103 protein-coding genes, 1 rRNA gene and 2 pseudogenes are annotated in these 113,134 nt (G+C 69.7%); 53 read left to right on the forward strand and 53 right to left on the reverse strand.

Going from position 1 to position 113,134, the window contains the following annotated elements:
• Positions 1-70: ribosomal RNA gene (gene rrf, locus AC0KXF_RS00005) — 5S ribosomal RNA — on the forward strand; the annotation flags it as partial.
• Between the two features lie 92 nt (positions 71-162).
• Here rrf and AC0KXF_RS00010 read toward each other — a convergent pair.
• A complete protein-coding gene (locus AC0KXF_RS00010; protein ID WP_473107270.1) occupies positions 163-471 on the reverse strand; it encodes a DUF7882 family protein in 309 nt (102 codons plus the stop codon).
• A gap of 244 nt (positions 472-715) precedes the next feature.
• Between AC0KXF_RS00010 and AC0KXF_RS00015 the strand changes: the two genes are divergently transcribed.
• Positions 716-1,357, forward strand: coding sequence for a helix-turn-helix transcriptional regulator (locus tag AC0KXF_RS00015; protein WP_473107271.1), 642 nt, complete (start codon positions 716-718; stop codon positions 1,355-1,357).
• A gap of 25 nt (positions 1,358-1,382) precedes the next feature.
• On the opposite strand, the gene AC0KXF_RS00020 is transcribed toward AC0KXF_RS00015, so the two are convergent.
• The 7 genes from AC0KXF_RS00020 to AC0KXF_RS00050 all read right to left on the reverse strand — a co-directional run bounded on the left by AC0KXF_RS00020 (position 1,383) and on the right by AC0KXF_RS00050 (position 6,898).
• Positions 1,383-1,895 (reverse strand): mycothiol transferase, encoded by a 513-nt coding sequence (locus AC0KXF_RS00020; RefSeq protein ID WP_473107272.1) that lies wholly within the window; start codon positions 1,893-1,895, stop codon positions 1,383-1,385.
• 25 nt (positions 1,896-1,920) lie between these two features.
• Positions 1,921-2,721, reverse strand: a complete 801-nt coding sequence (locus AC0KXF_RS00025) for an SDR family NAD(P)-dependent oxidoreductase (RefSeq protein ID WP_473107273.1) — start codon at positions 2,719-2,721, stop codon at positions 1,921-1,923.
• 63 nt (positions 2,722-2,784) lie between these two features.
• The gene (locus AC0KXF_RS00030; RefSeq protein ID WP_473107274.1) at positions 2,785-3,999 is read right to left on the reverse strand and encodes an NAD(P)/FAD-dependent oxidoreductase; all 1,215 of its coding nucleotides are present in this window, start codon (positions 3,997-3,999) and stop codon (positions 2,785-2,787) included.
• A 116-nt stretch (positions 4,000-4,115) separates the two neighbouring features.
• On the reverse strand, positions 4,116-4,277 hold the full coding sequence (locus AC0KXF_RS00035) for a hypothetical protein (protein WP_473107275.1): 162 nt from the start codon (positions 4,275-4,277) through the stop codon (positions 4,116-4,118).
• Positions 4,278-4,299: 22 nt separating this feature from the next.
• On the reverse strand, positions 4,300-5,169 hold the full coding sequence (locus AC0KXF_RS00040; RefSeq protein ID WP_473107276.1) for a metal ABC transporter permease: 870 nt from the start codon (positions 5,167-5,169) through the stop codon (positions 4,300-4,302).
• Positions 5,166-5,918, reverse strand: a complete 753-nt coding sequence (locus tag AC0KXF_RS00045; RefSeq protein ID WP_473107277.1) for a metal ABC transporter ATP-binding protein — start codon at positions 5,916-5,918, stop codon at positions 5,166-5,168. Before AC0KXF_RS00045 ends, AC0KXF_RS00040 begins: the two co-directional genes overlap by 4 nt.
• On the reverse strand, positions 5,915-6,898 hold the full coding sequence (locus AC0KXF_RS00050; protein ID WP_473107278.1) for a metal ABC transporter substrate-binding protein: 984 nt from the start codon (positions 6,896-6,898) through the stop codon (positions 5,915-5,917). Before AC0KXF_RS00050 ends, AC0KXF_RS00045 begins: the two co-directional genes overlap by 4 nt.
• A gap of 254 nt (positions 6,899-7,152) precedes the next feature.
• Between AC0KXF_RS00050 and AC0KXF_RS00055 the strand changes: the two genes are divergently transcribed.
• The 7 genes from AC0KXF_RS00055 (at position 7,153) to AC0KXF_RS00085 (ending at position 16,596) form a co-directional block, all read left to right on the forward strand.
• Positions 7,153-9,066, forward strand: a complete 1,914-nt coding sequence (locus AC0KXF_RS00055) for a BCCT family transporter (RefSeq protein ID WP_473107279.1) — start codon at positions 7,153-7,155, stop codon at positions 9,064-9,066.
• Positions 9,067-9,146: 80 nt separating this feature from the next.
• Positions 9,147-10,046, forward strand: coding sequence for an ABC transporter ATP-binding protein (locus AC0KXF_RS00060; protein WP_473107280.1), 900 nt, complete (start codon positions 9,147-9,149; stop codon positions 10,044-10,046).
• Entirely contained in the window at positions 10,024-11,637 is a 1,614-nt protein-coding gene (locus AC0KXF_RS00065) for an ABC transporter permease (protein ID WP_473107281.1), read from the forward strand. The genes AC0KXF_RS00060 and AC0KXF_RS00065 overlap by 23 nt, the downstream gene beginning before the upstream one ends.
• A 69-nt stretch (positions 11,638-11,706) precedes the next feature.
• Positions 11,707-12,480 carry an ATP-binding cassette domain-containing protein gene (locus AC0KXF_RS00070; protein WP_473107282.1) on the forward strand — a complete coding sequence of 258 codons (774 nt, stop codon included), beginning with the start codon at positions 11,707-11,709 and terminating at the stop codon, positions 12,478-12,480.
• Positions 12,480-13,214: an ATP-binding cassette domain-containing protein gene (locus AC0KXF_RS00075; protein ID WP_473107283.1), complete on the forward strand. Its 735-nt coding sequence runs from the start codon at positions 12,480-12,482 to the stop codon at positions 13,212-13,214. Before AC0KXF_RS00070 ends, AC0KXF_RS00075 begins: the two co-directional genes overlap by 1 nt.
• 20 nt (positions 13,215-13,234) lie before the next feature.
• Positions 13,235-14,764 carry an ABC transporter substrate-binding protein gene (locus tag AC0KXF_RS00080; RefSeq protein WP_473107284.1) on the forward strand — a complete coding sequence of 510 codons (1,530 nt, stop codon included), beginning with the start codon at positions 13,235-13,237 and terminating at the stop codon, positions 14,762-14,764.
• Between the two features lie 14 nt (positions 14,765-14,778).
• Positions 14,779-16,596 carry an ABC transporter permease subunit gene (locus tag AC0KXF_RS00085; RefSeq protein ID WP_473107285.1) on the forward strand — a complete coding sequence of 606 codons (1,818 nt, stop codon included), beginning with the start codon at positions 14,779-14,781 and terminating at the stop codon, positions 16,594-16,596.
• Here the strand turns inward: AC0KXF_RS00085 and AC0KXF_RS00090 are convergent.
• Positions 16,489-17,388 carry a TIGR01777 family oxidoreductase gene (locus AC0KXF_RS00090; RefSeq protein ID WP_473107286.1) on the reverse strand — a complete coding sequence of 300 codons (900 nt, stop codon included), beginning with the start codon at positions 17,386-17,388 and terminating at the stop codon, positions 16,489-16,491. The genes AC0KXF_RS00085 and AC0KXF_RS00090 overlap by 108 nt on opposite strands.
• 140 nt (positions 17,389-17,528) lie before the next feature.
• On the opposite strand from AC0KXF_RS00090, the gene AC0KXF_RS00095 reads away from it, so the two are divergent.
• From AC0KXF_RS00095 to AC0KXF_RS00110, 4 genes and pseudogenes are all read left to right on the forward strand, one after another.
• Positions 17,529-19,286, forward strand: a complete 1,758-nt coding sequence (locus AC0KXF_RS00095) for a protein adenylyltransferase SelO (RefSeq protein ID WP_473107287.1) — start codon at positions 17,529-17,531, stop codon at positions 19,284-19,286.
• A gap of 521 nt (positions 19,287-19,807) precedes the next feature.
• Positions 19,808-20,251 (forward strand): annotated as a pseudogene (locus AC0KXF_RS00100) (DUF222 domain-containing protein); the annotation flags it as partial.
• Between the two features lie 493 nt (positions 20,252-20,744).
• A complete protein-coding gene (locus AC0KXF_RS00105) occupies positions 20,745-21,077 on the forward strand; it encodes an HNH endonuclease signature motif containing protein (RefSeq protein ID WP_473107288.1) in 333 nt (110 codons plus the stop codon).
• Positions 21,078-21,410: 333 nt separating this feature from the next.
• A complete protein-coding gene (locus AC0KXF_RS00110) occupies positions 21,411-22,298 on the forward strand; it encodes an SDR family oxidoreductase (protein WP_473107289.1) in 888 nt (295 codons plus the stop codon).
• 93 nt (positions 22,299-22,391) lie between these two features.
• Here the strand turns inward: AC0KXF_RS00110 and AC0KXF_RS00115 are convergent, their stop codons facing one another.
• A complete protein-coding gene (locus AC0KXF_RS00115) occupies positions 22,392-22,940 on the reverse strand; it encodes a type 1 glutamine amidotransferase domain-containing protein (protein WP_473107290.1) in 549 nt (182 codons plus the stop codon).
• Positions 22,941-23,122: 182 nt separating this feature from the next.
• On the opposite strand from AC0KXF_RS00115, the gene AC0KXF_RS00120 reads away from it, so the two are divergent.
• Together AC0KXF_RS00120 and AC0KXF_RS00125 are read left to right on the forward strand one after the other, a co-directional pair.
• Positions 23,123-23,776, forward strand: coding sequence for an SDR family oxidoreductase (locus AC0KXF_RS00120; protein ID WP_473107291.1), 654 nt, complete (start codon positions 23,123-23,125; stop codon positions 23,774-23,776).
• A gap of 103 nt (positions 23,777-23,879) precedes the next feature.
• Positions 23,880-24,605 (forward strand): DUF1345 domain-containing protein, encoded by a 726-nt coding sequence (locus AC0KXF_RS00125; protein ID WP_473107292.1) that lies wholly within the window; start codon positions 23,880-23,882, stop codon positions 24,603-24,605.
• Positions 24,606-24,721: 116 nt separating this feature from the next.
• On the opposite strand, the gene AC0KXF_RS00130 is transcribed toward AC0KXF_RS00125, so the two are convergent.
• Complete coding sequence (locus tag AC0KXF_RS00130) at positions 24,722-25,483, reverse strand: SDR family NAD(P)-dependent oxidoreductase (protein ID WP_473107293.1); 762 nt, start codon at positions 25,481-25,483, stop codon at positions 24,722-24,724.
• Positions 25,484-25,487: 4 nt separating this feature from the next.
• Complete coding sequence (locus AC0KXF_RS00135; RefSeq protein WP_473107294.1) at positions 25,488-26,738, reverse strand: YibE/F family protein; 1,251 nt, start codon at positions 26,736-26,738, stop codon at positions 25,488-25,490.
• 244 nt (positions 26,739-26,982) lie between these two features.
• Between AC0KXF_RS00135 and AC0KXF_RS00140 the strand changes: the two genes are divergently transcribed.
• The 3 genes from AC0KXF_RS00140 to mshC all read left to right on the forward strand — a co-directional run bounded on the left by AC0KXF_RS00140 (position 26,983) and on the right by mshC (position 30,674).
• Positions 26,983-28,278 carry a M20/M25/M40 family metallo-hydrolase gene (locus AC0KXF_RS00140; protein WP_473107874.1) on the forward strand — a complete coding sequence of 432 codons (1,296 nt, stop codon included), beginning with the start codon at positions 26,983-26,985 and terminating at the stop codon, positions 28,276-28,278.
• A 249-nt stretch (positions 28,279-28,527) separates the two neighbouring features.
• Positions 28,528-29,409, forward strand: coding sequence for an undecaprenyl-diphosphate phosphatase (locus tag AC0KXF_RS00145; RefSeq protein ID WP_473107295.1), 882 nt, complete (start codon positions 28,528-28,530; stop codon positions 29,407-29,409).
• Complete coding sequence (gene mshC / locus AC0KXF_RS00150) at positions 29,406-30,674, forward strand: cysteine--1-D-myo-inosityl 2-amino-2-deoxy-alpha-D-glucopyranoside ligase (protein ID WP_473107296.1); 1,269 nt, start codon at positions 29,406-29,408, stop codon at positions 30,672-30,674. Before AC0KXF_RS00145 ends, mshC begins: the two co-directional genes overlap by 4 nt.
• 31 nt (positions 30,675-30,705) lie before the next feature.
• Here mshC and AC0KXF_RS00155 read toward each other — a convergent pair whose 3' ends face one another.
• Positions 30,706-31,761, reverse strand: coding sequence for a PAC2 family protein (locus tag AC0KXF_RS00155; RefSeq protein ID WP_473107297.1), 1,056 nt, complete (start codon positions 31,759-31,761; stop codon positions 30,706-30,708).
• Between the two features lie 60 nt (positions 31,762-31,821).
• On the opposite strand from AC0KXF_RS00155, the pseudogene AC0KXF_RS00160 reads away from it, so the two are divergent.
• From AC0KXF_RS00160 to lnt, 8 genes and pseudogenes are all read left to right on the forward strand, one after another.
• Positions 31,822-32,382, forward strand: a pseudogene (locus AC0KXF_RS00160) (HAD family hydrolase); the annotation flags it as partial.
• Between the two features lie 156 nt (positions 32,383-32,538).
• A complete protein-coding gene (locus AC0KXF_RS00165; protein WP_473107875.1) occupies positions 32,539-33,597 on the forward strand; it encodes a tRNA (adenine-N1)-methyltransferase in 1,059 nt (352 codons plus the stop codon).
• A 114-nt stretch (positions 33,598-33,711) separates the two neighbouring features.
• Positions 33,712-34,638 carry a peptidylprolyl isomerase gene (locus tag AC0KXF_RS00170; RefSeq protein ID WP_473107298.1) on the forward strand — a complete coding sequence of 309 codons (927 nt, stop codon included), beginning with the start codon at positions 33,712-33,714 and terminating at the stop codon, positions 34,636-34,638.
• Positions 34,639-34,645: 7 nt separating this feature from the next.
• A complete protein-coding gene (locus AC0KXF_RS00175; RefSeq protein ID WP_473107299.1) occupies positions 34,646-35,716 on the forward strand; it encodes a helix-turn-helix transcriptional regulator in 1,071 nt (356 codons plus the stop codon).
• Positions 35,709-36,680: a helix-turn-helix transcriptional regulator gene (locus tag AC0KXF_RS00180; protein WP_473107300.1), complete on the forward strand. Its 972-nt coding sequence runs from the start codon at positions 35,709-35,711 to the stop codon at positions 36,678-36,680. The genes AC0KXF_RS00175 and AC0KXF_RS00180 overlap by 8 nt, the downstream gene beginning before the upstream one ends.
• A 4-nt stretch (positions 36,681-36,684) precedes the next feature.
• On the forward strand, positions 36,685-37,530 hold the full coding sequence (tatC, locus tag AC0KXF_RS00185; RefSeq protein WP_473107301.1) for a twin-arginine translocase subunit TatC: 846 nt from the start codon (positions 36,685-36,687) through the stop codon (positions 37,528-37,530).
• On the forward strand, positions 37,527-39,980 hold the full coding sequence (locus AC0KXF_RS00190) for a DEAD/DEAH box helicase (protein ID WP_473107302.1): 2,454 nt from the start codon (positions 37,527-37,529) through the stop codon (positions 39,978-39,980). Before tatC ends, AC0KXF_RS00190 begins: the two co-directional genes overlap by 4 nt.
• A complete protein-coding gene (gene lnt, locus AC0KXF_RS00195; protein WP_473107303.1) occupies positions 39,977-41,542 on the forward strand; it encodes an apolipoprotein N-acyltransferase in 1,566 nt (521 codons plus the stop codon). The genes AC0KXF_RS00190 and lnt overlap by 4 nt, the downstream gene beginning before the upstream one ends.
• A gap of 23 nt (positions 41,543-41,565) precedes the next feature.
• Here the strand turns inward: lnt and AC0KXF_RS00200 are convergent, their stop codons facing one another.
• Positions 41,566-41,922 (reverse strand): RNA polymerase-binding protein RbpA, encoded by a 357-nt coding sequence (locus tag AC0KXF_RS00200; protein ID WP_223043815.1) that lies wholly within the window; start codon positions 41,920-41,922, stop codon positions 41,566-41,568.
• 223 nt (positions 41,923-42,145) lie between these two features.
• On the opposite strand from AC0KXF_RS00200, the gene AC0KXF_RS00205 reads away from it, so the two are divergent.
• The 5 genes from AC0KXF_RS00205 to AC0KXF_RS00225 all read left to right on the forward strand — a co-directional run bounded on the left by AC0KXF_RS00205 (position 42,146) and on the right by AC0KXF_RS00225 (position 51,851).
• Positions 42,146-42,916: an SDR family oxidoreductase gene (locus tag AC0KXF_RS00205; protein WP_473107304.1), complete on the forward strand. Its 771-nt coding sequence runs from the start codon at positions 42,146-42,148 to the stop codon at positions 42,914-42,916.
• 353 nt (positions 42,917-43,269) lie between these two features.
• Entirely contained in the window at positions 43,270-47,913 is a 4,644-nt protein-coding gene (gene gltB / locus AC0KXF_RS00210; protein ID WP_473107305.1) for a glutamate synthase large subunit, read from the forward strand.
• A complete protein-coding gene (locus tag AC0KXF_RS00215; protein WP_473107306.1) occupies positions 47,906-49,390 on the forward strand; it encodes a glutamate synthase subunit beta in 1,485 nt (494 codons plus the stop codon). The genes gltB and AC0KXF_RS00215 overlap by 8 nt, the downstream gene beginning before the upstream one ends.
• Before the next feature lie 88 nt (positions 49,391-49,478).
• Positions 49,479-50,123, forward strand: a complete 645-nt coding sequence (locus AC0KXF_RS00220; protein WP_473107307.1) for an NAD(P)-dependent oxidoreductase — start codon at positions 49,479-49,481, stop codon at positions 50,121-50,123.
• 45 nt (positions 50,124-50,168) lie between these two features.
• Positions 50,169-51,851, forward strand: a complete 1,683-nt coding sequence (locus tag AC0KXF_RS00225; protein WP_473107308.1) for a DUF7059 domain-containing protein — start codon at positions 50,169-50,171, stop codon at positions 51,849-51,851.
• A 71-nt stretch (positions 51,852-51,922) separates the two neighbouring features.
• Here the strand turns inward: AC0KXF_RS00225 and AC0KXF_RS00230 are convergent, their stop codons facing one another.
• Positions 51,923-52,675, reverse strand: a complete 753-nt coding sequence (locus AC0KXF_RS00230) for a TSUP family transporter (protein ID WP_473107309.1) — start codon at positions 52,673-52,675, stop codon at positions 51,923-51,925.
• A gap of 94 nt (positions 52,676-52,769) precedes the next feature.
• On the opposite strand from AC0KXF_RS00230, the gene hisD reads away from it, so the two are divergent.
• From hisD to AC0KXF_RS00245, 3 genes are all read left to right on the forward strand, one after another.
• On the forward strand, positions 52,770-54,194 hold the full coding sequence (gene hisD, locus AC0KXF_RS00235; RefSeq protein WP_473107876.1) for a histidinol dehydrogenase: 1,425 nt from the start codon (positions 52,770-52,772) through the stop codon (positions 54,192-54,194).
• Positions 54,194-54,676: a transcriptional regulator NrdR gene (gene nrdR / locus AC0KXF_RS00240; RefSeq protein WP_473107310.1), complete on the forward strand. Its 483-nt coding sequence runs from the start codon at positions 54,194-54,196 to the stop codon at positions 54,674-54,676. Before hisD ends, nrdR begins: the two co-directional genes overlap by 1 nt.
• A gap of 67 nt (positions 54,677-54,743) precedes the next feature.
• The gene (locus AC0KXF_RS00245; protein WP_473107311.1) at positions 54,744-55,787 is read left to right on the forward strand and encodes a quinone-dependent dihydroorotate dehydrogenase; all 1,044 of its coding nucleotides are present in this window, start codon (positions 54,744-54,746) and stop codon (positions 55,785-55,787) included.
• Positions 55,788-55,916: 129 nt separating this feature from the next.
• Here the strand turns inward: AC0KXF_RS00245 and AC0KXF_RS00250 are convergent, their stop codons facing one another.
• Positions 55,917-56,483, reverse strand: a complete 567-nt coding sequence (locus AC0KXF_RS00250) for a DUF3043 domain-containing protein (RefSeq protein ID WP_473107312.1) — start codon at positions 56,481-56,483, stop codon at positions 55,917-55,919.
• Between the two features lie 160 nt (positions 56,484-56,643).
• On the opposite strand from AC0KXF_RS00250, the gene erpA reads away from it, so the two are divergent.
• From erpA to AC0KXF_RS00280, 6 genes are all read left to right on the forward strand, one after another.
• Positions 56,644-57,015 carry an iron-sulfur cluster insertion protein ErpA gene (gene erpA, locus AC0KXF_RS00255; RefSeq protein WP_223043825.1) on the forward strand — a complete coding sequence of 124 codons (372 nt, stop codon included), beginning with the start codon at positions 56,644-56,646 and terminating at the stop codon, positions 57,013-57,015.
• Between the two features lie 152 nt (positions 57,016-57,167).
• A complete protein-coding gene (ctaC, locus tag AC0KXF_RS00260; protein WP_473107313.1) occupies positions 57,168-58,022 on the forward strand; it encodes an aa3-type cytochrome oxidase subunit II in 855 nt (284 codons plus the stop codon).
• Between the two features lie 17 nt (positions 58,023-58,039).
• A complete protein-coding gene (gene ctaD / locus AC0KXF_RS00265) occupies positions 58,040-59,677 on the forward strand; it encodes an aa3-type cytochrome oxidase subunit I (protein ID WP_473107314.1) in 1,638 nt (545 codons plus the stop codon).
• 20 nt (positions 59,678-59,697) lie between these two features.
• Positions 59,698-60,120 (forward strand): cytochrome c oxidase subunit 4, encoded by a 423-nt coding sequence (locus AC0KXF_RS00270; RefSeq protein WP_473107315.1) that lies wholly within the window; start codon positions 59,698-59,700, stop codon positions 60,118-60,120.
• Between the two features lie 10 nt (positions 60,121-60,130).
• Positions 60,131-60,574, forward strand: a complete 444-nt coding sequence (locus AC0KXF_RS00275) for a GNAT family N-acetyltransferase (protein ID WP_223043829.1) — start codon at positions 60,131-60,133, stop codon at positions 60,572-60,574.
• Positions 60,571-61,032, forward strand: a complete 462-nt coding sequence (locus tag AC0KXF_RS00280; protein ID WP_473107316.1) for a TetR/AcrR family transcriptional regulator — start codon at positions 60,571-60,573, stop codon at positions 61,030-61,032. The genes AC0KXF_RS00275 and AC0KXF_RS00280 overlap by 4 nt, the downstream gene beginning before the upstream one ends.
• Before the next feature lie 9 nt (positions 61,033-61,041).
• Here AC0KXF_RS00280 and AC0KXF_RS00285 read toward each other — a convergent pair whose 3' ends face one another.
• From AC0KXF_RS00285 to ctaE, 5 genes are all read right to left on the reverse strand, one after another.
• Positions 61,042-61,677, reverse strand: coding sequence for a class I SAM-dependent methyltransferase (locus AC0KXF_RS00285; RefSeq protein WP_473107317.1), 636 nt, complete (start codon positions 61,675-61,677; stop codon positions 61,042-61,044).
• 165 nt (positions 61,678-61,842) lie between these two features.
• Positions 61,843-63,471 carry a cytochrome bc1 complex cytochrome b subunit gene (gene qcrB, locus AC0KXF_RS00290; protein WP_473107318.1) on the reverse strand — a complete coding sequence of 543 codons (1,629 nt, stop codon included), beginning with the start codon at positions 63,469-63,471 and terminating at the stop codon, positions 61,843-61,845.
• Positions 63,468-64,583, reverse strand: coding sequence for a cytochrome bc1 complex Rieske iron-sulfur subunit (gene qcrA / locus AC0KXF_RS00295; protein ID WP_223043833.1), 1,116 nt, complete (start codon positions 64,581-64,583; stop codon positions 63,468-63,470). Before qcrA ends, qcrB begins: the two co-directional genes overlap by 4 nt.
• A gap of 46 nt (positions 64,584-64,629) precedes the next feature.
• Entirely contained in the window at positions 64,630-65,439 is an 810-nt protein-coding gene (gene qcrC, locus AC0KXF_RS00300; RefSeq protein WP_473107319.1) for a cytochrome bc1 complex diheme cytochrome c subunit, read from the reverse strand.
• Between the two features lie 21 nt (positions 65,440-65,460).
• On the reverse strand, positions 65,461-66,075 hold the full coding sequence (ctaE, locus tag AC0KXF_RS00305) for an aa3-type cytochrome oxidase subunit III (protein WP_223043835.1): 615 nt from the start codon (positions 66,073-66,075) through the stop codon (positions 65,461-65,463).
• Between the two features lie 226 nt (positions 66,076-66,301).
• Here ctaE and trpD point away from each other — a divergent pair, with 226 nt between their 5' ends.
• Positions 66,302-67,366, forward strand: coding sequence for an anthranilate phosphoribosyltransferase (gene trpD / locus AC0KXF_RS00310; protein WP_473107320.1), 1,065 nt, complete (start codon positions 66,302-66,304; stop codon positions 67,364-67,366).
• Between the two features lie 88 nt (positions 67,367-67,454).
• Here trpD and AC0KXF_RS00315 read toward each other — a convergent pair whose 3' ends face one another.
• From AC0KXF_RS00315 to AC0KXF_RS00345, 7 genes are all read right to left on the reverse strand, one after another.
• The gene (locus AC0KXF_RS00315) at positions 67,455-68,444 is read right to left on the reverse strand and encodes a M23 family metallopeptidase (protein WP_473107321.1); all 990 of its coding nucleotides are present in this window, start codon (positions 68,442-68,444) and stop codon (positions 67,455-67,457) included.
• 53 nt (positions 68,445-68,497) lie between these two features.
• Positions 68,498-69,379, reverse strand: a complete 882-nt coding sequence (locus tag AC0KXF_RS00320; protein ID WP_473107322.1) for an alpha/beta fold hydrolase — start codon at positions 69,377-69,379, stop codon at positions 68,498-68,500.
• A gap of 56 nt (positions 69,380-69,435) precedes the next feature.
• On the reverse strand, positions 69,436-70,044 hold the full coding sequence (locus tag AC0KXF_RS00325) for a phosphoribosylanthranilate isomerase (protein ID WP_473107323.1): 609 nt from the start codon (positions 70,042-70,044) through the stop codon (positions 69,436-69,438).
• Between the two features lie 60 nt (positions 70,045-70,104).
• The gene (locus AC0KXF_RS00330; protein WP_473107324.1) at positions 70,105-71,409 is read right to left on the reverse strand and encodes a DUF418 domain-containing protein; all 1,305 of its coding nucleotides are present in this window, start codon (positions 71,407-71,409) and stop codon (positions 70,105-70,107) included.
• Between the two features lie 549 nt (positions 71,410-71,958).
• Positions 71,959-72,747 (reverse strand): phosphatase PAP2 family protein, encoded by a 789-nt coding sequence (locus AC0KXF_RS00335; protein WP_473107325.1) that lies wholly within the window; start codon positions 72,745-72,747, stop codon positions 71,959-71,961.
• Positions 72,744-73,601 (reverse strand): TrmH family RNA methyltransferase, encoded by an 858-nt coding sequence (locus AC0KXF_RS00340; RefSeq protein WP_473107326.1) that lies wholly within the window; start codon positions 73,599-73,601, stop codon positions 72,744-72,746. Before AC0KXF_RS00340 ends, AC0KXF_RS00335 begins: the two co-directional genes overlap by 4 nt.
• Positions 73,598-74,569, reverse strand: coding sequence for an alpha/beta fold hydrolase (locus AC0KXF_RS00345; RefSeq protein ID WP_473107327.1), 972 nt, complete (start codon positions 74,567-74,569; stop codon positions 73,598-73,600). The genes AC0KXF_RS00340 and AC0KXF_RS00345 overlap by 4 nt, the downstream gene beginning before the upstream one ends.
• 89 nt (positions 74,570-74,658) lie before the next feature.
• Between AC0KXF_RS00345 and AC0KXF_RS00350 the strand changes: the two genes are divergently transcribed.
• Positions 74,659-75,357 carry an exonuclease domain-containing protein gene (locus AC0KXF_RS00350; RefSeq protein WP_473107328.1) on the forward strand — a complete coding sequence of 233 codons (699 nt, stop codon included), beginning with the start codon at positions 74,659-74,661 and terminating at the stop codon, positions 75,355-75,357.
• Positions 75,358-75,429: 72 nt separating this feature from the next.
• On the opposite strand, the gene AC0KXF_RS00355 is transcribed toward AC0KXF_RS00350, so the two are convergent.
• Together AC0KXF_RS00355 and AC0KXF_RS00360 are read right to left on the reverse strand one after the other, a co-directional pair.
• A complete protein-coding gene (locus tag AC0KXF_RS00355) occupies positions 75,430-75,678 on the reverse strand; it encodes a type B 50S ribosomal protein L31 (protein WP_053384078.1) in 249 nt (82 codons plus the stop codon).
• 143 nt (positions 75,679-75,821) lie between these two features.
• The gene (locus AC0KXF_RS00360; protein ID WP_473107329.1) at positions 75,822-76,607 is read right to left on the reverse strand and encodes an ABC transporter ATP-binding protein; all 786 of its coding nucleotides are present in this window, start codon (positions 76,605-76,607) and stop codon (positions 75,822-75,824) included.
• A 45-nt stretch (positions 76,608-76,652) separates the two neighbouring features.
• Here AC0KXF_RS00360 and serB point away from each other — a divergent pair, with 45 nt between their 5' ends.
• Entirely contained in the window at positions 76,653-77,291 is a 639-nt protein-coding gene (gene serB, locus AC0KXF_RS00365) for a phosphoserine phosphatase SerB (RefSeq protein WP_473107330.1), read from the forward strand.
• A 4-nt stretch (positions 77,292-77,295) separates the two neighbouring features.
• On the opposite strand, the gene AC0KXF_RS00370 is transcribed toward serB, so the two are convergent.
• On the reverse strand, positions 77,296-78,774 hold the full coding sequence (locus AC0KXF_RS00370) for an HNH endonuclease signature motif containing protein (protein ID WP_473107331.1): 1,479 nt from the start codon (positions 78,772-78,774) through the stop codon (positions 77,296-77,298).
• Positions 78,775-79,078: 304 nt separating this feature from the next.
• Positions 79,079-79,789 carry a 3-oxoacyl-ACP reductase FabG gene (gene fabG, locus AC0KXF_RS00375; protein ID WP_473107332.1) on the reverse strand — a complete coding sequence of 237 codons (711 nt, stop codon included), beginning with the start codon at positions 79,787-79,789 and terminating at the stop codon, positions 79,079-79,081.
• 106 nt (positions 79,790-79,895) lie between these two features.
• On the opposite strand from fabG, the gene AC0KXF_RS00380 reads away from it, so the two are divergent.
• The 6 genes from AC0KXF_RS00380 (at position 79,896) to AC0KXF_RS00405 (ending at position 83,490) form a co-directional block, all read left to right on the forward strand.
• Positions 79,896-80,354 carry a DUF3099 domain-containing protein gene (locus AC0KXF_RS00380; protein WP_473107333.1) on the forward strand — a complete coding sequence of 153 codons (459 nt, stop codon included), beginning with the start codon at positions 79,896-79,898 and terminating at the stop codon, positions 80,352-80,354.
• Positions 80,355-80,365: 11 nt separating this feature from the next.
• Entirely contained in the window at positions 80,366-80,596 is a 231-nt protein-coding gene (locus tag AC0KXF_RS00385) for a hypothetical protein (RefSeq protein WP_473107334.1), read from the forward strand.
• Complete coding sequence (locus tag AC0KXF_RS00390; protein WP_473107335.1) at positions 80,589-81,458, forward strand: SURF1 family cytochrome oxidase biogenesis protein; 870 nt, start codon at positions 80,589-80,591, stop codon at positions 81,456-81,458. The genes AC0KXF_RS00385 and AC0KXF_RS00390 overlap by 8 nt, the downstream gene beginning before the upstream one ends.
• A 78-nt stretch (positions 81,459-81,536) precedes the next feature.
• Positions 81,537-81,971 (forward strand): VOC family protein, encoded by a 435-nt coding sequence (locus tag AC0KXF_RS00395; RefSeq protein ID WP_473107336.1) that lies wholly within the window; start codon positions 81,537-81,539, stop codon positions 81,969-81,971.
• Positions 81,972-82,091: 120 nt separating this feature from the next.
• A complete protein-coding gene (locus tag AC0KXF_RS00400) occupies positions 82,092-82,928 on the forward strand; it encodes a cutinase family protein (RefSeq protein WP_473107337.1) in 837 nt (278 codons plus the stop codon).
• Between the two features lie 67 nt (positions 82,929-82,995).
• A complete protein-coding gene (locus AC0KXF_RS00405; RefSeq protein WP_473107338.1) occupies positions 82,996-83,490 on the forward strand; it encodes a cupin domain-containing protein in 495 nt (164 codons plus the stop codon).
• A gap of 93 nt (positions 83,491-83,583) precedes the next feature.
• On the opposite strand, the gene AC0KXF_RS00410 is transcribed toward AC0KXF_RS00405, so the two are convergent.
• The 10 genes from AC0KXF_RS00410 to sufB form a co-directional block, all read right to left on the reverse strand.
• Positions 83,584-85,182, reverse strand: coding sequence for an ABC-F family ATP-binding cassette domain-containing protein (locus tag AC0KXF_RS00410; RefSeq protein ID WP_223043853.1), 1,599 nt, complete (start codon positions 85,180-85,182; stop codon positions 83,584-83,586).
• A 163-nt stretch (positions 85,183-85,345) separates the two neighbouring features.
• The gene (pgl, locus tag AC0KXF_RS00415) at positions 85,346-86,062 is read right to left on the reverse strand and encodes a 6-phosphogluconolactonase (RefSeq protein ID WP_473107339.1); all 717 of its coding nucleotides are present in this window, start codon (positions 86,060-86,062) and stop codon (positions 85,346-85,348) included.
• A gap of 2 nt (positions 86,063-86,064) precedes the next feature.
• A complete protein-coding gene (gndA, locus tag AC0KXF_RS00420; protein ID WP_473107340.1) occupies positions 86,065-87,513 on the reverse strand; it encodes an NADP-dependent phosphogluconate dehydrogenase in 1,449 nt (482 codons plus the stop codon).
• Positions 87,510-88,451 carry a glucose-6-phosphate dehydrogenase assembly protein OpcA gene (locus tag AC0KXF_RS00425; RefSeq protein ID WP_473107341.1) on the reverse strand — a complete coding sequence of 314 codons (942 nt, stop codon included), beginning with the start codon at positions 88,449-88,451 and terminating at the stop codon, positions 87,510-87,512. The genes gndA and AC0KXF_RS00425 overlap by 4 nt, the downstream gene beginning before the upstream one ends.
• Positions 88,448-89,980 (reverse strand): glucose-6-phosphate dehydrogenase, encoded by a 1,533-nt coding sequence (gene zwf, locus AC0KXF_RS00430; RefSeq protein WP_473107342.1) that lies wholly within the window; start codon positions 89,978-89,980, stop codon positions 88,448-88,450. Before zwf ends, AC0KXF_RS00425 begins: the two co-directional genes overlap by 4 nt.
• Positions 89,981-90,331 carry a metal-sulfur cluster assembly factor gene (locus AC0KXF_RS00435; protein ID WP_017884676.1) on the reverse strand — a complete coding sequence of 117 codons (351 nt, stop codon included), beginning with the start codon at positions 90,329-90,331 and terminating at the stop codon, positions 89,981-89,983. It abuts the gene before it with no gap.
• A gap of 17 nt (positions 90,332-90,348) precedes the next feature.
• Positions 90,349-91,107, reverse strand: a complete 759-nt coding sequence (gene sufC, locus AC0KXF_RS00440; protein ID WP_473107343.1) for a Fe-S cluster assembly ATPase SufC — start codon at positions 91,105-91,107, stop codon at positions 90,349-90,351.
• Positions 91,104-91,436 (reverse strand): non-heme iron oxygenase ferredoxin subunit, encoded by a 333-nt coding sequence (locus AC0KXF_RS00445; protein WP_223043859.1) that lies wholly within the window; start codon positions 91,434-91,436, stop codon positions 91,104-91,106. The genes sufC and AC0KXF_RS00445 overlap by 4 nt, the downstream gene beginning before the upstream one ends.
• Entirely contained in the window at positions 91,436-92,641 is a 1,206-nt protein-coding gene (gene sufD / locus AC0KXF_RS00450) for a Fe-S cluster assembly protein SufD (protein WP_473107344.1), read from the reverse strand. The genes AC0KXF_RS00445 and sufD overlap by 1 nt, the downstream gene beginning before the upstream one ends.
• Complete coding sequence (sufB, locus tag AC0KXF_RS00455; protein ID WP_223043861.1) at positions 92,641-94,059, reverse strand: Fe-S cluster assembly protein SufB; 1,419 nt, start codon at positions 94,057-94,059, stop codon at positions 92,641-92,643. The genes sufD and sufB overlap by 1 nt, the downstream gene beginning before the upstream one ends.
• 254 nt (positions 94,060-94,313) lie before the next feature.
• Between sufB and AC0KXF_RS00460 the strand changes: the two genes are divergently transcribed.
• Positions 94,314-95,282 carry a COX15/CtaA family protein gene (locus AC0KXF_RS00460; protein ID WP_473107345.1) on the forward strand — a complete coding sequence of 323 codons (969 nt, stop codon included), beginning with the start codon at positions 94,314-94,316 and terminating at the stop codon, positions 95,280-95,282.
• An 88-nt stretch (positions 95,283-95,370) separates the two neighbouring features.
• Here AC0KXF_RS00460 and AC0KXF_RS00465 read toward each other — a convergent pair whose 3' ends face one another.
• Both AC0KXF_RS00465 and AC0KXF_RS00470 read right to left on the reverse strand, forming a co-directional pair.
• Positions 95,371-96,522 carry a trans-sulfuration enzyme family protein gene (locus AC0KXF_RS00465; protein WP_473107346.1) on the reverse strand — a complete coding sequence of 384 codons (1,152 nt, stop codon included), beginning with the start codon at positions 96,520-96,522 and terminating at the stop codon, positions 95,371-95,373.
• Between the two features lie 19 nt (positions 96,523-96,541).
• On the reverse strand, positions 96,542-97,483 hold the full coding sequence (locus AC0KXF_RS00470) for a heme o synthase (RefSeq protein WP_473107347.1): 942 nt from the start codon (positions 97,481-97,483) through the stop codon (positions 96,542-96,544).
• A gap of 149 nt (positions 97,484-97,632) precedes the next feature.
• Here AC0KXF_RS00470 and tkt point away from each other — a divergent pair, with 149 nt between their 5' ends.
• From tkt to AC0KXF_RS00485, 3 genes are all read left to right on the forward strand, one after another.
• The gene (gene tkt, locus AC0KXF_RS00475; protein WP_473107348.1) at positions 97,633-99,726 is read left to right on the forward strand and encodes a transketolase; all 2,094 of its coding nucleotides are present in this window, start codon (positions 97,633-97,635) and stop codon (positions 99,724-99,726) included.
• Entirely contained in the window at positions 99,723-100,829 is a 1,107-nt protein-coding gene (gene tal, locus AC0KXF_RS00480; protein ID WP_473107349.1) for a transaldolase, read from the forward strand. The genes tkt and tal overlap by 4 nt, the downstream gene beginning before the upstream one ends.
• A 64-nt stretch (positions 100,830-100,893) precedes the next feature.
• Positions 100,894-102,537, forward strand: a complete 1,644-nt coding sequence (locus AC0KXF_RS00485; RefSeq protein WP_473107350.1) for a glucose-6-phosphate isomerase — start codon at positions 100,894-100,896, stop codon at positions 102,535-102,537.
• Between the two features lie 58 nt (positions 102,538-102,595).
• Here the strand turns inward: AC0KXF_RS00485 and AC0KXF_RS00490 are convergent, their stop codons facing one another.
• From AC0KXF_RS00490 to uvrA, 9 genes are all read right to left on the reverse strand, one after another.
• Positions 102,596-102,961, reverse strand: a complete 366-nt coding sequence (locus tag AC0KXF_RS00490; RefSeq protein ID WP_223043867.1) for an RNA polymerase-binding protein RbpA — start codon at positions 102,959-102,961, stop codon at positions 102,596-102,598.
• A gap of 43 nt (positions 102,962-103,004) precedes the next feature.
• Entirely contained in the window at positions 103,005-103,253 is a 249-nt protein-coding gene (secG, locus tag AC0KXF_RS00495) for a preprotein translocase subunit SecG (RefSeq protein WP_223043868.1), read from the reverse strand.
• Positions 103,254-103,409: 156 nt separating this feature from the next.
• Positions 103,410-104,207: a triose-phosphate isomerase gene (gene tpiA, locus AC0KXF_RS00500; protein ID WP_473107351.1), complete on the reverse strand. Its 798-nt coding sequence runs from the start codon at positions 104,205-104,207 to the stop codon at positions 103,410-103,412.
• The gene (locus tag AC0KXF_RS00505; protein WP_473107352.1) at positions 104,204-105,406 is read right to left on the reverse strand and encodes a phosphoglycerate kinase; all 1,203 of its coding nucleotides are present in this window, start codon (positions 105,404-105,406) and stop codon (positions 104,204-104,206) included. Before AC0KXF_RS00505 ends, tpiA begins: the two co-directional genes overlap by 4 nt.
• 13 nt (positions 105,407-105,419) lie before the next feature.
• The gene (locus AC0KXF_RS00510) at positions 105,420-106,037 is read right to left on the reverse strand and encodes a superoxide dismutase (protein ID WP_473107353.1); all 618 of its coding nucleotides are present in this window, start codon (positions 106,035-106,037) and stop codon (positions 105,420-105,422) included.
• A 115-nt stretch (positions 106,038-106,152) separates the two neighbouring features.
• Positions 106,153-107,133 carry a DNA-binding protein WhiA gene (gene whiA, locus AC0KXF_RS00515; protein WP_473107354.1) on the reverse strand — a complete coding sequence of 327 codons (981 nt, stop codon included), beginning with the start codon at positions 107,131-107,133 and terminating at the stop codon, positions 106,153-106,155.
• Between the two features lie 58 nt (positions 107,134-107,191).
• Positions 107,192-108,070 (reverse strand): RNase adapter RapZ, encoded by an 879-nt coding sequence (gene rapZ / locus AC0KXF_RS00520; RefSeq protein WP_223043873.1) that lies wholly within the window; start codon positions 108,068-108,070, stop codon positions 107,192-107,194.
• On the reverse strand, positions 108,067-110,034 hold the full coding sequence (uvrC, locus tag AC0KXF_RS00525; protein WP_473107355.1) for an excinuclease ABC subunit UvrC: 1,968 nt from the start codon (positions 110,032-110,034) through the stop codon (positions 108,067-108,069). Before uvrC ends, rapZ begins: the two co-directional genes overlap by 4 nt.
• Positions 110,031-113,051 carry an excinuclease ABC subunit UvrA gene (gene uvrA / locus AC0KXF_RS00530; protein ID WP_473107877.1) on the reverse strand — a complete coding sequence of 1,007 codons (3,021 nt, stop codon included), beginning with the start codon at positions 113,049-113,051 and terminating at the stop codon, positions 110,031-110,033. Before uvrA ends, uvrC begins: the two co-directional genes overlap by 4 nt.
• Between the last annotated feature and the right edge of the window lie 83 nt (positions 113,052-113,134).

The following is a 113,134-nucleotide window of genomic DNA, read 5'->3' on the forward strand; positions in this document are numbered from 1 at the left end:
GGAAGCTAAGACTGACAGCGCCAATGGTACTGCGAGGGGGACCTCGTGGGAGAGTAGGACACCGCCGGACACCCATTACATTGAGGGTCGTACCAGTGAACGCCGAAGACGGCACTCACCGGTACGACCCTCAACACATTTACAGGCTCAACTCGATCGCGCTCAGAAGCCGCCGGAAGCGGGCTCGGGCATTATCACCAGGCCCTGCGGCGAGTAGGAGGACCTGATGAGCTGCTGCAGCCACTCCCGGGAGATCGGCACTCTCGTGTCGCTGGAGAAGCTGAAGACGAGAGGAACGGCGGGGGAGATCCAGAGCGACGTCGTCACCGTCTGTCGATGGCGCTGAGCTGTCCAGGTGAGGAAGAACGACTCGTTCTTCTTCACTCTCGACGTGATCACGACGCGCAGGTGTTCGAGCGTGCGGTCGTCGAAGTCGTATTCCTGTGTCCGGCCATAGATGAGTGTTCCCACGGTCCCCTTCGCGTCGAAGCCTGAGGGTGCTCCCGCGACGCTACGCGTCGCCCGATCCTCGGCCTGTCGACCAGTGATGGAGCGGAAAGCCGCATGCTTCCCGCTCCAAACTGTAACGGCAGCGGCCTCACCCTTGGGGGTGTGGTTTGGGCTTCGCGACACCGCTAGAATTCCGCGGAATCACGCCGATTATTCAGATTGCGGGGAAGCAGTCGGCAGGTCTCCGGCCCCCTATACTCATCGTGTGAGCAAGGAACCACTGCGGCTGCGTCTGCTGAACGATTATGAGGTAGTCGTCGCCGGTCTGGCGGCTATGCTGCGACCCTTCGAGAGCCGGGTGAAGGTGGTGGAGGAGGACGTCCGAGGCGTTTCGGACCGACGCGTCGACATCACCCTTTACGACACCTTCGGACGGTCTCGCCCCCGGCAGGGAGAACTCGAGGCGCTGGCGGCCGATCCTCATGTGGGAACCCTCGTGATCTACGCCTGGGCGGGCTCTGATCTCGCGGTGGAAGCGCCCTGGGCCGCCCAGGGCTTCGCCTATCTGGATAAGTCGCTCCCCGCAGCCGAGCTCGTCAGCGGCCTCGAACGGATCGTCGGTCGGCGCGCGGCCGAGCGCAGACCCGCGGAAGCGGTGCCCCGGCTCGCCGAGCCGCAGACCTCGTGGCCCGGCAAGCAGGAGGGCCTCAGCGTTCGTGAAGCCGAGGTGGTCGCCCTGATCGTGCAGGGGCACACGAATACGGAGATCGCCGCGTCGCTCTTCCTCAGCCCGAACTCGCTGAAGTCGTACATCCGCTCGGCCTATCGCAAGATGGGGGTGGAGCGGCGGGCGCAGGCCGTGAAGTGGGGGATGGAGCACGGTATGCGTCGGTCGACCGGCGCCTGAGGTCGTCTGAAGACTGATCCCGCCCTCACTCGAAGGCTTCTGCCCTCATACCCGTGATGTAGGCGGCCTGCGCGACGTGCTCGGCGGCGTCGACCGAGATGCTCACGAGTCGCGAGGCCCTGGTCACCGGTGGATCCCACTGGTCGTCGACGATCTCGTCGAGCGCGTCCGCGTCGAGGGTTTCGATATACGCGATCTGCGCGTCGATGACGGCCGAGAGGTGTGCGAGCAGCAGATCCGGATCCTCGACGATGATCGCTCTGGCCTGTTCCGGGGTGTGGCCGTACCCCATCTCGTGGGCGTCGATGCCGAGGTCGAAGCGCCCGTCGAAGCCCTGCGCGGTCCACAGCGGTTCCGTCCCGGCGAGAGCGGCGAGCTGCTCGTCGATCTCCCTCGCCGCGTGCCACAGCAGCCAGGCGATCGAGTTGTCGTGGTGGGGGTGGTCGTTCAGGAGGCCCGGTGTGAGCGCGATCCGCAGCGCCTCCGCGGCGTCTCTCGGCCGGCCGGCGAGGTCGATGAGTGTTCTCTGTGCATTCATATCGCTGTTCCGTCGGAGCCGCTGTTCACAGCGCGGCGACGGATCCTCCGTCCACTCGATAGTTCGAACCGGTCACGAAGGAAGCCCGCTCGGAGCACAGGAACGCGATCACGGCGGCCACCTCCTCCGGAGTGCCTCTTCGCTTCAGTTCGAGGAAGGGGCGCTCTTCGTCGAGGAAGGACCGGATGGCCTCCTCACGCGTCACTCCGAGTCGCTCGGCCCGACGATCCATCATCGCATCCGTCATCGGGGTGCGGATGAATGCGGGCGAGACCGTATTCACGAGCAGACCTTCTCGGGCGTAGCTTCGGGAGAGCCCTTTCGCGAGCGCGAGTACCCCGGCCTTCGCCGCGCAGTACGGGAGCTCATCGTCGTAGGGTTGCACGGCGTCCTCCGAAGCGATGAAGACGATACGTCCTCGCCCGCTGGCTCGCAGTTCGTCGAGGAAGGTCCTCGCGACGCGCACGGGGGCGAGCAGGTCGATGTCGAGTGTGGAGATCCAACCGTCGTCGCCGATCTCGTGGAACTTGCCCTGCGCGCCGGTGATGCCGGCGCAGTGCACGAGCGTGTCGATGGGGCCTGCGGAGGCGGTGACACTGCGGTGAAGCTCTGCGATGGCCTCCGGATCGGTGAGGTCCGCCGCAAGGGCGTGCAGCCGGCCCGCAGGGGCGTCGAGCTTCGACGCGGCCTCGTCGAGTTTCTCGGGGTCGCGATCGCTGAGCACGACCGTCGCGCCCTCCCTGAGGAGCTCGGCGGCCGTGCTCCATCCGATGCCCGAGTCTCCGCCGGTGACGAGGGCGATGCGCCCCGCGATGCCGAGATCCATGATGCTCCTTCCGCTGCGGTGTTCCGTTCAGTGCTGATGCCGGGATCGAGGACCGAGCAGGGATCAGTCTCCGCTCTCGCCGTCGTCGGTCGGGATGCGTCGTCGAAGGGCCTCGGGATCCGATCCGTCGGCGTGGTCGATGGCCTCGCGCGCGGCATCGCGGCGTCCCTGCACGTTCCAGAGGAGCACCCCCGCGACGCGGTCGCCGTCGAGGTAATATACGACTCCGCGGTCGCCGTCCCAGCGCTCGACGGTTTCGAGGGAGGAGTCGAGCGAGCCCACCGCCTCGTAGCGGTTGCCGAAGACCACCGAGTAGAAGTACGGGGTGTGATCGTAGGGTTCATCTGCGCCGGCGAGATTGCGGCCGGCCTGGTGCCCCATCTCGATGGCGTTGTCGACGTGCTCGATGCGGCGGCGCCCCAGAATGGCGTCGGGGTAGGAGGAGATATCGCCCGCGGCGAAGATCCGAGGATCGCTCGTGCGCAGCCGATCGTCGACGAGCACCCCGTCGCCGGTGTCGAGGCCGGCTCGTTCCGCCAGTTCGATGTTCGGGGTCACTCCGACGCCGATGACGGCGGCGTCGCACTCCACGACCGCTCCGGTGGAGAGGAAGAGACGGATCGGGCCGGTCGAGTCGACCTCCGCGGCCTCGACCTTGGCGCGCGGCACCAGGGTCACGCCAGCCCGCTCGTACAACCCCTGAAATCGTTCTGCGAGATCGGCCGGGAACTTCGTGCCGCCGAGCACCTCGTCGGGGAAGACCAGGGTGACCTCGGTGTCGTTCTGCACGAGGGCGGCCGCCAGCTCAGTGCCGATGAAACTGCCGCCGATCACGGCCACGCGCCGCTGACCGCCGGAGAGCTCGCGCAGGCGTCGGTAGTCCTCGACCGAGCGGAAGTAGACGATTCGCTCGTCTTCGGGGAGCTCGAGCCTGTTGGGCGTGCCCCCGGTCGCGAGCAGCAGCTGCTCGTAACGGATCGTGAGGCCGTGCTCGGTGCGAACGATGCGCTCGGAGCGATCGATGCCGACCGCCCGCTCTCCGGCGTGCCTGGTCGCCCCCGTATCCGCTTCGGTGTCGAGCCATGCGTCGTCGAACGCGAACGACGCGTCGGTCCACAGCTTCTTCGAGAGGGCGGGGCGCGCCACGGGTGGGGTCTCCTCCTCCGCGACGATGCCGATCGTCCCCGCGGGATCGAGCTCGCGAATGCCGCGGGCGGCGCTGTCCGAGACCATGCCGCCGCCGATGATCAGATATCGGTACTCGCTGTAATCAGACATGACCTCACGGTAACGAGGTCGGCCCTGCCCGCGGCAGGGCCTTGCCAATACACGATCTCAGGTGCTACCCGGCGCTCGCGGGTATGGCTCCGGGCACGGTGGCGGATCCCCGATCCTCACGCGGATACCGTGCCGCCCGACCCTGGTGCGCGGATATCCAGCGCCGCCATGCCGATGCTCGCGACGAGGGAGAGCGCCGAGAGGTAGTCGGCCTCGACGGCATCGGTCACGGCCCCGATCACCTGGGGCAGGGGCAGCAGCTGGAGCAGCCAGTTCACCGCGATCGCGACGGCGGCGTCCCTACTGTGAGACGGTTCGCGCTCGCCGTCGCGCGAGCAGCCGGGTGGCGATAAGCCCCTGCCTGGGGCCGAAGAGGTAGGCGAGCGCGAAGGCGGCACCCTGTGCGAGCACGATCATCGGCCCCGAAGCGGTGTCGAGGTAGTAGCTCGTGTAGAGACCGATGAACGCGCAGGCCGCGGCGAGGAGCGGGGCGAGCAGGAGCATGCGCGCGAAGCGATCGGTCAGCAGGTAGGCGGTCGCCCCCGGGATGATGAGCATCGCGACGACGAGGATCACACCCACCGCCTGCAGGGCGACGACGGAGGTCATGGCGAGCAGGCCGAGCAGGATCGCGCCGAGCACCCTCGGGCGGAGGCCGATCGCGTGCGCGTGGGTGGGATCGAACGCGAAGAGGGTGAAGTCGCGGCGCTTGATCACCAGTACCGCGAGCACGAGCGCCCCGAGCGCCGCGATCTGCAGCAGATCGGCGGAGGATACTCCGAGGAGGTTTCCGAAGATGATGTGCGTGAGGTCGGTCTGCGAGGGTACCACCGAGATGATCACCAGGCCGAGTGCGAACAGCGTCGTGAAGACGATCCCGATCGCCGCGTCCTCCTTCACCCGGCTCGTGTCGCGCACCGCCCCGATGAGCGCGACGGCGAGCAGCCCGAACACGACGGCGCCGAGGGCGAAGGGGGCGCCGACGAGATAGGCGAGCGCGACGCCCGGCAGCACGGCGTGCGACACGGCGTCGCCCATCAGGGACCAGCCGATGAGCACCAGCCAGCACGAGAGCACCGCGCACACCACGGAGGCGATGAGCGCGGTGAGGAGCGCGCGGGCCATGAAGTCGTAGCCGAGCGGCTCGAGGAGGAGATCGAGGGGGTTCATGCGCGATCCTCCCCGCCCATCACATCGAGGCCGAACGCGAGTGCGAGCGATTCTGGCCGCAGCACCTCGCGCGGAGCGCCGTGCATGAGCACGCGGCGCATCAGCAGTATCGCCTCGTCGGCGAGCGTCGGCAGCGCGTGCAGATCGTGGGTGGAGACGAGGATCGTGCGCCCGTCGGCGGCGAGCTCGCGCAGCAGGCGGGTGATCGTCGCCTCGGAGCGCTTGTCGACGCCCGCGAACGGCTCGTCGAGCAGCAGCGTGGTGGCCCCCTGCGCGATCCCGCGGGCGACGAAGGCGCGCTTGCGCTGGCCCCCTGAGAGGCGCCCGATCTGCCGGTCGGCGTAGTCGGTGAGTTCGACGCGCTCCAGCGCGTGATCGACCGCTCGGCGATCGTCCCGGCGGGGACGGCGCGTGATTCCGAGGCGGCCGTAGCGCCCCATCATGACGACGTCGCGCACGGAGACGGGGAAGGCCCAGTCGACGTCTTCGCTCTGCGGTACGTAGCCCACGCGGCCGGCGTGGAGCGCACGCGCGGGCGGATCGCCGTCGATGAGCACCGACCCCGAGTCGGGGCGGATCATGCCCATGATCGTCTTGAACAGCGTCGACTTGCCCGAACCGTTCATGCCGATGAGGCCGCAGACGCGACCGGAGTCGAGGGAGAAGTCGACGCCGTCGAGGGCGGTCACCTCGCCGTAGTGCACGGTGAGCCCCGAGACGCTGAGCGCGGGAGCGGTCGTGGCGGTCATGCGTCGCCCCCGTTCGGAGCTGCTGCCCCGGTGGGCGTATCCGCCCCGGTCAGCGCGTCGGCGATCAGCTCGGCGTCGTGGCGGATCAGCTCGAGGTAGCTCGGCACGGGCCCGTCGGGTTCGGAGAGCGAATCCACGTAGAGCGTGCCGCCGAACTCCGCGTCGGTGGACTCGATGACCTGCCGCATGGTCTTGTCCGAAACCGTCGACTCGCAGAACACGGCGGGGACCTCGTTGCTCCTGACGAAGTCGATCACCGAGGCGATCCGCTGCGGGGTCGCCTGCTGTTCGGCGTTGACCGCCCAGATGTAGCGCTCGGTGAGGTCCGCGTCCCTGGCGAGGTACGAGAAGGCGCCCTCGCACGTGACGAGCGCGCGCTGCTGCTCGGGGAGCGACGAGAGGTCGGTTACGAGCTCCTGCTGCACGGCGACCAGCTCGGCGCTGTACGCCTCGCCGTTGGCGGCGTAGTCGGAGGCGTGCTGCGGATCGAGCTCGCTGAATGCGTCGACGATGTTGTCGACGTAGATCCGGGCGCTTTCAGGGCTCATCCACGCGTGAGGATTGGGGAGTCCCTCGTTCGCGTCGTCGGCGATCGGAATGGGATCGACACCCTCGCTCAGCACGCGGTGGGGCACATCGAGGTCGGCGACGAACTGTTCGAACCATGCCTCGAGGCCGAGGCCGTTATCGAGGATCAGGTCGGCCTCGGCGGCCTTGCGGATGTCGCTGGGGGTGGGTTCGTACCCGTGGATCTCGGCCCCCGGTTTGGTGATCGACTCGACGCGCAGGTGGTCTCCGGCGACGTTCCGGGCCATGTCCGCGAGCACCGTGAAGGTGGTGAGCACGACCGGTCGTCCGTCGTCGGCATCCGGGCTAACGGGGGCCTCTTGGCCGCACGCCGTGAGAGCGATGGACAGCAGCAGTCCGGCGACGAGCGCGCGGGCTCCGCGCGGTGCGGAGCGTGAGGGGCGGGACGACATGGATCTCCTTCGCGTGCCTTCGGATCGAGTGCGGGCGATGCGCTTCGATCTGGATTCGATGGTACCTCATCATAAAGTTCGTCATGACGAACTTTCAAGTTCACCCCAGCAGCGATCTGTGCGCGCCCGGCGAAACGCGCCGTTGCGGCACCCTCGATGCTCTGCTGCGTCTCGGGCTTGGCTTGCAATAGCACTCGCGGCCCGCAAAGGTAGAAAGGTCGAATTTGTTCGTCGAACGAGATAGGGGAACGACGATGAGCTCAACCGAGCGGGCGCACGAGGACGGCGGGACGCAACCGGAGGCGGGGCACGAGGCTCCCTTCGATGCGGGCGCACCGTCCTCCGCGGCGCCGGTCACCGGAGCCGCCGCCGCGTTCCCCGCGGAACCGGGGATTCCGGACACCGTTCACCTGCCGCAGTCCGTGCAGATCGCCGAGGACGACTCCGACGCTCGCATCACCGAAAAGCTGCGCCGGCACGGCGTCCACATCGGCAGGGGGATGATCTCGCCGCGGGTGTTCTGGCCCGCGCTGATCGTGATCCTGCTGGTGTCCGCGTTCGCGATCCTGGCCCCGGACAGTGCTGATCGCGTGTTCCGGTCCGTGCAGAACTGGATCGTCGCGAACCTCGGTTGGTACTACATGCTCATCATCGCCGCGTTCATCGCGATCGCGATCGGCATCGCGTTCTCGCGCCTCGGACGCATCAGGCTCGGCCGCGACGACGACGAGCCCGAGTTCGGCGTACTGTCGTGGTTCTCGATGCTCTTCGCCGCGGGCATGGGCATCGGCCTCGTGTTCTACGGGGTAGGTGAGCCGCTCACCTACGCGACCGTGCAACCGAAGCCCGGCTGGGAGGGGGACCAGGCCGAGCTCGCGGGTCTCGCGATGGCCCAGACCTTCGTGCACTGGGGGCTCCACCCGTGGGCCATCTACGCGATCATCGGTCTTTCGATCGCCTATGCGATCCATCGCCGAGGGCGTCCGGTCTCGATCCGCTGGTCGCTCGAGCCGCTGTTCGGAGAGCGCGTGAAGGGCTGGGTCGGCGACGTCATCGACGTGCTCGCCATCTTCGGCACTGTCTTCGGCGTCGCGACCTCCCTCGGTCTCGGCGTGCAGCAGATCTCGGCGGGGATGGCTGAGATCGGGATCGTCGACACCGTGAGCAACACGATGCTGGTCGTGCTCATCCTCGTCATCACTCTCATCGCCATGATCTCGGTGATCAGCGGCATTGGGGCGGGCATGAAGTGGCTCTCGAACATCAACCTCTCCATGGCGGGCGTGCTGCTGATCAGTGTGCTGCTGCTCGGCCCGACGCTCTTCCTGCTGCAGAACTTCACCGAGTCGATCGGCTTCTACCTCGCGAACGTCATGCAGATGACCTTCGACGTGGGCGCGTACCAGCGAGGCGACGCGACGAGCTGGTTCTCGGGCTGGACGATCTTCTACTGGGGATGGTGGATCTCCTGGTCCCCGTTCGTGGGCATCTTCATCGCCCGCATCTCGCGCGGCCGGACGGTGCGCGAGTTCATCGCGGGTGTCATGCTCGTGCCCACGATCGTCGGCATGATCTGGTTCTCGGTGATGGGCGGCGCCGGCCTCTTCCGGCAGCTGTTCGGCCCGGGAGACCTCGTGGAGAACGGCGAGGTGCACGTCGAGAGTGCGCTGTTCAAGGTACTCGGCGACCTGCCGCTCGGCACCATTCTGTCAGTGATCGGTATTCTGCTCGTCGCGATCTTCTTCATCACCTCCTCTGACTCCGGATCGCTTGTCGTCGACATGCTCGCCTCGGGCGGCCACCCCAACCCGCCGACCTGGTCGCGGGTGCTCTGGTCGGTGCTGGAGGGTCTTGTCGCTATCGCGCTGCTGCTCGCCGGCGGGCTGCAGTCGCTGCAGGCGGCGGCCCTCGCGACGGCGCTGCCGTTCAGCGTCGTGCTGCTGCTTATGGCGTGGTCGACGCTGCGCGCGCTGCGCATCGACGATCGCGTGCTCGAGCGTGCCGAGCGCATCGCGCGGCTGGATCGCGTGACCGAGCACATCTCGAACGAGCTCGCGGGATCCATCACCGACATCCCCGAGCTCGAGACGTGGGTGGACGACCGCATCGACTACCGCCTCACCCGGACCCGCGGCGCCTTCGGGAGGCGAGCGCCGGAGAAGCGTTAGGTCGGTCCGCCGGCCGCCGAGGCCGAGTGCGGGGTTACACTGCTCTCACACGCGAAGGTCGGCGGAAGCGAGGTGCACCGATGGGCACGGATGCGGTGATCGAGGTGCGGGGGCTGACCAAGTCCTTCGGCAGATTTCGAGCCCTGAACGGCCTCGACCTGTCGGTGGAGCGGGGGAGTGTGCACGGCTTTCTCGGCCCCAACGGTGCCGGCAAGTCGACCACGATCCGCGTGCTGCTCGGCCTGCTGCGGGCCGACGGCGGCGCGGCCAGCGTGCTCGGTCGCGATCCGTGGCGCGACGTGGTGGAGCTCCATCGGAGACTCGCCTACGTGCCCGGTGACGTGTCGCTGTGGCCGGGCATGACCGGAGGTGAGGCGATCGACCTGCTCGGGTCGCTGCGCGGAGGCCTGGACGAGCGCCGGCGCGCGGAGCTCGTGGAGCGGTTCGAGCTCGACCCGACGAAGCGGGGGCGCCAGTACTCGAAGGGCAATCGGCAGAAGGTCGCGATCGTTGCGGCGCTCGCCTCGGACGTCGAGCTGCTGATCCTCGACGAGCCGACGAGCGGCTTGGACCCGCTCATGGAGAACGTGTTCCAGGAGGTCATCGGCGAGGCCAGGGCGCGCGGCGCGTCCGTGCTGCTGTCGAGCCACATCCTCGCGGAGGTCGAGACGCTCGCCGACCGGCTCTCGATCATCAGGGACGGGAGGATCGTGGAATCCGGCACGCTCGCTGAGTTGCAGGGTCAGGCCCGCACCTCGATCCACGCCACGCTCGAGCGCGTGCCCCAGGCGACCGAACTCGCGTCGCTGCACGACGTGCGCCTGGACGGGAACCGGCTCACCGCGACCGCCGACGCCAATCGCGTGGGTGAGGCGATGACGTTGCTCGCCCCGTATGGGCTGGTGTCGCTCACGGTGGAGCCGCCGTCGCTGGAGTCGCTGTTCCTGCGGCTCTACGATGCAGACGCTGCGAGCGCCTGATGAGCGCCTTCGCCGGGCCGCGTCTCTGCTGCGCGCGTCCCTGAAGCACGAGGGCCGCGGCTTCGCGCCGTGGATCGCGATCGCCACCGCGCTGTCGGCCTCCTCGGTGCTCGTCTATCCGTGGGTCTTCCCCGATCAGCAGGAACGCGCGGGCCTTGCCGCTGCCGTCGGCGCGAACCCCGCGCTCGGCCTGATCTTCGGGCCCGCGTTCGACCTCTCGACCGTCGACGGGTTCAACGCTTGGCGATCCCTCGCCCTCGGCGGCTTTCTGACTGCGCTGGGCGCGATATTCGTGGTGGTGAGGGCCACTCGCGGGCAGGAGGATTCCGGGCAGGCGGAGCTGCTCGCGTCCGGGGTGATGGGCCGCGCGGCTCGACTCCTCGCCGGATCGGGCCTCGCGGTCATCGGCTCGCTGCTGGTCGGCCTGATCGCCGGGGCCGTGACGGGGCTGTGCGGGGGCGACTGGCCATCCTCGATGCTGCTCGGGGCCACGTTCACCGCATCCGGGTGGATGTTCGCCGGGGTTGCGGCGGTCGCGGCGCAGCTGGGCGGCGACTCCCGCACGGCGAGCTCGATGGCCGTCGGCGTGCTCGGGGTGCTGTTCGTGCTGCGCGGATTCGCGTACTCGATCGATGCCGGCCCCTGGGCGATCTGGGCGAACCCGCTGGGCTGGATGACGGAGACCCGCCCCGCGAACGGGAATCACTGGTGGCCGCTCCTCTACGCCCTCGCCTTTGCGCTCGTCGCGTTCGGGGTCGCGTTCGCGCTGCAGGCGCGCCGAGACTTCGGTCAGGGGGCTATCGCGCCCCGTCCCGGCCCCGCGCGCGGGGGACCGCGCTCGACGGGGCGGCTGGCGCTCCGCCTGAACGCCGGCCCGATGGCCACCTGGACGATCGCCTTCGCCGTGCTCGGGGTCGTATTCGGGTACTTCGCCACCTCGATCCAGGACATCCTCGGCAAGGACAGCGCGGTCTCGCAGATCCTCGCCGCCGGAGCGACCACCCACGACGCGCTGATCTCGGCGTTCCTCGTCACGATCCTCAGCCTCGTTGGCATTCTCGCGGCGATCCCCGGGGTGCAGACCATGCTGAAGGTGCGAGGCGAGGAGATGGAGGATCGGGTCGAGCCCTTGCTGGCCGGAGCCGTCGCCCGGTCGCGCTACTACGGCGGCAATGTGCTCATCGCGCTTCTGGCTCCCGCCGTGTACGTGCTCATCGCGGGGGTCGTGATCGCATCCCTCGCGTCGAGCGCCGACATCGGCGTGCGGTTCGGCGACGCACTGCTGCAGGCGCTCGTGACGGTCCCCGCCGTGTGGACCGTGGTCGCCCTGTCGGTCGCGGTGATCGGCGCGCGTCCGGAGGTGTCGCTCGCGGCCTGGGTCGGCGTGCTCGCCTCGTTCGTGCTCACTCTGCTCGGCCCGACGTTCAAGCTCTGGGCCTGGGTGCTGGCGATCAGCCCGTTCTGGCACATCCCGAACGTCACCTCGCCCGATGCGGATCGGTGGGGGCTCGTCTGGATCAGCCTCGTCACGGCGCTCTTCCTGCTGGTCGGATTCGCCGGATTCAGCCGTCGCGACCTCGCTCGGCAGTAGCTCGGCGGGTTGTTCTCCCTCCTCACGATTTGCGCACCGTTCCATTCTTGATTGATAATCGTTCTCATTATGGTTATCGACAGTACTCGGCGGGCAAGCTCCGGACGAACGGCGACTCCGGGGGAGACCGCGCTCACGACGCCCGACGCGACAGCCCTGCCCGATGCTCCGCTGATCGCATTGCGCGACGTCGTCGTGCGGGCGGAGTCGGACGGGCGGATCCTGCTGCGGATCCCGAAGCTCGATATCGCCGCCGGCGAGCGCGTCGTCGTCACGGGCCCCTCGGGCAGCGGGAAGTCCATGCTGCTGAGCTGCCTCTGCGGACGGTGGGCGGCGGGCTTGCGCGCCGAGGGAGAGCGCACGGCGAGTGGATCGCGGATCGGTTTCGTGCCGCAGCGCGGCCTCGATGCCCTCCACCCGCTCATTCCGCTCGGGCGGCAGCTGCGGAGCGTGACCGGCGCGAGCTCCGGGCGGATCGCCGAGGTGCTCGGCTCGGTCGGGCTCGACGATCCCGAGCTGGGCCGAAGACGCCCCGCGGAACTCTCCGGCGGACAGGCGCAGCGAGGCGCTCTCGCGCTTGCGCTGCTCACACGGGCGCCGCTGATCCTCGCCGACGAACCCACCAGCGCCCTGGATCACGAATCGCGCGACCTCATGCTCGGCCTGTTGACCCGCATCGTGAGCCCCAGCCAGGCGCTGATCGTCGCGACCCACGACACCGTCGTCGCGGAGGCCTTCGCCACACGGCACATCAGGGTGGTCGACGGACGCGTCACCGAGACCCCGATCGGCGAGGGCCGGGGTGCCGGAGATCCGACCAGCGAGCACGAAGGCGCCGCGTGATGAATCCGCACGCCGCGACCGACGCATCGACCGCCGCTCCGGCCATCGAGGTCTGCGAGGTCACCGCTTCCCATGGGCGGGGCGCCGGCTCCCGCACCGTGCTCGCCCCGACGAGCCTCACCGTTCACCGCGGCGAATCGCTCGCCGTCATCGGTCGATCCGGCGCGGGCAAGTCCACTCTCGCCGATATCGTGCTGGGCCTGCGAGCTCCGGCGACCGGAGCAGTCAGGGTGTCGGGGAACGACTGGTGCGCGCCCTCGCTGCGACCGGCGAAGCACATGCGTCGACTCGTGCAGGGCGTATCCCAGGATCCCGCGGCATCCTTCGTGCCGCGCTGGTCGATCCGACGCTCCATCGAACAGGCCCTGCGCCGGCTCGTCCCCGCAGCGGGTAACGGCGCCAGCGCCGCTGCAGAGGCGGAATCACGTATCCGCCGCGCCGCCGAACTCGCCCACCTCGACCGCGAGCTGCTCGACCGCCGACCCGCCGAGCTCTCCGGCGGACAGGCGCAGCGCGCCGCAATCGCGCGGGCGCTCGCGGTGGAGCCCGCAGTGCTCGTGGCCGACGAGCCGACCAGCGCACTCGACCCTGCGACGGCGCTCTCCGTCTCATCCGCCTTGCTCGTCGGCGTCGCGCAGGCCGGCATCGCGCTGCTCCTCGTCACCCACGATCCGGAGTTCGCCGCGCGCTGCTCCCGAACGATGACCATCGTTTCACCGACCCGACCCGAATGACATACGAACAGGACCCTTCGATGCCCCTCTCCAAGCCCCGATCTCGCTCCCTCGTGCTCGCAGCGATCCCGCTCGCCGGCATCCTCGTACTCTCCGGATGCTTCTCCGACGGGGGCGGCGGCCACCGCGGCACCGGCGACCGCATCTCCGTCGCCCACATGCAACCGCCGCGCTCAGGCCTCAGCCCGCTGAGCGACGACGCGTTCAAGCTGTCCCGCTGGTCGGCGTCCGAGACGCTCGTGGTGCTCGACGAAGCGGGCGAGGCCCTGCCCGGCCTCGCATCCGAGTGGGAGCGCGAGAACGACCTGACCTGGCGCTTCACGATCCGTGACGGGGTCACCTTCCACAACGGGCAGCCGCTCACGGCAGATTCCGTGGTGAACTCCCTGCAGCATGCCATCGATGCGACCCCCGTGCCGCGCATCCTCGACGGGGTGCAGCTGACCGTGCGGGCGGAGGGCGAGCACGAGGTGCGCGTCGAGACGGGCGAACCCGATCCACTGCTGCCGCACCGGCTGTCGAGCCCGCAGCTCGCGATCTTCGACGCCGCCGCCTACACGGAGAACGGCGTGAACCCCGTCGGCACCGGCACCGGGCCGTTCGAGATCGTCGACGTCGACGGCGTATCGGGCGCCACGCTCGACCGATACGACGACTACTGGGGAGACCCCGCGATCGCGGGCGGTATCGATGTGAAGTTCGTGCCCGACGGCACGGCTCGATCCGCCGCGCTGCGCACGGGCGAGGCCGACGTCGTCGAGGCGATCCCGGCCGGCCAGGCCGCCTCGGTCGACCAGGACCTGCTCACCGAGGTGCCCATGCCGCGCACCAACACGCTCTACCTGAACACCGAGACCGGTCCGTTCGCCGACCCCGCGGTGCGCGCCGCAGCCCGCGAGGCCATCGATCGCGCTGCGATCGTCGAATCGGTGTACGAGGACCGCGCCGATGTCGCCGAGGGCCTCCTCGGCCCAGCGCTGCCCTACGCGGCGGGCCTCCGCGACGACGCCGACTACCGCGAGCTGCTCGAGGGCCGTGCCGAGCCCGCGAAGGTCGACGGCGTGAAGATCACGCTGGGCACCTTCACCGATCGCGCGGAGCTGCCGGAGGTCGCCGTGATGCTCGAGCAGCAGCTCGAGGCCGTCGGTTTCGACGTGCAGCAGGACGTGCGCGAGTACCAGTACATCGAGGCCGACGCCCTCGACGGCGCCTTCGACGCCTTCATCCTGTCCCGGGCGACGGTGCTCGACTCCGGCGATCCCGTGGCATATCTCGCCTCCGACTTCACCTGCGACGGCGGCTTCTCCATCTCGCAGCTGTGCTCCTCGGAGGTCGACGAGCAGATCCGAGTCGCCTCCGAGACCGAGGCCGGCGAAGAGCGGCAGCGCAGCATCATGCTCGCCGAGGCGAGCGTGCTCGGCACCGATGCCGCGATCCCGCTGCTGCACGAGCGGGTGATCCAGGGAGAGGCGCTGAGCGTGCACGAAGCCGCCCGGGACCCCCGCGAGCGAATCCTCATCACCGCCGACACCCACCTCGACGCCGAATAAGAGAGACGGGCACCGTGAGGCACAGCAACACTCTCGGACTCCTCTCCCGCGTGCTCAGCGGGTTCGTGCTGCTGCTCGTCGCCGGGGCACTGCCCTGGCTGTCGCGGTTCGACCCCGCGGCCGCGGTGCTGCGCGCCCGCTACGCGGAGCTCGAGCCGACGCCCGAGGCTCTCGCGGCGATCCGGCAGGAGCTCGGGCTCGATGGCGGGCCGCTCGTCACGAGCCTGAGATGGTGGTCGGGAGTGCTGCGAGGAGACCTCGGCACCTCCTGGGTGAGCGGCGGTGAGATCGGTCCCGGCGTGTGGCAGGCGCTCGGCACCTCTGCGACGCTGACCCTGTTCGCCACCGTCGTCGCGCTCGCGATCGCCGCGGCCCTGATCGTCCCCGCCGCCCTACGAGTGCTGCGGGATCAGCCGCAGCGCGGCTCGGGGCCGGTGGGCGTCGCGCTCACCGCGCTCCCGGAGTTCCTGCTCGCGAGCGCGCTGCTCGTGGTGGTGGCCGTGCAGCTGCGGTGGTTGCCGCCGTACGGGTGGACGGGGTTCGGCACCGCGATCCTGCCGGCCCTCTCCCTGGGGGTGCCCGCGGGAGGTCTGCTCGGCCGCCTGCTCTCCGATGCCGTATCGGGCGTCGCCGAGGAACGCTGGGTGAACGTCTGGCGGCTCGCGCGAGCGCCGAGACGGGTCATCCTCGCCGGCGTGCTCCGGCGGGCTGCTGCAGCGGTCGCCGATCAGCTCGGGCTCGTGTTCATCGGGCTGCTCGGCGGAGCGGTCGCGGTGGAGCAGATCTTCGCGATCCCGGGTCTCGGGCGCTATCTGCTCGGTTCGGCGAACGCACAGGATCTGCCTGCTCTGCAGGCCGGAGTGCTGCTCATGGCGCTCGCCGCGGTGCTCGTCGGCGTGGTGACGAGCTTCGCCCGGAGGCTGCTGCGCGGCGGCTCGCTGCCGCCGGGGTCGCTGCCGCCTCCTCCCGAGGCTCGCGGCGACGGCCGGACGGCGCGCTGGACCGCGGTGCTGACCGCCGCGGTGCTGCTCGCGATCCTCGCGTTCGGCCTGCCGCGCGATCCGTACACGATCGCCTACCCGCGCCTCGCACCGCCGAGCATGGAACTCCCGTTCGGGGCGGATGCCAGCGGGCGCGATCTGCTCGCTCGCGTCGCGCACGGCACCATCGGAACACTGACCCCTGCATTCCTGATCGTGCTGCTCGCGATCGTCGTCGGGTTGCTGCTCGCCGTGCTCGGGGAGGTAGCGCGCGGGCCGGCGGAGATCGCGAACGCGACGCCGCCGATCCTCGCCGGCGTGATCATCGCCGCTTTGCTCGGCCCGTCGGTAGGCGGCGCGGCGCTCGCCGTGCTGTGGGTGACGTGGCCGCCGCTGACCGCGCACGCGGCGGCGCTCATCGATGAGGCGATGGCGCTGCCGCACGTGCGCTGGCTGCCGCTGTCAGGCGTGTCGCGGTTCGAGATATGGGCGCGGCATGTGCTGCCCGCGACCGTGCCGCCGCTGCTGCGCCACGGCATGCTGCGGCTGCCGGGCGTCGCGCTCGCGCTCGCCGCTCTCGGCTTCCTCGGCCTCGGTCCGCAACCGCCGCTGCCCGAGTGGGGGCTGCTGCTCTCCGAGGGCATTGATTACGTGGAGCGCGCGCCATGGACCACGGCTGCGCCCGCACTGGCGCTGATCCTCACCTCGGTATTCGCCGTCGCGCTCGCCGGCCTGCGGCGTGCTTCACCCCGCGAGCGCGGCGGCGATCGCCTGCTCGGCGGTCGGGTGCTCGAACTCGAAACCGGAGCGCTCGAGCACCGCGGGGCGAACGTCGGCATCCGCCAGCAGTAGCGACTCGGCGGCTTCGCTGCCGAGCCCCAATCTTAGCGCCGGCGCGGGCGCGGGCAGCAGGAAGGGCCGATGCAATGCGGCAGCGAGCGCGCGGCCGATCTCGTCCGCGGAAGCTCGGGCCGGGCCGCAGAGGTTGACCGGACCCTCGATGTCGGTGCCGATGAGATACCGGATCGCCCGCACCTCGTCATCGAGCGAGATCCAGGGCCAGAGCTGCGTGCCCCGTCCGAGCGGACCGCTCAGACCGAGACGCGCGAGGGCGATCATGGGTTTCAGCACGCCCTCCGTGTGGAGCAGCGGTGCGGTGCGCAGCAGCACGACCCTCGTGTGCCGTCCGGCGGCGAGCGCCTCGCGCTCCCACGCCCCGCACAGCTCGGCGAGGAACGTGGATCCCTGCGAGCTCGTCTCGTCGAGCGACTCCCCAGGGCGGTCGCCGTAGTAGCCGACGGCGGAGGCGCAGAGGAACGCGGGGGCCCGCGTGCCCAGCTCCCGCAGAGCCGTGGCGAGCGTGCGGGTCGGGATCAGCCGCGACTCCCGCAGGGAGCGGCGGTAGGAGGCCGTCCATGGTAACCGGCCGATGCTCGCGCCGTTGAGGCAGATCACCGCGTCGGCGCCGTCGAGCACGGCCGGGTCGAGGTGCTCGGGTGCGGCCGTGAGCCATTCGACCTCGTGCGACCCGGTCGGTGGGCGCCGCACCAGGTGGGTGATCCGGAATCCCTCGGCCTGCAGCAACCAGGTGAGGGCGCCGCCGATCAGCCCTGATCCGCCCGCGATCACCACGTGTCCGCTCATCGTCGCCCCCTGTCGTCATGCACGGTACGCCTGCGACAGCGGAGGAGCCGCCGCTCCATCCCGCCTGCGCCGTCGTGCTCCCGATCCTACGCCCGCCGCCACCTGAGTGCGCGGGGAGGAACCGGGCGTACGCTCGGGTCATGGCCACCACCGAGACCAGCGACGACGATACGATCGCCGATCATCCGCGGACGGATCCCGCGGCCCCGCATGCGCGGTCGCTCGGCAGCGGTCCGCTCCAGAGCATCGAGCTCGGCAGCTCGTTCGCGGATCGTATCCCCGAGCTCGCCCTGCCCTGGAACGCGATGCGGCCCGAGCATCCGGAGATCCTCGCCCTGAACGAACCGCTCGCCCGTGAGCTGAGGATCGATCCCAGCATCCTGCGAGGGGAGCGCGGCGTGCGCTGGCTGCTCGGCAACGAGCTCTCCGAGGGCAGCCGGCCCGTGGCGCAGGTCTACTCGGGGCATCAGTTCGGCGCCTACTCGCCGAGACTCGGCGACGGTCGCGCGCTACTGCTCGGTGAGATCGTCGATATGGCCGGGGCCCTGCGGGACCTGCACCTGAAGGGATCGGGCCGCACGCCGTTCGCGCGTGGGGGCGACGGGTTCGCCGCGGTCGGGCCGATGCTGCGAGAGTACCTCATGGGTGAGGCCATGCACGCTCTCGGTATCCCCACGACCCGCGCGCTCGCCGTCGTCGCGACGGGGCAGCGGGTCATGCGCGACGACTCGCTCGACCCGCTGCCCGGCGCCGTGCTCGCGAGGGTCGCGAGCAGTCACCTCCGCGTCGGCACCTTCCAGTACGCGCGATCTCTCGGGAATATCGAACTGCTGCGGCGCCTCGCCGACTTCGCGGTCGAGCGGCAGTACCCCGAAGTCGGAGCCCGAGAGCACCCCTATCTCGCGCTGCTGGAGGCTGTGATCGATGCGCAGGCGCGCCTCGTCGCTTCCTGGATGCTCGTCGGCTTCGTGCACGGCGTCATGAACACCGACAACATGACGATCTCGGGCGAGACCATCGACTACGGGCCGTGCGCGTTCATGGACGCGTACGACCCGGCGACAGTGTTCAGCTCGATCGACCATCGCGGCCGATACGCATACGGGGCCCAGCCGGCCGTCGCGGGATGGAATCTCACCCGCTTCGCCGAAGCCGTGCTGCCGCTACTCTCCGATGACCCCGGCGAGGCCGAACGGCTCGCGCTCGAGGCGCTGCAGCGCTTCGGGGGAGCCTATGACGAGGCCTGGACCGCGGGGATGCGGGGCAAGCTCGGGCTGGCGAGCGGGGGTGGGAGCCGGGCCGCCGGGGCTGCTGGGATCGCCGGGACTGATGGGGCCGCCGGGACCGCCGATGATGGGGTCGCGCCGTCTGCCGATGATGAGCTCGCCCCGTCCGCCGATGATGAGACGGTGGCCGCGCTCGCCGCGGAGCTGCTGCGCGAGTTGCACGAGCAGAGGCTGGATTACACGGGAGCGTTCCGCGCCCTCGCCGAGGCGGCCCGGGTGCAGAGCCGCCGGACTGCGGGCGCTGGTGCTGGTGGCGCGGATGCTGGCGCTGGTGGCGGTGCTGGTGCTGCTGGTGCTGCTGGTGCTGCTGGCGGCGCGGATCCCGAATCCTATGCAGAGCTGTTCCGGGACGGGAAGAAGCCGGGCCCCTGGTTCGAGCGCTGGCTGTCGCTCGATCCCGATCCCGCTGCTATGGACGCGGTCAACCCCGTCTACATCCCTCGCAACCACCTCGTGGACGAGGCGCTCGTCGCGGCGACGGACGGGGATCTCGCCCCCTTCGAGGAGATACTCGATGCGGTGACGAGGCCGTACGCGGTTCGCCCCGGTCTCGAGCGGTATGCGGCTCCGGGCCCCGAGGGGCGCCTTCATATCACCTACTGCGGGACGTGAGCCTCCCGAGCATCGCGGCTGCGCGCCGGCCCTGTAGGTTCTTCGATCGCCCAGACTTCTGCGATGAAGATCCTTCGGTCGACGTGCAATGCCTCGTCGAAGTTGATGCGAAGCCTATAAATATCCAGTTCAGGGGCGGGTTTTCGTCCAAGAATGTCAGTGGTGGCTGCGAGACTGCGGTCATGCGAAATCTCCCGTTCCCCGATGGCAGCCCCCAGCTGCGCAGCCTGGGTGTGCTGGCCATGAGATATGCCGACGCGACTCGGCAGATCCGCAAGATCGAAGCGGAGCGGTTGCGGCTGCTCACCGAGATGGAGCGGCTCGCGCACGAGGAGTCGCTGCGGCTGGGGCGTCGGCCTTCCCGCAGCGACGGCGCTCCGGGCAACGATGCTGTCGACGATGGAGACGTCGGTGATAACGCCGTCGGTGATAACGCCGTCGGTGAGAGTGCCGTGGGCAATAGGCCTCCGGGCGGTGGAGCCCTCGGCGACGTGGATAGTGTGAGTGGCGCGGCGGCTGAGATGAGCTATCGTACCGTGGCCGCGGAGGTGGGGTTCGCCGTGCGGATAGCGGATCGCGAGGTGATGCGCGACTTGGAGCTCGCGATGCGGCTCGACAGCGACTACCCGGTGCTGCACGAGCAGATGAGCGCGGGGCGGATCGGCATTCCGCATGCTCGGGCGGTCGTCGATGCCGGCGGAATCATCGCAGAGGGGCGGGATCGTGCCGCCTACGGTGCCGAGATGGCAGAGATCGCGGTGGAAGAGACCCCGAATCGTGTGAGACGTCTGGCGAGAGTGGTCGCTGCGAAGTACGTGCCCGAGCGCGAGGAGCGAGAACGGGTTGCACAGCGTCTGCGTGCGCGAGTCGAAGTGGTCGATCTCGACGACGGGCTGGCGGAGTTGCGGGCGGTCATGGAGGCCGTGCACGCGCATGCGATCAAGGATCGTCTCACGCGGCAGGCCCGTTCCATTCAGAGGCGCGAGCTGTCGTCTGCCCGAGAGGCCGAGGTGCAAGCCGCCGGTGCTTCTCTACGCGGATCCGGGGAGCGCGCATTGGCTGGGGTGCGCCCGCTCGATCAGATCCGGGTGAGTATTCTCACCGATGAGCTGCTGCACGCGGCTCCTTCCAACGAGACTGGAGATGTTGATCTTTCCGGCGTCAGCGCCCGCATCCAAATCACGGTCCCCATCCTCGGCCTGTTGCCGGAGGAACAGCGTCCCGAGCATCGCACCGGTATCGCCGGGTTGCAGGGCGCGGCGATGCTCGCGGGCTGCGGGCCGATCGATACCGATACTGCGAGGTTTCTCGCGTCGATCCAGCCGACATGGGACAGGGTGAGCTGCCACCCCGAAACTGGCGAAGTCCTGGCGGTCGACGCCTATCGACCGAGCGAGGGGGCTGCGGCGGCGGGTGTTCGCGCGCGACCAGCACTGTCGGTACCCGGGGTGCCTCGTCGTGCCTCACCGCGCCGACATCGATCACGCAGTCGATGCCGCCCTCGGCGGAGCGACGGCCACCGACAACCTGCAGGTGCTGTGCCGTTACCATCACACGATCAAGCACAACACGGGAGTCGAGGCACGCATGCTCGCAGACGGTGAGATCCGCTGGGTCTCTCCGCTCGGCACGGTGGTCACAGACAGGCCGCGCTCACGGGTAGCTTTCAGACCAGTGCCCCCGCATGACGAGGACACGAGCCCACCGGGAGGCGGTCGGGTTGGCTGGTGTCCTCGTGAGGGGAGGGCTCGCGAGGGGTGTGCTTGTGAGGCAGGCGCCTTCGTGAGGTGAGCGCCTTCGTGAGGGGCACTCAGGCGGCGGGACTGCTCGAGGGAGCGCGCTCGTGAGGCGGCGGGCGCCCATGAGGGGGACGCGCCCATGAGGCGGGCTCGCTCATGAAGCGGGCAAAGCGCTGCGGCCGGTGGCAAAGCGCTACTACCGGTGGCGTCAGAGCCCACGGCTTTCGAGCCGATCGCGCCCCCGAAGGTAAGGTGGCTTACGCAGTGCAGGCCCCGGTATGACCGGCCCGACACGCGAAGGAGCGCATAGTGGGGCTCTGGGTACGGGGAAGGTAGCGTGCCTAGGCCGCAGCACAGCTGGGACGAGCGCAGGGAGGAATGCACCGTGACTGATTCTCAGCGGCGATCCGCGATCGTCACCGGAGCCGCGAAAGGACTGGGAAGGGCGATCGCCCTCGAACTCGCGCGACGCGGGGAGCGGGTAGCCCTGCTCGACCTCGATTTCGAGGGCGCCGCCGAAACGGCGCGGCTGATCCGGGAAACGATCGCCGGTGCCGGTGCCAGTGCCAGTGCCAGTGCCAGTGCCGGCGTCAGCGCCAGTGCCGGTGCCAGTGCGAGCACGAGCGCTGGTGCCAGAACTGGTGCTGACGCGGACACCGGTGTCGGCCTCGGACCCGTAGCAGAACCCTTCGCCGTCGATGTGAGCGACGAGGAGAGCGTGCGCGACACGGTGTCGGAGGTTGCGAGCCGCCTCGGCCCTCCGCTGATCCTGGTGAACAATGCGGGTGTGCTGCGCGATGACCTGCTGTTCAAGATGCCGGTCGAGAACTGGGACGCCATCATGAACGTGCACCTGCGCGGAGCCTTCCTGATGAGCCGCGAGGTGCAGCAGCACATGGTGCAGAGCGGTTGGGGGCGCATCGTCAACATCTCGAGCACCTCTGCCCTCGGCAATGCGGGCCAGGCGAACTACTCCGCGGCGAAGGCGGGTATCCAGGGCTTCACGAAAACCCTCGCCATCGAACTCGGCCGGTTCGGGATCACGGCGAACGCGGTCGCGCCCGGCTTCACCGTGACGGACATGACGCGCACCGTGGCGGAGCGGCTCGGCATCAGCTTCGACGAACTCGTCGAACGCGAAGCGGCCGCGGTGCCCGCCCGGCGCGTCGGAGCGCCCGAGGACGTCGCGAACGCCGTGGCCTTCTTCGCCTCCGAGGCGAGCAGCTTCGTTTCGGGGCAGGTGCTGTACGTGGCGGGCGGTCCTCGGGGCTGAGACGGGCACCGACCGCTCGCCGAGCGCGCAGGGGCTCGTCAACGCGGCGGCGGGGGCGCGCGGTACTCCGCGCGCCCCCGCCGCCGCGTTCACCTAGGCGGTCTGACCGCGGTGCTTGCCCTCCGCGATCTCCTCGACCAGCTTGGCGTTGAAGGCGGGCAGATCGTCGGGGGTCCGGCTCGTCACGAGGCCCTGATCCACCACGACCTCCTCATCCACCCAGGTCGCGCCCGCGTTCCGCAGATCAGTTCGCAGGCTCGGGTACGACGTCACCTTCCGTCCCTGCAGCACATCGGCGTCGGCGAGGATCCAGCCTCCGTGGCAGATCGCTCCGACCGGTTTGTGCTGCTCGAAGAAGTCGCGGGTGAACGACACCGCGTGCTCATCCATGCGGATGTGATCTCCGTTCACGACCCCGCCCGGCAGCACCAGCGCGTCGTAGTCGCCCGCGCTCACGTCGGACGTGGAGCGGCTCACGTTGGCCTCGTGACCGTTCTTGCCCCGGATGGTGCCCGTGTTCGTCGATACGATATCGACCTCGGCCCCGTGCTCTTTCACCGCGGCGAGAGGCTCCGTCAGCTCGGAATCCTCGAACCCGTTCGTTGCGAGGATCGCTACGCGCTTTCCGCTCAGATGCGACATGGTGTTTCTCCAATCTCGTGGCGTGCGTCGGATACCTCCAGTCAATCGCCTCCCCGTCCCGCTCCGCACCCCGTTGCGTGCACCCGTTCGATTCGCTATCTTGCGGGGCGTTGTGCCCTGTGCCCTGTGCCCTCGCCGCCCGGGCCTGTCGCCCTCGCGCCCCGGCGCGTAGGGTGGGTCCCATGGCACGCATCATTCTCTTCGGCGGACACGGCAAGATCGCGCTCCTCGCGGAGCCGCTGCTCACGGAGCGAGGCGACTCGGTCACCGCGGTCATCCGCAATCCCGACCACGTCGACGAGGTGCGCGCCGCCGGAGCGGAGCCCCTCGTCGCCGACATCGAGCAACTGGACGTCTCCGAACTCGAGCGCCTGATCGCGGGGCACGACGCGGTCGTGTGGTCGGCGGGTGCCGGCGGAGGCGATCCCGAGCGCACCCGTGCGGTGGACCTCGAGGCTGCGGTGCGCACCATGGACGCGGCCGAGCGCTCGGAAGTGCGGCGCTACGTGATGGTCTCGTACTTCGGGTCATCGCGCGACCACGGCGTCGATCCGGGCGACTCGTTCTTCGCCTACGCGGAGGCCAAGGCGGCGGCCGACGAGCATCTGCGGGCGTCCTCGCTCGACTGGACCGTGCTCGGTCCGAGCAGGCTGACTCTCGACCCCGGCACCGGTCGGATCGATACGGCGGCGGATCGCTCGGGCAGCGTACCGCGGGCCGACGTCGCGACGGTGATCGCCGCGGTGCTGGCCGACGAACGTACCGTCGGTCGCACCATCCGCTTCAACTCGGGTGACACGCCGATCCCCGAGGCGGTGGCTGCCGCAGCTGCGTGACTCGGCGTGTGGCGAGCAGCAGCCCTGGACCTCGCGGCTGCATCTGTCGTCCGAGCGCCGCGGGATCCACGACGCGCGGGTCGCCCCGGGTAGAATCGCTGGGATGATCCGCGGCAGAGTGCGGCGCAGGGCGCCACGAGCGGTCCCGATCCGATACGACGACGGCTTCCGGGGCGGCATCGCGATGCTCGTTTCGAGCCCGATCCTCGCCGCCCCGTTCATCGTGCTGGGACGCGCCGGGCTGCGTGAGAATCCCGGGCTCGTGCTCGCCGCGCTGTGCGCGAGCTTCACCGCCTTCTTCCTCGTATATCTGGTCTGGACGCACGCGCTTTTCTCCCGCACAGACCCCGACGAGGCCCTGCGGATCGCCGCGGCGCAGCACCGCCGCGGAGCCAGCCGCCTCTCGAGGGTCATCGGTCTCAAGACCGCGGAGGACTGGGGCATGACGGCCGCTCTCGTCGCACTGATGGTCTCAGTGGTCGCTGCGGTCTTCGGTGTGCGCGAGGGCGGCGACTGGATGCCGGCGCTCGTGCTCATCACGGTCGGCGCGTCGTGGGCGACCGTGGTGTACGCCTTCGCGCTGCGCTACTTCCGGCTGCACGCCGCCGGGGAGACCATCGAATTCAGGATTGTCGAGCAGCCCGACTTCACCGATTTCGTCTCTATGGCCGTGATGGTCTCGTCGGTGGGAGCGATGGCTGCGGGGGAGCCGCGCACGCGCGCAGGGCTCGCCGCGGTGCGCACCCACACCTTCATCTCCTTCGCCTTCAACGCCCTCGTCGTGGCGATGGCGGTCTCGCTCATCTCGAGCCTCATCACCGCGGGCTGAGCGCGGGAACCCGGCGGCCTTCGGGGCAGAACCCGGCGGCCTTCGGGGCAATCGTGCCGTAGCTCGCCGCCGTCGATGTGGCGTCAGCGGGAACCCGGCCCTCGGAACCGATCCCGTCACTCGCTCGTGGTGGTGGCCCGTTCGAGCACTCCATCGGGCAGCACCGCGATGAGGGGTCGCAGCAGGCGGTAACGCCAGTCCGAGACGACGACTGGCCGCCCGCGGTACAGGCCGCGCAGCCCTTCCCGGGCGACCCGGGCGGTGTCGGCCCACGCGATGCGTGGCAGGCGCGGCAGGTGATCCTCGCCCATGCGCACGTGGAACTCGGTGTCGAGGAGGCCCGGGCACAACGCCGTGACGCGCACTCCGCGGGCGCGGTAGCGGGCGCTGAGGGATCGCGAGAGCGACACGACCGCCGCCTTGGCCGCGCCGTAGGTGCCGCTCGGTGTGAACGCGGCGACGCTCGCTACGTTCAGGATCCACCCGCGGCCTCGGGTCAGCATTCCGGGGATCGCCGCGTGCGCGAGCCGCAGCGGCACCCAGGAGAGCAGCTCGTGCAGGCGGCGCTCGTCATCGATGCGGCTGACCTCGAAACCGTCGTAGACGCCGAAGCCCGCATTGCTGACGAGGATGTCGACGGGGGAGCCGGCCTCCGAGACCCGGTGGGCGACGCGCTCGAGATCCCCGTGATCCGTGAGGTCCGCGGCGAGCACCTCGACGCTCACGCCGTACTCCCGGCGCAGCCGATCCGCGAGCCGTTCGAGGCGCGTCCGATCGCGCGCGACCAGCACGACATCGATGCGCCGCTCGGCGAGCTGCCGGGCGATCTCGGCGCCGAGTCCCGCGGACGCCCCGGTGATGAGTGCGCGATATCCCATGCGCTCAGTCTCTCATCGGCGACGGCTCCGAGGCGCGCCGTGAGCTCATCGGCTCCCGCCCCTGCGGCGCGAGCACCGCCGCCACCCAGGTGGTGATGGGCACCGCGAGCACGAGCCCGATGCTCCCGCAGAGGGTGCGCACGACCTCGATCGCGATGTCTTCGTGGGTGAGGAGCGAGAGCAGTGGACGGTCGTAGAGATAGAGCAGGATCAGCACCCCCATGGCCGCTCCGACGTACGCGAAGAACACGGTGTACACCGTGGAGGCGATGTGGTCGCGGCCGATCCGCATGGCGCTCGCGTAGAGTTCCCGCCGCGGCATCGCGGGGGCGGCGGCCCGCAGCTCCCAGACCGACGACGCCTGGGTGATCGTGACGTCGTTGAGGATCCCGAGCCCGGCGATGATCACCGAGCAGCTGAGCAGGCCGCGGAAGTCGATCTGCTGCACCATGCCCGCGAGCACGCCCGAGGCTTCGTCCCCGATGCCGCTGAGGCGCGTCGCCTGCATGGCGAGCAGCGACACTCCGGCCATGATCGCGATGCCGCAGAGCGTGCCGATGAGCGCCGAGGTCGTGCGCATGTTGAAGCCGTGCACCAGGTAGAGGATCACGAACATGATCGCGCTCGCGGCGACGACCCCCACGAGCAGGCCGGGGGCACCCGTCACGAGCGCCGGCAGCAGGAAGGCGAGGATCACGGCCGCGCTGATCCCGAGGGCGAGCAGCGCCAGCAGGCCGCGCAGCCGGCCGACCGCGATCACCACGGCGGCGAAGACGAGGGTGAGGATCGCGAGGGGCAGCCCGCGGAAGACTCCCGACACGCTGTAATCGTTGTTCAGCTCGTAGCGCGACCCCGCCTCCTGGCCGGCGTGCGCCAGGAGTTCGAGGCGGTCTCCCGGTTGCAGGTCGGCGCGGGTGATCGCGCCGCGGACGGGGAGGTCGATGACCCGACCGGCGTCATCCCCGGTCCTCAGACCGATGGCGAGGGTCACGCACCCGTCGGAGTGGGCTTGGGGTTGGGGCTGAGATTGGGTCTGTGTCTGGGGTTGCGCCTGTGGCAGTTCGCAACCCTCCGAGAGGCTCAGCAGCTCGCCCGTCTCGAAGGTGGTGTCGGCAGCGACGAAGGGGGTTCGTTCCGCCACCCGACCCACCTCCGCGTAGTCGGGCCAGAGCGCCGCGAGCCCTCCGGCGGTAACCGCCGCGATCAGTGCGAGGAGCGCTGCGATCACCAGCTTCATAGGTGTAATGATTCTCATTACGTTTAGAGTAGCGTGCCCGCGCCGCCCGGCGTCATCTCGATACCCCGTGTCGGAGGGGAATGAGCGGATCCCGCCTCCCACCGGCACGGCGCGTTATCTTCGCACCCGTGTCGGAGGGGACGGCTACCCTGGGAGCATGAGCAGCGAGATCGACGACCCCGTGACGCCCGTGACCTCCGAGCCCTCGGCAGCCTCAGGTGCCTCAGAGGCAGCCGTGACCTCCGAGGCCGCCGGAACCCCCATGGCCGGCCTCTCCGAGACTGCCCGGGTTGCGCGCGACCTCATCCGCATCGACACCACCAACCGCGGAGGCGGCGACGCCGAGCCCGAGCGCCCCGCCGCCGACTACGTCGCCGCCTATCTGCGCGGTCTTGGCCTCGAGCCCGAGATCTTCGAGTCGGCACCGGGTCGCGCGAGCGTGGTCGCTCGGGTGCCCGGCAGCGATCCGGCGCTGCCGGCGATGGTGCTGCACGGCCACCTCGACGTGGTGCCCGCCGACGCGGCCAACTGGACCGTCGATCCGTTCGCCGGGGTGGTGAAGGACGGCATGCTGTGGGGGCGCGGCGCGGTCGATATGAAAGACATGGACGCGATGATGCTCACCGCCGTAGCCGAGCTGCTGCGCGCGGGGGAGCGGCCCCGCCGGGAGATCGTCCTCGCGTTCTTCGCCGACGAGGAGAACGGCGGCGTCTACGGCTCGCACTACCTGGTCGAGCATCACCCCGAGCTCTTCGCGGGCGCCACCACGGCCGTCAGCGAGGTCGGCGGGTACTCCATCGACGTCGAGGGTACGCGCGCCTACCTCATCCAGACCGGCGAGAAGGCGCTCGACTGGATCCGGCTGCGCGCCCGGGGCACGGCGGCACACGGATCTCGCGTCTGGCACGACAACGCGGTCACCCGTCTCGCCGAGGCCATCGCGGCGCTGGGGCGCCACGAGTGGCCCATCGCGCTCTGCGACACCACGCGCGAGCTGATCGATCACCTCGCGGCGATCCTCGGCGAGGATCCGCAGCAGGTCGCCCCCGACGAGCTGGTGCTGCGGCTCGGCAAGGGCGGCGGATTTATTCAGGCAAGCCTGCGCAACACGAGCAACCCGACGGTGCTCGCCGCCGGCTACAAGCACAATGTCATTCCCGACACGGCCGAGGCGCTCGTTGACGTGCGCTCGCTGCCGACCCAGCAGGGCGAGGTGCTCGCCGAGGTGCAGCGCATCGTCGGCCCCGACATCGAGATCGAGACCGTGCACAGCGACATCGGTCTCGAAGTGCCCTTCGGGGGCGAACTCGTCGACGCCATGACCGAGAGTCTGCGCCGGGCCGATCCTGAGGCGCGCGTGCTGCCCTATCTGCTCTCGGGCGGCACCGACAACAAGGCTCTCTCGCAGCTCGGCATCACGGGTTACGGCTTCGTGCCGCTCCGCCTGCCGGCCGGCCTCGACTTCCCCGGCATGTTCCACGGTGTCGACGAGCGCGTGCCGCTCGACGCACTCGACTTCGGGCACCGCGTGCTCGTCGACCTGCTGCGCACGTACTGATCGACGGTGCACGTCGCGACCGGCCTCGCCGTCGAGCACCGATCTGCTGAGTGCGCACTGATCGATGGTGCATGACGCGCCCGGCCTCCCCGTCGAGCACCGACCTGCTGCGCGCGCACCGGCCGACGGATCTCGCCCAGGGGCGGATCCTGCGGCTCGCCGGCTGTCAGCCGGGCCGTCGGGGGACTGGGCTATCCTTGACGGCGGCCCGAAAGGGCCGCATGCGTTCATCCGCCACGAAAGGACATGATGAGCTTCTTCGACGCGATCCTGCTCGGAATTCTGCAGGGCCTCACGGAGTTCCTGCCGATCTCGTCGAGCGCCCACCTGCGCATCGCGAGCGAGCTGCTCGGCATCGGCGATGCCGGGGCCGCCTTCACCGCGATCACGCAGATCGGTACGGAGGCGGCGGTCATCGTGTTCTTCTGGCGCGACATCGTGCGGATCATCGGTCACTGGTTCCGATCCCTCGCCGGCCGGGTGCCGCGCAACGACCCCGACGCGCTGATGGGGTGGTGGATCATCCTCGGGTCGATCCCGATCGTGGTGCTCGGCCTGCTGTTCGAGGACGCGATCGATACGACTCTGCGCTCGCTGTGGTTCACCGCGACGATGCTCATCGTCTTCGGCCTGCTGCTCGGCCTCGCCGACTGGGCGGGCCGCAAGACCCGTCCGCTCGAGAAGCTCACCTGGAAGCACGGCCTGATCTACGGCTTGGCGCAGTCTCTCGCGTTGATCCCCGGCGTCTCCCGTTCGGGCGGCACGATCACGGCCGGCCTGTTCATGGGATACAAGCGCGAGGCGGCGGCGCGCTACTCCTTCCTGCTCGCGATCCCCGCGGTCCTCGGATCCGGGTTCTACAAGCTCTTCAAGGAGGTGAGCGAGCCGAGCGGCGGCGCTCCGATGTCGATGACTCTTGTGGCGACCGCCATCGCCTTCGTCGTCGCGATCTTCGTGATCAAGTTCTTCATGGGGTACATCTCGAAGCGCAGCTTCATGCCGTTCGTGATCTACCGCCTCGCGCTCGGTGCACTGCTCTTCGTGCTGCTCGGCACCGGTCTGCTCGACGCCGAGGGCGGCGCCGTCGCCGCTCAGGCCATCGATCCCTCGACGACGGGAGCACTCCGATGAGAACCTGGACGCCGCCCGAACTGCCCGAGCTGCCCGGCACCGGCCTCACCCCGAAGCTGTTCAACACCGCGACGGAGCGCTTCGAGTACCCCGCGATCTCCGAGGGGCGCGCGCTCCTCTACGTCTGCGGCATCACCCCCTACGACGCCACGCACCTCGGCCACGCGTTCACGTACCTCGCGTTCGACATCATGCAGCGAGCGTGGCGCGACGCCGGCATCGAGACCACCTACGCGCAGAACATCACCGATGTCGACGATCCGCTGCTCGAGCGGGCAGAAGCCACCGGAGTCGACTGGCGCGCTCTGGCGGACGAACAGGTCGGGCTGTACCGATCCGACATGTACCGCATGGGGATGATCCCGCCCGAGCACTACATCGCCGTGACCGAGCAGATCGACGAGATCGCCGCCGCCGTGCGCGAACTCTCCGAGCGCGGTCTCGCCTATTCGGTGCCGACCCTCGACGCCGAAGGCGACGACATCTACTTCGACACGGACGCCGCCGAGCGCGAGTCGCAGTGGCGACTCGGCGACGTCGCGCCCTACGACCACGGCACGATGCTGCGGTTCAGCGCTGAGCGCGGCGGCGACCCGCAGCGCCCGGGCAAGCGCAACCCGCTGGATCCGCTGCTGTGGCGCGCCGCTCGGGCGGGCGAGCCGAGCTGGGAGAGCGCGGTGGGCGAGGGGCGCCCCGGCTGGCACATCGAGTGCTCGGTGATCGCGACCGGCGCCCTCGGCGGCGCGTTCACGGTGCAGGGCGGCGGGTCCGACCTCGTCTTCCCGCATCACGAGTTCACCGCGGCGCACGCGACGGCGATCTCGGGCACGCCGCTCGCGCACGCCTACTGCCACGCGGGGCTGGTCTCCTACCAGGGGCACAAGATGTCGAAGTCGCGCGGCAACCTCGTCTTCGTGTCGAAACTGCTCGACGGCACGCACGGCGCGTGCGCCGGCATTCCCGCCGACCCCTCCGCGATCCGCCTCGGGCTGCTCGCCCACCACTACCGCTCGGAGTGGGAGTGGCACGACGCTGATCTCGAGACAGCGAATCGCAGGCTCGAGGGGTGGCGCGAGGGTCTGCGTCGCAGCAGCTCGGCCCCGGCGTCGTCGGCCGCGGTGCTGCAGCAGTTGCGCGCCGCGCTCGCGAACGACCTCGACACACCGGTGATGCTCGCCACGCTCGACGCCGCTCTCGACCGCGGGGTCGACGATCCCGAACTCGTGGCGGACGCCGTCCAGGCGCTGCTCGGCGTCAGGCTGTAGAGAGGAGAGCCGAGCCCGCTCGAGCCGCGGGTCAGCTCTTTCCCGGCTCCGGGGGCGTGTCAGACCGATCGTCGTCGCCGTGATCGTCGTCGCCGGTGCCCGCGCCCCTTTGCCCGGCAGTGCCCGAGTCAGTCTGCCCGGCGCTGTCGGATCCAGCCCACCCGGCATCGTCGTCACGGGGGCGCAGGTCGGCGCCGCCCGTTCCGCCCTCGAGGAACTTCTCGAACTCGAGGGCGATCGCGTCGCCGGTGGCCTCGGCGGCCAGAGCCTCGTCGCGCGATTCCTCGAGGCCGCGGATGTAGCGGGACATGTCCTCGTCCGCGGCGGCGATGCGGTTGATGTTCGCCTCCCACTCGTTGGCCTGCACCAGCAGATCGCCGCGCGGAATCACGATGTCGAGCAGCTCCTCGAGCTTGTCGAGCAGGGCGAGCGTGGCCTTGGGGGAGGGCGTGCTGTGCACGTAGTGCGGCACCTGCGCCCAGAGGGAGATCGCGGCTATGCCTGCCTGGGCGAGCGCGAGGTCGACCACGGTGGCGATGCCCGCCGGTCCCTCGTAGTTGCTGCGCACGGCGCCCGTCTCGGCGCGGCGTTCGGCGCTCTCGGTCGAGACGGAGACGGCGATGGGCCGGGAGTGCGGGGCGTCAGAGAACATCGAGCCGAGGATGATGACGGTGTCGATGCTCCAGACGTCCACCAGCTCGACGATCTCGTCGGCGAAGTTCTGCCAATCGCGCGCGGGTTCGACGCCCGCGAGCAGGAAGAGGTCGGTGACGGGGGTGCCGTCGATGCGGCGCAGCGTCTCCTCGCCGGGGCGGGGAGGCGGCGGCTGCTCGCCCGGACGCTGCACGGTGCCGTAGAGGCGGGTATCGGGCCACTCGAGCACGCGGTTGCCCTCGGAGTCGAAGAGCAGCTTCGGGCGGTGCACCTGGAAGTCGACGTACCCCTCCGAACTGATGACGTGCAGCACCTCGGCGTCGATGAGCCCGCCGAGATGCTGCAGCACTTCGGTGGTGGCGTCGCCCGCATCGCTCCAGCCCTGGAAAGCGACGATGAGCACGCGGGGCTGCGGGAAGGCGGTCTCAGACATGCCTTCCAGGATATCCGTCGCTCAGCGGGGAGAGTGCCGGGCGCGGCTAGACTTGACCGGATGAGCGCTCCTATCGGAAAAGAAGCACCCGCTGCCGTGCTGTGGGACATGGACGGCACCGTGATCGATTCGGAGCCGCTGTGGCTCGAGGCGGAGCTCGCGATGCTCGCTCGGTACGGCATCGAGCTGACCGCGGAGATGCGGGATCGCCTGATCGGTTCGGGGCTGCGCCGCGCCGCGGGGGTCTTCCAGGAGCTCGGTGTGCCGATGAGCGTCGACGAGATCATCGCCGAGTGGGAGGCCGGTGTGATCGCGGGTCTGCGCGAGGCGGGGCCGCGGTGGCGACCCGGGGCGGTCGAACTGCTCGAATCGCTCGCGGCCGCGGGGATCCCCTGCGGACTCGTGACGATGGCCGTGCGCTCCATCGCCGACGCCGTGGTCTCGATGCTGCCCGCGGGGGTCTTCCGGGGCATCGTCGCGGGAGACGAGGTGGCTCGGGAGAAACCGGATCCGGATCCCTACCTGCGCGGAGCAGCCATGCTCGGCGTGCCCATCGAGCACTGCCTCGCGATCGAGGACTCGTTCACCGGCCTCGCGGCGGCCCACGCCTCCGGCGCGGTCGCCATCGGCGTGCCCAACCTGCTCGACCTGGCGGGTGCGACGGCGCACGAGATCTGGCCGACGCTGGCCGGGGTCGACGCGGATAGACTTTCCGAGCGTTTCCGCGCCCTGCGGAACGAGAGCGGAGCGGATACGAGTGTTGCGAGCGGAGCAGAGATGAGTGTTGCAGACGGCGCGGAGACGAGCAGCGCAGAACCCGGGCCCGCGGCGCGCGGCCCCCTGGGCTACGGCGACCGCGTGCAGCTCACCGGCCCCAAGGGGCGCCTCAACACCATCACCCTCATCCCCGGGGGCGAGTTCCACAGCCACCGGGGCATGATCCGGCACGAGGAGATCGTCGGTCTCCCCGACGCGTCGGTCGTCGTGAACAGCAGCGGTGAGGAGTACCTCGCGCTGCGTCCGCTGCTCTCCGACTTCGTGATGTCGATGCCGCGGGGAGCGGCGATCGTCTATCCGAAGGACGCGGCCCAGATCCTGTCCCTCGCAGACATCTTCCCCGGCGCGCGCGTGGTGGAGGCCGGTGTCGGCTCGGGCGCGCTGTCGCTGCATCTGCTGCGGGGGATCGGCCGGGACGGCCGCCTGTTCTCGTTCGAGCGGCGCGAGGAGTTCGCCGATGTCGCGCGCGGCAACGTCGCGGCCTTCTCGGGCGGCGCCCCCGAGAACTGGACGGTCACGGTCGGCGATCTGCAGGAGACGCTGCCGTCGACCTGCCAGGACGGCAGCGTCGATCGTGTCGTGCTCGACATGCTCGCCCCGTGGGAGTGCGTCGACGTCGCCGCGGGCGCGCTCGCCCCCGGCGGTGTGCTCATCTGCTACGTCGCCACGGTGACGCAGCTCTCGCGCACCGCCGAGCAGATTCGCCGCAGCGGCCTCTTCACGCATCCCCAGTCGTCGGAGACGATGGTGCGCGGCTGGCACGTCGAGGGACTCGCGGTGCGGCCCGACCATCGCATGGTGGCGCACACCGGCTTCCTCATCACCGCGCGCAGGCTCGCACCGGGTGCCAGGCTGCCCGAGCTCAAGCGGCGCGCCTCGAAGAGCGAGTTCACGGATGAGGATCTCGCCAGCTGGCTGCCCGACATGGGTGATCAGGGCGACCCGAACGCGTGGACCCCCGAGGCGGTCGGCGAGCGCAGCAAGAGCGATAAGGTGCTGCGCAAGAAGGCGCGCGAGGCCCAGCAGTTCGCTCGCGAGCGCGGCGCCGGGGCCGAGTAGGCCGTCTTGCTCCGCAACCCCGCCCTTCGGCGAGCGTCGAGCACGAAGCGCGATAGGATAGCGGGGTTCAGTTCGGCCCGCGCGGGCCAGAATCGGCTTCTCCGAGAGGTGCACATGCTTCGTCGACTCGTTCCCGCCACCGCAGCAGCAGCGCTGCTCCTCGTCGGGGTCACAGGCTGCGGTGCGCAGCAGGCCGCGGCGGCGGACTGCGAGCCGGCGCTCCAGCCCGGCGCGCTGAGCGACACCGTGCGGGTGACCGGAGGCTTCGGGGAGGCCCCCGAGGTCTCGGTCCCCGAGGATATCGATGCGCTCTCCTCGCAGCGGAGCGTCGTCGAGCGCGCCGGGGATCGCGACCGCGCCGTCGGAGACCAGGCGCTCGTGGGCGTCAACATGGCGTTCTTCGACGCGGCGAGCGGCAAGCCGCTCTACCAGAGCCCCGCGTTCGCGGACTCGACTCAGTCGGCGGAGTTCCTGCTCGTGTCGCAGGACGCGCCGAACCCTCTGAGCGACTCGCTGCGCTGCAGCGCACCGGGCGACCGCCTGGTGGTGGCGCTCTCGCCCGAGGACGGCGCCCCGTTCGCGACGCAGCTCGGCGGAGATCCGAACGCCGCGCTCGTGGGCGTGATCGACGTCGTGTCCGCCAGCCCGCTCGCGGCCCAGGGCGCTGCTCGGGGCCTGCCGAACGGCTACCCCGCGGTCGTCACCGATCACGAGGGCCGGCCGGGGATCGTGCTGCCCCCGCGGAACGCGCCTGCGGGCACCTCTTCGGCGGTGCGGATCGAGGGCGACGGTGCCGAGGTCGAGGCCGACGACAGCGTCATCGCCCAGGTGCTCTCCGTCGGCTGGGACGGCACCGTGCAGACCAACAGCTGGAACACGGGTGTCATGGGCCTCGGCAACGAGGAGCAGATCGCCCAGTCGGGCTTCACATTCCGCAGCGAGCTGACGGGCAAGAAGGTCGGGTCGCAGGTCGTCGTCGTCGAGAACGAGTCGGACAGCGACGCGAAGGTCGTGGTCGTCGACATCCTCGGGGTCGGCTGAGGCGCGGGTGAGCGGTCGCGTTCCCGGCGAGCAGCGCGTCTTCAGCCTCGTTCTCGCCCTCGTCGTGAGCCCGGCCGGGCTCACGAAGCAGGAACTGCTGTCGTCGGTGCACGGGTACGCCGACCGCGCCCGATCCGCATCCGATCGCGCCGCGCTCGACCGCCAGTTCGAGCGCGACAAGGAGCAGCTGCGCGAACTCGGCATTCAGATCGAAACCCTCGACTCTCCGACGGAGCCGGGCAACAACCAGCTCACCCGCTACCGCATCTCGAAGGATCAGCTCGAGTTTCCGAGTGAACTGCGCTTCGACGAGCGCGAGCTCATGCTGCTGCGCCTCGCGGCGCTCGCCTGGCGAGAGGGCAGCCTGAGCGTCGAGTCGCGCCGCGCGGCCATGAGGCTCGAAGCCCTGGGCGCCGGACTCGACGTGCAGCACCTCGGTGTCGCGCCGAGCCTCGGCACGGCCGAGCCCGCGGCGGCCCCGTTGCAGCGCGCGATCGACGGCGGCCGCACGGTGCGCTTCGACTACACCGTGCCGGGGCGAGGCGCGCCGCTCGAGCGGCGAGCGGCGCCCCTGCGATTGCACCGGCTCGACGGCCGCTGGCACCTCGTGGCGTGGGATCTCGACAGGGACGCGGATCGCACGTTCCTGCTCTCGCGCATCGTCGGCGAGGTGCGCCTGACGAGCGAGCGCTTCGACCCATCCCTGCGGGAGCGCGGAGACGCGGCGATCGCCGAACTGCTCGCCCTGCGCGAGAGCCGCAGAGCCGAGCTGCTCGTGCGACGCGGAAGCATCGCCGAGGCGCGCCTCGCCCCGCGCGCGCTCGAGGCGCCCCGCTCGGGCGAGGACGGCGGCGCACTCGGCTCGGAGACCGCAGGCCGCATCGCACTCGTGGTCGGCATGCTCGACCCTCACCTTCTCGCGGAGGAGATCATCGGATACGGGGCGGAGGTCGCGGTGACGGCCCCCGCGAGCCTGCGAGACCTGGTGACCGGCGGCCTGCGGAGGATCGCGGCGGCGCACGGCGGATCTGCCGCTCCCCGCGCACGCGCCTTGCCCGGGGGAGACGCCGATGCGTAAGAACGTGCTCGCCCCCGAGCGGGTGCTGCTGCTGCTCTCCCTGATCCCGTATCTCCGCGAGCACGGCCCGACACCCGTGCCGCAGCTCGCGGAGGCCTTCGACGTCGCCCCCGATCTGCTGCGCCGGCTTGTGCGCTTCCTCGGCACGGCGGGGGTGCCGGGCGAGACGCTGAGCTATCAGCACGAGGATCTCTTCGATATCGACTGGGACGCGCTCGAGCGAGACGACGTCGTCAGCCTCACGCGCACGGTCGCCGTCGACGATGCTCCCCGGTTCGCCCCCTCGGAGACCGCCGCCCTGATCGCGGGCCTGCAGGCGCTCATGCCGATGCTGCCCGAGGTCGACGCGCGGCTCGCGCAGCAGACCGCCGCGAAGCTGGGCGCGGCGCTGGGGGCGGGAGCCCCGACGCTGTCGGTGACGGCAGACGACCGGGATCCGCGGATCCCGATCGTCGTCTCGGCGATCGACGCGGGCCGCGCGCTGGCCTTCGACTACCGCGACGCGGCCGGACGCGCCAGCTCGCGCACGGTCGATCCGCTCGTGCTCACCCAGCAGGCCGGCGCCTGGTACCTGCACGCGCACTGCCGAGACCGTGACGCGCCGCGCAGTTTCCGCGTCGATCAGATGAGCGAGGTTCGCTCATTGGAGCTCGCGGCTGATCCGCACGATCTGCCCGCCGAGGAGACGCGCGTCTCCTTCGATCTCGTGGCGAGCCTGCCGGCGCACCTGCTCCCGCGCATCAGGGGATTCGAGCCCGAGACGATCGGGGAGTCCCCGGAGGGGCGCGTTCGGGTGCGCATCGAGGCGTGGCACGAGGGAGCCGCGATCCGGCTCGTGCAGACCGCGCCGGGCGAGATCGTGATCGAGTCGCCCGAGCACGCCCGCGAGGCGGTGCGCGCCTGGGCCGACCAGGCGCTCGGGGTGGGCTCTGCGGTGCATAACCCGCGCACTGGGATAAACTGAGCGAATGGCAGAAAAGGCGCGCAAGAAGCGCAATTCCGAGGGGCGCATGAGCCTCGGGGAGCACCTCGTCGAGCTCCGCAAGCGCCTCCTCATCTCGGCCATAGCGATCGTGATCGCGCTCGTCGCCGGCTGGTTCCTCTCCGACTGGGTATGGGACGTGCTCCGGCAGCCCGTCATCGATATCCAGGAGCAGCAGGGACGCAACGCTCAGATCAACTACGGCGACATCACGAGCGCCTTCGATACGAAGGTGCAGATCGCCCTGTTCATCGCGATCCTGCTCGCCTGCCCCGTCTGGCTCTACCAGATCTGGGCCTTCATCGCGCCCGGGCTCACCCGCAAGGAGAAGCTGACCGCCTTCGGCTTCCTCGGCACCGCGGTGCCGCTCTTCCTGCTCGGGGCATACGCGGGCTGGCTCGTGATCCCGAACATCGTGCGCCTGCTCACCAGTTTCGCCCCCCAGGAGGACGCGGCCTTCATCACCGCGCGCGGCTACCTGGACTTCGCGATCAAGCTGCTGCTCGCGATCGGAGTGGGCTTCGTCATGCCCGTCTTCCTCGTCTTCCTCAACTTCATCGGGGTGCTGAGGGGCAAGTCGATCCTGAAGAGCTGGCGAGTCGCGCTGCTGTGCATCATCCTGTTCGCGGGGATCGCGACGCCTGCCGCCGACCTCATGAGCATGTTCCTGCTCGCCGCGCCCATCGTCCTGCTGTACTTCGGCGCGGCACTCGTCACGATCCTGCACGATCGACGGGTCGACAAGCGGCAGGCGAAGGAGCTCGCCGAGTACGGCCTCGCCGAGGAGCCGTCGACCCGCCCGGGCAAACGCGGCGCCGGGGACGCGGTGTGACCGGGCAGAGCGCCCTCGACGCGTTCGCTGCGCGCATCGGCTACCCGCTCGACGCGTTCCAGCGCTCCGCCTGCGAGCGGCTCGAAGAGGGCCGCAGCGTGCTCGTCGCGGCTCCGACCGGGTCGGGCAAGACCACCGTGGCGGAGTTCGCCGTCTACCTGGCGCGGCGGGAGCGCGACGCCCGCATCTTCTACACGGCGCCCATCAAGGCGCTCTCGAATCAGAAGTTCCACGAGCTGTGCGAGGAGTACGGCGAGGACGAGGTGGGGCTGCTCACCGGTGACGTCAACCTGCGCGGCGACGCCCCCATCGTGGTGATGACGACCGAGGTGCTGCGCAACATGATCTACGCCGAGGGCGGCGAGGACAGTGGCGGTTCGCGCGGTTCGCGGGCCGGTCTCGACGGTCTCGCCTTCGTCGTGCTCGACGAGGTGCACTACCTCGGCGACCGCTGGCGCGGCGCCGTGTGGGAGGAGATCATCCTGCACCTGCCGCGCGAGGTGCGGCTCGTGTCGCTCTCGGCGACGGTGTCGAACGCCGAGGAGTTCGGCGACTGGATGCACGCGGTGCGCGGCGACACCGACGTGATCCTGTCCGAGCACCGCCCGGTGCCGCTCTACCAGCACGTGCTCACATCGAAGGCGCTGCTGCCGCTGTACGTCGGCCGCGACGGCGAGACGGCCGCGACCGCCTCGGGCGGCCGGCTCAACCCCGAGCTGCGCATGCTCGACGGACGCGGGCACTCGCGCGGGGGCGGCCGGGGCGATCGCGAGGGCGGCGGCCGGGGCCGCGGAGGCAGTCGGGGCGACAGAGACAGCCGGGATGACCGCATCGGCCGGGGCGATCGCGGCGGCCGCAGCCACGGCTACGCCGATCGCGGGCGCACCCGCGGCGGCCCGCCCCTGCGCCGCGCGCGCCGCGTCTCCCGGGCCGACATCGCCCGGGCGCTCGACGAGACCGACCTGCTGCCCGCGATCGTCTTCGTGTTCAGCCGCAACGGCTGCGACCAGGCCGTGCGGCAGTGCCTGTTCGAGGGCATCGCGCTGACCTCGCGCGAGGAGCGCGAGGAGATCAGGCGCATCGCACGATCCGCTACCCGCGACATGAGCGACGAGGAGCGCCGCGTGCTCGGCGTGCGCGAGTGGGTGGCCGGCCTCGAACGCGGCATCGCGGCGCACCACGCCGGTCTGCTCCCGACGTTCAAGACGGTGGTCGAGCAGCTGTTCCAGCGCCGTCTCGTCAAACTCGTCTTCGCCACCGAGACCCTCGCGCTCGGCATCAACATGCCCGCGCGAGCCGTGGTGATCGAGCGGCTCGACAAGTTCAACGGCGAGCAGCGCGTGCCGCTCACTTCGGGGGAGTACACGCAGCTCACCGGGCGGGCCGGTCGGCGCGGCATCGACACCGAGGGGCACGCGGTGGTGGCCTGGAGCGACGGGGTCGATCTCGAGGCCCTTGCGCACCTCGCGGGGGCGCGGTCCTTCCCCGTGCGCTCGAGCTTCAGGCCCACCCCGAACATGGCCGTCAACCTGCTGCAGCGCATGGACACCGAGCAGGTGCGCGAGACCCTCGAGCTCTCATTCGCGCAGTTCCAGGCGGACCGTGCGGTGGTCGACCAGGCCCGCGAACTGCGCGCCGAGCAGGAGTCGCTCGCCGGTTACGACGCCGCCGCAGCGCGCGCTCAGGGTGCCGATCGCAAGCGCTGGGAGGATCGCGCGCGTAAGCTGCGTCGTCGCGTCGAGCGCGGCCGCAGGCAGATCGCGTCGCGCACGGGGACCATCGCCCGCACCTTCGACCGGGTGGTCGATCTGCTCTTCGACCTCGACTACCTCGAGGGCCCCGCAGATGAGCCGGAGGTCGCCCCGTGGGGTGAACTGCTGCGCCGGATCTACGGCGAGCGGGACCTGCTGGTGGCCGAGTGCCTGCGCCGAGACGCGCTGCGAGGGCTCGACGCGGCGGGCCTCGCCGCCATGTGCTGCGTGCTCACCTACGAGCCGAGGCGCGATGACGAGGGGGAGCCCAGGCTGCCCGGCGGCCGGCTCTTCGCCGACGCCCACGATCGCGTGCTCGACCTGTGGGTGGAGCTCGACGACCTCTTCGAGCGCTACCGGCTGCCGCGCAGCGAGATGCCCCATGCCGGGCTCGCCTCCGCGATGCACTCCTGGGCCTCGGGCACGCCGATCGAGGTCGTGCTCGAACGGTCGGGGATCGGTGCCGGCGACTTCGTGCGCTGGGCGAAGCAGACCATCGACCTGCTCGACCAGATCGCGCAGGCGTGCGAGACCGCCGTGCAGACCGGGGCGGCGCACGAGCCCGGTGCGGTGCGCGATGCCGCTGCGGGGCGCGCGGCCGGGCTCGACGAGGACCGCCTGGGCGAGCTCGCGAAGCTCGCACGGGAGGCGAAGCGCGGGGTTCGCCGCGGCATCGTCGAGGCGTCGAGCGCGTCGTGACGGGGAGGATCGTATACCTGCCGTGGTGGGCCTCGGTGCTCGCCGCGGCCGCGGGCGGGTACCTGCTCGACGTCGCGAGCCCGGACCTCGCGTGGTGGCCGGCCGCCTTCGCGGGTGCCGCGCTGATCCTCGCGTCGGTATGGCAGCAGCGCTGGGCGCTCGGACTGCTGGCCGGTTTCGTCGCGGGCGCCGCGTACTGGATGCCCCACATCTCATGGCTCACGCTCTACCTCGGCCCGGTGCCGTGGCTCGGCCTGTGCGCGGTGATGATTCTCTGGTTCGCGCTGTTCGGGATCGCGGCCGCGGTCGCGACGCGGGGTCTCGCGTTGCTCGGCCGGAACGGGTCTCGCGTATGGGGAATAGTGCTCTGCCAGGCAGCGGTGGCGGCCGGGCTCTGGGTGCTCCGCGAGGAGGTGCAGGGGGCCTGGCCCTACGGCGGCTTCGCGTGGGGGAGGCTCGCGCACACGCAGGCCGACGCGCCGCTCGCCCAGGCGGTGTCGTGGCTCGGTTTCGCCGGGCTCTCCGGGGTGATCGCCTTCGCGATCGCGCTTCCGGTCGCCGCGGTGTTCCTCCGCCGTCCGGGCCGGGTCGCGCTTCCGGCTCTCGCCGGCTCGCTCGCGATCCTGATCGTCCTGGCGCTCGCCCCCGCGGCCGCTCTGCCCCAGACCGGAACGCTGCGGGTCGCCGCAGTGCAGGGCAATTCGAAGTCGGGTATCTTCGACGACCGCGAGTCGGGCGACGTGCTGCGCGATCACCTCGCGGCGACCGAGCGGCTGCTCGACGAGCTCGACGCACAGGGTGAGGCCGTCGACGTGATCGTGTGGCCTGAGAACAGCGCCGAGTTCGGGCTGCCCGACAACCCGCTCGCGTCGCAGCGGATCGCGCGCCTCGCGAAGCGCGCCGACGCGCCCGTGGTCGTGGGCGCGGTCCTGGAGAACCCCGACGGCAGCTACACCAACAGCTCACTGGTCTGGGGCGCCGACGGCCCGGAGCCCGCGCGCTACGACAAGCGCTACCCGGTGCCGTTCGCCGAGTACATGCCCAACCGCGAGTTCTTCCACGCCCTCGCGCCCGACCTGGTCGACCTCGTGCAACTGGAGTACGCGCACGGCCGACTGCCCGCGGCCTTCGACGTGGCGACGCCTGCCGGGGTCGTGCGCGCCGGTCTCGCCATCTGCTTCGACATCATCTTCGACGCTCACGCCGTCGCGATGGCCGGCGAGGGCGCAGAGGTGATCTTCGCGCAGACGAACAACGCGGATTTCGGGCGCACCGATGAGAGCGCGCAGCAACTCGCGATCGCGAGGCTGCGCGCCGTCGAGACCGGGCGCGCGCTCATCAACATCTCCACGGTCGGCACGAGCGCCGTCGTGGATCCGAGCGGGCGCGATCTCGCCGGGCTCGAGCCGTTCACCGCCGACGCCATGGTCGCGGAGGTGCCGCTCGTCACGGGGGAGACCCCCGCGCTGCGCCTCGGGTCAGCCATCGCCGCGGCGTGGATGATCGCGGGCGCACTCGGGCTCGCCGCGGGAGCGCTGTCGCGGATGAGAGGGCGCCGGTAAGCGCTGCGGGGCGTGTATATGCGCTACTGCGAGCCGCGCCTCGCGCGCAGCAGCTGCAGGCGCTCCTCGAGCAGTTCCTCGAGCTCCTCGCGGCTGCGGCGCTCGATGAGCATGTCCCACGGCGTGCGCTGCGAGGACTCCTTCTCCTCGAACTCCGCGCGAGCGGCCCGGCCGGCCTCGTCGTCGAGGAATCCGATCTCGCCCGTCTTCTGATCCACCCACTCGGCGGGCGGCTCGGCGTCGGCGTCGAAGAGCACGCTGAACCGCACCCCTCTGTCCGTGAGATATTCGACGGTGCGTCTGGGCGAGAGCTCGACGCCCTCCTCGCCCTGCAGACTCGTCGCGCCGATGCGCGTTCCTCTAAGCGTTCGATCAGCCATGCTGGACCTCCTCGCCGGTGGTGGACGGACGGGGCACTCGTGGTTCCGCGGGCGCCCCTGCCGTTCCTTGCAGCGTACTCGCTTCCGTCGGGTTCGCGATACCCCTTGAGAAAGCCGGACACTTCGCCGGCGCGCGCTGCATCGACCACGATCCGGGCGGTGTCCGGTCGCTGCCGGTCCACTACTCTGGGAGGCACGTATTTCGAAACGACGAGGAGCACTTGTGACTCAGATTCTTGAACCGGGCAGTCTGGCCGGCCGCCGCGCGCTCGTGACGGGGTCCTCCCGCGGTATCGGCGCCGACACGGTGCGGTATTTCGCGGAGGCCGGCGCGGACGTGGTGGTCAACTTCCGAAACAAGGCTCCGCGGGCCGAGAAGCTCGCCGGACAGTTGCGCGAGCTGGGGGTCCGAGCCCTGGTGCAGGGCGCCGACCTCACCGATCCCGAGTCGGTCGCGGCGATGATGGAGGCGGTGCGCGAGGAGTTCGGCGGCCTCGACATCCTCGTGCTCAATGCCTCGGGCGGCATGGAGAGCGGCATGGAGGAGGACTACGCGCTGAAGCTGAACCGCGATGCGCAGCTCTCGGTGCTCGACGCTGCGCTGCCGTTGCTGGGTGAGGGGGCTCGCGTCGTCTTCGTGACCAGCCACCAGGCGCACTTCATCCGCACCACTCCCACGATGCCCGAGTACGAGGGCGTGGCGCTCTCGAAGCGGGCGGGCGAGGACGCGCTGCGCGAACGGATCCCGGAGCTGGAGGAGCGCGGGATCGGCTTCACCGTGGTCTCGGGTGACATGATCGAGGGCACCGTCACCGCGACGCTGCTCAACCGGCTCAACCCCGGGGCGATCGAGGAGCGGCGCGAGCAGGCCGGCAAGCTCTACAACGTGTCCGAGTTCGCGGCCGAGGTCGCCCGGGCCGCGGTGGACCCGGTTCCCGCCGACAACACCCGTCTCGTGGGCGATACGAGCAGCTTCGGCGCAGCGGACAAGTAGTAACGCACCAGCCGGCGTCCGATAATCGAACGGTCAAACCCGACCGTCGCGACTATCGGACGCCGGCTTTTGCGTGCCCGGTTTCGAGGGTGCGACGACAGTGTTTCGATTATGTTTCGTGAAATCGGACTGTTCGGGGATTGTCAATAACTTCCGAAGAATATTTCAATCATGCGCCGCACTTCGTGAATCCTCTGCATAAAGTGCGTCGACTGATTAGTTTCACCGAAGAAACGATTGGTAAACTGGGGTCTCCAGATCCACCGTGGCTCACTGGGACGGCGCTGTCGCAGACCGATTCCACCGGTGGTTACGCCAGGGCCGCCGACGTCCCGCCGAGAGAAAGGACGTCGATGAGCGAGCGAGCCAAGACCCCTGCAGCACAGCCCGCGGGCTTCCCCGAGCGCGTCGGGCTCTACGACCCGGCCGACGAGCGCGACGCCTGCGGCCTCGCCTCCGTGGTCTCGCTCACCGGCGAGCCGAGCCATGAGATCGTCTCCCTCGCGCTCGAGGCGCTCGAACACCTCGAGCACCGAGGCGCGGTGGGCTCCGACGCGGGCACCGGCGACGGCGCAGGCATCCTCAGCGACCTGCCCGATCGTTTCATCCGCGAGGCGCTCGGCGAGATGGACTCGACGCTGCGGCTGCCCGCCGCCGGCGGCTACGCTGCCGGCCTCGCCTTCCTGCCCCGGGCGTCGACCGAGCGGCAGGCCGTGCGCTACCGCATCGGCGCGATCGCCGCCGAGGAGGGACTCTCGGTACTCGCCTGGCGGCCGGTCGCGGTGCGTCCCGAGGTGCTGGGGGAGAGCGCCCGCGCGGTGAGCCCGGCGATCGAGCAGCTGATCCTCGTTCCTCAGCAGGGTGCCTCCGAGCCCGGCGGACTCAGCGGCTACGGCACCGTGCCCTCTGCGCGGCCGCTCGACACCGACGACCTCGAGCGCCGGGCCTTCCGCACCCGTAAGCGCATCCAGCACGAGACCGGCTGCTACCTGCCCTCGCTCAGCGCGCGCACGATCGTCTACAAGGGCATGGTCACCACGCTGCAGCTGCCGGCGTTCTACCCCGAGCTGTCGGACGAGCGCTTCGAGAGCCGCTTCGCGATCGTGCACTCGCGCTACTCGACCAATACCTTCCCGTCGTGGCACCTCGCCCAGCCGCTGCGCCTCGTGGCGCACAACGGGGAGATCAACACGGTGCGCGGCAACCGCAACTGGATGCGGGCGCGGGAGGCGCAGCTCGAGAGCCCGCTGCTTGGCGACGTGCGGCAGCTCTCGCCCATCTGCTCCGAGGGCGGCAGCGACTCGGCGAGTTTCGACGAGGTGCTCGAGCTGCTGGTGCGGGCGGGGCGCTCGCTGCCGCACGCGCTCGCCATGATGGTGCCCGAGGCGTGGGAGTCCGAGACCGGCCTGCACCCCGACCTCGTGAGCTTCCTGGAGTACCACTCGCTCGTGATGGAGCCGTGGGACGGGCCCGCGGCGATGATCGCCACCGACGGCGTCGAGCTCGTCGCCACGCTCGATCGCAACGGGCTGCGGCCGGGGCGCTTCCTGGTGACGGGCGACGGAATCATGGTGATCGCGAGCGAGACCGGTGTGCTCGACATCGCGCCCGGCCGTGTGATCCGCCGGGGGCGCCTGCAGCCGGGACGTATGCTCGCCGTCGACCTCGTCAGCGGCACCATCCGCGACGACGAGGCCGTGAAGGGCGAACTCGCGAACCTCGCGCCCTGGGGGGAGTGGCTCGAGGAGGGGCGGATCCGGCTCTCCGAGCAGCCCGAGCGCGAGCACCTCGTGCATCCTCCCGCGTCGATCACCCGTCGCCAGCGCACCTTCGGGTACACCGAGGAGGAATTGCGGCTGCTGCTCACCCCGATGGCGCGCGACGGCATCGAGCCGATCGCGGCCATGGGCACCGACACGCCGATCGCGGCACTGTCGGAGCGGCCCCGGCACATTTACGACTACTTTGTGCAGCAGTTCGCGCAGGTCACCAATCCGCCGCTCGACGCACTCCGCGAAGAGCTCGTCACGAGCCTGGTCACGAGCATCGGTCCGCAGCAGAACCTCCTCACCCAGTCAGCGGACCACGCGCGCCAGGTGATCCTCGATTTCCCGGTCATCGACAACGACGCACTCGCCCGCATCCAGCACTTCGGCGATGACCCCGAGCGCGAGCGCGCGGTCACGATCCGCGGGCTGTACCCCGTCGACTACGACGCGAAGGGCCTCGCCGACCGCCTCGAGGCCATGTGCTGGGAGGCGAGCGCCGCGATCGAGGCCGGGGCGGAATTCCTCATCCTGTCGGATCGCGATTCGAACAAGGATCTCGCCCCCGTGCCGTCGCTGCTCGCGATCTCCGCGGTGCACCACCACCTCATCCGCGAGGGGCAGCGCATGAGCGTCGCACTCATCGCCGAGGCGGGCGATGTGCGCGAGGTGCACCACGTCGCCGCGCTCATCGGCTATGGCGCCGCGGCGGTCAACCCGTACCTCGCCATGGAGACCGTCGGCCTGCTCGTGCGCGACGGCTCGATCACGGGAGTCACCGAAGAGGAAGCCGTCGCGCGGCTCATCAAGTCGCTCGGCAAGGGCATGCTCAAGGTGATGAGCAAGATGGGGATCTCGACCGTGGCCTCGTACTGCGGCGCGCAGACCTTCGAGGCGATCGGGCTGTCGCAGCAGCTCGTCGACCGCTACTTCACCGGCACCGCCTCGCGGCTCGGGGGCGTCGGCCTCGATGTGATCGCCGCCGAGGTCGCGGCCCGCCACCGCGCGGCCTACCCCGACGACCCGGCCCCGCTGGCCCACAAGAAGCTCGAGACCGGCGGCGAGTACCGCTGGCGGCGCGGCGAGGAACCCCACCTCTTCGATCCTGAGACGATCTTCAAGCTGCAGCACGCGACCCGCACCGGCAAGCGCGAGATCTTCGCCGAGTACACGCGGCGCGTGAACGAGCAGCAGGAGCGGCTCATGACGCTGCGAGGCCTCTTCAAGTTCGCCCCGCAGCGGCCTCCGGTGCCGCTCGGAGAGGTCGAGCCCGTGAGCGAGATCGTCACGCGCTTCGCCACGGGCGCCATGAGCTACGGCTCGATCTCGCCCGAGGCGCATCAGACGCTCGCGATCGCCATGAACCGGCTCGGCGGCAGGTCGAACACGGGCGAGGGCGGCGAGGCCGAGGATCGGCTGCTCGACCCCGAGCGGCGCAGCGCCATCAAGCAGGTGGCGTCCGGCCGCTTCGGCGTGACCTCGATGTACCTCACGCACGCCGACGAGATCCAGATCAAGCTCGCCCAGGGGGCGAAGCCGGGTGAGGGCGGTCAGCTGCCCCCGCAGAAGATGTACCCGTGGATCGCCCGCACCAGGCACGCCACCCCGGGCGTCGGCCTCATCTCGCCGCCCCCGCACCACGACATCTACTCGATCGAGGATCTGAAGCAGCTGATCTTCGACCTGAAGCGCGCCAACCCGTCGGCGCGCATCTCGACGAAACTCGTCGCTCAGAGCGGCATCGGCCCCGTCGCCGCCGGCGTCGCCAAGGCGCTCTCCGATGTCATCCTCGTCTCCGGCCACGACGGCGGCACCGGCGCGAGCCCCATGAACTCGCTGAAGCACGCCGGCTCGCCGTGGGAGCTCGGCCTCGCCGAGGCGCAGCAGACCCTCATGCTCAACGGCCTGCGCGAGCGCGTCGTGCTGCAGGCCGACGGGCAGCTGAAGACCGGCCGGGACGTGGTCGTCGCCGCGCTGCTCGGCGCCGAGGAGTTCGGTTTCGCCACGGCCCCGCTCGTCGTCTCGGGCTGCATCATGATGCGTGTCTGCCACCTCGACACCTGTCCCGTCGGCGTCGCGACGCAAAACCCCGAGCTGCGTGAGCGCTTCACCGGGCAGGCGGAGCACGTCGTCAACTTCTTCCGCTTCATCGCCGAGGAGGTGCGCGAGATCCTCGCATCCCTCGGCTACCGCACGCTCGCCGAGGCCGTGGGCGACACCGCGGCGCTCGACGTCGACGACGCGATCCGGCACTGGAAGGCCGAGGGCCTCGACCTCACGCCGATCCTGCGCGGCCCCTCGTTCCCCGAGAACGAGCCGCGTCGCCACGGCCGCGAGCAGGACCACGAGCTCGGGGAGCACTTCGACCGCGGCCTCATCGAGATGGCCGCCGACGCTCTCGAGCGCCGCGAACCCGTCGTGATCGACCTGCCGATCCGCAACATCGACCGCGCCGTCGGCACGATGCTCGGCCACGAGGTCACGAAGCGCCACGGGGCGGACGGCCTCGCCCCCGAGACCATCGACATCACGCTGACCGGCTCGGCCGGGCAGTCGCTCGGCGCCTTCATCCCGGCGGGTATCACGCTGCGGCTCGTAGGCGACGCGAACGACTACGTCGGCAAGGGCCTCTCGGGCGGCGAGATCGCGATCCGGCCGCACCCCGAGGCCGGCCACGCCGCGTGGGGCAATGTGATCGCGGGCAACACGATCGGCTACGGCGCGACGCGCGGAGCGATGTGGATCGCGGGCATGGTCGGCGAGCGCTTCCTCGTGCGGGGATCCGGCGCCACCGCGGTGGTCGAGGGCACGGGCGACCACGCACTCGAGTACTTCACCGGCGGCTTCGCGCTGATCCTCGGGCAGACGGGACGCAACATCGGCGCGGGCATGTCGGGCGGCGAAGCGGTGATCCTCGATCTGGACCCGGCGAACGTGAACTCGGCCGAGCTCGGCTCGGGCGCGCTCACCCTCACACCGCTCGACGACCCGCTGCGGGAGAAGGTCGTGACGCTGCTGAAGCGGCACGTCGAGCAGACCGGATCGGAGCTGGCGAGCGCGCTGCTCACCGGGATCGACACCGACGCCGAGAGCGTGTTCGCGCGGTTCACCCGCCTGATCCCGCGCGGCTACTCGCGGGTGCTCGAGATCCGCGAACGCGCGAACGAACAAGGCATCGACCCCGACGGCGAGCGGGTGTGGACCGAGATCCTGGAGGCGACCCATGGCTGATCCCCGCGGATTCCTGAAGGTGCGCGAGCGAGAACTCGCTCCCAAGCGTCCGGTCGCGCTGCGGCTCAAGGACTGGCGGGAGGTCGTCGATCCGGCCGACCCCACGGTCGTCGCGCGCCAGGCGTCTCGCTGCATGGACTGCGGCGTCGCCTTCTGCCACCAGGGCTGCCCGCTCGGCAACCTCATCCCGGAGTGGAACGACCTTGTCTACCGGGATCGCTGGCGGGAGGCCATCGACCGCCTGCACGAGACCAACAACTTCCCCGAGTTCACCGGCCGGGCCTGCCCCGCGCCCTGCGAGTCGGCGTGCGTGCTCGGCATCAACCAGCCCGCCGTCACGATCAAGCAGACCGAGAACAGCATCATCGACGAGGCCTTCGCGCGGGGCTGGGTCGTGCCGCAGCCCCCTGCCCGCCTCACGGGCAAGACCGTCGCGGTGGTCGGATCGGGCCCCGCGGGCCTCGCCGCCGGCCAGCAGCTGACCCGCGCCGGCCACACGGTCGCGGTGTACGAGCGCGACGAGCAGCCGGGGGGCCTGCTGCGGTACGGCATTCCGGAGTTCAAGCTCGAGAAGCACCTCGTGACGCGCAGGATCGAGCAGCTCAAGGCCGAGGGCACCCGGTTCCGCTGCGGCATCGAGATCGGGCGCGACATGTCGTGGAGCGAACTGCGCCGCCGCTTCGACGCCGTCGTCGTGACGACCGGCGCCACCGTGCCGCGCGAGTTGCCGCTGCCCGGTCGCGAGCTCTCGGGTGTGCACTACGCGATGGAGTACCTCACCGCGCAGAACCGCGCGCTGGAGGGCGCGGGCGGGGGCCCTCCCGCCGAGCTCGACGCCGCTCAGGTGCCTCCGGGACTCGACGCCGCGGGCAAGCACGTGGTCGTGATCGGCGGCGGCGACACCGGCGCCGACTGCATCGGCACCGCGCACCGGCAGGGCGCGAAGTCGGTGACCAACCTCGCGATCGGCCGCAAGCCGTCGCCGACGCGCACCGACGCGCAGCCCTGGCCGGTGCACCCGACGCTCTTCGAGGTGTCGAGCTCGCACGAGGAGGGCGGTGAGCGCAGCTACCTCGCATCGACCGTCGAGTTCGTGGGCGACGACTCGGGCGCCGTGCGGGCGCTGCGCGTGGCGGAGACCGGGTTCACGGAGCGCGGGCGCGAGCCGATCCCGGGCACCGAACGGCTCATCGACGCCGACCTCGTGCTGATCGCGATGGGGTTCACCGGGCCGGAGGGGATCGAGGATCCGGCTGTGCCGCTCGGCCGCGGCCCGCGGGGCGCCTTCGAGCGCACGAAGGACTACGCGACCGAGGTGCCGGGTGTGTTCGTGGCCGGAGACGCCGGGCGCGGTCAGTCGCTCATCGTGTGGGCCATCGCGGAGGGTCGCGCCGCCGCAGCGTCGGTCGACGCCTACCTCACGGGCGAGACCGTGCTGCCGAGCCCCGTCACCGCTCACGACCGCGCCTTCGCCTGAGAGGAGAACCCGGGAATACCCCGGCCCCGCGCGCCGTTCTCGCAGGAGCACCCGCCGCATCGGCGGGCCACGACTCGAGGAGGCAGACATGACCAGCGTGACGGTGATCGGCGGCAGCGGCTATGCGGGATCGCACATCGTGGAGGCGGCCGCGGTGCGCGGCCTCGCGGTGCGGAGCATGAGCCGCGGTGAGACGGCGGAGCAGATCTCCGGGGCCGAGTACCTGCGCGGCTCCATCACCGATGCGGCCGACCGTGCCCGGGCCCTCGAGGGCGCCGACGTCGTCATCGTCGCGGTGTCGCCGCGCGGTGACATGGAGGGCCGCGTGCGCGCCGCGATCGCGGAGCTCGCCTCCGAAGCGGCGGCGGCCGGAGTGCGTCTCGGGGTGATCGGGGGCGCCGGCTCCCTGCTGCAGAGCGAGGGCGGCGAGCTCGTGATGAACGGCCCCGACTTCGCCGAGGCGGTGAAGCCCGAGGCTGCCGAGATGGGCGGCGTGCTCGACGACCTGCGCGCCGCGCCCGAGGAGCTCGACTGGTTCCTCATCAGTCCGCCGGCCGCCTTCGGCGCCTGGGCGGCGGGCGAGTACCGGGGCGAGTACCGGGTGGGCGGCGACGTGCTGCTCGCCGATGCCGAGGGCCGCTCGGAGATCTCGGGAGCTGACTTCGGCGTCGCCGTGGTCGACGAGATCGAAGAGCCGAAGCACCACCGCGAACGCTTCACCGTCGCCTACTAGGGGCGGGGTCGGGACCCGCGCCGCCGTAAGCAATACGCTGGTGGGGTGGATCCCGAACTCATCGACCGTCTGCACACCGATCTCGACCGCGCCGGCTACCGCGCCGCGACCGTCACCGGGTTGCTCGGAGCGGCGGCCGACGCCGCGCGGCAGCGCGGGGTGTTCGCGCCGGCGCTCCGGGTGCTGCGCGAGCGCGGAGACAGCCCGCTCGCCTCGCTCGTGCGGCTGTTCCTGCTCGCCGATCCCGTCGACGAGGCCGAGCTGGCGCGCGCCCTGCCGGAGCTCGGCGTCGACGGGGCGCTCGCGCTGGGGCTGGTGCGCGTCACTGACCCGGAGGGGGAGCCCGCCGTCGAGGGGGCGGGGGACCCCATCGGCGAGGAGACGGGGGACGCTGCCGTAGGCGAGGCAGCGTCAGTAGCCGACGGGGGAGCCCGCCTGCTCCGCGCCGCCCTGTCGCTGAACCCGATCGAGGTCGCGGACGCGCGCCTCGAGGATCCGGCGCGCTGGTGGATCATCTCGGACCTCGACGACCAGCTGCGCCGCGCGCCCGCCCGCCCCGATCACGTCATGGGCGTCGGCGGCGCGACCCGCTCCCTCATCTCCCAGGTATCGCCCGGTGATGCGGAACGCTGCCTCGACCTGGGCACCGGGTGCGGCGTCGTCGCGATGCACCTCTCCCTGCGCGGCCGGGTCGTCGCGACCGACATCTCTGAGCGCGCGCTCGCGATGGCGCGGGCGAACGCGCGCCTGAACGGGGTCGAGCACCGGATCGAGTTCCGTCTCGGCGACCTGTTCGCCCCGGTCGCGGGCGAGCGTTTCGACCTGATCCTCTCGAACCCGCCGTTCGTGATCACCCCGCGCGGCGACGGCGATGCCCCCGTCTACGAGTACCGTGACGGCGGCATGGCCGGCGACGCGCTCGCGGAGCGTGTGGTGACGGAGGCTCCCGGTCACCTTGCGCCGGGCGGCACGGCCCTCTGCCTCGCCAACTGGGAGTCGCCGTGGGGCGCCAACGGACTCGAGCGGGTGCGGGGCTGGATCGAGGCCGCGGCCGGTTCCGCAGGAGGAACGGAGGGGGCTGCTGGGGAAACCGCGGGGCCGCTCGACGCCTGGGTGGTCGAGCGCGACCGCGTCGATCCTGCGCAGTACGCCGAGACCTGGGCGCGCGACGGGGGAGCGCGGCCCGGATCGCCGGAGTTCGAGCGGCTCATGGCCTCCTGGCTCGACGACTTCTCCGCGCGTCGCATCACGGCGATCGGCCTCGGCTCGATCCGGATCCGCAGGCGCGTGGAGGCCGAAGCAGGGACACCCGGCCCGACCCGCGTCGAGATCGATCAGGCCGCGGGCGCCTACACGACCGAAGCGCTCGGGGCGTGGTTGGAGGCGGCGTTCGAGGCCGGCGCCGCCGCGAGCCGCATGAGCGACGCCGAGATTCTCGCGACTCACTGGGTGCGCGCCGAGGCCGTCGTGGAGGAGCGCGAGCACACGCCGGGTGAGGAGGCGCCGCGCGCGATCCGCCTCACAACCGATCGGCCGATCGCTCGGAGGGTCGCCGCGGATCCGCTGATCGCGGCCGCCGTCGGCGTGTGCGACGGCGAGCTCTCGCTCGGTCGGATCGCCGACGCGCTCGCCACCCTGCTCGAGGTCGACCCCGGTGCGGCGGCCGAGGCGCTCGTCGCGAGCACGCGGGAACTCGCGTGGCTCGGCATGCTCGCCCCCGTCGAGTGAGCCGCGGATCATCCGGCGCGGATCGAATCCCGTTCCCGGATCCGATCCGCGATCCGCGATCCGCGATCCGCTCAGACCAGCAGCTCGACCAGCCCCTGGACCACTGACGCCGCCGCGCCCGCGAACGCCAGCAGGATCACGACCCGCCGCACCTGTCCCGCCGTGACCCGGCGCAGCAGCTGCTCGCCGAGCCAGATGCCCGCGAGCAGCGCGAGCACGACCAGACCCCAGAACCACCAGCCGGTCGTCGGCAGCGCGCGCGGATCGAGCAGCAGCTTCGCGGTGGCGGACGTCACGCCGATCAGCAGGAAGTAGGGCTGCAGCGTGGCGGCGAACGAGATCTGCGGCCATCGGGTGAGCACGGCGTAGGCGCTCACGGCGGGGCCGCCGACCCCCGCGAGCGAGTTCGTCAGGCCCGACAGCAGCCCCGCGACCGCTCGCGGAGCGCGGGGCTCCGTCGTGAGGCGGCCGCTCCGTACGAGCAGTGAGCCGCCGAGGCCGACGATCACGACCCCGCCGACCGCCACGGCCATCACCGGAGGTGAGAACAGCCCCGCCACCCACGCCCCGGTGAGCGAGCCGACCACGGCGAACGCGCTCAGCCAGCGGAACATCGACCAGTCGATGGAGCGCCACACCCGGGGCACGATCAGCGCGCTCGACAGGACGCCGAGCACGTTCACGAGCACCACCCCGGAGTGGGCCCCGATGAGGAGCGTCATGAAGGGCGAGATGAGCATGGCGAAGCCGAGCCCGGCGACGCGCTGCGCGACGGCGCCGATGACGACGAGGCCGAGGATCAGCGCACCCGTTGCGAGGGTCATGCCCGTGCTTCTCTCTTGCGCATCCTTCCCATCCTCGCAGATGCGGGCGGGGTACGAATCATCGCGGTGCGCTCACCGGTAAACTGGTCGGGTGATGCGAACCATTGATCTGCGGGGGCGGCAGCTCTCGCGCGCCGACCTGTTGCGGCTCGTGCCGCGCGCCGCGCTCGACATCGGCACCGCCGTCGATCGGGTGCGCCCGCTCGTCGACGCGGTGCGCGATCGGGGCGAGGCCGCGCTCAGGGAGCAGGCCCGTGATTTCGACGGAGTGGAGGGGCACGCGCTGCGGGTCCCCGTCGAGCGCATCACGGCCTCGCTCGACACCTGCCCGCCTGAGATCCGCACCGCGCTCGAGCTGCTCATCGAGAAGCTCCGGCTCGGCTCGGCCGCCCAGGTGCCGCCCGAGCAGATCACCCGCTTCGGCGACGGCGCCGTGATCCGGCAGCGCTGGCAGCCGGTCAGCCGCGTCGGCCTCTACGCGCCGGGCGGCAAGGCGGCCTATCCGTCCTCGGTCATCATGAACGCCGTCGCCGCTCAGGCCGCAGGCGTTCCCGAGCTCGCGCTGGCATCGCCGGCCCAGCCGGACAACGACGGGCTGCCCCACGAGGTCGTGCTCTGGGCCGCGGCGCTCGCGGGGGTCGACGAGGTCTACGCGATCGGGGGCGCGGGCGCCGTGGCGGCCTTCGCGCACGGCGTCGAGAGCATCGCTCTCGCCGCCGTCGACAAGATCACCGGGCCTGGCAACATCTTCGTCGCAGCCGCGAAGCGGGTGGTGAACGGGCTCGTTGGCATCGACTCCGAGGCCGGCACGACCGAGATCCTCGTCATCGCCGATGCGACGGCCGATCCGCGCTTCGTCGCAGCCGATCTCATCAGCCAGGCGGAGCACGACGAGGCAGCGGCCTCGGTGCTCGTCACGGACTCCGCGGAGTTCGCCGGGCGGGTGCTCGAGGAGATCGGGACCCGATCGGCGGCGACGCGGCACGCCGAACGAGTGGCGACCGCGCTCGGCGGCCCCCAGTCGGCCGTGATCCTCGTCGACGATCTCGAGACCGCCGCGCGCGTCAGTAACGCGTACGGGCCCGAGCACCTCGAGATCCAGACCGACGACGACGAGGCCGTGCTCGAGGGCATCACCGATGCCGGCGCGATCTTCATGGGCGGCTACACGCCGGTGAGCCTCGGCGACTACCTCGCCGGCTCCAATCACGTGCTGCCCACCGGCGGCACGGCGCGCTTCGCTTCGGGCCTCGGGGCCCACACCTTCCTCCGCCCCCAGCAGGTGATCGGCTACGACCGATCAGCTCTCGCCGAGGTCGAGCGGCCGCTGCTCGCCCTCGCCGGCGCCGAGGGGCTCCCGGCCCACGGCGAGGCCGTCAGCGCGCGGTTCGAGGGGGATCAGCCCGGCCCCGGAGGCGCGCGGCCCGGGACCGGTGACGCGGGGAGCGCCGGCGGGGGTCCGGGGAGCGCAGCCGGGGATCCGGCGAACACAGTCGAGACCTCGGGGAGCGACGCCTGATGCACTGCCCCTTCTGCCGTCACCCCGACAGCCGCGTGATCGACTCGCGCACCGCCGACGACGGGCTCTCGATCCGTCGTCGGCGTCAGTGCCCCGAGTGCGGCCGCCGCTTCACCACGACCGAGACCGCGAGTCTGACCGTGATCAAGCGATCCGGTGTGGTCGAGCCGTTCAGCAGGGAGAAGGTGATGAGCGGCGTGCGCAAGGCCTGCCAGGGCCGGCCCGTCACCGACGCCGACCTCGCCGTGCTCGCGCAGCAGGTCGAGGAATCCGTGCGCTCCAGCGGCATCGCCCAGTTCGATGCGAACGAGATCGGTCTCGCCGTTCTCCCGCATCTGCGCGAGCTCGACGAGGTCGCGTATCTGCGCTTCGCGAGCGTGTATCAGGCGTTCGAGTCCCTCGCCGATTTCGACGCGGCCATAGCCGAGCTGCGCGCCCACCCCGCCGGTGAGGCATCCGCTACGGCGCCTCCGGAGGACTGAGGCCTCCGCGCTCTGTTCCCACCGCCCGCAACCTATCATCGGCCATAACCCCCCCGGAGGACTGACCATGCGTCTCTACCCGCTGCTCTTCAACGCCGTGCTGCGACGCATGGGTCCCGAGCCCGCCCACCACCTGGCGTTCAGGGTGATCCAGGCGGCTCCCTTCACCGCCGGCATCGTGCGCCGCCTCTGCGCGCCCCACCCGAGTCTCCGCACCCGCGCTCTCGGCATCGACTTCCCGAGTCCGTTCGGGCTCGCCGCAGGCTTCGACAAAAACGCCCAGGGCATCCTCGGGCTCGGCGAGTTCGGGTTCGGACACGTGGAGGTCGGCACGCTCACGCGCCACGCCCAGCCCGGCAATCCCAAGCCGCGCATGTTCCGCCTGGTGGGCGACCGCGGGCTCATCAACCGCATGGGGTTCAACAACGGCGGATCTGCCGCGGCCGTGCCCCGAATCGAGCGCGCGCGTCTGTCCGGCCGCCGTCCCGTGATCGGAGTGAACATCGGCAAGAGCCGCGTCACCGAGGTCGACGACGCCGCGCAGGACTACGTCTGGAGCGCGCAGCGACTCGCGCCGATCGCCGACTACCTCGCGGTGAACGTCAGCTCGCCCAACACGCCAGGGCTGCGCGGGCTGCAGGAACTCGAGATGCTCGAGCCGCTCCTCGCCGCGGTGCGCGACGCCGCGGGATCGACGCCGCTCCTCGTCAAGATCGCACCCGACATGGGCGACGAGCAGATCGACGGCATCGTGGCGCTCGCGCAGCGGCTCGGACTCGACGGCATCATCGCCACCAACACCACGATCTCGCGCGAGGGTCTGACGGAGTCCGCCGCCGAGATCGAGCGCATGGGCGCCGGCGGGCTCTCGGGCGCGCCGCTGCGCGAGCGCTCCCTCGAGGTGCTCACCCGCATTCGAGCCGCCGCTCCCGACCCCGGCTTCTGCGTGATATCGGTCGGTGGAGTGACCACCGCGGACGACGTGCTGCAGCGCCTGCGGGCGGGGGCCACGCTGGTGCAGGGGTTCACGGCGTACATCTACGAGGGTCCGCTGTGGGCGCGAGCGATCAACCGCGGCCTGCGGCGCGCCGGATGGCGTCAGGCGGGCTAGAGGCCGGGCTTCAACCCGGACGCGCGGGCTCGGGAGAGACCCTTTCGTCCGGCATGAAATCGAACGCCCCGAGTTCATCCGCACCGCTGTGCTGCGGATGAACTCGGGGCGTGAAGCCGCAGGCGGCCCTTAACTCGGGAACTCGCCTCGTTTGACCTGAGGCTTGGGAACGCGTAGAGGGCGGAACTGGAAGGCGCGCATCGCGGCGTACCAGCGGAAGCCGGGCTGCACGCGATCCTCACCGAACTTCTCACCCAGGCGCTTCTTCAGCCGGAAGCCGAGGAACACGGCGTCGAGGATCGCGAGCCCGACGAACGCCCAGATCACGATGAGGCTGACGACCTGCATGACGCCGGGGATGAACGTCATCACCAGCACCACGAGCATCATCGGGATGAGCAGTTCGCCCACGCTCCAGCGCGCGTCGACGTAGTCGCGCACGTACCGCCGCTGCGGGCCCTTGTCCCGCGGGGTGAGGAAGCGGTCGTCGCCCTGCATCATGCCGAGGCGGGCCCGCTCCCGGGCTTCGGCCTGCTGGCGGCGCTGCTGCTTCAGCAGCGCCTTGTCCTTGGAGCCGACGATGGGTCGCGCGTTCGCGGCCTCCGCCTGCTTGCGCGAGGGGGTCGGCCGACCCTTGCCGACGATCGCCTCGCTGTCGTTCGCGGCGGCCGCGTTGTCAGGGCCCTTCTTAGCCACGCCTGTCCTCTCGATCGATGCGCATGAGCGCGTTCCGTGTAGACCTCTGTCGAACTGCTTCGACTGCTGCGTCCAGACTACCGTGCGCGACTGACGAGATCTCGGGGAGCGGGCGTAGAATCGAGGGGATACGGTTCACGAGCGAGCGAGGAGTTTACGCATGAGCACTGAGACGATCGCCGCGGAGACCGCGGCGGCTGAGCGCGCGCACGGAGTCGCACTCAGCCAGGCCGCGCAGGAGAAGGTGCGCAGCCTGCTGGCGCAGGAGGGGCGCGATGACCTCCGTCTGCGCATCGCGGTGCAGCCGGGCGGCTGCTCGGGTCTGATCTACCAGCTGTTCTTCGATGAGCGGGAGCTGGAGAACGACGCCGTGGTGAGCTTCGACGGGGTCGAGGTCGTCGTCGATGCGATGAGCATTCCGTACCTCAACGGGGCGACCATCGACTTCGAAGACACCATTCAGAAGCAGGGGTTCACCATCGACAATCCGAACGCTCAGGGCAGCTGCGCCTGCGGCGACAGCTTCAGCTGAAACGCTTCGGGCATCGAGAGTTCGCGACACCCGGTGTCGGTTCGGGGAATGCTCAGGATCGCGCTAAGCTATCAGGGAGTCATCAGCTTCGCCCGCCATCCGAGCCGGCGAGAAAACAGTTCGAAAGGTATGCGGTGCGTTCCAATCGTCGAATGAAATGGGTCGCGGCCCCGGTGGCGCTCTCGGCAGCGCTGCTGCTCGCCGGCTGCACCCCCGAGCAGCAGCGGGGCTTCCTGCCCGAGGGCTCCGAGGGAGCCACTAACCATACGGACGGCATCACCGGCCTGTGGGTCACCTCCTGGATCGTGCTGCTCGCCGTCGGCGTCGTCACGTGGGGCCTGATCATCTGGGCCACCATCGCCTACCGGCGTCGCAAGGGCCAGACCGGCCTGCCCGTGCAGCTCCGCTACAACATGCCGATCGAGACCTTCTTCACGGTCGTCCCGGTCATCCTGGTGCTGGGCTTCTTCGCCTTCACCGCGCAGGAGCAGAGCAAGATCGAGACCAGGGTCGACAACCCCGACAACACGGTCGAGGTCATCGGCAAGCGCTGGGCCTGGGACTTCAACTACGTTGATGACGACGTCTACTTCCAGGGCGTCCAGGTGCAGACCGACGCCGACGGCAACCCCGACGAAGACACTATGCCGGTGCTCTACCTCCCCGTTGACCAGACCACCGAGATCCGTCTCGAGACCCGCGACGTCATCCACTCGTTCTGGGTGGTCGAGTTCCTCTACAAGAAGGACATGATCCCGGGGCAGACCAACTACATGAGCTTCACTCCGACGAAGACCGGCACCTTCATGGGCAAGTGCGCCGAGCTCTGCGGCGAGTACCACTCGATGATGCTCTTCGAGGTCCGTGTCGTCGAGCAGGACGAGTACGACGCCTACATCGAGTCGCTGCGCGACGCCGGCAACACCGGTCAGGTGACCGCCGAGTTCAACGCGAACCAGGAGCGTCTGCCCATCGACAACGATCGCGCGAAGGCGCAGAACGACTAACTGAGGGAAACAGAAACATGAAGAAGGGCAACGTCATTGTCTCGTGGCTGACGTCCACGGACCACAAGGTGATCGGGTACATGTACCTGATCAGCTCCTTCGTGTGGTTCCTGATCGGCGGCCTGATGGCTCTCCTGATCCGCGCGCAGCTGTTCGCGCCGGGTCTGGAGATCATCGGTACCAAGGAGCAGTACAACCAGCTGTTCACCATGCACGGCACGATCATGCTCCTGATGTTCGCCACCCCGCTCTTCGCAGGGTTCGCGAACGTCATGATGCCGCTCCAGATCGGCGCACCGGACGTCGCGTTCCCGCGACTCAACGCCTTCGCGTTCTGGCTCTACACATTCGGCTCGCTCATCGCGGTCGGCGGCTTCCTCACCCCGCAGGGCGCTGCGTCGTTCGGCTGGTTCGCGTACGCCCCGCTCTCTGAGATGACGTACTCACCGGGCGTCGGCGGCAACCTCTGGGTGCTCGGCCTCGGCATCAGCGGCTTCGGCACCATCATGGGCGGCGTGAACTTCATCACGACGATCATCACGATGCGCGCCCCCGGCATGACCATGTGGCGCATGTCGGTGTTCACCTGGAACACGCTCATCACCTCGATCCTGGTCCTGCTGGTCTTCCCGGTGCTCGCCGCCGCGATGTTCGGTCTCGCGGCCGACCGCATCTTCGGCGCCCACATCTACAACGGCGAGGGCGGGGCCATCCTCTGGCAGCACCTGTTCTGGTTCTTCGGACACCCCGAGGTGTATGTCATCGCGCTCCCGTTCTTCGGCATCGTCTCCGAGGTCTTCCCGGTGTTCAGTCGCAAGCCGATCTTCGGCTACAAGACGCTCATCTACGCGACCATCGCCATCGCAGCCCTCTCCATGACCGTGTGGGCGCACCACATGTACGTCACCGGCTCCGTGCTGCTGCCGTTCTTCGCCTTGATGACGATGCTCATCGCCGTGCCCACGGGCGTGAAGATCTTTAACTGGATCGGCACCATGTGGCGGGGCTCGATCACCTTCGAGACGCCGATGCTGTGGTCGCTCGGCTTCCTGGTCACCTTCGTGTTCGGCGGTCTCACCGGTGTGATCCTGGCGTCGCCGGCGCTCGACTTCCACCTCTCGGACACCTACTTCGTGGTGGCGCACTTCCACTACGTCGTGTTCGGCACCGTGGTGTTCGCGATGTTCGCCGGTTTCTACTTCTGGTGGCCGAAGTGGACGGGGCGCATGCTCGACGAGCGACTCGGCAAGATCCACTTCTGGGTGCTGTTCATCGGCTTCCACATGACGTTCCTCGTGCAGCACTGGCTCGGCGTCATGGCGATGCCCCGCCGCTACGCGACCTACCTGCCCGCCGACGGCATCACCTGGGGCAACCAGCTGTCGACCATCGGCGCGATGGTGCTCGGTGCCTCGATGATCCCGTTCCTCCTGAACGTGTACGTCACGGCCCGCCGTGCTCCCAAGGTCACGGTGAACGATCCCTGGGGTTACGGCCGCTCGCTCGAGTGGGCCACGTCCTGCCCGCCGCCCCGACACAACTTCACGTCGATCCCGCGCATCCGCTCCGAGTCGCCGGCCTTCGATCTCAACCACCCCGAGATCAGCGGTGTCGAGCAGCCGGTTCGCGAGCCCGCGCTCGCCGAGAAGAAGTGACCTCGAGGAGATACTGAACCATGAAATCCAATATCTTCATCTTCTGGCTGCTGACCGCGTACTTCCTGCTCCTGGCCTCGGTGTACACGGTATGGAATCTGATCGCGCACGGCTACATCGAGTGGGCCGGCTCGACGACCATCCTGCTCTCGGGCGGTCTCACGGGCTTCATCGCCTTCTACCTGGGACTCGTCAAGAGGAAGCAGGGCGGCGTGCTCGTCGAGGATCGTCTCGAGGCCGACATCGACGACGGCGACCCGGAGCTCGGCGAATTCAGCCCCTGGAGCTGGTGGCCGCTGTTCCTCGCCTTCGGCGCCTCGATGGTCGTGCTCGGCATGTGCGTCGGCTTCAACTTCTGGCTCTCCTTCCTGACGCTGCCGCTCGTGATCGTCGGTATCGTGGGCTGGGTGTACGAGTACTACCGCGGCAACTTCGCGCGATAGAGGCATTCGCTTGAGTATCATCATCCGCCGTGGCCGGAGCGAGGACGGGCAGTCCGTCTTCGCTCTGGCCCGACAGTTCACCACCGGGCGCGAGCCGATCGGCCGCGACGAGTTCCTCGTGGCCTTCGACAATGTGCTGCGGCACCGCGACCAGGAGACCAATGTGCTCTTCGTCGCGGAGCTGGAGGGACGCGTTGTCGGCTACTCGCTCATGACCGTCTCGCGTCTGCTGCACGCACCGGGCCTCACGGCGCACCTGCAGGAGATCGTTGTGGACGAGGGCTCCCGCGGCCACGGCGTGGGGGATCGGCTCATGCAGGCCAACGAGCACTACTGCATGGGACGCGGTGTACGTCAGCTCTCCGCGTCGACCGCGCGTATCGGGTCGTTCTACAACCATCGCGACTTCGAACCCGTCGGCGAGCACTACCGCAAGGTCCTCGACCTCGGGTGAGCACCGCACAGCGTCGCGCACGGCGACGTCCCGGAGAGAACCGGGAACGCCTGTTGGAGGCCGGACTCGTCGAGTTCGGCCTCTTCGGCTATCACGCCGCATCGACGAGTTCCATCGCGGCCCGCGCGGGTGTGCCGCAGCCGCACGTCTACGCCAACTTCGAAACGAAGCAGGCGCTGTTTCTCGCGTGCTTCGACAGGCTCCACGGTTCACTGGTCGGAGCAGGCGCTGAACGTGTCTCAGAGCGCGCGCTGCGCTTCGTCTACCAGGCAGTCGGCGCGGCCTCCGCACCCGAGATGGGAGAGGTGCTGCGACCTGCCCTGCGCGAGCTGCGCGAGGAACTGGGGGAGTCGAGCTTCGATCGCCTGCTCGCCGATGGCGCACGCGTGCTCCTCTCGACGCACTCGGGCGGTAGCGCCGCTGGTGCGAGCGGCTCCGTGGCGCCCGGAACTTCCTGACCGGGCCCTTCAGCGCTTGATCGCGAGCACCGATGCGTGAGGACGGGCATCGGGGTCCCGCCGCTGCTCCGAATCGATAGTTTCGAGGCCGGCCTCCTCGAGCAGCGCGCAGATCTGCTCGACCGAGTGGAAGTAGGCGGTGGTCACCGCGTGCTCGAAGGCCTCGTCGGCGTTCCCTTCGAAGAAACCGATGAGGATCTGGCCGCCGGGCTCGAGCACGCGGGCCGCCTCGCTCAGCTGCCGGGGGAGTTCTCGAGGGTCGGTGTGAATCAGCGAGTACCAGGCGAGCACGCCCGCCAGTGACCCGTCCTCCGCGTCGAGAGACGACGCGTCGCCGATCGAGAACGTGACGTGGGGGAAGCGGTCTCGCGCGATGCGCACGAACTCGGGGGTGAGGTCCACTCCCGAGACGGAGACATCGTGGCGAGCCAAGTGAGCCGTCCAATGGCCGGGCCCGCAGCCGAGATCCAGCACGGGCCCATCGATTGCGCACGCCCACGACGTGATGCGCGCCCGATCGAGCGGGTTCATCGCCTCGACGCTGCCGAGTAGGCTGGTGTACTCCGCCGCTCGGTCTGAGTACGCTGCCTCGACGCGTCGCTCTTCGAGCTCGTGACCCTGATTCCGCTCCTGATCCTGTTTCATCTCCCGAAGGCTAGCAGCTCATAGCGGCTCAGCATCGAAGAGGCGGGCACGCACAGGAGAGGCGTGCACCCGCAGAAGAGGGAGCGCGTGCTCGGATGAGCGCACGCAAAAACGTGTGAGGCCCCGCAGGAATGAACCTGCGGGGCCTCACACACTGGGAGAGGGTCAGTGGCCCTCGTGGTGACCCTTCTCGATCTCGCCCTGCGAGGGTGGCACGATCCGGTCCTCGAAGAACCAGCGGCTGAAACCGGCTCGAAGACGCTTCGAGAACGGGATACGACCGTTGTCGTCGGGGCGGAGCATGAGCGGAGCATAGTCGTGGTAGCTGACCAGCTCCCAGCGCTCGTAGTCGCTGACGGGCTTGTGCACCTCGATGAACTCGCCGCCGGGGAGACGCACGATGCGTCCCGACTCGTAGCCGTGCAGCGCGATCGCGCGGTCCTTCTTCTGCAGACCGAGGCAGATGCGCTTGGTCAGGAAGTAGGCGAAGATCGGACCGAGGATCAGCAGCGCCTGCAGCGCGTGGATCACACCCTCCATGGAGAGCTGGAAGTGCGTGGCCATGAGGTCCGAGCTCGCACCCGCCCACATCACCGCGTAGAAGACGACGCCGGCGGCGCCGATCGCGGTGCGGGTGGGGGCGTTGCGGGGACGGTCGAGGATGTGGTGCTCGCGCTTGTCGCCGGTCACCCAGGCCTCGATGAAGGGGTAGACGGCCACCAGCACCAGGAAGACGCCGATGATGATGAGCGGCAGCAGCATGTTCCACGACCAGGTGAAGCCGAACCACTCGGTCTCGAGCCCCGGCGGGACCAGACGCAGCATGCCGTCGGCGAAGCCGATGTACCAGTCGGGCTGGGTGCCGGCGGAAACCGGCGAAGGATCGTAGGGGCCGTAGTTCCAGATCGGGTTGATGCCGACGAAGGAGGCGATCAGCACGATCATGCCGAAGACGATGAAGAAGAAGCCGCCGGCCTTCGCCGCGTACACGGGGAGCACGGGGAACCCGACCACGTTCTGCTGGGTCTTGCCCGGCCCGGGGTACTGCGTGTGCTTGTGGATGACCACGAACGCGAGGTGCAGTGCCACGAAGAGGATCACGAGTGCGGGCAGCACCATGATGTGCAGCATGTACAGGCGGCCGACGATGTCGGTGCCCGGGAATTCGCCTCCGAAGAAGAAGTACGACAGGTAGGTGCCGATCACCGGAATCGCCTTGATGATGCCGTCGATGATGCGGAGGCCGTTGCCCGAGAGCACGTCATCGGGAAGCGAGTATCCGGTGAAGCCCTCGGCCATCGCGAGCACGAAGAGCACGAAGCCAATGAGCCAGTTGAGCTCGCGCGGCTTGCGGAACGCGCCCGTGAAGAAGATGCGCAGCATGTGCAGGCCGATGGAGGCGACGAACAGCAGCGCAGCCCAGTGGTGCACGTGACGCATGAGCAGACCGCCGCGCACGGAGAATGAGATGTCGAGGGTCGACGCCATGGCGACCGACATCTCGAGGCCCTTCATCGGCACGTAGGGGCCGGTGTAGTGCGTCTCGACCATGGAGGCCTGGAAGAACAGGGTCAGGAAGGTGCCCGACAGCAGGATCACGACGAAGCTGTACAGGGCGACCTCGCCGAGCAGGAACGACCAGTGGTCGGGGAAGACCTTGCGGCCGAACTCCTTGACCGCGACGCCGATCTTGGTGCGCTCGTCGATGTAGTTCGCTGCGGCAGCGGTGAAGCGGCTCGAACCGCTCTGCGCCTGCCCGTTCGAAGCGGGGGATTCGGTTACGGTGCTGCTCACTTGAGGCGCTCCCAGAAGCTCGGGCCGACAGGTTCATGGAAATCGCTCTGCGCGACGAGGTAGCCCTCGTCGTCCACGGTGATGGGCAGCTGGGGCAGCGGACGCTTGGCGGGGCCGAAGACGACCTTCGCGTGCTCCGAGACATCGAACTGCGACTGGTGGCAGGGGCAGAGGAGATGGTGGGTGTGCTGCTCGTACAGCGCAACGGGGCACCCCACGTGCGTGCAGACCTTCGAGTAGGCGACGATCCCGTTGTAGGACCAGTCCTCGCGCTCGGGGAGCTCCTTGAGCTCCGACTGATCGAGACGCATCAGCAGCACGATGGCCTTCGCCTTGGCATCGAGCAGGTTCTCGCTTCCGCCGCGCTCGTCGAGGCTGAGGTTGTGGAAGTCCTCGTGGTTCAGGGTCTCGGGGATCACGTGGAACGCCGAACCGATGGTGACCTCGCTGGCCTTGATCGGAACGCCGGAGGGGTCGCGGGCGAGACGGACGCCCTTGTCCCACATGGTGTGCTTCAGGAGCTGCACGGGGTCGCGATCCTGCGGGGCGAGGCTGCGGAGCAGCGTGATGCCGGGGAGGGGGAACGCGATGAGCGCGCCGATGAGGCTGTTGCGGACCAGGGAGCGGCGGGAGAACCCGGACTCCTCGTCGGCGAGCTTGAACACCTCGGCCGAGGCCGCACGGGTCTCTTCGTCGCTGGGCACCGGGTGGCGCACGTCGATCGACTCGTGGTCGGCCATGATGGCCTTGCCCCAGTGGACGGCACCGACGCCGACGGCGAGGAGCGCGAGCGCCATGCCGAGACCGACGAACATGGTGTGCAGTCGAATCGCCATCATGTCGCCCGTTTCGATCGGGAAGAACATGTAGGCGAGGACCGCGCCGAGGCTGCCCGCGATCGAGATGTAGAAGAGCGTGTAGACGGTGCGCTCAGCGCGCTTCTCCCTCTTGGGATCGAGATCCGTGACGCGCTTCCGGTGCGGGGGAAGGCCCGGATTCTGCACAGCATCGGCCGCGATGACCGCGGTGCCTGCCGCAGCTTCGGCCGAGCTGTGGCCCTGGGCGGCGACAACGGCGTCTGCGCCGCCGTTGTTCTTCGCTTCCTCTGCCATGTTGCTCCTTGACTCCTGACTCATGAACTCTTTGTGCGCCGTCGGATCAGTTCGACTTCGCGGTGACCCAGACGGTGAGGCCGACGATCGCGCCGAGGCCGATCACCCAGATGAAGAGGCCTTCCGCCACCGGTCCGATCGATCCCAGGGTGAGGCCGCCGACCGCGGGCTGCTCCTCGGTGTACTTGAGGAACGAGATGATGTCGGCCTTCTCCTGCGGAGTGATGTTCGCATCGTTGAAGACGGGCATGTTCTGCGGGCCCGTGACCATGGCCTCGTAGATGTGGGTGGCGGGAACGCCCGTCAGCTTCGGGGCGAACTTGCCCTGAGTGAGGGCGCCGCCGGCTGCGGCGACGTTGTGGCACATGGCGCAGTTGATCTTGAACAGCTGGCCGCCGCGGGCGATGCCCTCTTCGTCGCTGTCGGCCTGGATGTAGCGGCTGTCGGGCAGCGCCGGCCCCGGGGCGAGCGATGCCACGTAGGCGGCCATCTGCAGGGTCTGCTCCTCGGTGAACTGCTGGGGCTTGACCATGCCCTGCGGGCCCTGGAAGGCGAGCGGCATGCGCCCGGTGCCGACCTGGAAATTGACCGAGGCCGCACCGGCGCCGATGAGCGACGGGCCGTCATCGGTGCCCTGCGCATTGGCGCCGTGGCAGGTGGCGCAGTTGGCGCCGAACAGCTTCTCGCCCGCTTCGATGGTTGCGGGGGATTCGAGGTCGATCTCAGCGGTGGCGGAGGTCTGGCTGAAGCCGGTGTAGGCGGCTCCGGTCACGAGGAGGCCGACCGCAACGAGAGCGGCGGTGGCAAGCGGGTGCCGTCGGCCGGACTTGCGAACGTTTTTCTTGGCGCGAGCCATGTTCTCGATTACTCCTGACCCCTACTTGAGGACGTAGATGACGATGAAGAGGATGATCCACACGATGTCGACGAAGTGCCAGTAGTAGGACACGACGACCGCGGTGGTCTCCTCCTTGTGCGTGAAGTTCTTGACGGCGTAGATGCGGCCGATGACCAGCAGGAACGCGACGAGGCCGAGTGCCACGTGGATGCCGTGGAAGCCCGTGGTCATGTAGAAGGCCGAACCGTAGGGGTCCGAGCTGAGCGTGATGCCCTCGGAGACGAACGTCGCGTACTCCCAGACCTGCCCGGAGACGAAGACCGCGCCCATGAAGAAGGTGAGGAAGAACCACTCGACCGTGCCCCACTTCGCCGGGCTGGCGCCCGTCGCGCGCGGCTGCATGCGCTCGGCTGCGAACACGCCCGCCTGGGCCGTGAAGGAGGAGGCGACCAGGATGATCGTGTTGACCAGCGCGAACGGGAAGTTGTGCAGCGCGGTCTTCTCGGCCCACAACTCGGGGTTCATCGCGCGCAGCGTGAAGTAGATGGCGAAGAGGCCCGCGAAGAACATGACCTCGCTGCCGAGCCATACGATCGTGCCCACGGCGACGATATTCGGTCGCTTCACCGAGGGCACGGCTGACTTGGTATTCATAGTGGTCGTTGTCACCCCTCCATTATGGCTGAAAGTTTGGTGTGCGTTTTCACTCGGACCCGGCGCGCCGAACTTTCTGCGAGTTTCCCGATCAGCCTACCGTGTTGAAGGGGGTCGGATGTGCACCGGAGGCCCTTCCCACATCAGATGAATACCGGTTGCCTGCTGGGGTTTTCGGGTCGCCGTGCGGGAGGAGCGGCGTCGTTTCGCTCGATAGGATTGGCGCATGATCGACGAACGCAGCTGGCCCACCGTGCTCACGACGCTCCTCGAGGGAGACGACCTCAGCGTCTCGCAAGCGGAGTGGGCGATGGCGCGCTTCATGACGGGCGAAGCCAGCGGCGCCCAGATGGGTGCGTTCCTCGTCGCGCTGCGGTCGAAGGGGGTCACGGTTGACGAGATCGTCGGTTTCCGCGACGCGATCCTCGCGGAGTCGGCCCCCATCTCGCTTCCCGCCATGTCGCTCGACATCGTCGGAACGGGGGGCGACCGCTTCGGCACGGTGAACGTCTCGACCATGGCCTCCATCACTGCGGCGGCGGCCGGGGCGCCGGTCGTGAAGCACGGCAATAAGGCCGCGAGCAGCAAGTCGGGATCCTCGGACGTGCTGACATCGCTCGGGATCGGCCTGTCGCTCGATGCGGATCAGCTCGCGGAGGTGTTCGCGCGCGCGGGCATCGCCTTCGTGCACGCGGCGCGTTTCCTACCCGGGTTCCGCCACGTCGCCTCCGTGCGCTCGGATCTCGGGATCCCCACCGTCTTCAACTTCCTCGGACCGCTGTGCAACCCCGTGCGGCCCGAGGCCTCGGCTGTGGGTGTCGCCGATCCCGCTGCAGCGCCGCTGATCGCGGGGGTCTTCCGGATCCGCGGTGCCTCGGCGCTGGTGTTCCGCGGCGATGACGGGCTCGACGAGCTCACCACGACGGGGCACTCCCGGCTGTGGGAGGTGAACCGCGGCGGCATGACTGAGCACGACATCGATCCTCGGGACCTGGGGATTCCCCGCGCCTCGATCGAGGACCTCCTCGGCGGCACTCCCGACGAGAACGCGGAGACCGTGCACCGGGTGCTCGCGGGGGAGCGGGGGCCGGTGCGCGACATCGTTCTGCTCAACGCCGCTGCGGGGCTCGTGGCCTACGAGCTGGCGGAGCGACCGGAGTCGGCGGAGCGCGCGCTGCTCGAGCGGCTCGGGGAGAAGCTGAGCGTGGCGGCAGACGCCATCGACTCGGGCCGAGCAGCTGCGAAGCTGGCCGAGTGGGTCGACGCCACCTCCGGGTTCGCCGACGCCTGAGGCGGCCTGAAGGGCGCGCTGCCCGGAGCCGTGTTGGCGCGCCCGAACCCGTCGCGCGAAGATCTTGGCGCCGCCCGGGCGGGGCTGCTCAGGGAGCCGCGGGCGTGGCGGTCGACGGTGCGGTGGTCGTCGATGCGGCGGTCGACGGGGCGGCGGTACGCTCCATGCGCGTGTACTTCGAAAGGAAGGGCATCGGGTCCACCGGCTCGTCCTCGACGCGGAGCGCCAGATGGAGGTGCGGGCCGAAGGACATGCCGGTGTTGCCCACCTTGCCGGCCTGGTCGCCCATCTTGACGATGTCGCCCACCTGGTAGGAGTGCGAATCGTTCTGCATGTGGCAGTAGCGGCTCGTCACCGTCTGTCCGTCGATCTCGTGCTCGACCTTGAGGCCGAAGCCGCAGCCGTCGCTCGCGAAGCCCGCTTCGAGCACCTCGCCGTCGGCGATCACCTGGATCGGCGTGCCCGCGGGGGCCGCGAAGTCCTGTGCATCGTGGAACTGCTCCACGGGGGCGGTGCGGTAGCCGAACCCGTCGGTGAGCGTGACGCTCGAGGCGAAGGGGTAGTTGACGAGCGCTTCCGGGTGGAACACGTATTCGGCACGCGCCTCGAGCTCGGAGACGGCGCCGTCGATCTCGGTGAAGGACCTCGGCAGCTCCTCGAGGGATACCTCCGAGAAGAGTTCCTGCGCCGCGACCACACCGCCGGCCGCGCTCGCTTCGCTCGCCGTGCCCGCGCCGGTCGGGGCGAAGAGCGGCAGGGCGACGGTGAGCACCAGGCCTCCGACGCTCGCCGCGGCGGCCGCCGCGGCGAGACGGCGGCGGAACGGAACCTTCGCCGGCTTCGACGTCTCACCCGCCGCCGGATCGGGATGCGCTGTCGGATCGTGCTCGATGAAAGGGAGCCGCACCGAGCCGGTGGGGGTCATCGGCACCGAGGGGGACGGGGGTGCTGCGGGGTGTTCGGACTGCGAATGCACGGCCTGCGGTTCGGGTCGCTGCTGCTCTCGGAGCGACCTGCGTGACGGGTAGCCGGAGACGGCGGTGGCGCGGGACTCGCTGAGATCGTTGGCGTCGGTCATTCGGTCTTTCGTGGGTTCGTGGATCGCCGCGCTGCCACGGCAAAAGATAACGTTTAGGTTACAGCGTCTGTGTGAGAAACACCAGACGCAAGTTCCTCCGCCGCGAGAGCCTGGTGAGCCGAGGCTGCGGAGCCGGGGGAGTCTGAGGCGGGGGAGAGGGGCGCCTCATCGGCGCCGATCCATTCGAGCACGTGACGCGCGACGGGCTGGCCGGAACTGATGAGGGCTTCGTGCCCGCGATCCTGAATCTGCCGCATCTCGGCGTCGGGAAGGAGACCGGTGATGCGCACGGCCCAGCCTCGCGGGGACACGTGGTCGCGGGTACCTCGTATCACGAGCGCCGGTTGGGAGACCCGGGGCAGACAGTGCTCGAGGCGATGCGCGAGCATCTGCCGCAACTTGCGCAAGAACCAGACGGGGCCGGCCTGAAGGTAGGTCTTCGTGGCCTTGCTCAGCACCGAGAGCGGCTCACCCTCGGCGAGGTCCTGAATCATGCGGTACCCCTGCATCAGGGCGGTGCGCTCGGCCGGATTCACGGATGGAGCGATGAGCACCACGCGCCGCACGAGATCCGGATGGCGCGCGGCGAGCTCTGAGACGACCTGCGCGCCCATGGAGTGCCCAACGGCGACCAGCGAGCCGATTCCGAGCGAACGAAGGGCCGCGGCTACGAGGTCCGCGGTCTGCGGCATCGTGAGGGGATCAGCCGGTTCGGGGCAGTCGGCGAACCCCGGCAGGTCGATCGCGATCGCCTCGCACTCGGTGCGGATCTCGGCGAGGAACCGGTCGTATACGCTGTGGCCCATGCCGATGCCGTGCACGAGCAGCACGCGGGGCGCTCCGGGCCGAGACCATCGGAAGAGATGGAGCTCGCGCGAGTCGAGTTGGAAGTCGATCCGCTCGGGCTCGGGGAGCGCCGGATCTGCCTGGTTCATCGCCGTGCCGTCGGGGTCTGGCGCGCGGTCGGCCCCGGATTCCTGCCGGTGCCGTCTCACGAGCGTGCCGCCCGGATGAAACGCGTGATCAGATCGGGATCCTTCTCGCCGGGAGCGCGCTCGACACCGCTCGAAACGTCGACCCCCGCTGGGCGGGTCGCCGAGATCGCGGCGGCGACGTTCTCGGGGTTCAGACCACCGGCCAGCAACCAGACGTCGCCGAGCGCAGCGCCGTCGATCAGTGAGAGGTCCCACGGCCGGCCGGAGCCGGGGGAAGCGCCGTCGACGAGCAGGCGCTCTTCGCCGAAGGCTCCGGCGCGAAGCGCGGGGTGCCGGGCGAGGGAAGTGGCTCGCCAGAGGCGGGGGAGGATCTCGCGGGCGGCCGCGAAGTCGTCCGCGGTGTAGGCGCCGTGCAGCTGCAGCACATCGAAACCCAGCTCGAGAGCCGTCTCCGCCGCCTCGTGGGCGGGCATGCGGTTGACGACGAGGGCCGCGTCGACGCGGCGATCCGCGGATCGCGCCGCCGAGACGACATCAGCGGCCTCAGCGAACGTCGCGTGGCGAGGGCTCTGCGGGCTCATGACCACGCCCACCGCATCAGCCCCGGCGTTGATCGCGTGGATCGCGGTGCTCGCGTCGCGGAGGCCGCAGATCTTGACGTACATCGTTCGCTCCAGTCGGAATCGGTGGGGCCGCTTCGCGCGCCAGGCGCGCGAGAGCGCTTCTCATCGTACCGAGTCGAGGTGGGAATGCGTGAGTCGACGCAGCAGCGCCTCGGCCGGGCCGCGCGCGTCGCGGCGATCCAGGATCACCGCCGGCACGAGCGTCAGGAGCCACACGCCGAGGGCGATCCCGAACGCGGCCGTTGTGTTGATCCGAGCGCCGATCCCGAATCCCCACGCCGACAGCAGGGGAGCGAAGACCACCGACTGCAGCAGGTACCCGCTCAGTGAGCGCCTGCCCAGCGCGGAGACCGCGCGCGTCACCGTGCCGGGGCGGGGCTTCAGCCGGACGCTGTGTCTTCTGGACTGCAGCCGTGTCCCGATCAGACCGAAGAGCGCGGCGTAGCCGATACCGCCCGCCGCGCCAGCGAGCTGGTCGAGCAGTGCGAGCGCCCATGCGATGGGCTCGAGGGCCGGAAGCAGGCCGAGGTAGAGCAGCGCCATTGGTGCGGCGAGGAGCGTGCTGACGAGGAGGCCCCAAGCGGCGACGGCGCCGAGGCCGACGCGCGACGCCGCACCCTCCAGCCAGCGGTGGCGCCCGGCGATCCAGCCGAGTAGCACGCACGCGGGAACGAGCAGGGAGAGCACGGTCGTCGGGGTCGCCACGAACCAGAGGCCGAGCCGCGCGAGCAGCGCCCATCCGTATCCTGCGATGCCGCTCAGCATGTCCGCGTTCGTACCGAGCGCGTCGGCGGTGAACACCGCCTGAGCGACTTCGGGCGCCGTGGCGGCGATCAGCAGCGAGAAGCCCAGCATCGCGGCGGCGCCGAAGGCGAAGAGGATCAGCATCGTCCAGACCGCGAACTGCAGCACGCGATCAGAATGCCGGAACAGCGTGCCGGTGAGCACGAGGCCGGCCAGACCGTACGCGCCGAGGATGTCGCCCGCGAACAGCAGCATCGCGTGCGTGAAGCCGAATGCCAGGAGCCACCAATGGCGTCGCCAGAGCATGCCCCGCACCGCGGCCTGCGACACTCCGCGCGCCTCGCGCGAGCGCGCGAACTGCACCATCCCGTATCCGAAGAGGAACGCGAACATGGGGTACACCCTCGCATCGACGAAGAGAATGGTCAGCGCCGAGAGGGCCCTGTCCACAGGCGACCCTTCCGTCGGGTGTGTGGTGAACGGCGGGATGTCGTGCCCCCAGAGATATGCGGAGACGTTCGCGACCGCGATGAGCAGCAGCATCCAGCCGCGGGCGAGGTCGGGGGCGAGCGCTCGCGCCTCGGGGTGCGGCGACTGCGTTCGATGCGGGATCGCCGGAGCGGGCTCGGATGGAGCAGGCTCAGGCGGATGCTGCGGATGCAAGGAACTCCCTGGACGAGACCCGTCGGGGACGAGCTCCGTCAGTGACGAGACCCGTCCGTGACGAGTGGGACACGGTTGTCATCCATTCAACCAGGGTCCGTGAAGCAGCGAGCCGTCCAGCGGCGCAGATCTGCCCAGAAGCACAGCCGATGCGCCGGTTTCTTGTGTTCGACGGCCGATCTGTGCGGGTAGCGTGGCGTGGTTCTTGTTCGGGTGGGGTGGCAGGCGAGTGAGAGGTGAGGTACGCGCAACCTTAAAACTGACATAATATCGATTATCATGCACTGGGCGCTTGCGCCCTCGTGCATGATAATCGACCGGTGATGAGCGCTGGACGGGATGGGTGGGAACGAGCGCTGGTGTGATGGATGGGAACGAGCGCTAGGCGTGATGGTGGGAATTGGGCGGGAATCTCTGAACTTCCGCCAGGCGGTCTGCGGTGAGCGGATTTCCTGCCTTCGATCGGCGCGAGCGCTGAGGCGTGCGTGATCGGCCGTCGAGAAGGAAGGCTCGTAGCTCGTAGTTCAGAGACCGCCGGGTCGGATTATGTCAGCTTCTCCCCACGCTGAGCAGCAGCAGCGCGCGAGACGCGAGCGTCGCCGCTCCGATGCAGCCGAGCTCCCCCGCGGTCAGGAGCGTCACGGCGTTCTCGTTCCATACGGCAATCGCGCCGAGCACGAGCGCTCCGGCGACCATGAGCCAGCCGATCGACAACAGGCTCACCGCGACCGTGCGCCCCAGGGCGATGCTCCCCCGCGAGGTCGCTGGGCGGATCAGGCACGCGAGCGCGAACGCGGCGGTGCCGAGCGCGATCCCGCCCAGCACATCGCTCGGCCGGTGCCATCCGTACGCGAGCAGCTGCCAGCCCACCGCGGCGAGCAGCGCCGCGCCGCCCACGGCGACGATGCCGCGCACCCGCGTCGGAACCGCCCAGACAAGCGCTGCGGTGACCGCGGTGAACACGGTCATGTGTCCGCTCGGGAACGTGTTCGGCACGTCGAGATCGAAGAGCTCCGGGCGAGTCAGCCACACCTGCTTGAGCAGCTGCGACGCGACGATCGCGAGCACGGGGATCACCGTGACGACGATCGCGCGCCGGATCCCGTGCGAGAGGAACGCGATCACCGCGACGACGCCCAGTGCGACCGCCACTGCCGGAATCGAGACCAGGTTCAACGGCGGTGGCGGGCTGTACGTGAACTCCGCGGCGTCGAGCGCCGTGTCCTCGGCGCGCTGTCCGAGTTCGAGTTGCACGCCGAGCACATATGCGCCGACGCCCACGGCGATCCAGAACATCGCGAACCAGAGAGCCCGCCTGCGGCCTCCCCCGCCGATCATGCCGGGCTCCCCGATCCCGCTGCGGGTGCTCCCCCGCTTCCCCGGCGATCGGCGGTGCGCACCGCCCAGAGTGCGAGTGCCGCCGCGGTCGCGACGTTGAGCGAGTCGACGCCGTGCTCCATCGGGATCACGACCGACCGCGCGGCCGACGCCAGCGCGCGTCGCGACAGCCCCGGGCCCTCGGACCCGAACAGCAGGGCCAGGCGCTCGGGCAACTCGCTCACGTAATTCGCGAGGTCCTCGGCGTCGTCGCGCAGCGCGAAGGCGGTCAGTTCGTACCCCTCCTCGCGGAACATCGGCCCCGCGACCGGCCACTCGGGCAGGCGCGCCCACGGCACCTGCAGCACAGCGCCCATGCTCACGCGCACCGCGCGGCGATACAGCGGATCGGCGCAGGCCGGCGACAGCAGCACCGCATCGGCGCCGAGCGCCGCGACCGAGCGGAAGATGGCGCCGACATTGGTGTGGTCGGTGAGGTCCTCGAGCACGACCACGCGCGTCGAGGCGCGCAGCAGTTCGACCGGATCGAGCGGGGCGGGCCTGTGCATCGATGCGAGTGCGCCTCGGTGCATGTGGAAGCCGGTGAGCGCCTCGAGCTGCCGCGAGTCCCCCACATACACCGGCACGTCGGGATGATCGGCGAGCAGGGGCTCGACTCCCGGCAGCCACTCCTCGAGCAGCAGCACCGAGCGGGGGCGGTGGCCCGCGCGTAGCGCACGCTCGATCACCTTCGGGGATTCCGCGAGGTACAGCCCCTCCTCCGGTTCGCGCACGCGGCGCAGCGCCACGTCCGTCAACCGGGTGTAGTCGGCGAGCTCGGGTGCGGCGAGATCGTCGATGCGGGTGAGCTTCACGCGGCGGCCTCGCTCTTGCGCGCTCGGGAGCCGACGAGGAACTCCGAGACGAAGGCGACCGCGTCATCGACGGCCTCGTAGTGTACGAGGTGGCCGGTGCCCGGGATGATCCGCAGCCGCGATCCGGCTACGCGGTGCTGCAGCTCGAGCTGCTTCTGCAGCGGCGTGATGTCGTCCCGCTCCCCCGCGATCAGCAGCGTCGGCATGGTGAACGCCGACGCGAACTCGGGGACGGTGTGCGACACGGAGGCGCGGAACGCCTGCAGCAGCGTGGTCGGATCCGAGAAGGTGCTGAAATAGGCGCTGTGCTGGCCGTGGATCCACGATCGCAGCTCGGGATCGCCGGTCTTCGCCATGACCTCGCTCATCACCCGCACGATCAGCGGATTGCCGAGCAGCTCGCGCGCGGCGCGACCCGGCAGCAGTCCGGCGGCGCGGTAGTAGCCGACGGCGAGCTGCGTCAGAGCGGCCTGCGGCCCCTCGAGGGCGGGCGCGGAGATCGGGTTGATGAGGATCAGCCGGCTCGGTGCCAGCCCGCCGGCGATGGCGGAGGCGACGACGAGCGAGCCGAACGAGTGGCCCAGCACCGCGAAGCCGTGCCGACCGGCGGAGTCGGTGGAACTGTGCGGCTTGGCGGGGTCGGTGGAGCCGTGTGGGTCGGTGGAGCTACCGGAGCCGCCGCGTGCGACCTCCCGCGCGAACGCGCGCAGCCACTCGCCGTAGAGTTCGAGGTCGTGCTCGCGACCGGGGATCGCCGGGGACTCCCCGAACCCGGGCAGATCGGGCACGATCGCCCGCATCCCCGGCAGCGCCTCGACGAGCCCCTGAGCGAGGCCCTCGAGGCCGTGGTGGTCGCCGCGGAACCCGTGCACGAGCAGCAGCGGGGCGGCCTCGGGGTCGCCGTACTGCCACGCGCGGGTGTCGATATCGAGCGTCGGCACGCGCAGAAGAGTCGGAGAAACGGTCACTCCCCGATGGTACCCGTGGGCTCCTGGCAGCGCCCTGCGGGCGAGTGTCGGCGGTGCTCGATAGCATTCTGGAGAACGAAAGGACCCCCGTGACCCAAGAACTCCCGCTCTGGGCGGCGAACCTCGCGGTGTTCGATACCGAGACCACCGGCATCGACACCTCCCACGCGCGTGTCGTGAGCTCGACGATCGCCCTGCTCGGACCGGCCGGGGAGGTGCAGGAGCGCTATGACTGGCTGCTCGACCCCGGTGTCGAGATCCCCGAGCCGGCGGCCAGGGTGCACGGCATCACCACCGAGATCGCCCGGGCGAGCGGCATCGATGCCGCGGTCGGGGTGCAGCAGATCGTGACCCAGCTGCTCGAGATGATCGAGCGAGGCTTCCCGATCGTAGCGTACAACGCCCCCTTCGACCTCACCCTGCTCGCCGCCGAGGCCGCGCGTCACGGCGTCGCCTGGCCGGGTGAGCTCTCGCCGGTGCTCGATCCGCTGATCCTCGACAAGCAGTTCGATCGCTACCGCAGGGGCAAGCGCACGCTCGAGGCGGTCGCGGCTCATCACGGCGTCGAGATCGGAACCGCCCACGACGCGGGCGACGACGCCATCGCGGCGGGCCGTGTGCTGCAGTGCATCGCCCGCAAGTACGCTGACGTGATCCCGGGCGACCTCGACGAGCTGCATCGTGCGCAGGTCTCGTGGGCCGCCGCGCAGGCCGAGAGCTTCCAGGAGTACATGCGACGGGTGCGCGATCCCTCGTTCATCGCCGACGGCCGGTGGCCGATGCGCTGAACGGGCGCAGAATTCAGCGGGCACAAAAATGGCGGAGGCACTGCCTCCGCCATTCTCGTTGAATCCGAGCGTTTACGCGCCGAAGCCCTTGAAGCGCTGGTTGAACTTCTCGACGCGACCGGCCGAGTCCATGATGCGCTGCTTGCCCGTGTAGAACGGGTGCGAGGCGCTGGAGATCTCGACGTCGATGACGGGGTAGGTCTCGCCGTCGAGCTCGATCGTCTTCTCGCTGGTGAGCGTGGAGCGGGTGAGGAACGTCTCTCCCGAGGCCAGGTCGCGGAAAACGATTGCGTTGTACTCGGGGTGGATGTCGGTCTTCATGAGTGTTCCTTATTGTTGCCTTGATGACGGTGTGTAACAGCACACCTTGAGGTCTTGGGATCGGCGGGGCCACCGGGGCTACCCGCGCCAAAGATCTAGCTTATCAGATCTACTGGCTCATTCCCGTTGGAGGTTACATATTTCTACGGGCGGGCGACCGCGGCGTACCGTCCGTTCGAGACCGAGAGGTCGAACGGCATGCCGAAGGTCGCCTCAAGGTTCTCGGCGGTGAGCGTCTCGACGATGGGGCCCGCGGCCTGCACGCGCCCGTCGCGCAGGAGCAGTGCGTGGGAGAACCCGGGCGGCACTTCCTCGACGTGGTGCGTCACCATGATCATCGCGGGCGAGTGCGGCGACCGGGCGAAGCCCGAGAGCATCTGCAGCAGCCGCTCCCTCGCACCCAGGTCGAGGCTGGCGCTGGGCTCGTCGAGCAGCAGCATCTCGGGGTCGGTCATCACGGCGCGCGCGATGAGCGCGCGCTTCCGTTCGCCGTCGCTGAGGGTGCCGTAGGCGCGGTCGACGTACTCGGCGAGATCCCACTCGGCGAGGATGCGCTCGGCCTGCCGCACGTCGACCTCGTCGTAGTGCTCGTTCCACCGGCCCTCGACACCGTAGGCGGCGGTCAGCACGAGGTTGCGCACGGTCTCGGAAGCGGGGATGCGCCGACCGGTCGCCGACGACACGAAGCCGATGCGGTTGCGCAGCTCGAAGATGTCGACCCGACCGAGTCGCTTGTCGAGCACCTCGACCGTGCCGGTGGTCGGGTAGTCGTTCGCCGTGGCGAGCTTCATGAGCGTGGTCTTGCCGGCGCCGTTGGGGCCGAGGATCACCCAGCGCTCCGAATCCTCGACCGCCCAGTCGATCCCGTCGAGGATCGGACGGCGGTCGCGCACGTAGGTGACGTCGTTGAAGCGGAGCACGTTGACCATGGGTTCTAGCCTATCGCCCCGGGCGGGCGCACTAGGCTGCTTCTCATGACCGTTTCACCGCTTGTTGTGCTCGATTGCGACTCCACTACGATCCAGGACGAGGTGATCGAACTGCTCGCCGACGCCGCGGGCAGTCGAGAGCGGGTGGCGGAGGTCACCGAACGCGCGATGCGCGGCGAACTCGATTTCGCCGAGAGTCTCGCCGAGCGCGTCGCGACGCTTGCCGGCACGCCCGAGACGGTGTTCGCCGAGGCCTACGGCAGGGTGCGCCTCTCCCCCGGCATCCGCGAACTCATCGCGGCCGTGCACGATCGGGGCGGCAAGGTGGGCGTGGTGTCCGGCGGGTTCCACGAGGTGCTGGATCAGATCGCGGAGGATCTGGGGCTCGACTTCTGGCGCGCGAACCGGCTCGAGATCGGCGACGGACGGCTGACCGGTCGCACGGTCGGGCCCGTCGTCGATGCGGCCGTGAAGGCGGCGTCGCTGCGGGAGTGGGCCGAGGCGAGCGGGATCCCGATCTCCGCCACGATGGCGATCGGCGACGGTGCGAACGACCTCGAAATGATGGCGGTCGCCGCCGTCGGCGTCGGCTACAACGCGAAGCCGGTGGTGCGGGATCGCGCCGATGTCTCGATCGAGGGCGATCTGGCGCTGGCGATCCCGCTGTTGGATCGACTGGCGTAGCGGATCAGGCCCTGAAGCGGACCGGGCTCGACCGGGCGCCGGGCGGTCGGTCGGTGTGGGTGCGCCCGGTGGGACTGGTCCAGTGGAGCACCCCGCCGGATCGCTGTTCGACGCCCCACCCGCCGTGGTGTTTCAGGGTGTGGTGTCCGCGACACAGGTGTGCGAGGTTGTCGGTGGCGGTCGGCCCACCCCTGGCGGCGTCGACGGTGTGATCGAGGTCGCAGCGTGAGATCGGGACCCGGCAGCCGGGGAATCGGCAGCGCCGGTCCCTGGCGCTGAGCAAGCGGCGCATATGCTCGCTGGGCCGGTATCGGTCCACGCTGATCACCCCTCCCGAAGCATTGGAGAGCACCCTGTCCCAGTGCTCGGTTCGTGCTGCGAGGTCCCGGACAGATGCGGGGTCGACCGGACCATATCCTGAGAGCTCGCATACCGCGGCGCCGCCCGACGCGACTTGTGCGGCGGATCTCTCTGCGGCCCCCGCGGTGCCGCCGGCGGTCCCCGCCTTGCTGTCGGCAGTCACCGCGGTGCTGCCGGCGGCGACTGCGGTGAAGGCGTCGACCGGGGCGATGACCTGTACGCGCGCCCGGATCGCCTCCGCGGGCGAACCGGAGAACATGGTGTCTTCGCTTCCGCACAGCAGGAGATCCGCGAAGGCGTCGGCGCGCAGCTGATCGCGCGACCGCGGCACGTCGGCACCCGCGGAACCATCGGCAGGATCGTGTGCAGCAGAACGGTATGCGGTCGGATCGGATGCGGTGGCTGGGAGGCACTCCGCCGGCACAGTGCGTTTGCCGCGCTCGGCGGCTCGCGCGATACGGGTGAGCCGGTCATGGATCGCGTACGCCTGCGTCGCGGGCAGCGTGGCGACGAGGTCGGCCATGCCGTCCTCATCCTCGATGACGCGCACGCACCGTCTGGCCACAGCCTCGCGGTGACGTTCCTCGAGCGGGCGCTCGGCCCACCGCTCCGCGATCCGCCGTGCGATCGGACGCAGACGGTTCGGAGTCTCCCGCCGTGCAACGTCCAGTACCTCGGCCTCGTACCCCGCGCGCCGCTCACGGATCTCGAGGGTATCCCCTGCGCCGATCACGAGCGCGGCGTCGGCGATCACCCTCCCGTGAGAGAGGGATACCTCACCGCGCTCCAGCGCGTCGACGGTGGCCGAGAACCCGTGGACGAGACGAGTGGCGAGGTCCATCTGCCCCTCGATCTGGTGCTCGCTCAGTGCGACCGCGGTCGCGAGCTCGGCCCGCAGCGATCGATACCGCAGCTCCCGGGCGGATCCCGAACCGAAACCTTCCGCTCCGCCCCGGGTCGCCTCGTCGATCGCCGCGGCGATCAAGCGCAAACGCGTCGCGTCGCACGCCCGCTGCTGCAACTCGAGCCGCTCCACCCAGGACACCGCCACCTCGACACCGCTGCACCGGGCCGGGGGCTCGTCGCCGAGGCCGGGAGTCTCGCTGTGGTGCTGATCGGTCATGAGACCATTGCATCAGTGACCACTGACATTCATGGATCCGGGCAGTTCAGACCCGCGCCGGGCTCGATGCCCCGCGACGGCATCAGTGAGCTGGGGTCGCCACTGCTTCGGACCTTACCCGTATTTCGGACGGTATCCCCCGGTTCGATCCGAAATACGGGTGAGAACCGAAGAACAGGACAGCGCACGAGGATGCGGAGGGCGGAGCGCGGAGGATAAGGGTGCGGAGCGCGGAGGATAGGGGCCGAGCGCGGAGGACTAGGAGCCGAGCGCGGAGGATAAGGGGCGGAGCGCAGCGGGACGCTCAGTGGCCCATGCCGAGGCCGCCGTCGACCGGGATCACGGCGCCCGAGATGTAGGCGGCATCGTCTCCGGCGAGGAACGATGCGACGCCGGCGATTTCGGCGACCTGGCCGAAGCGGTTCGCCGGGATGCTCGCGAGGTACTGCTTCTGCTGCTCCTCGGGCAGCGCCGCGGTCATGTCGGTCTCGATGAACCCCGGGGCGATCACGTTGGCCGTGATGTTGCGGGCGCCCAGTTCGCGGGTGAGCGAGCGGGCGAAGCCGACGAGCGCGGCCTTCGAAGACGAGTAGTTGATCTGGCCGGGGCCGCCGTAGAGCCCGACGACCGACGACATGAGGATGACGCGCCCGAAACGCCCCTTGAGCAGCCCCTTCGACGCGCGCTTCACGACGCGGAAGGTGCCGGTGAGGTTCGTGTCGATGACACTCGTGAACTCCTCCTCGGTCATGCGCAGCAGCAGGGTGTCGCGCGTGATGCCGGCGTTGGCCACCACGACCTCGACCGGGCCGAGCTGCGCCTCGATCTCGGTGAACGCCGCATCGATGGAGTCGGAGTCGGTCATCTCGGCGCGCACCGTGAGCGACCCCTCCGGCCCCTCCCCCGAGCGGGCGGTGACGGCGACGCGGTGCCCGTCGGCGATCATGCGTTCGGCGATCGCGTAGCCGATCCCGCGGTTGCCGCCGGTGACGAGTACGGTGCGCGAGGTGCTCATGGGGGTCCTTCCATCGGTACTGCTGGCGCGATCTCACCAGCCTATTGCATGTGGGCGCAGTCCCAGGCGGACGGCGTAGGCTGGGCTGGTACTGAGGAAAGGGCGCATGGCGAAGAATTCTGGTGCTGCACCGAGCTACAGCGTGACCTCGGCGGGAGTGAATCCGGCCGAGGACCGCGCGCATCGCATGCGCATGTACTTCACGGCGATGTCGCTGCGCGTGGTGTGCGTGGTCTCGCTGTTCTGGCTGCACGGCTGGTGGGTGCTGCTCGCGGCCGCGGGCGCGGTGCTGCTCCCCTGGTTCGCGGTGATGGTCGGCAACGCCGTCGCGCACAACGGGGGCGAGGCCCCGGATGCGCCGCAGCCGCTGAGGATCGAGGGCGCCTCCTCTCCCGAACCGGGCGAGGCTGAAGACACGCTCATCGTGATCGATGTCGAGCCGGAGCGTCGCGCGGCCCCGGCGCACGAAGCGGGAACGGCCGCGCAGGAGGCTTCTGATGAGCAGGCGGGTGTCGCGGATCGCGAGAAACCCGGAACACCCGGATCCCCGGGCGGTGCCGCGTGAGCGGCGGGGTGATGAGCGCCGTGACTCTGGGCGGCGCGCCCTCGCACCGCTTCGAGTGCTCTCGGGCGGGCTGCCGGGAGGCGGCCGACTGGGCGATCCTGTGGCGCAACCCGAAGATCCACGACGCCGATCGCCGCAAGACCTGGTTGGCGTGCGAGGCGCACCTCGAGGTGCTGCGCGAGTTCCTCGCGGCGCGCGACTTCCCGCTCGAGGTCCGAGCAGTGGGTGATCTCGATGGGTGAGGCACGTGAGGTGGGCTGGAGCTTCCTCTACTCCGGGCGCTGGATCGGCTATTTCGCGATGCTCGCGATCTTCTCGGTCGCGTGCGTCTTCCTCGGCAACTGGCAGTTCGACCGACGCGACGAGGCGAGAGCTGAGATCGCGCGCATCGACGCGAACTACGATGCGCCGGCGACGCCCCTCGCGCAGGAGCTGCCCGATCCGACCGCGTTCGACGAGGACGCGCAGAAGTGGCGCACGGTCGAGGCCGTGGGCGAGTACGTCGGCGATCCCTATCTGGCCCGCAACCGGCCGGGTCGCGAGGGCGTCGGCTCGAATCTGATCCAGGCGCTGCGCACCTCCGACGGGCGCGTATTCTTCGTGGATCGCGGCTGGGTGCCGATCGACGGCCATGAGGCGGAGTCTGGCGAGGTCCCCGCCGAGGATCTGCCCCAGCCACCGGGCGGAGAGGTGCGCGTCGAGGCGAGGCTGCGCGCCTCCGAACCCGCGATCCCGGGCCGTACCGCGGTCGGGAGCACGGTCGCGAGCATCGAGCTGCCCGAGCTCGCGCGTCTCAGCGGTACCGAGGGCGACGCGTACACGGGCGCCTACGGCATGCTGATCTCCGAGACCCCCTCCGGTGAGCACGGCGCGCTGCCCGAGAAGCCGGAGCGCGACGAGGGGCCGCACCTCTCCTACGCCCTGCAGTGGTACGTCTTCATCGGCATCGCGGCGATCGGTGTCGGGTACGCCGCGCGGCGGGAGTACCGCGGACTGAACCCGGACAGCAGCGCCGTGCAGGAGCAGGATCGGCGCAGCGCCGAGCGCAGGCGCCGCCGGGGGCCGAGCGACGCGGAGGAAGAGGACGCGCTGATCGGGGGCTGAACGCGCGCCCCGCCGGTGCGGGGGCTTGCCGAGGCGCGGGGTTTCCCTCGGTGTTCTCGTTCCAATACTCTGAGGGCTATGAGTGCGGTGAGACAGGTGCAGGTCACCTTCGATTGCGAGCGGCCGCGCGAGGTCGCGGAGTTCTGGAAAGCGGTGCTGGGGTACGTCGATCCGCCGGTCCCCGAGGGCTTCGCGTCGTGGAGCGACTTCGATCACTCGCTCCCCGAGCAGGACAGAGGCGCATTCTGGGCCTGTCAGGATCCCGACGGTGTGGGGCCCCGGCTCTTCTTCCAGCGCGTGCCCGAGGCGAAGATCGCGAAGAACCGCGTGCATCTCGACGTGCGCGTCGGCGCCGGGCTGCACGGGGAGGAGCGCCTCGCCGCGCTCGAGCGCGAAGCCGACCGGCTCGAGGCGCTGGGCGCGAAACGCCTGTATCTGATGCCGGCCGACGAGGAGAACGAGTCCTGCCAGGTGATGCAGGATGTCGAGGGAAACGAGTTCTGTCTCGACTGACGCGGGCGGCACGCGCCGGGAGGCGGGGGCGGATCGACGACCGCCGGAGGTCGCAGCACGAGTCCCGCGTGGAGCCGACTCCAAGGGCGGGTCGGGCTACCCTGGAGTGTGGTTTCCTCGATGCTCTCCCGACGCGCTCCGATCGTGACGATGCTCTGCGCTGCGGCCGTGCTGATGACGATCGCACTGACGGGCTGCGCGACGTCCGTGGACCCGGCAGCCACGCGCGAGTCCCTCACCGAGGTGACCGAGGAGCCGACCCCGCCCGAGGCGGCCGAGCTGTACGACGCCGAACGTCATCCTGAACCCATCGTGGAGCCGGAGGACTGCTCCCGGTACCTCGTCATCACGGTGCGGGGTACCGGAGAGCCCGCGAAGGGGCAGCTGCTCTCCCCGGTCGCACGCGAGATATCCGAAGCGCGTCCCGATCAGATCGAGGCGCTCGACCTCGACTACCCCGCCGACACCGATGTGAATGAGGGCGGCACGCTCGGAGTCCGCACGCTCGTCGACACGCTCAACGTGCAGGCCGAGGCGTGCCCCGACCAGCGCTTCGTGCTGCTCGGCTACTCGCAGGGCGCGCTCGTGATCGGAGACGCGCTCGCGCAGCCCGACGCACGGCTCGTCGGCGCCACGGTCGGAGAGGTGGGGGCCGACGCGGCCGAGAGGATCCTCTCCGTCGTGCTCTACGGGGATCCGCGCTTCGTGGGCAGCGAGCCGTACAACGCGGGCGACTACGATCCCGCGGTAAGCGGCCTCCTCGCGCGACCGGAGGGCAGCCTCGACGCCTTCGCCGACCGCCTGCGCGACTACTGCGCCGCTCGCGACTTCATCTGCCAGAGCACGCTCGACCTCGACGAGTCGGGCCATGTCGAGTACTTCGACAACGGCATGCAGCAGGACGGTGCGGCGTTCGCGATCACGAGGCTCGACCCGCACGACCGCGCTGACCCGTAGGGAGAGCCGTGTAGCGTGTATGGGAGGCGAGTGCCCGCAACGCGGCGGGCACGGCGAGGAGGTACCGATGCCCGGCAAGTACGACCATCTGTTCGTGAAGCAGATGCCCGTCTGCGGACCCGACGACTTCAACAACGAGGGCGAGGCCGCCGAGCTGGCGCCGCCGAAGAATCTCGGCGAGGCCAACTGGCTGCTGCACGCGGGCCTCGTGCCCGACGCCAAGGTGAACATGACCCACATCTGGATCCACGAGACCGAGGTGCCCGAGCTCTGGGTCGTGCCGCACGTGCACGACTACGACGAGATCCTCATCTGGACGGGCGGCGATCCCGACAACCCCCACGACCTCGGCGCCGAGATCTACATGGACATCGAGGGCGAGCGGCACACCATCACGACCTCCGGTTGCGTGTACATCCCCGCGGGGGTCGAGCACTGCCCGCTCGGCTTCAACCGCGTCGACCGTCCGTTCCGCTTCGGCGCGCTCTCGCTCGCCCCGCACTACGTGTCGGACCGCGAGGAGCGCGCCGCCGAGCGCGCGCGGGCGTCGCTCGAGGATTGACGGGTGGCACCGCTCGCGGATCGGCGGGCGGTGCCGGGATGGGGCTGGCCCCAGGGCCCGGCCCCGAGGTCGGTCCCAGGGCCCGGCCCCGGGCTAGGCCAGCTCGATCAGCTCGAGGTACTCCTTCGACCAGTGGTCCTCGGTGGCCTCCGGCATGATGAGCACCCGCTCGGGGTTCAACGCCTCGACGGCGCCCGGATCGTGCGACACGAGCACGACCGCGCCCGTGAAATGCGCGAGGGCGTCGAGGATCTCCTCGCGGCTGGCAGGGTCGAGGTTGTTCGTCGGCTCGTCGAGCAGCAGCACGTTGGCGCTCGACACCACGAGCATCGCGAGGGCCAGACGGGTCTTCTCTCCGCCGGAGAGCACGCCCGCGGGCTTGTGCACGTCGTCGCCGGTGAAGAGGAACGAGCCGAGCACCTTGCGCGCCTCGGTCTCGGTCAGGTGCTGCGACACGGAGACCATGTTCTGCAGCACGCTCGCCTTGACGTCGAGCGTCTCGTGCTCCTGGGCGTAGTAGCCGACCTTGAGCCCGTGTCCGGCGATGATCTCGCCCGTGTCGGGTTCGTCCACCTGGGCCAGCAGACGCAGCAGCGTGGTCTTGCCCGCACCGTTGAGCCCGAGCACGACGACCTTCGATCCGCGGTCGACCGCAAGGTCGACGCCGGAGAATATCTCGAGCGAGCCGAACGACTTCGAGAGGCCCTGCGCCATGATCGGGGTCTTGCCGCAGGGTGAGGGATCGGGGAAGCGCAGCTTCGCGACGCGATCCACCTGGCGCTCCTCCTCGAGGCCCGCGAGCATCTTGTCTGCTCGCGCGACCATCTGGTGCGCGGCGGCGGCCTTCGAGGCCTTCGCCCCGAATCTCGCGGCCTGATCCTTGAGCGCCGACGCCTTCTTCTCGACGTTCGCACGCTCCTTGCGGCGGCGCTCCTCGTCGGCGGCGCGCTGGCGCAGGTAGAGCTTCCAGTTCATGTTGTAGACGTCGATGACCTGGCGGTTCGCGTCGAGGTAGAAGACCCGGTTGACCGTCTCCCCCACGAGGTCGACGTCGTGCGAGATGATGATGCAGCCGCCCTTGTAGCTCTTCAGGAACTCGCGCAGCCACACGATCGAGTCGGCGTCGAGGTGGTTCGTCGGCTCGTCGAGGATCATCGTGTCGGCGTCGCTGAACAGGATCCTGGCGAGCTCGATGCGACGTCGCTGGCCGCCCGACAGGGTCTTGAGCGGCTGGTCGAGCACCCGGTCGGGCAGGCCGAGGTTATGCGAGATCGAGGCCGCTTCCGACTCGGCGGCGTACCCGCCGAGCGCGTGGAAGCGGTCGGTGAGGTTGCCAAAGCGCTTCATCGCCTTCTCGGCGACCTTCGGGTCGTCGGAGGACATCTCCTCGGTCGCCTTCGCGATGTTCTTCGTGAGCGTGCCGAGGCCGCGGGCGTCGAGGATGCGGTGCCGTGCGATCTGCTCGGGGTCGCCGGAGCGCGGATCCTGCGGGAGGAATCCGAGCTCGCCCGACACGGTGACCTTGCCCTCGGCGGGCTGCAGTTCACCCGAGAGGGTGCGCGTGAGCGTGGTCTTCCCCGCGCCGTTGCGCCCGACGAGACCGACCTTGTCACCGGGGTTCACTCGGAAGCTGACTCCCCCCATGAGGCGACGGGCGCCCACATCGATGGCGAGATCTTCGACGGTGATCATGCTGGAAAGCTCCTTGAACGTGCGGTGAACGTGCTGCGGCCGGTCGGCGAGCGCGCAACCTCACTAGTCTACTCGGCGCGTCAGGATCCTGCGACTCGCTCCGCTCGCGCAGGACGAGGGTGGCCCGTGCGGGATGGCGGGGGCGGCGCAAGACGACGCGGTGCTACTCCCCCAGCGCCGCCGGGTCCGCCCAGAGCACCGTCTCAGCGCGTCCGGCCAGGCGCGCGGCGGGCACGAGCGGCTCGGGCCGCGCGAGCAGTGCCCGCACGGCGTCGGCCTTGCCCGCCCCCGCGGCCAGCAGCCACGAGCGCTCGGCGCGATTCAGCGCGGGCAGCGAGAACGTCACCCGCTCGGGCGGCGGCTTCGGAGAGTCGCGCACCGCCAGAGCGGAGGGGCCGTCGACCAGCAGCACCTCGGATCGCCCCGGGAACAGCGAGGCGACGTGTCCGTCCTCCCCCACGCCGCTCAGGGCGACGTCGATCCGCTCCACGCGATCCACGATGCCGGCGTACTCCGCGGCGGCCTCGTCGAGCGAGAGCCCCGAGTCCGCGGCCGGTACGCGGTGCACCAGCGTCGGGTCGGTCTCGACTGCCGCGAACAGCGACTGGTCGGCGAGCAGATCGTTGCGATCCTCGTGGCCGGCCGGAACGAACCGCTCGTCGCCCCAGAGAAAGCGCACGCGGCTCCAGTCGACGGAGTCGCGCTCGGCGTGGTCGCGCACGGCCAGCAGCACCTGGGCGCCCGCGCGCCCGCCGGTCAGCACCGCGCACGGCACGGCCCCGGCCTCCTGGCGCTCGCGGCAGACCTCGATCAGAGCCGCCGCGACGGCTTCGCCGAGCGTCTGCAGGTCAGCGACCCGCTCGACTCGCGGACTCACCATCGCTACGCCTCCACCTCGGTGCGGTCCCCCGACCAGCGGGTGTGGAACACGCCCTCACGATCGACGCGTCGGTAGGTGTGGGCGCCGAAGAAGTCGCGCTGCCCCTGGATGAGCGCGGCCGGCAGGCGCTCGGCGCGCAGGCCGTCGTAGTAGGCCAGCGACGAGGAGAACGCCGGGGCCGGGATGCCGGCCGTCGTCGCAGCGATCACGACCCGCCGCCATGCGGCCTGGCCGCGGCTCAGGGCATCGGCGAAGTAGGGTGCGGCCATCAGCAGCGGCAGATCGGGCTGCTCGGCGTAGGCGTCGGCGATCCTGCCCAGGAACTGCGCGCGGATGATGCATCCCCCGCGCCAGATCTTCGAGATCGCGCCCAGGTCGATGCTCCAGTCGTACTCCGCCGCACCGGCCCGGATCTCGTCGAAGCCCTGCGAATACGCGACGATCTTCGAGGCGTAGAGGGCCTGGCGCACGTCCTCGATGAATTCGGCCTCGTCGGCTACCGCGAAGGCCTCGGCAGGCCCGGGCAGGTCGGCCGCCGCGGCGCGCTGCTCGGGGTGCGAGGAGAGCGAGCGGGCGAACGTCGCCTCCGCGATCCCCGAGACCGGCACGCCGAGCGCGAGCGCGGTCTGCACGGTCCAGGCGCCCGTCCCCTTCGCCCCCGCCTGGTCGAGGATCACGTCGACGAGCGGTCGGCCGGTGGCGGCGTCGTTCTGCCGCAGCACCTCCGCGGTGATCTCGATGAGATACGACTCGAGCTCGCCCCGGTTCCACTCGGCGAAGATCTCCGCGATCTCGGCGGGGCTCTTGCCGGTGCCGCGGCGGATCAGGTCGTAGGCCTCGGCGATCAGCTGCATGTCGGCGTACTCGATGCCGTTGTGCACCATCTTCACGAAGTGGCCCGCGCCGTCGTGGCCGACGTGGGTGACGCAGGGCTCACCCTCCGCGACCGCGGCGATGGACTTCAGGATCGGGCCGAGCGTGACCCAGGATTCGTCGGATCCGCCCGGCATGATGCTCGGGCCGTTGAGGGCACCCTCCTCGCCGCCCGAGATCCCGGCCCCGACGAAGTTGATGCCGGTCTCCCGCACCGCGCGCTCGCGGCGGATCGTGTCCGGGAAGTGGGCGTTGCCGCCGTCGACGATGATGTCGCCGGGCTCGAAGACCTCGACGAGGGCGTCGATCGTGGCATCGGTCGCGGCACCGGCCTGCACCATGATGATCGCGGTGCGCGGGCGCGTGAGGCTCGCGGCGAACTCGGCGTAGGAGTAGGCGGGGACGAACCCGGCCTCGGGATGCTCGGCGACGAGCCTCTCGGTGCGCTCGGGGCTGCGGTTCAGCACCGCGACCGTGTTGCCCTCGCGGCTCGCCAGGTTGCGGGCGAGGTTCGCCCCCATCACCGCGAGGCCGACGACCCCGATGTTCGCCGTCGGCGTCTCTGCTGCTTCGGTCAAGGCTGGTGCTCCGTTCGATCGTTCGCTTCAAGTGGGGTGAGTGCTCGCACGACGCCGCCGTACATCGAGTCCTCGTCGAGGATGCGCAGCTCCTCGGCCAGGCACTCCCGCAGCGTGCGGCGCGGCAGCGAGATCTCGTGCCGCGGCTGCCCGGGCTGGCTCAACACCGCGCGGTCGGTGGAGACCCGCTCGAGCACCGCGTCGCCCGAGGCGCGCCGCAGCGTCACCGAGCGCACACCGCCGGACACCGTCGAGCGATCCTCCAGGCGGCAGTCCACGGGCACCTGCAGCATGAGCTCGAGCCAGGTCGCGAGCAGCTTCGTCGACGGGGAGTCGGCCCCGCCGACGACCTCGACGGAGGTCACGGGATCGAACGGCGGCTGGTCGAGGATCGCGGCGAGGTATTCCCGCCAACGCGTGAGACGCGTCCAGGCGAGGTCGGTGTCGCCCGGCGTGTAGTCGGAGGCGCGAGCGGCGAAGGCCTCGGCCGGGGAGGCCGCGCTGTCGGTGATCCGGCGCTGGGTGATCCTGCCGAGCGGGTGCGCGCCGGGGCGCTCGGGGGCGTCTCCGGGCCACCACACGACGACCGGCGCGTCGGGCAGCAGCAGCCCGGTGACGAGGCTCTCGATCCCGGTGCAGACCTCGCCGTAGGCGCGCAGCACGACGACGTCGCTGGCGCCGGCGTCGGCTCCGACGCGGATCTCGGCGTCGAGCCGGGGTTCGGCCGACTCGGGGTTCGCGACGAGCACGATGACGCGCATCGGGTGCTCGCTCGAGGCGTGATTGGCCGCCTCGACCACCGACTCGTCGATGGGCTCGGAGGTGGCGATGATGAGGGTGAGCACGCGACCGAGCGCGGAGACGCCGCCCTCGAGGCGCATGGCGACGAGACGGCGAGCGACCTTGCTCACCGTGGTGTTGGGAAGATGCTCGATCACGGGCGCCTCCAACTGCGGCCGTCGCGGGCCAGAAGATCGTCGGCGGAGGCGGGGCCCCAGGAGCCGGGAGCGTACTGCTCGGGTGTCTCGCCCCGCGATGCCCAGAATTCTTCGATGGGATCGAGGATGCGCCATGACAGCTCGACCTCCGCCTGGCGCGGGAAGAGCGGCGCGTCGCCGAGCAGCACATCGAGGATCAGACGCTCGTAGGCTTCGGGGCTCGCCTCGGTGAATGCGTGCCCGTAGCCGAAGTCCATGGTGACGTCGCGCACCCGCGTGCCCGTGCCGGGCACTTTCGCGTCGAAGCGCATGGTGATCCCCTCGTCGGGCTGCACCCTGATCACGAGGGCGTTCGAACCCTGATCGCTGCCGTGCGCCTTCGCGAACAGCTCCCCCGCCTCGCGGCGGAACACCACGGCGATCTCGGTCACCCGTCGTCCGAGGCGCTTGCCGGTGCGCAGGTAGAAGGGGACGTCCGACCATCGTCGGGTGTTCACGAACAGCTTCATCGCCGCGTAGGTCTCGGTGCGGGAGGCGGGATCCATCCCCTCCTCCTCGAGGAACCCTCGCACCAGCTCGCCGCCCTGCCAACCGCCGGCGTACTGCCCGCTCGCGGTCGCGGTCGCGAGGTCCGCGGGCAGCCGCACCGCCTCGAGCACCTTCTCCTTCTCCGCGCGCAGGTGATCGGCGCTGAGCGAGATGGGCTCCTCCATCGCGGTGAGGGCGAGCAGCTGCAGCAGATGGTTCTGGATCACGTCGCGAGCAGCGCCCACGCCGTCGTAGTAGCCGGCGCGACCGCCGACCCCGATGTCCTCGGCCATCGTGATCTGCACGTGGTCCACGTAGTTGCGGTTCCAGATCGGCTCGTACATCGAGTTCGCGAACCTCAGCGAGAGGATGTTCTGCACCGTCTCCTTGCCGAGGTAGTGATCGATCCGGAAGATCGAGTCGGCCGGGAAGGCCGACTCGAGGGTGTCGTTGAGATCCCGCGCCGACTGCAGATCCTGCCCGAACGGCTTCTCGATGATCACGCGCCGCCAGCGCTGGTCGTCGACGGTGCGATCCACGAGACCCGAACCGCTCAGGTGCCGGGCCACCTCGGGGAACGACTTCGGCGGGATCGACAGGTAGAAGGCGTGGTTGCCCATCGTGCCCCGCTCCCGATCCAGCGCGTCGACGGTCTCGCGGAGGCGGGTGTACGCCTCGGGATCGTCGAAGCGGCCCTGCACGAAGCGGATGCCCTCGGCGAGCTGCCGCCACGTCGACTCCCGGAAGGGCGTGCGGGCGTGCTTGCGCACCGCATCGTGCACGATCTCCGCGAAGTCGCGATCCGCCCAGTCCCGGCGGCTGAAGCCGACGAGCGCGAAACCGGGCGGCAGCAGCCCGCGGTTCGCGAGGTCGTAGACCGCCGGCATCAGCTTCTTGCGCGACAGGTCGCCGGTCACGCCGAAGATCACGAGAGCACTCGGCCCGGCGATCCTGTTGAGACGAGGATCGCCGGGCGAGCGCAGCGGGTTGGCAGGACTCATCTAGATGGCGAAGCCCAGGGCGCGCATCATGTCCCGTCCGTCGTCCGTGATGCGCTCCGGCGTCCACGGCGGCATCCACACCCAGTTGATGCGGAACGCCGCGACGAGCCCGTCCAGCGCCTCGGCGATGTCGTTCTCGATCACGTCGGTGAGCGGGCAGCCGGCGCTCGTCAGCGTCATGCTGATGACCAGGGCGTCATGCTCCTCGTCGTAGGCCAGATCGTAGATCAGACCGAGGTCGACGATGTTGACGCCGAGCTCGGGGTCGGAGACGTTCTTCAGCGCCTCCGTGGCCTGCTCGCGGAACTCGGGATCGATCGACTGCGGAACCGTCGTAGTCTCGTCGCTCATACGACCAGCCTACGCCCCTAGGCCGACACGAGGAAGCGGTCGTAGCCCTCTTCCTCGAGACGGTCCGCGAGCTCGGGGCCGCCCTCCTCGGCCACTCGGCCGTTGACGAAGACGTGCACGAAGTCGGGCTTGATGTACCGCAGGATGCGGGTGTAATGGGTGATGAGCAGCACGCCGAGACCGGTGTTCTCCTTGGCGCGGTTGACGCCCTCGGAGACGACCTTGAGCGCGTCGACGTCGAGGCCCGAGTCGGTCTCATCGAGCACCGCGAACTTCGGCTTCAGCAGCTCGAGCTGCAGGATCTCGTTGCGCTTCTTCTCGCCGCCCGAGAAGCCCTCGTTGACATTGCGGGCCGCGAAGGACTCGTCCATGCGCAGGTTCCGCATCGCCTCCTTGACCTCGCCCATCCAGGTGCGGATCGAGGGGGCCTCGCCGTCGATCGCGGTCTTGGCGGTGCGCAGGAAGTTGGCGTTGGTCACGCCGGGGATCTCGACGGGGTACTGCATCGCGAGGAAGAGGCCGGCCTGGGCGCGCTCGTCCACGCCCATCTCGAGCACCTCTTCGCCGTCGAGCAGGATCGACCCGCCGGTCACCTCGTAGCGGGGGTGGCCCGCGATGGCGTAGGCGAGGGTCGACTTGCCCGAACCGTTCGGGCCCATGATCGCGTGGGTCTCGCCCTGCTTGATGGAGAGGTCGACCCCCTTGAGGATCTGCTTCTCGCCCTGCTCGGTCTCGACGCTGACATGCAGGTCCTTGATTTCAAGAACGGAGCTCATTGTTCAATCTCTTTCGTAACGTTGGGGTCGATGTACACGTCGCCGTCTTCGATCTCGACAACGTAGACGGGAACCGGCTCGTAAGCCGGGAGGTTCTGCGGGATGCCGGTGCACAGCGAGAACGCGGAGCCGTGGGCCCAGCACTCGAGCGTGTCGCCCTCGACGAATCCCTCGGACAGACTGATCTGCCCGTGGCTGCAGGTGTCGCCGATGGCGTGCACGACACCCTGGGAATCGAGCACCACGGCGATCGGCACGTCTTCGACGACGACGCGCGTCGCCTGATCCTGCACCAGATCGCCGAGTGCGAGCACCTTGTGGCGCGACATCAGCGGACGGAGTCCGCGAGTTCGGCCTCGACGGCCGCCTGGAGCCGCTGCTCGGTCGCCTCGTCACCGATCTGCGCGATGACCTCGAGCAGGAATCCGCGCACCACGAGCTTGCGGGCCTCCTCCTCGGAGATGCCGCGGCTCTGCAGGTAGAAGATGTGCTCGTCGTCGAAGCGCCCGGTCGCCGAGGCGTGGCCCGCGCCCTCGATGTCGCCGGTCTCGATCTCGAGGTTCGGGATCGAGTCGGCGCGGGTGCCCTCGGTGAGCACCAGGTTGCGGTTCTGCTCGTAGCTGTCGGTGCCGTTCGCGTTCTGCCGGATGAGCACGTCGCCGATCCAGACCGTGTGCGCGCCCTCGCCCTGCAGCGCGCCCTTGTAGGTGACACGGCTGCGGGTGTGGGGAGCGTTGTGGTCGAGGTAGACCTGGTGCTCGAGGTGCTGGCCGGCGTCGGCGAAGTACGCGCCGAGGGCCTCGCCGTTCGCGCCCTCCGTGTCGAGGTGGATCGACGGGTTCAGGCGCACGACCCGTCCGCCGAGCGAGACGACGATGTGGGTGAGCGAGGCGTCGCGGCCCACGGTGGCGTAGTGGCTCGCGAGGTGGATCGCGTCGTCGGCCCACTGCTGCACCGAGACGACGGTGAGCTTCGCGCCGTCGCCGACGACGATCTCGACGTTCTCGGAGAGCTGCGCCGATCCGGTGTTCTCGAGGATCACGAGCCCCTGGCTGTGCGGGGCGGCCTCGATGACCGTGTGCCCCGCGCGCGCCTCGGTGCCGAGCGCATCCCGGGTGATCACCGCGGTGGTCTTCTCCTCGCTCGCGAGCGTGACGAGGTGCGCCTCGCCGAACGCGCTCCACGCCGCCGCGGCGCCGCGCTCCTCGGGGATGCCCGCGCGCCCGATGCGGGCGTCGTCCCGGGAGATCCACTCTGAGGTCACGCCGGGGGCCTCGGATCCCGCACCCTCGGCGCCGTGCACCTCGACGGGGATGCGCGAGCCGTCGAGCTCGCCGTTCAGCAGCGCGTCGAGCTTCGCGACGGGGCTGAACTTCCAGACCGCCTCGCGGCCGGTCACCCGGGCGAAGTCGGCGACGTCGGTCGACTTGGGCCGCTCGGAGCGCGTCTGCACCGGCACACGGTTCTCCCAGTCGCCGTCCGAGTGCGCGGCGAGGCCGTGCTGGGCGGTCTTCTCTGCTACAGCTTCGGTCATTATCCGACGGATCCTTCCATGCCCATCTCGATGAGCTTGTTCAGTTCGAGGGCGTACTCCATGGGCAGCTCGCGCGCGATCGGCTCGATGAAGCCGCGCACGATCATCGCCATGGCCTCCTCCTCGGCGAGACCGCGGCTCATCAGGTAGAACAGCTGATCCTCGCTGACGCGGGAAACCGTGGCCTCGTGGCCCAGCTCCGCGTCATCGGTGCGGATATCGATGGCCGGGTAGGTGTCGCTGCGCGAGATCGTGTCGACGAGCAGCGCGTCGCAGACGACGGAGTTGGCGGCGTGGTGGGCGTTCGCCTCCACGCGCACCTCGCCGCGGTAGCCGGTGCGGCCGCCGCCGCGCGCGATCGACTTCGACAGGATCGACGACTTGGTGTGGGGTGCGAGGTGGATCATCTTCGCGCCCGCATCCTGGTGCTGGCCGGGGCCGGCGAACGCGACCGACAGGGTCTCGCCCTTCGCGTGCTCGCCGGTGAGGAAGATCGACGGGTACTTCATCGTGACCTTCGAGCCGATGTTGCCGTCGACCCACTCCATGGTGGCGCCCTCTTCGGCCACGGCGCGCTTGGTCACGAGGTTGTACACGTTGGTCGACCAGTTCTGGATCGTCGTGTAGCGCACGCGCGCGTTCTTCTTCACGATGATCTCGACGACCGCCGAGTGCAGCGAATCGCTCTTGTAGATCGGGGCCGTGCAGCCCTCGATGTAGTGCACGTAGCTGTCTTCGTCCGCGATGATCAGGGTGCGCTCGAACTGCCCCATGTTCTCGGTGTTGATGCGGAAGTACGCCTGGAGCGGGATCTCGACGTGCACGCCCTTCGGCACGTACACGAACGATCCGCCCGACCAGACAGCCGTGTTGAGCGCGGCGAACTTGTTGTCACCCGACGGGATGACCGTGCCGAAGTACTGCTCGAAGATCTCGGGGTGCTCGCGCAGCGCGGTGTCGGTGTCGAGGAACAGCACGCCCTGCGCCTCCAGGTCCTCGCGGATCTGGTGGTAGACGACCTCGGATTCGTACTGCGCGGCGACGCCCGCGACCAGACGCTGGCGCTCGGCCTCGGGGATCCCGAGCTTCTCGTAGGTCTCCTTGATCTCCTCCGGCAGTTCCTCCCACGTGGTGGCCTGCTTCTCGGTGGAGCGCACGAAGTACTTGATGTTGTCGAAGTCGATCTCGGAGAGATCGGCGCCCCAGGTGGGCATCGGCTTGCGGCCGAAGATCTGCAGCGCCTTCAGGCGTCGCTGCAGCATCCATTCGGGCTCGTTCTTCAGCGCCGAGATTTCACGCACGACCTGCTCGTTGAGGCCGCGCTTCGCCGTAGCGCCCGCCTCATCACTGTCGTGCCAGCCGAACTCGTACTGGCCCAAGCCTTCGAGCTCGGGTCGGTCGATCAATACCTCTGGCATGATCACTCCCTCAATTCTTCGTCTCGCCGAGCTCAGACGCACGGGCACACGATTTGACATCGAGCGCACAGGTCTGGCTCTGCAGCGGTGCAGTAGTCTGGGCTTCGGACGGAGCCGGTCCGGTGCTGAGCACCCGATGCCGGCTCGCCGTACGCAACCACAGCTTCCCATTCTACAGGTTCCCGCCTGAAACGGGAGGGGCGCGCCCCTGGGCACGACCTGTGCATGACGAGAAGCTCATGAGAGGAGACGCGTTGTCCGACGCGAGCAGTTCGACCGCCACTTCAGCGCCTCGCACCGGGGGCACGGACTTCGGCTTCGTCGGAGGAGCCGCCCGCCCGTCGGGGCTCCTGCGCTTCTCCGCCTGGGCCTCGTTCCTGCTCAACGTCATCATCATCGGTACGGGCGGCGCGGTGCGGCTCACGGGGTCCGGCCTCGGCTGCAGCGAGTGGCCGCTCTGCACCCCCGAATCGCTCACCCCGACGCCCGAGATGGGCATCCACGGTCTCATCGAGTTCGGCAACCGCACGATCAGCGGCCCGATCCTGCTCTTCGCCGTGCTCGTGGTCGTGCTGAGCTGGCGGCTGCACCTCAAGCTGCAGCGCGTGCTGCGACGCGACCTGGCCGTGCTGTCGACGCTGGTGCTCGGCCTGGTGCTCCTGCAGGCCGTGGTGGGCGGGGTCATCGTGTGGCTGCACCTCAACGCCAACCTGGTCGGATTCCACTACGTGGTATCGCTGCTGCTCGTGTGCCTCACCGCCGCCTATCTCGTGCGGATGTACGAGGCCCCCGCGCCCCGCGAGCTCGCGGTGCCCATGCCCTTCGCGATCCTGACCCACATCACCACCCTGGCGATGGCGATGACCATCTTCGTGGGGGTGCTCACCACGGGTGCGGGCCCCCACTCCGGCGACGAGAACGTGGTGCGCGACGGCTTCGACGCGACGCTACTCGCGCACATCCACGCGTGGCCCGGATACATCGCCCTGGCGCTCACCCTGGCCGTGACCGTCTGGGCCGTGGCCGCGAAGCTGCGCCCGGCGAGGTGGACCCTGGCGCTGCTGCTCGCGCTGCTCGTGCAGATCGGGGTGGGCGTCTACCAGGCGCGCAGCGGTCTGCCCCCGCTCGCGGTCGGCGTGCACATGGTGCTCGCCTCGCTCACCGCGGCGGCGATGACGGTCACCGTGCTGCGCCTGAAGCGCCCCGCCGCGGCCGCGGAGTAACGCGCGAGAGGTCGAAAGGGTTCGGCTCGTCGGGAACGGGAGCCGTTTCGACGTTTCGTCGGGCAGGAGCTCGGGATCCCGGGAGTGCTCAGGCGCCCGCCGTGCCTGCCGCTCCCAGCGCCTGCTCCAGATCCGCCCAGAGATCCTCGACGTGCTCGATGCCGATGCTGAGACGCACGAGCGCCTCGGGTACATCCACGGGCTCGACGGCGTGCCGTCGCCTCCGCTCGGCGAGCGACTCCACGCCGCCGAGACTGGTGGCCGGCGTGAACAGCTCGACCGCGTCGACGAAGCGATCCGCGGCCTCCGCTCCCCCGCTCAGTTCGATCGAGACCACGGCGCCGAAGCCGGTGAGCTGCGCGCGGGCGCGACCGTGGTTCGGATCGCTCGGCAGCCCCGGATACCGCACGCGGCTCACCGCGGGGTGCTCGAGCAGCCGCCCGGCGAGCTCCCCCGCGCTGGACTCGGCGCGCTCGAGACGGAGGGCCATGGTGCGCAGCCCGCGCAGGGCGAGCCAGGCCTCGAAGGGGCCGGGGATGCCGCCGTGCAGCGTGCGGTGCCGGGCGAGCCTCGCCCGCAGTTCGGCGTTGCGCGCGACGACGAGGCCGAGGAGCACATCCGAGTGCCCGGCGATGAACTTCGTGGCCGAGTGCACGACCACGTCGGCTCCGACGGAGAGGGGCCGCTGCCTGAGGGGCGTGGAGAAGGTGTTGTCGACGACGGCGGTGACTCCGCGGCGACGCGCCTCCGATACGAGCCGGGGCAGGTCCACGACGTCGAGCATGGGGTTGGTCGGGGATTCCAACCAGAGCAGATCGGCCCCGTCGAGCGCCTCGATCACGGCGTCGATGTCGAGCGGATCGATCTCGCGCAGCACGAGCGCCCCGGACGCGGCGAGCTCTCGCGCGAGACCGATCGTGCCGTTGTACGAGGCGCTCGGCACGACCGCGACGCCCCCGATCGGTGTGAGCGAGAGCGCCGCCGAGACCGCAGCCATGCCGGAGGCGAAGGCGAGTCCGGCGACTCCGCCGCCCTCGAGCGATGCGATCGCCTCCTCGAGCGGCTCCCACGTCGGGTTGGAGTAGCGGGCGTAGACGCGATCCTCAGGATCGGGTGCGCCCGCGCTGCGGAACGTGGAGCTGAGCGAGATGGGCGGGTTGAGCGGGCCGTCGGGGGCGGGATCGGGCCGTCCGAGTGCGACGACCGAGGTCTCCGGGCGAAGGGACGGTTCGAAGCTCATGCCAGTCAGGCTACACCGCTCAGAACGACAGCAGCGGGTCGATCGCGATCGCGAGCGAGAGCACCGAGAGGTAGGTGATGGAGCCGTGGAAGACCTGCATGGGCTTGCCCTCCTGGCCGCGGATCGCGCTGCCGTAGAGGCGGTGGGCCTGCAGGATGAAGTAACCGCCCGCGAGGAGGGCGACGGCCGTGTAGATCCAGCCGATGCCTGGTGCGGGGATGAGCAGCAGGCTCGACGCGACGGTGGCCCAGGTGTAGAGGATGACCTGCAGACCGACGGTCGCGCGCCCCCGCACGACCCCCAGCATCGGCACGCCGGCAGCGGCGTAGTCCTCGCGGTACCGCATCGACAGCGGCCAGTAGTGGGCCGGCGTCCAGAGGAAGATGATCGCGAAGAACACCCAGGCGGGCCAGTCGAGCGATCCGGTCACAGCCGCCCAGCCGATCAGCACCGGGAAGCAGCCGGCGATCCCGCCCCAGATGATGTTCTGCTCGCTGCGGCCCTTGAGCCACATCGTGTAGACGACCACGTAGGTGAAGATCGCCGCGGCGCCGAGCGCGGCGGCGAGCCAGTTGGTCGTGGCGGCGAGCCACGCGATCGAGAGCACCCCGAGCACCCACGCGAACACGAGCGCGTTGCGGTCGGAGATCTCGCCGGTCACCAGCGGGCGGTTCTTGGTGCGCTGCATCAGGCGGTCGGCCTCGCGGTCGATGTAGCAGTTGAACGCGCCGGCCGATCCCGCGCTCATCGCACCGCCGATGAGGGTCGCGAGCACCAGCCAGAGGTCGGGCAGGCCGCCCTGCGCGAGGATCATCGCGGGCACCGTGACCACGAGCAGCAGCTCCATGACACGGGGCTTGGTGAGCGCGACGTAGTTCTTGATGACCCGGCCGAGGGGACGGCGGGGTCGGGGCCGTTCGGCTCGCGGGGTCTGCGTCTGGGCTGAGATCTCGGTGGACATCACCCTCTATCGTACCCCGGGTGGACCGCAGGAGGTCGACACGCGCGAACCCGTCCACATATTTCTACCGATAAACCCGGCCCCCGCTGCCGTAGGATTGTCGGTGTGTGCGCGAACGCGCTCGGATTCTTCCCGTCGAAAGGTGACTCTTGGGAAACGAACTGCAGTGGGACGAGCTCGATGATCGCGCGGTCGACACCGCGCGGGTGCTGGCCGCTGACGCGGTGGAGAAGGTGGGCAACGGCCACCCGGGCACCGCGATCAGCCTGGCTCCCCTCGCGTATCTGCTGCATCAGCGGGTGATGCGGCACGATCCGACCGATGCGGACTGGCTCGGCCGCGACCGGTTCATCCTGTCCGTCGGTCACTCCTCGCTCACCCAGTACGTGCAGCTCTACCTCGGGGGCTACGGGCTCGAGCTCGAAGACCTGAAGGCGCTGCGCACCTGGGGTTCGAAGACCCCCGGTCACCCCGAGTACGGCCACACCGCGGGCGTCGAGATCACGACCGGCCCGCTCGGCCAGGGCCTCGCCTCCGCCGTCGGCTTCGCCTACGCCGCGCGCTACGAGCGCGGCCTCTTCGACCCCGAGGCCGCCCCGGGGACGAGCCCCTTCGACCACTTCGTGTACGTCGTGGCGGGCGACGGCGACCTGCAGGAGGGCGTGACCGCCGAGGCCTCGAGCCTCGCCGGGCATCAGGAGCTCGGCAACCTCATCGCGTTCTACGACTCGAACCAGATCTCGATCGAGGACGACACGGACATCTCATTCTCCGAGGACGTCGCGAAGCGCTACGAGGCGTACGGCTGGCAGGTCATCGAGGTCGACTGGAAGAAGACCGGCGAGTACGTCGAGGATCTGGTCGAGCTGAACGACGCCATCGAGGCGGCGAAGGCCGAGACGGGCAAGCCCAGCCTCATCATCCTGAAGACCATCATCGGCTGGCCCTCCCCCGGCAAGCAGAACACGGGCGGCATCCACGGCTCCAAGCTGGGCGCCGAGGAGCTGGCGGGCCTCAAGCGGGCGCTCGGCTTCGACCCCGAGCAGCACTTCGCGGTCGCGCCCGAGGTACTCGCGCACGCCCGTAGGGCGGTCGACCGGGGTGCCGAGAAGCGCGCGGAGTGGCAGCGCTCGTTCGACGCCTGGGCGGCGGCGAACCCCGAGCGCAAGGCGCTGCTGGATCGCCTCGAAGCGGAGGTGCTGCCCGAGGGTGCGGCAGAGGCGCTGCCCGAGTTCGAGGTCGGTGCGAGCATCGCGACCCGCTCGGCGAGCGGCAAGGTGCTCGCCGCGCTCGGCCCGATCATGCCCGAGCTGTGGGGCGGCTCCGCCGACCTCGCCGGCTCCAACAACACCACGATCCCGGGTGCGCCCTCCTTCGTTCCGAGTCGCCGATCGACCTCGGTGTGGCAGGGTGACCCCTACGGCAGGGTGCTGCACTTCGGTATTCGCGAGCACGCCATGGCTGCGATCCTCAACGGCATCCAACTGCACGGGAAGACCCGCAGCTACGGCGGCACCTTCCTGCAGTTCGCCGACTACATGCGCCCCGCGGTGCGTCTCGCCGCGCTCATGAACGTGCCCAGCATCTTCGTATGGACGCACGACTCCATCGCGCTCGGCGAGGATGGGCCGACCCACCAGCCCATCGAGCACCTGGCATCGCTGCGCGCGATCCCGAACCTCGCGATGGTGCGCCCCGCCGATGCGAACGAGACCGCGTTCGCCTGGCACGAGGTGCTGAGCCGCCACGCCGGCCCGACCGGCATCGCGCTCACGCGCCAGAACGTGCCGGTGCTCGAGGGCACCTCCTCAGAGGGGGTGCGACGGGGCGCCTACGTGCTCGCCGACTCCCCCACCGGCTCGCTCGACGTGCTGCTCATCGCGACCGGGTCCGAGGTGCAGCTCGCGGTGGAGGCTCGGGATCGCCTCGCCGTAGACGGTATCGGTGCCCGCGTGGTGAGCGCGCCCTGCCTCGAGTGGTTCGCCGAGCAGAGCGACGAGTACCGCGAGAGCGTGCTGCCGGCCGCAGTGCCGGCGCGCGTGAGCGTCGAGGCGGGCCTCGCGCTCGGCTGGGAGCGCTACGTGGGTGACCGCGGCCGCTCGGTCTCGATCGAGCACTTCGGGGCATCGGCCGACTACGAGACCCTGTTCGAGAAGTTCGGGATCACGGCTGACGCCGTGGTCGAAGCGGCGCGGGAGAGCCTCGCCGCGGTCGAGCGGAACACCGAGGAGGCAGCACGATGAGCGCATCGACCAGTTCCCTCAGCCGCGCGGGCGTCAGCATCTGGCTCGACGACCTCTCGCGTTCGCGTCTCGAGACCGGAGAGCTGAGCGCCCTCATCTCCAGCCACGACGTGGTCGGCGTCACCACCAACCCGACGATCTTCGCGGGTGCGATCGGCAGCGGCGTCGGATACGGCGAGCGGATCGCCGAGTGCGCCGAGCGCGGCCTCGACGTCGCCCAGACCATCGTGGAGCTCACGACGGCGGACGTCGCCGACGCCTGCGATGTCTTCGGCGAGGTCTACGCCGCGTCGCACGGCCGCGACGGCCGCGTATCGATCGAGGTGGAGCCGGGTCTCGCTCGCGACACTGCGGGCACGGTCGCGCAGGCCCGCGAGCTGTGGGCCAAGGTCGACCGCCCCAACGCGATGATCAAGATCCCCGCGACCGTCGAGGGCCTCGAGGCCATCACCGAGACCATCGCAGCCGGCATCAGCGTCAACGTCACGCTGATCTTCAGCCTCGAGCGCTACCGCCAGGTGATCAACGCCTACCTGACGGGCCTTGAGCGGGCCCGCGAGGCGGGGCACGACCTGTCGGGCATCCACTCGGTCGCCTCGTTCTTCGTGTCGCGGGTCGACAGCGAGATCGACGCGCGCCTCTCGGCGGTCGGCACGCCCGAGGCGCTCGCGCTCAAGGGCCAGGCCGGTGTCGCGAACGCGCGCCTCGCCTACGAGATCTTCGAGCAGTCCTTCTCGTCGGAGCGGGCGCGCTTGCTGCTCGAGCTCGGGGCCAACGCGCAGCGCCCGCTGTGGGCGTCCACCGGCGTCAAGGATCCGTCGTTGCGCGACACCCTGTACGTCGAGGAGCTGATCGCGCCTGAGACCGTCAACACCATGCCCGAGGCGACGCTGAACGCGTTCGCCGACCACGGCGAGGTGCGCGGCGAGACGATCACGTCGGAGTACCTCGAATCGAATCAGCTGCTCAACGCGCTCGACGCGCAGGGCGTCGACTACGTCGATGTCACCGAGAAGCTCGAACTCGAGGGGCTGCAGAAGTTCGACGCTTCGTGGGCCGAGCTCTGCGACACCGTGGAGCGGGCGCTCGCCGAGCGGGCCTAGAGGCAGCGGGCGGGCCTGGAGCAACGAGCGGTCTATCGAGGCAGTAGCGAAGAGGGGAGCCATCATGGGTGGGATTGGGATCGCCTTCGGCGACGACATCGAGCACGCGAACGGCGGACGCACGGATGAGCTGCTCGAGAGCCTGGTGCGGGATCGCGTGGCGAGCCGGATCTTCGCGCACGATGCCGGCCTGTGGGGCCCCGCCGCCGAGGCCGAGGCCTCGATCAGGCTGGGCTGGACGGACTTCGCCGCAGCCGCCGACGAGCTGCTCCCCCGGGTCGAGGCTCTGCGTGCGGAGCTCTCGGCCGCGGGCGTGGATCGTATCGTGCTGTGCGGGATGGGAGGATCGAGCCTCGCCCCCGCCGTCATCGCCCGCTGGGCGGACGCCGGCCTCACCATGATCGACTCGACCCACCCGGCCGCCGTCGCGCGAGTGCTCGGTGGCGACCTCGCGAGCACCGCGGTCGTGGTCAGCTCCAAGTCCGGCAGCACGATCGAGACCCGCAGCCACCTCGCCGCCTTCGAGCAGGCCTTCCGGGAGGCCGGCATCGACCCCGCCTCGCGCGTGGTGATCGTCACGGACCCGGGATCCCCGCTCGATGACGAGTCCCGCGACGCCGGACGTCACGTCTTCAACGCCGACCCGAACGTCGGCGGCCGGTTCTCGGCGCTCACCGCTTTCGGCCTCGTGCCCTCGGGCCTCGCGGGCGTCGACGTCCGGCGACTGGTCGACGAGGCGCAGGCCGTGCGAGAGGCGCTCGCGGTCGACGGGGCGCAGAATCCGGCGCTGCGGCTCGCCGCCGCGATCGCCGCCGGGCTGCCCGAGCGGTGCATTCTCGCGGTGCGGGAGGCCGAGAGCGCTCGTTGGGGCCTGGGGTCATGGATCGAGCAGCTCATCGCCGAGTCCACGGGCAAGGAGGGGCACGGGGTGCTGCCGATCGCACTGCCCGTATCCGCCCCCGAGTTCCGGGACGCGCCGCCCAACACGGTGGCGGCGACGGTGGCCGGCACCGGGGACGCCGCAGCGGGACTCTGCGACACGGGGATCCTGGTCTCCGCTCCCCTCGGCGCTCAGATGCTGCTCTGGGAAGTCGCGACCGCGGCGCTCGGACGCCTCATGGGTATCGATCCCTTCAATCAGCCCGATGTCGAGGCCGCCAAGGTGGCCGCCCGCTCGGCGCTCGCCGAGGCCGGCAGGACCGTCGGCCTCGATGGCGCGGCCGAGTCTGGAATAGCCGGGCCCGGAGCGGCCGGAGCCGACGGCGCGGGGGCTCAGCAGGCGCCCACGACGCCGTCGTCCGCCGGGGAGATCCTGAAGCGCCTGCGCGAGGCCGTTCCCGCCGAGGGATATCTCTCGATCCAGGCCTACGTCGATCCGCAGGGAGCACTCGCCGTTCCGCTGCGCGAGCTGAGGGACCGCCTGTCGGCGCACCTCCGGGTGCCGGTGTCGCTCGGCTTCGGGCCGAGCTATCTGCACTCCGTCGGCCAGTTGCACAAGGGCGGCCCTGCCCTCGGCGCCTTCCTGCAGATCACCGATGAGGGCGCGCCCGATGTCCCGATCCCCGACTCCCAGAGCTTCGGGGTGCTCATCGCGGCTCAGGCGCGCGGCGACCGGGAGGTGCTGACCGAGCGAGGTCGCCCGGTGATCGCGGTGACGCTCCCCTACGGTGATACCGCGGTGATCGACGCGCTGCTCGCCGAGGCCTGAGCGGCATACGAACGCGGCCCCGGGATCTTCCGATCCCGGGGCCGCGTCTCGTGGAGTGCTATGCCGACTGCTTCGCCGTGCCGCGACGAGTGCGCAGCTTCTGCAGCGCGGCCTCGAGCAGCTCCTCGGCCTCCTCGGGCGTGCGACGCTCCTTCACGTACGCGAGATGCGTCTTGTAGGGCTCGTTCTTGGGGAGCAGCGGTGGGTTCTCGCGGTCGCGTCCGGCGGGGAGGCCGGTGGTCGGCGAGTCGATCTGATCGGGAATGTCCTCTGCGGCGACGTCGGCCGCGAAGTATCGGACCGTCTCGTTGCCGAGAGCATCCCAGTACGAGATCTGAATGCGTTCGGCGCGCGCACCGTGGTCCTTCTCCCCCATGGGGCCGGATCCGACGCGGGCGCCGCGAATGGCGTTACTGCCAGGCACTGAATACCTTTCTACTACGAAAACTGCGGCGATCGAGGCGGGGTCAGACCACCGAGAACCGGGCGATGAGCCCGAGCCCGATGATCGAGGCGACCCACACCAGCGACACCACGACGGTGATGCGATTGAGGTTGCGCTCCGCCACTCCCGACGAGCCGAGGCTCGACGTCACGCCGCCGCCGAACATGTCGGAGAGGCCGCCGCCGCGGCCCTTGTGCAGCAGGATGAACAGGGTGAGCAGCAGGCTCGTGATCACGAGGAGGACGATCAGGGCGATCTTGAGGATGAGCACGCGGGTCACCTTTCAGGGGTTGAGGGCGCGGTAAGCCAAAGTTCAGTATACCTCCGCGAGTCGGGCGCCGCGCACAGGATCCCGCAGGCGGAGGGTCATGCGGCTCGCACTGCTCGCGCGGAGCGGCGTTGCGAGAGCACGTGCACGGCGTTTCGATCAGGCGGCGGTGACGTGCTTCTTGAACTGGATGATGCGGGTGAACTCGTCGGCCTTCAGGCTCGCACCGCCGACGAGCGCTCCGTCGACGTCGGGCTGGCGCAGGAAACCCGCGACGTTCTGGCTGGAGACCGAGCCGCCGTAGAGCACACGAGTCGCATCGGCCTGCTCGTCGCCGCGCAGCTCGCGCAGCGAGTCCCGGATCGCCTTCGCGACCTCCTGCGCCTGCTCCGGGGTCGCGGCCTGGCCGCTGCCGATCGCCCAGACGGGCTCGTAGGCGATGACGACCTCGGCATCCTGCGGGAGCGGCGCGAGCGCCGCCGCCAACTGCGCGAGCGGAATGGCGGCAGCGCCGTGCTCCTCGAGATCCTCCGCGGTCTCACCGACGCAGATCATCGGCACCATGCCTGCGCGATGCGCCGCGAGCGCCTTCTGCCCCACGAGCTCGTCGCTCTCGCCGTGCCCGTGCCGGCGCTCGGAGTGGCCGACGAGCACGTAGCGCACCTCGAGCTTTCGGAGCATCTGGGCCGAGACGTCACCGGTGTAGGCGCCGCTCTCGTGTGGAGACACGTCCTGCGCGCCGAGCACGAGGGAGAGCTTGTCGGCGGCGAGCAGCGTCTGCACGGACCGCAGATCGGTGAAGGGAGGGAAGACCGCCACCTCGGTATCGCTGTAGTCGTGCTTGACATCCTTCAGCCCCCACGCGAGTTTCTGCACCAGGGCGATGGCCTGCAGATGATCCAGGTTCATCTTCCAGTTGCCGGCGATGAGCGGCGTGCGCTGTGCGTTCTGGGTCATGCGAGAACCTCCAGTCCGGGGAGCTGCTTGCCCTCGAGGAACTCGAGGCTCGCTCCGCCGCCCGTCGAGATGTGGCCGAATTGGCCGTCGGAGAAGCCGAGTGCGCGCACCGCCGCAGCGGAGTCGCCGCCGCCGACCACGGTGAAGCCGTCGGTCTCGGTGAGTGCCCGAGCCACCGCGCGCGTGCCCGCTGCGAACGCCTCCATCTCGAAGACCCCCATGGGGCCGTTCCAGAAGACGGTGGCCGAATCCGCGATCACGGCGGCGAAGGCCGCGGCCGACTCCGGCCCGATGTCGAGCCCGATGCCGGCTTCGCCGAAGCTCGATGACTCGATCGCGTCGGCGGGCACCACCTCGTGGGCCGCGTCGGCGGCGAAGGCCTCGGCTACGACCACATCGGTCGGCAGCACGATGCGCACGCCGCGCCTCTCGGCCTCGGCGAGATACCCGCGCACCGTCTCGAGCTGGTCCTGCTCGAGCAGGCTCGAGGCGACGCCGTGGCCCTGGGCCGCGAGGAAGGTGAAGAGCATGCCGCCGCCGATGAGCAGCGTGTCCACGCGCTCGATGAGATGGGAGATGACGCCGAGCTTGTCGGAGACCTTCGATCCCCCGAGCACCACCGTGTAGGGGCGTGCGGGATCGACGGTGAGGCGCTGCAGCACCTCGAGCTCGGTCGCTACGAGGCGGCCGGCGGCGCTGGGCAGCAGTTCGGCGAGATCGGTGACGCTGGCCTGGCGCCGGTGGACCACGCCGAAACCGTCGGAGACGAACGCGTCGCCCAGCTCGGCGAGCTGCTGCGCGAACGCCCGGCGATCCGCGTCGTCCTTGCTCGTCTCACCCGCGTTGAAGCGCAGATTCTCGAGCATGACGACGTCGCCGTCGCCGAGAGCGGCGACGGCCGCCGAAGCCTCGGCCCCGACAGTCTCACCGACGAACCGGACCGGCGCGCCCAGCAGCTCCGACATGCGCACCGCCACCGGCTCCAACGAGAACCGGGCCTCGGGCTCCCCCTTGGGGCGGCCCAGGTGGCTGATGAGAACGACTCTGGCCCCCGCCTCGCGAAGCTCGCGGATCGTGGTGAGCGAAGCGCGGATGCGGCCGTCATCGGTGATGACGCCGTCTGACAGCGGAACGTTCAGATCGCAGCGGACGATAACGGTGCGGGAGCGCAGGTCTCCCAGAGTGTCGATGGTGCGCATGTCGGGGCGGGCCTCAGATCAGGCCGGGGGTCTGCGCGCGGGCAGCCTCGAAGCGCTTCGCGACGTCCTGCCAGTTGGCGATGTTCCAGAACGCCTTCACGTAGTCGGCCTTCACGTTGAGGTAATCGAGGTAGAAGGCGTGCTCCCACATGTCGAGCATCAGCAGCGGCGTGAGGCCGAGCGGCGCGTTCGCCTGCTGATCGAACAGCTGGAAGATCGCCAGGCGCTGACCGAGCGCATCCCAAGCGAGCACGGACCAGCCCGAGCCCTGGATGCCCGTCGCGACCGCCGTGAAGTGGGCCTGGAAGGCCGCGAACGAGCCGAACTGATCCTTGATCGCCTCGGCGAGCTCGCCCTCGGGCTCCCCGCCGCCCTCGGGCGACAGGTTGTTCCAGAAGATGGTGTGGTTGACGTGGCCGCCGAGGTTGAATGCGAGATCCTTCTCGAGCTTGTTCACCGCCGCCAGGTTGCCGGACTCGCGGGCTTCGCCGAGCTGCTCGAGCGCCGTGTTCGCACCGGTCACATAGGCCTGGTGGTGCTTGTCGTGGTGCAACTGCATGATCTTGCCGCTGATGTGCGGCTCGAGAGCTGCGTAATCGTAGGGAAGCTCGGGGAGTGAGTAGGTAGCCATAAAGTGCTCCGATCTCTGCGTTCGACGATGGACGATTCAAGTCTATGGCTCCGCGGCTCCGAAATGTTGGAGAAATGGACCGTTCGCCGCGGGGCCCGAGTGCGCGGGAGCGCGGCTACATCGAGTCGAGCTCCTCGGGCAGGCTGGCCTCGGTGCCCGGGATCCCGCGGGCCTCGGCCTCCTTGTCGGCCATGGCGAGGAGGCGACGGATGCGACCGGCGATCGCGTCCTTGGTGAGCGGCGGATCGGCGCGCGTGCCCAGGTCGTCGAGGCTCGCCTCGCGGTGACGCAGACGAAGCTCCCCCGCGTACCGCAGGTGGTCGGGCACCTCGTCCCCGAGGATCTCGAGCGCGCGCTCCACACGAGCGCACGCGGCGACGGAGGCCTGCGCAGAGCGGCGCAGGTTCGCGTCGTCGAAGTTCACGAGACGGTTCGCCGTCGCGCGCGTCTCCCGGGCACGGCGGAGCTCATCCCACGCGGAACGGGCCTGCTGCGCGCCCATCGCGCCGAGCATCTCGCCGATGGTCTCGCTGTCGCGGATCATGACCTTGTTCTGGCCGCGGATCTCGCGGCTCTTGGCCTCGATCCCGATCCTGCTCGCCGCACCCACCAGCGCCATCGTGACCTCGCTCGTGGGGCAGATGATCTCGAGCGCGGCGGAGCGGCCCGGGGCCGTGATGCCGCCCCTCGCGAGGAAGGCGCCGCGCCAGATGGCCGCGAGCTCGGGCTGCGCGCCCGTGGTGAGACGATTCGGCAGGCCGCGGATCTGACGGCGGCGCTGATCCAGCAGCCCCAGCTGGCGCGCCAGCGTCTCGCCGTCGAGCACCCGCACGAGGAACTGCGGGGCGCCCGGGCGCGTGCTCGACGGGGGCAGCTGCTTCGCCTCGGAGCGCACGCCGTACAGCTCCGCCAGATCCTTGCGCACCCGCTGCACGATCTGCGGCGTGTGCAGCTCGGCCTCGAGCGCGATGCGGCCCGAGATCGTGTGGAGCCCGCCCGCGAGACGCAGAATCGTGGCGACCTCGGCGACGCGCTCGCCGGTGCGCTGCACCGGGAACCGTACGAGTTCGCTCTTCACCTCGGGAGTAGACAGCACGAATCGGATCCTTTCGGAGAATGAGGTTGGAGAGGTTTCAGACGAAACGGATCGCGGATCACTCGCGACCGAGGTCGCGGTGGCGCAGACTGACGCTCACACCGGGCAGTCCGGCGAGGCGATCGGCGAGTTCGCGGGCCGTTGCGACTGAGCGGTGTTTGCCGCCGGTACACCCTACCGCGAGCGAGGCGTGACGCTTGTTCTCCCGCTGGAAACCGGCCAGTACCGGGGTGAGCGCCGCGATGTAGTGGTCGAGGAACTCCTCGGCGCCGTCGCGGCTCATCACGTAGTCCTTCACCTCGGGGTCCACGCCCGTGAGCGGGCGGAGCTCGGGGATCCAGAAGGGGTTCGGCAGGAAGCGCATGTCGACCATGAGGTCCACGTCCGTCGGTGCGCCGTACTTGAAGCCGAAGCTCAGAACCGAGAGCTGCAGGCCGGGCGTGTTGTCGTCGGAGAACAGGTCCCGCGTCGCGGTGGAGAGATCGTGCACGTTGTAGCGGGAGGTGTCGATCACCACGTCGCTCGAGGCCCGCAGCTCCTGCAGGCGCTCGCGCTCGAGGCGGATCCCCTCGAGCAGGCTGCCGGCCTCGCCCTGCAGCGGATGCGGACGACGTACCGACTCGTAGCGCCGAACCAGGATCTCGTCGGTCGCGTCGAGGAAGACGACGCGCACGGTGGCGCTCTCCCGCAGCTCGTCGATCACGTCCTGGATCTCGGCGAAGAGATCGCGGCCGCGGACGTCGACGACCGCCACGATGCGTGGCAGCGCTCCCCCGGAGCGGTCGGCCATGTCGGCGAGCGTCTTCAGCATCGAAAGGGGGAGGTTGTCGACGACGTACCAGCCCAGGTCTTCGAGCGTGTTGGCGACGGTGCTGCGACCGGCTCCCGACATACCCGTGACGATGAGGATTTCCTGCCCGGATACCTGCTCGTTCACGCCGTGTTCCCCTCGTCTGGTGCGCCGCCTGATGCGCTCAGCGATGCCGCATCGTTCGATGCCTCAAGTTTAGCCTCTGCCGGTGGGATGGACCCGAGGTGGCTCAGGATCTGCTCGGCGAGCTTCGGGCCGAGGCCGGGGGCGGACGCGAGCTCGTCGTGGGAGGCGGCTCGCAGGCGCGCCACCGACCCGAAGTGCTTGAGCAGGCCCTGCACCCGCTTCGGGCCGAGCCCCGGGATCTCGGAGAGGCGGCTCGCGATCGACGTGCTGCGGCGCTGCCGCTGGAAGGTGATGGCGAAGCGGTGAGCCTCGTCGCGCACCCGCTGCACGAGGAACAGCGCCTCGCTCGTGCGGGGCAGGATCACCGGGAACGGATCGGCCGGCAACCAGATCTCCTCGAGGCGCTTCGCGATCCCGCACAGGGCGACGTCGGTGATCCCCGCCTCCTCGAGAGCCCGAGCCGCGGCCCGCACCTGCGGCTCGCCGCCGTCGACGATGAGCAGCTGGGGGCGGTCGCGGTAGACGCCGCTCGGCTGCTCGCCCGACTCGCGGGCGGCGTTCAGCTGCGCCGCGCGGCGCGAGACGACCTGGTGGATCGAGTCGGTGTCGTCGCGGGTCTGCTCGATGCGGTACTTGCGGTAGGCCCCTTTTGCGGGCAGGCCGTCCTCGAAGACGACGAGCGAGGCCACCACTCCCGTGCCCTGCAGGTGAGAGACGTCGATGCACTCGATCCGCAGCGGCGGCTCCTCCATGCCGAGCGCCTCCTGCAGCTCGGCGAGGGCATCGGTGCGGGCGGTGAGATCCGCGGCGCGCTTGAGCTTGTGCCGGATCAGGTTCTCCCCCGCGTTCAGCACGGCGCGCTCCATGAGCTGCGCCTTGTCGCCGCGCTCGGGTACGCGCACCTTCACCCTGCCGTGCCGCGGCCGCTGCGCGCTCAGCGCCTCCTCGAGCGCGGGGGCGTTCTCGGGCAGCACGGGCACGAGGATCTCGGGCGGCGGTTCCCGCTCGCCGTCGTAGGCCGACTGGATCACCTGCTCCAGCAGCGTCGTGGGCGAATCGTCGAGCTCGACGTCGACGATCCAGCTGCGTTCGCCGCGGATCCTGCCCTCCCGGATGATGAACTGATGAGCCGCGGCCGCGAGCTCGTCGGCGCGCAGCCCGAACACGTCGAGGTTGACGCCGGTGCGCGACCCGCTGCCGAGCACGACGGCGTTCTTCTCCATGACGTGCTCGACCGCTTGGGCCTGATCCCGCAACCGCGCCGCGTCCTCGTAGCGCTGCTCGGCCGCCGCGTCGCGCATGGCCCGCTGCAGCGTGCGCAGATGTCGCGTATCGCCGCCGGCGAGGAACGAGACGAGCTCACCCACGCGCTCCCGGTGCTCTTCGATCGTGATGAGCTGGGAACACGGGCCGTGACAGCGGCCGATCTGCCCGGCCAGACAGGGGCGGCCGCTCTGCATGGCGCGCTTGTAGTCGGCGTCGTTGCAGGTGCGGATCGGGAACGCCCGCTGCAGCAGCCGGGTGGTCTCACGGAGCGCCCACACCTTCGGGTAAGGGCCGAAGTAGCGCGCGCCGCGGATCTTCTCGTTGCGCGTGATGATGAGCCGCGGAGCCTCCTCGCGCAGCGTGACCGCGAGATAGGGGTAGGTCTTGTCGTCCTTGAACTGCACGTTGAAGGGCGGCTTGAACTCGGTGATCCAGGTGTGCTCGAGCACGAGCGACTCGGTATCGGTCGCGACCACGGTCCAGTCGACCTTCGCGGCCAGCGACAGCATGGTGCGCGTGCGCGGCATCAGCGAGTGCAGCGGCTGGAAGTAGTTGGACAGCCGGGCCCGCAGGTTCTTCGCCTTGCCGATGTAGAGCACGCGCCCGTGCTTGTCGCTGAACCGGTAGACGCCCGGGCTCGTGGGGATCTCGCCCGGGGCGGGCCGGAACGCGGCGCGATTGTCGACGGGTTGGATCAAGCGGACGCCCTCGCGTTTTCGGGGGCCTGCGCGGCGCGCGCCGATTTGGCCGGTTCCCCGGCCTTCGTCGCCTTGGAGGCGTCGGCCGTTCTCGCGGCCTTGGCGGTCTTCGCGGCCTTGGCTGACCTGGTCGCCTTGGCCGACTTGGCGGCCCGCCCCCCGAGCACCTCGGCGAGGAAGCGTCCCGTGTGGCTCTCGGGGTGCTTCGCGACCTGTTCCGGGGTGCCGGTCGCGACGATCGTGCCGCCGCCGGAGCCCCCCTCGGGGCCGAGGTCGATGACCCAGTCCGCGCTGCGGATCACGTCGAGGTTGTGCTCGATCGTGATGACCGTGTTGCCCTTGTCTACGAGCCCGTTCAGTACCAGCAGCAGCTTGCGCACGTCCTCGAAGTGCAGGCCGGTGGTGGGCTCGTCGAGCACGTAGATGCTGCGGCCGTTCGAGCGCTTCTGCAGTTCGGTGGCGAGCTTGACGCGCTGCGCCTCGCCGCCGCTGAGCGTGGTCGCGCTCTGGCCGAGGCGCACGTAGCCGAGGCCGACGTCGACGAGGGTCTTCATGTAGCGGTGGATCGAGGAGATGGGCCTGAAGAACTCCTCGGCCTCGGCTATCGGCATGTCGAGCACCTCGGAGATGTTCTTGCCCTTGTAGCGCACCTGCAGCGTCTCGCGGTTGTAGCGCTTGCCGCCGCAGGCCTCGCAAGCGACGTAGACATCGGGCAGGAAGTTCATCTCGATCTTCAGCGTGCCGTCGCCCGAGCAGGCCTCGCAGCGGCCGCCCTTGACGTTGAAGCTGAACCGGCCGGGCAGGTAGCCGCGGGTCTTCGCCTCGGGGGTCTCGGCGAAGAGGGTGCGGATCTTGTCGAACACACCGGTGTAGGTCGCGGGGTTCGAGCGGGGCGTGCGCCCGATGGGGGCCTGATCGACGTGCACGACCTTGTCGAGGTGATCGAGGCCCGTGACGCGCGTGTGCTTGCCCGGCACGAGACGGGCGCCGTTGAGCTGGTTGGCGAGCACGCGGTACAGGATGTCGTTGACGAGGGTCGACTTGCCGGATCCGCTGACGCCCGTGACCGCGGTCATGACGCCGAGCGGGAAGGTGGCGTCGACGTTCTGCAGGTTGTTGGAGCGGGCCCCCACGACCTTGAGCTCGCGGTTGCGATCGCGCTTGCGGCGCTTCTTCGGGGTCTCGATGCTGCGGCGCCCCGCGAGGTAGTCGCCCGTGATCGAGCGTCGGTTCTCGATCAGTTCGCCGTACTCCCCCGAGTGGACGACCGTGCCGCCCTCGACGCCGGCGCCGGGGCCGATGTCGACGATCCAATCGGCGGCCTCGATGGTCTCCTCGTCGTGCTCGACCACGATCAGGGTGTTGCCGAGATCCCGCAGTTTGAGCAGCGTCTCGATGAGGCGTCGGTTGTCCCGCTGGTGCAGGCCGATGCTCGGCTCGTCGAGCACGTAGAGCACACCGGTGAGGCCCGAGCCGATCTGCGTGGCGAGACGGATGCGCTGCGCCTCACCGCCCGAGAGGGTGCCCGCGGCACGGGCGAGGGTGAGGTAGCCCAGGCCGACCTCGATGAGGAAGTCGAAGCGGAGGCGGATCTCGCGCAGCACCTGAGCGGCGATGCGTGCCTCGCGCTCGGTGAGCACCACCTCGTCGAAGAAGCGCTTCGCGTCGGTGAGGCTGAACTCCGTGACGCCCGAGATCGACTCGCCGTTCACGGTGACGGCGAGCACTTCGGGCTTCAGGCGCTGACCGTGGCAGACGTGGCAGGGCACCTCGCGCAGGAACTCCTGCCACCGGTCGCGCTTCGTGTCGCTCTCGGCCTCTGCGTACTGCCGCTCGATGAACGGGATGACGCCCTCGAAACCGCTGGAGTACTTCACCTCGCGCCCGAAGCGGTTCCTCCAGCGCACGTTGACCTTGAAGTTGTTGCCGTAGAGCACGGCCTCGCGCACCTCGTCGCTCAGCTCGCCCCAGGGGGTCTTGAGCGAGAAGTCGAGATCCGCTGACAGACCCACGAGCAGCTTCTCGTAGTACTGGTAGAGGCTCTTCCCCTGGCTCGTCCAGGGGACGATGACGCCCTCGGCGATCGACAGCTCGGGATCCCCGAGCACCAGATCCTCGTCGACGGACATGCTCGTGCCCAGGCCGGAGCACGCGGGGCAGGCTCCGAAGGGGGCGTTGAACGAGAAGGTGCGCGGCTCGATCTCGGTGAGCTGCACCGGGTGCTGATTGGGGCAGCTGAGGTGCTCGGAGAACAGCTGGGTGCGATCCTCTTCGCCCGGATCGCGATCCACGAAATCGATCGCCACCACGCCGCCCGCGAGCCGCAGGGCCGTCTCGAGCGAGTCGGTGAGTCTGCCGAGAGCGCCGGGGTCGGCGACCAGACGGTCGACCACCACCGAGATGTCGTGCTTGACCTGCTTCTTGAGCTTGGGCGGATCACTCAGTTGCACCAGCTCGCCGTCGACGAGCGCTCGGGAGTACCCGGCGGCGGCGAGATCCTGGAAAAGGTCGACGAACTCCCCCTTCTTCTTGCTGACGACGGGGGCCAGTACCTGGTAGCGCGTGCGCTCGGGCAGCTCCATGAGGCGGTCGGCGATCTGTTGCACGGTCTGCGAAGCGATGCGCTCACCGCAGACGGCGCAGTGCGGGATGCCGACGCGGGCCCAGAGCAGGCGCATGTAGTCGTAGATCTCGGTGATGGTGCCCACCGTGCTTCGGGGGTTGCGGTTGGTCGACTTCTGATCGATCGAGACCGCCGGGCTCAGCCCCTCGATGAAGTCGACATCGGGCCGATCCACCTGGCCGAGGAACTGGCGCGCGTAGGCGCTGAGCGACTCGACGTAGCGCCGCTGCCCCTCCGCGAAGATCGTGTCGAAGGCGAGACTCGACTTGCCGCTGCCCGAGAGGCCCGTGAACACGACCATCGAGTCGCGCGGGATCGAGAGGTCGATGTCCTGCAGGTTGTGGACTCGTGCGCCCTGCACGCTGATCTGCGCGTGCGCGGCGGATGAACGAATCGGGGCGGGGGTGGCGGATGCGGCGCTCTTCGAAGTCACTGCTCCATCTTACGTCGGCGCGGCTGAATATTCGAATGTATGTA

Source organism: Leucobacter holotrichiae (genome assembly GCF_055791005.1).

Coding starts and splice junctions, on each gene's coding strand:
- AC0KXF_RS00020 (WP_473107272.1), bottom strand. CDS start 1,895: ATGAATGCACAGAGAACACTCATCGACCTCGCCGGCCGGCCGAGAGAC.
- AC0KXF_RS00025 (WP_473107273.1), bottom strand. CDS start 2,721: ATGGATCTCGGCATCGCGGGGCGCATCGCCCTCGTCACCGGCGGAGAC.
- AC0KXF_RS00030 (WP_473107274.1), bottom strand. CDS start 3,999: ATGTCTGATTACAGCGAGTACCGATATCTGATCATCGGCGGCGGCATG.
- AC0KXF_RS00040 (WP_473107276.1), bottom strand. CDS start 5,169: ATGAACCCCCTCGATCTCCTCCTCGAGCCGCTCGGCTACGACTTCATG.
- AC0KXF_RS00045 (WP_473107277.1), bottom strand. CDS start 5,918: ATGACCGCCACGACCGCTCCCGCGCTCAGCGTCTCGGGGCTCACCGTG.
- AC0KXF_RS00050 (WP_473107278.1), bottom strand. CDS start 6,898: ATGTCGTCCCGCCCCTCACGCTCCGCACCGCGCGGAGCCCGCGCGCTC.
- AC0KXF_RS00055 (WP_473107279.1), top strand. CDS start 7,153: ATGAGCTCAACCGAGCGGGCGCACGAGGACGGCGGGACGCAACCGGAG.
- AC0KXF_RS00060 (WP_473107280.1), top strand. CDS start 9,147: ATGGGCACGGATGCGGTGATCGAGGTGCGGGGGCTGACCAAGTCCTTC.
- AC0KXF_RS00065 (WP_473107281.1), top strand. CDS start 10,024: ATGCAGACGCTGCGAGCGCCTGATGAGCGCCTTCGCCGGGCCGCGTCT.
- AC0KXF_RS00070 (WP_473107282.1), top strand. CDS start 11,707: ATGGTTATCGACAGTACTCGGCGGGCAAGCTCCGGACGAACGGCGACT.
- AC0KXF_RS00075 (WP_473107283.1), top strand. CDS start 12,480: ATGAATCCGCACGCCGCGACCGACGCATCGACCGCCGCTCCGGCCATC.
- AC0KXF_RS00080 (WP_473107284.1), top strand. CDS start 13,235: ATGCCCCTCTCCAAGCCCCGATCTCGCTCCCTCGTGCTCGCAGCGATC.
- AC0KXF_RS00090 (WP_473107286.1), bottom strand. CDS start 17,388: ATGAGCGGACACGTGGTGATCGCGGGCGGATCAGGGCTGATCGGCGGC.
- AC0KXF_RS00095 (WP_473107287.1), top strand. CDS start 17,529: ATGGCCACCACCGAGACCAGCGACGACGATACGATCGCCGATCATCCG.
- AC0KXF_RS00115 (WP_473107290.1), bottom strand. CDS start 22,940: ATGTCGCATCTGAGCGGAAAGCGCGTAGCGATCCTCGCAACGAACGGG.
- AC0KXF_RS00120 (WP_473107291.1), top strand. CDS start 23,123: ATGGCACGCATCATTCTCTTCGGCGGACACGGCAAGATCGCGCTCCTC.
- AC0KXF_RS00125 (WP_473107292.1), top strand. CDS start 23,880: ATGATCCGCGGCAGAGTGCGGCGCAGGGCGCCACGAGCGGTCCCGATC.
- AC0KXF_RS00130 (WP_473107293.1), bottom strand. CDS start 25,483: ATGGGATATCGCGCACTCATCACCGGGGCGTCCGCGGGACTCGGCGCC.
- AC0KXF_RS00135 (WP_473107294.1), bottom strand. CDS start 26,738: ATGAGAATCATTACACCTATGAAGCTGGTGATCGCAGCGCTCCTCGCA.
- AC0KXF_RS00140 (WP_473107874.1), top strand. CDS start 26,983: ATGGCCGGCCTCTCCGAGACTGCCCGGGTTGCGCGCGACCTCATCCGC.
- AC0KXF_RS00145 (WP_473107295.1), top strand. CDS start 28,528: ATGAGCTTCTTCGACGCGATCCTGCTCGGAATTCTGCAGGGCCTCACG.
- mshC (WP_473107296.1), top strand. CDS start 29,406: ATGAGAACCTGGACGCCGCCCGAACTGCCCGAGCTGCCCGGCACCGGC.
- AC0KXF_RS00155 (WP_473107297.1), bottom strand. CDS start 31,761: ATGTCTGAGACCGCCTTCCCGCAGCCCCGCGTGCTCATCGTCGCTTTC.
- AC0KXF_RS00165 (WP_473107875.1), top strand. CDS start 32,539: ATGAGTGTTGCAGACGGCGCGGAGACGAGCAGCGCAGAACCCGGGCCC.
- AC0KXF_RS00170 (WP_473107298.1), top strand. CDS start 33,712: ATGCTTCGTCGACTCGTTCCCGCCACCGCAGCAGCAGCGCTGCTCCTC.
- AC0KXF_RS00180 (WP_473107300.1), top strand. CDS start 35,709: ATGCGTAAGAACGTGCTCGCCCCCGAGCGGGTGCTGCTGCTGCTCTCC.
- tatC (WP_473107301.1), top strand. CDS start 36,685: ATGGCAGAAAAGGCGCGCAAGAAGCGCAATTCCGAGGGGCGCATGAGC.
- AC0KXF_RS00200 (WP_223043815.1), bottom strand. CDS start 41,922: ATGGCTGATCGAACGCTTAGAGGAACGCGCATCGGCGCGACGAGTCTG.
- gltB (WP_473107305.1), top strand. CDS start 43,270: ATGAGCGAGCGAGCCAAGACCCCTGCAGCACAGCCCGCGGGCTTCCCC.
- AC0KXF_RS00215 (WP_473107306.1), top strand. CDS start 47,906: ATGGCTGATCCCCGCGGATTCCTGAAGGTGCGCGAGCGAGAACTCGCT.
- AC0KXF_RS00220 (WP_473107307.1), top strand. CDS start 49,479: ATGACCAGCGTGACGGTGATCGGCGGCAGCGGCTATGCGGGATCGCAC.
- AC0KXF_RS00230 (WP_473107309.1), bottom strand. CDS start 52,675: ATGACCCTCGCAACGGGTGCGCTGATCCTCGGCCTCGTCGTCATCGGC.
- hisD (WP_473107876.1), top strand. CDS start 52,770: ATGCGAACCATTGATCTGCGGGGGCGGCAGCTCTCGCGCGCCGACCTG.
- nrdR (WP_473107310.1), top strand. CDS start 54,194: ATGCACTGCCCCTTCTGCCGTCACCCCGACAGCCGCGTGATCGACTCG.
- AC0KXF_RS00245 (WP_473107311.1), top strand. CDS start 54,744: ATGCGTCTCTACCCGCTGCTCTTCAACGCCGTGCTGCGACGCATGGGT.
- erpA (WP_223043825.1), top strand. CDS start 56,644: ATGAGCACTGAGACGATCGCCGCGGAGACCGCGGCGGCTGAGCGCGCG.
- ctaC (WP_473107313.1), top strand. CDS start 57,168: ATGAAATGGGTCGCGGCCCCGGTGGCGCTCTCGGCAGCGCTGCTGCTC.
- ctaD (WP_473107314.1), top strand. CDS start 58,040: ATGAAGAAGGGCAACGTCATTGTCTCGTGGCTGACGTCCACGGACCAC.
- AC0KXF_RS00270 (WP_473107315.1), top strand. CDS start 59,698: ATGAAATCCAATATCTTCATCTTCTGGCTGCTGACCGCGTACTTCCTG.
- AC0KXF_RS00285 (WP_473107317.1), bottom strand. CDS start 61,677: ATGAAACAGGATCAGGAGCGGAATCAGGGTCACGAGCTCGAAGAGCGA.
- qcrA (WP_223043833.1), bottom strand. CDS start 64,583: ATGGCAGAGGAAGCGAAGAACAACGGCGGCGCAGACGCCGTTGTCGCC.
- qcrC (WP_473107319.1), bottom strand. CDS start 65,439: ATGGCTCGCGCCAAGAAAAACGTTCGCAAGTCCGGCCGACGGCACCCG.
- ctaE (WP_223043835.1), bottom strand. CDS start 66,075: ATGAATACCAAGTCAGCCGTGCCCTCGGTGAAGCGACCGAATATCGTC.
- trpD (WP_473107320.1), top strand. CDS start 66,302: ATGATCGACGAACGCAGCTGGCCCACCGTGCTCACGACGCTCCTCGAG.
- AC0KXF_RS00315 (WP_473107321.1), bottom strand. CDS start 68,444: ATGACCGACGCCAACGATCTCAGCGAGTCCCGCGCCACCGCCGTCTCC.
- AC0KXF_RS00320 (WP_473107322.1), bottom strand. CDS start 69,379: ATGAACCAGGCAGATCCGGCGCTCCCCGAGCCCGAGCGGATCGACTTC.
- AC0KXF_RS00325 (WP_473107323.1), bottom strand. CDS start 70,044: ATGTACGTCAAGATCTGCGGCCTCCGCGACGCGAGCACCGCGATCCAC.
- AC0KXF_RS00335 (WP_473107325.1), bottom strand. CDS start 72,747: ATGATCGGCGGGGGAGGCCGCAGGCGGGCTCTCTGGTTCGCGATGTTC.
- AC0KXF_RS00355 (WP_053384078.1), bottom strand. CDS start 75,678: ATGAAGACCGACATCCACCCCGAGTACAACGCAATCGTTTTCCGCGAC.
- AC0KXF_RS00360 (WP_473107329.1), bottom strand. CDS start 76,607: ATGGTCAACGTGCTCCGCTTCAACGACGTCACCTACGTGCGCGACCGC.
- serB (WP_473107330.1), top strand. CDS start 76,653: ATGACCGTTTCACCGCTTGTTGTGCTCGATTGCGACTCCACTACGATC.
- AC0KXF_RS00370 (WP_473107331.1), bottom strand. CDS start 78,774: ATGACCGATCAGCACCACAGCGAGACTCCCGGCCTCGGCGACGAGCCC.
- fabG (WP_473107332.1), bottom strand. CDS start 79,789: ATGAGCACCTCGCGCACCGTACTCGTCACCGGCGGCAACCGCGGGATC.
- AC0KXF_RS00380 (WP_473107333.1), top strand. CDS start 79,896: ATGGCGAAGAATTCTGGTGCTGCACCGAGCTACAGCGTGACCTCGGCG.
- AC0KXF_RS00385 (WP_473107334.1), top strand. CDS start 80,366: ATGAGCGCCGTGACTCTGGGCGGCGCGCCCTCGCACCGCTTCGAGTGC.
- AC0KXF_RS00390 (WP_473107335.1), top strand. CDS start 80,589: ATGGGTGAGGCACGTGAGGTGGGCTGGAGCTTCCTCTACTCCGGGCGC.
- AC0KXF_RS00395 (WP_473107336.1), top strand. CDS start 81,537: ATGAGTGCGGTGAGACAGGTGCAGGTCACCTTCGATTGCGAGCGGCCG.
- AC0KXF_RS00400 (WP_473107337.1), top strand. CDS start 82,092: ATGCTCTCCCGACGCGCTCCGATCGTGACGATGCTCTGCGCTGCGGCC.
- AC0KXF_RS00405 (WP_473107338.1), top strand. CDS start 82,996: ATGCCCGGCAAGTACGACCATCTGTTCGTGAAGCAGATGCCCGTCTGC.
- AC0KXF_RS00410 (WP_223043853.1), bottom strand. CDS start 85,182: ATGATCACCGTCGAAGATCTCGCCATCGATGTGGGCGCCCGTCGCCTC.
- pgl (WP_473107339.1), bottom strand. CDS start 86,062: ATGGTGAGTCCGCGAGTCGAGCGGGTCGCTGACCTGCAGACGCTCGGC.
- zwf (WP_473107342.1), bottom strand. CDS start 89,980: ATGAGTCCTGCCAACCCGCTGCGCTCGCCCGGCGATCCTCGTCTCAAC.
- AC0KXF_RS00435 (WP_017884676.1), bottom strand. CDS start 90,331: ATGAGCGACGAGACTACGACGGTTCCGCAGTCGATCGATCCCGAGTTC.
- sufC (WP_473107343.1), bottom strand. CDS start 91,107: ATGAGCTCCGTTCTTGAAATCAAGGACCTGCATGTCAGCGTCGAGACC.
- AC0KXF_RS00445 (WP_223043859.1), bottom strand. CDS start 91,436: ATGTCGCGCCACAAGGTGCTCGCACTCGGCGATCTGGTGCAGGATCAG.
- sufD (WP_473107344.1), bottom strand. CDS start 92,641: ATGACCGAAGCTGTAGCAGAGAAGACCGCCCAGCACGGCCTCGCCGCG.
- sufB (WP_223043861.1), bottom strand. CDS start 94,059: ATGCCAGAGGTATTGATCGACCGACCCGAGCTCGAAGGCTTGGGCCAG.
- AC0KXF_RS00465 (WP_473107346.1), bottom strand. CDS start 96,522: ATGAGCTTCGAACCGTCCCTTCGCCCGGAGACCTCGGTCGTCGCACTC.
- AC0KXF_RS00470 (WP_473107347.1), bottom strand. CDS start 97,483: ATGTCCACCGAGATCTCAGCCCAGACGCAGACCCCGCGAGCCGAACGG.
- tal (WP_473107349.1), top strand. CDS start 99,723: ATGAGCGCATCGACCAGTTCCCTCAGCCGCGCGGGCGTCAGCATCTGG.
- AC0KXF_RS00485 (WP_473107350.1), top strand. CDS start 100,894: ATGGGTGGGATTGGGATCGCCTTCGGCGACGACATCGAGCACGCGAAC.
- tpiA (WP_473107351.1), bottom strand. CDS start 104,207: ATGACCCAGAACGCACAGCGCACGCCGCTCATCGCCGGCAACTGGAAG.
- AC0KXF_RS00505 (WP_473107352.1), bottom strand. CDS start 105,406: ATGCGCACCATCGACACTCTGGGAGACCTGCGCTCCCGCACCGTTATC.
- AC0KXF_RS00510 (WP_473107353.1), bottom strand. CDS start 106,037: ATGGCTACCTACTCACTCCCCGAGCTTCCCTACGATTACGCAGCTCTC.